General features: G+C 45.3%; 94 protein-coding genes and 1 tRNA gene (1 of these 95 running past the window's edge). 62 read left to right on the plus strand and 33 right to left on the minus strand.

Going from position 1 to position 115,343, the window contains the following annotated elements; all coding sequences use genetic code 11:
- Positions 1-38: 38 nt before the first annotated feature.
- From AC3WS5_RS14685 to AC3WS5_RS14715, 7 genes are all read right to left on the minus strand, one after another.
- Complete coding sequence (locus tag AC3WS5_RS14685; protein WP_492468156.1) at positions 39-458, minus strand: hypothetical protein; 420 nt, start codon at positions 456-458, stop codon at positions 39-41.
- A gap of 13 nt (positions 459-471) precedes the next feature.
- The gene (locus AC3WS5_RS14690) at positions 472-1,452 is read right to left on the minus strand and encodes a GIY-YIG nuclease family protein (protein ID WP_492468157.1); all 981 of its coding nucleotides are present in this window, start codon (positions 1,450-1,452) and stop codon (positions 472-474) included.
- Between the two features lie 1,371 nt (positions 1,453-2,823).
- Positions 2,824-4,137 carry a hypothetical protein gene (locus AC3WS5_RS14695; protein WP_492468158.1) on the minus strand — a complete coding sequence of 438 codons (1,314 nt, stop codon included), beginning with the start codon at positions 4,135-4,137 and terminating at the stop codon, positions 2,824-2,826.
- A 126-nt stretch (positions 4,138-4,263) separates the two neighbouring features.
- Entirely contained in the window at positions 4,264-6,888 is a 2,625-nt protein-coding gene (gyrA, locus tag AC3WS5_RS14700) for a DNA gyrase subunit A (protein ID WP_492468159.1), read from the minus strand.
- Between the two features lie 176 nt (positions 6,889-7,064).
- Entirely contained in the window at positions 7,065-8,318 is a 1,254-nt protein-coding gene (gene metK / locus AC3WS5_RS14705; RefSeq protein WP_492468160.1) for a methionine adenosyltransferase, read from the minus strand.
- Positions 8,319-8,448: 130 nt separating this feature from the next.
- On the minus strand, positions 8,449-9,969 hold the full coding sequence (locus tag AC3WS5_RS14710) for a DUF4270 domain-containing protein (RefSeq protein WP_492468161.1): 1,521 nt from the start codon (positions 9,967-9,969) through the stop codon (positions 8,449-8,451).
- Positions 9,970-10,001: 32 nt separating this feature from the next.
- On the minus strand, positions 10,002-10,841 hold the full coding sequence (locus tag AC3WS5_RS14715) for a glycogen/starch synthase (protein ID WP_492468162.1): 840 nt from the start codon (positions 10,839-10,841) through the stop codon (positions 10,002-10,004).
- Positions 10,842-10,855: 14 nt separating this feature from the next.
- On the opposite strand from AC3WS5_RS14715, the gene panC reads away from it, so the two are divergent.
- The 7 genes from panC to AC3WS5_RS14750 all read left to right on the plus strand — a co-directional run bounded on the left by panC (position 10,856) and on the right by AC3WS5_RS14750 (position 20,253).
- Complete coding sequence (gene panC / locus AC3WS5_RS14720) at positions 10,856-11,758, plus strand: pantoate--beta-alanine ligase (protein WP_492468163.1); 903 nt, start codon at positions 10,856-10,858, stop codon at positions 11,756-11,758.
- Positions 11,759-11,936: 178 nt separating this feature from the next.
- Positions 11,937-12,374 (plus strand): OsmC family protein, encoded by a 438-nt coding sequence (locus AC3WS5_RS14725; protein WP_492468164.1) that lies wholly within the window; start codon positions 11,937-11,939, stop codon positions 12,372-12,374.
- A gap of 184 nt (positions 12,375-12,558) precedes the next feature.
- Complete coding sequence (locus AC3WS5_RS14730; RefSeq protein WP_492468165.1) at positions 12,559-13,740, plus strand: trans-sulfuration enzyme family protein; 1,182 nt, start codon at positions 12,559-12,561, stop codon at positions 13,738-13,740.
- A 166-nt stretch (positions 13,741-13,906) separates the two neighbouring features.
- Positions 13,907-16,981 (plus strand): SusC/RagA family TonB-linked outer membrane protein, encoded by a 3,075-nt coding sequence (locus tag AC3WS5_RS14735; RefSeq protein ID WP_492468166.1) that lies wholly within the window; start codon positions 13,907-13,909, stop codon positions 16,979-16,981.
- 10 nt (positions 16,982-16,991) lie between these two features.
- The gene (locus AC3WS5_RS14740) at positions 16,992-18,842 is read left to right on the plus strand and encodes a RagB/SusD family nutrient uptake outer membrane protein (RefSeq protein ID WP_492468167.1); all 1,851 of its coding nucleotides are present in this window, start codon (positions 16,992-16,994) and stop codon (positions 18,840-18,842) included.
- 22 nt (positions 18,843-18,864) lie between these two features.
- Positions 18,865-19,269 (plus strand): SGBP N-terminal domain-containing protein, encoded by a 405-nt coding sequence (locus tag AC3WS5_RS14745; RefSeq protein ID WP_492468168.1) that lies wholly within the window; start codon positions 18,865-18,867, stop codon positions 19,267-19,269.
- A 9-nt stretch (positions 19,270-19,278) separates the two neighbouring features.
- Positions 19,279-20,253: a DUF4466 family protein gene (locus AC3WS5_RS14750; RefSeq protein WP_492468169.1), complete on the plus strand. Its 975-nt coding sequence runs from the start codon at positions 19,279-19,281 to the stop codon at positions 20,251-20,253.
- 44 nt (positions 20,254-20,297) lie between these two features.
- Here the strand turns inward: AC3WS5_RS14750 and AC3WS5_RS14755 are convergent, their stop codons facing one another.
- Positions 20,298-21,302 (minus strand): LacI family DNA-binding transcriptional regulator, encoded by a 1,005-nt coding sequence (locus AC3WS5_RS14755; protein ID WP_492468170.1) that lies wholly within the window; start codon positions 21,300-21,302, stop codon positions 20,298-20,300.
- A 214-nt stretch (positions 21,303-21,516) separates the two neighbouring features.
- On the minus strand, positions 21,517-22,674 hold the full coding sequence (locus tag AC3WS5_RS14760) for a galactokinase (RefSeq protein WP_492468171.1): 1,158 nt from the start codon (positions 22,672-22,674) through the stop codon (positions 21,517-21,519).
- Positions 22,675-22,817: 143 nt separating this feature from the next.
- On the opposite strand from AC3WS5_RS14760, the gene AC3WS5_RS14765 reads away from it, so the two are divergent.
- Positions 22,818-23,855, plus strand: coding sequence for an aldose epimerase family protein (locus AC3WS5_RS14765; protein WP_492468172.1), 1,038 nt, complete (start codon positions 22,818-22,820; stop codon positions 23,853-23,855).
- Positions 23,856-24,097: 242 nt separating this feature from the next.
- Here the strand turns inward: AC3WS5_RS14765 and AC3WS5_RS14770 are convergent, their stop codons facing one another.
- From AC3WS5_RS14770 to AC3WS5_RS14790, 5 genes are all read right to left on the minus strand, one after another.
- Positions 24,098-25,105, minus strand: a complete 1,008-nt coding sequence (locus AC3WS5_RS14770; protein WP_492468173.1) for a GSCFA domain-containing protein — start codon at positions 25,103-25,105, stop codon at positions 24,098-24,100.
- Between the two features lie 47 nt (positions 25,106-25,152).
- Entirely contained in the window at positions 25,153-25,926 is a 774-nt protein-coding gene (rlmB, locus tag AC3WS5_RS14775) for a 23S rRNA (guanosine(2251)-2'-O)-methyltransferase RlmB (RefSeq protein ID WP_492468174.1), read from the minus strand.
- A gap of 339 nt (positions 25,927-26,265) precedes the next feature.
- Complete coding sequence (locus AC3WS5_RS14780; protein WP_492468175.1) at positions 26,266-27,201, minus strand: BsuBI/PstI family type II restriction endonuclease; 936 nt, start codon at positions 27,199-27,201, stop codon at positions 26,266-26,268.
- Complete coding sequence (locus AC3WS5_RS14785) at positions 27,198-28,784, minus strand: Eco57I restriction-modification methylase domain-containing protein (RefSeq protein ID WP_492468176.1); 1,587 nt, start codon at positions 28,782-28,784, stop codon at positions 27,198-27,200. Before AC3WS5_RS14785 ends, AC3WS5_RS14780 begins: the two co-directional genes overlap by 4 nt.
- Complete coding sequence (locus tag AC3WS5_RS14790) at positions 28,774-29,082, minus strand: helix-turn-helix domain-containing protein (protein ID WP_492468177.1); 309 nt, start codon at positions 29,080-29,082, stop codon at positions 28,774-28,776. Before AC3WS5_RS14790 ends, AC3WS5_RS14785 begins: the two co-directional genes overlap by 11 nt.
- A gap of 78 nt (positions 29,083-29,160) precedes the next feature.
- Here AC3WS5_RS14790 and AC3WS5_RS14795 point away from each other — a divergent pair, with 78 nt between their 5' ends.
- A complete protein-coding gene (locus AC3WS5_RS14795; RefSeq protein WP_492468178.1) occupies positions 29,161-29,364 on the plus strand; it encodes a hypothetical protein in 204 nt (67 codons plus the stop codon).
- Positions 29,365-29,439: 75 nt separating this feature from the next.
- Here AC3WS5_RS14795 and AC3WS5_RS14800 read toward each other — a convergent pair whose 3' ends face one another.
- Positions 29,440-29,949, minus strand: a complete 510-nt coding sequence (locus AC3WS5_RS14800; RefSeq protein ID WP_492468179.1) for a DUF4112 domain-containing protein — start codon at positions 29,947-29,949, stop codon at positions 29,440-29,442.
- Between the two features lie 17 nt (positions 29,950-29,966).
- A complete protein-coding gene (locus AC3WS5_RS14805; protein ID WP_492468180.1) occupies positions 29,967-30,524 on the minus strand; it encodes an NUDIX domain-containing protein in 558 nt (185 codons plus the stop codon).
- 100 nt (positions 30,525-30,624) lie between these two features.
- Here AC3WS5_RS14805 and AC3WS5_RS14810 point away from each other — a divergent pair, with 100 nt between their 5' ends.
- Positions 30,625-31,218 (plus strand): superoxide dismutase family protein, encoded by a 594-nt coding sequence (locus AC3WS5_RS14810; RefSeq protein WP_492468181.1) that lies wholly within the window; start codon positions 30,625-30,627, stop codon positions 31,216-31,218.
- A gap of 197 nt (positions 31,219-31,415) precedes the next feature.
- Complete coding sequence (locus tag AC3WS5_RS14815; protein ID WP_492468182.1) at positions 31,416-32,747, plus strand: saccharopine dehydrogenase C-terminal domain-containing protein; 1,332 nt, start codon at positions 31,416-31,418, stop codon at positions 32,745-32,747.
- 12 nt (positions 32,748-32,759) lie between these two features.
- On the opposite strand, the gene AC3WS5_RS14820 is transcribed toward AC3WS5_RS14815, so the two are convergent.
- Complete coding sequence (locus tag AC3WS5_RS14820; protein WP_492468183.1) at positions 32,760-33,446, minus strand: SIR2 family NAD-dependent protein deacylase; 687 nt, start codon at positions 33,444-33,446, stop codon at positions 32,760-32,762.
- 392 nt (positions 33,447-33,838) lie between these two features.
- Here AC3WS5_RS14820 and AC3WS5_RS14825 point away from each other — a divergent pair, with 392 nt between their 5' ends.
- The 3 genes from AC3WS5_RS14825 to ggt all read left to right on the plus strand — a co-directional run bounded on the left by AC3WS5_RS14825 (position 33,839) and on the right by ggt (position 38,755).
- Positions 33,839-34,225, plus strand: coding sequence for an HYC_CC_PP family protein (locus tag AC3WS5_RS14825; RefSeq protein ID WP_492468184.1), 387 nt, complete (start codon positions 33,839-33,841; stop codon positions 34,223-34,225).
- 98 nt (positions 34,226-34,323) lie between these two features.
- Positions 34,324-36,870 (plus strand): TonB-dependent receptor domain-containing protein, encoded by a 2,547-nt coding sequence (locus AC3WS5_RS14830; protein ID WP_492468185.1) that lies wholly within the window; start codon positions 34,324-34,326, stop codon positions 36,868-36,870.
- A gap of 160 nt (positions 36,871-37,030) precedes the next feature.
- Positions 37,031-38,755, plus strand: coding sequence for a gamma-glutamyltransferase (gene ggt, locus AC3WS5_RS14835; RefSeq protein ID WP_492468186.1), 1,725 nt, complete (start codon positions 37,031-37,033; stop codon positions 38,753-38,755).
- A 100-nt stretch (positions 38,756-38,855) separates the two neighbouring features.
- Here ggt and AC3WS5_RS14840 read toward each other — a convergent pair whose 3' ends face one another.
- Positions 38,856-39,896 (minus strand): glycoside hydrolase family 53 protein, encoded by a 1,041-nt coding sequence (locus AC3WS5_RS14840; RefSeq protein ID WP_492468187.1) that lies wholly within the window; start codon positions 39,894-39,896, stop codon positions 38,856-38,858.
- A gap of 187 nt (positions 39,897-40,083) precedes the next feature.
- On the opposite strand from AC3WS5_RS14840, the gene AC3WS5_RS14845 reads away from it, so the two are divergent.
- From AC3WS5_RS14845 to AC3WS5_RS14865, 5 genes are all read left to right on the plus strand, one after another.
- Positions 40,084-40,362 (plus strand): hypothetical protein, encoded by a 279-nt coding sequence (locus AC3WS5_RS14845; protein WP_492468188.1) that lies wholly within the window; start codon positions 40,084-40,086, stop codon positions 40,360-40,362.
- Positions 40,340-40,825, plus strand: a complete 486-nt coding sequence (locus AC3WS5_RS14850; RefSeq protein ID WP_492468189.1) for a DUF1572 family protein — start codon at positions 40,340-40,342, stop codon at positions 40,823-40,825. The genes AC3WS5_RS14845 and AC3WS5_RS14850 overlap by 23 nt, the downstream gene beginning before the upstream one ends.
- Positions 40,826-40,887: 62 nt before the next feature.
- Positions 40,888-41,361, plus strand: a complete 474-nt coding sequence (locus AC3WS5_RS14855; protein WP_492468190.1) for a GAF domain-containing protein — start codon at positions 40,888-40,890, stop codon at positions 41,359-41,361.
- A 209-nt stretch (positions 41,362-41,570) separates the two neighbouring features.
- Positions 41,571-41,840, plus strand: coding sequence for an acylphosphatase (locus tag AC3WS5_RS14860; protein WP_492468191.1), 270 nt, complete (start codon positions 41,571-41,573; stop codon positions 41,838-41,840).
- Between the two features lie 100 nt (positions 41,841-41,940).
- A complete protein-coding gene (locus AC3WS5_RS14865; RefSeq protein WP_492468192.1) occupies positions 41,941-42,675 on the plus strand; it encodes a 3-keto-disaccharide hydrolase in 735 nt (244 codons plus the stop codon).
- A 91-nt stretch (positions 42,676-42,766) separates the two neighbouring features.
- Here the strand turns inward: AC3WS5_RS14865 and AC3WS5_RS14870 are convergent, their stop codons facing one another.
- A complete protein-coding gene (locus AC3WS5_RS14870; protein WP_492468193.1) occupies positions 42,767-43,732 on the minus strand; it encodes an NAD-dependent epimerase/dehydratase family protein in 966 nt (321 codons plus the stop codon).
- Positions 43,733-43,962: 230 nt separating this feature from the next.
- Here AC3WS5_RS14870 and pta point away from each other — a divergent pair, with 230 nt between their 5' ends.
- From pta to AC3WS5_RS14915, 9 genes are all read left to right on the plus strand, one after another.
- On the plus strand, positions 43,963-46,050 hold the full coding sequence (gene pta / locus AC3WS5_RS14875) for a phosphate acetyltransferase (RefSeq protein WP_492468194.1): 2,088 nt from the start codon (positions 43,963-43,965) through the stop codon (positions 46,048-46,050).
- A gap of 113 nt (positions 46,051-46,163) precedes the next feature.
- Positions 46,164-47,384, plus strand: coding sequence for an acetate/propionate family kinase (locus AC3WS5_RS14880; RefSeq protein WP_492468195.1), 1,221 nt, complete (start codon positions 46,164-46,166; stop codon positions 47,382-47,384).
- Positions 47,385-47,610: 226 nt separating this feature from the next.
- Positions 47,611-48,021, plus strand: coding sequence for an Rrf2 family transcriptional regulator (locus tag AC3WS5_RS14885; RefSeq protein WP_492468196.1), 411 nt, complete (start codon positions 47,611-47,613; stop codon positions 48,019-48,021).
- Positions 48,022-48,198: 177 nt separating this feature from the next.
- A complete protein-coding gene (locus tag AC3WS5_RS14890; RefSeq protein ID WP_492468197.1) occupies positions 48,199-49,173 on the plus strand; it encodes an aldo/keto reductase in 975 nt (324 codons plus the stop codon).
- 118 nt (positions 49,174-49,291) lie between these two features.
- Positions 49,292-50,002: a DsbA family oxidoreductase gene (locus tag AC3WS5_RS14895; RefSeq protein WP_492468198.1), complete on the plus strand. Its 711-nt coding sequence runs from the start codon at positions 49,292-49,294 to the stop codon at positions 50,000-50,002.
- 182 nt (positions 50,003-50,184) lie between these two features.
- On the plus strand, positions 50,185-51,009 hold the full coding sequence (gene kdsA, locus AC3WS5_RS14900) for a 3-deoxy-8-phosphooctulonate synthase (protein WP_492468199.1): 825 nt from the start codon (positions 50,185-50,187) through the stop codon (positions 51,007-51,009).
- An 18-nt stretch (positions 51,010-51,027) separates the two neighbouring features.
- On the plus strand, positions 51,028-52,062 hold the full coding sequence (gene proB / locus AC3WS5_RS14905; protein WP_492468200.1) for a glutamate 5-kinase: 1,035 nt from the start codon (positions 51,028-51,030) through the stop codon (positions 52,060-52,062).
- A gap of 10 nt (positions 52,063-52,072) precedes the next feature.
- Positions 52,073-53,311: a glutamate-5-semialdehyde dehydrogenase gene (locus tag AC3WS5_RS14910; RefSeq protein WP_492468201.1), complete on the plus strand. Its 1,239-nt coding sequence runs from the start codon at positions 52,073-52,075 to the stop codon at positions 53,309-53,311.
- Positions 53,278-53,502 (plus strand): hypothetical protein, encoded by a 225-nt coding sequence (locus tag AC3WS5_RS14915; protein WP_492468202.1) that lies wholly within the window; start codon positions 53,278-53,280, stop codon positions 53,500-53,502. Before AC3WS5_RS14910 ends, AC3WS5_RS14915 begins: the two co-directional genes overlap by 34 nt.
- Before the next feature lie 42 nt (positions 53,503-53,544).
- On the opposite strand, the gene thrS is transcribed toward AC3WS5_RS14915, so the two are convergent.
- A complete protein-coding gene (gene thrS, locus AC3WS5_RS14920; RefSeq protein ID WP_492468203.1) occupies positions 53,545-55,482 on the minus strand; it encodes a threonine--tRNA ligase in 1,938 nt (645 codons plus the stop codon).
- A 288-nt stretch (positions 55,483-55,770) separates the two neighbouring features.
- On the opposite strand from thrS, the gene AC3WS5_RS14925 reads away from it, so the two are divergent.
- From AC3WS5_RS14925 to AC3WS5_RS14945, 5 genes are all read left to right on the plus strand, one after another.
- On the plus strand, positions 55,771-56,487 hold the full coding sequence (locus AC3WS5_RS14925; protein WP_492468204.1) for a porin family protein: 717 nt from the start codon (positions 55,771-55,773) through the stop codon (positions 56,485-56,487).
- 383 nt (positions 56,488-56,870) lie between these two features.
- Positions 56,871-57,170, plus strand: coding sequence for a hypothetical protein (locus tag AC3WS5_RS14930; protein WP_492468205.1), 300 nt, complete (start codon positions 56,871-56,873; stop codon positions 57,168-57,170).
- Between the two features lie 30 nt (positions 57,171-57,200).
- Complete coding sequence (locus AC3WS5_RS14935) at positions 57,201-57,869, plus strand: hypothetical protein (protein ID WP_492468206.1); 669 nt, start codon at positions 57,201-57,203, stop codon at positions 57,867-57,869.
- Positions 57,839-58,618, plus strand: a complete 780-nt coding sequence (locus AC3WS5_RS14940; protein ID WP_492468207.1) for a sensor histidine kinase — start codon at positions 57,839-57,841, stop codon at positions 58,616-58,618. Before AC3WS5_RS14935 ends, AC3WS5_RS14940 begins: the two co-directional genes overlap by 31 nt.
- On the plus strand, positions 58,615-59,256 hold the full coding sequence (locus tag AC3WS5_RS14945; protein ID WP_492468208.1) for a response regulator: 642 nt from the start codon (positions 58,615-58,617) through the stop codon (positions 59,254-59,256). The genes AC3WS5_RS14940 and AC3WS5_RS14945 overlap by 4 nt, the downstream gene beginning before the upstream one ends.
- A 140-nt stretch (positions 59,257-59,396) precedes the next feature.
- Here the strand turns inward: AC3WS5_RS14945 and rpsA are convergent, their stop codons facing one another.
- The gene (rpsA, locus tag AC3WS5_RS14950; protein WP_492468209.1) at positions 59,397-61,676 is read right to left on the minus strand and encodes a 30S ribosomal protein S1; all 2,280 of its coding nucleotides are present in this window, start codon (positions 61,674-61,676) and stop codon (positions 59,397-59,399) included.
- Positions 61,677-62,188: 512 nt separating this feature from the next.
- Between rpsA and AC3WS5_RS14955 the strand changes: the two genes are divergently transcribed.
- The 5 genes from AC3WS5_RS14955 (at position 62,189) to AC3WS5_RS14975 (ending at position 67,835) form a co-directional block, all read left to right on the plus strand.
- Complete coding sequence (locus tag AC3WS5_RS14955) at positions 62,189-63,961, plus strand: NAD(P)H-dependent oxidoreductase subunit E (RefSeq protein ID WP_492468210.1); 1,773 nt, start codon at positions 62,189-62,191, stop codon at positions 63,959-63,961.
- Positions 63,962-63,965: 4 nt separating this feature from the next.
- Positions 63,966-65,237 (plus strand): NADH-quinone oxidoreductase subunit B family protein, encoded by a 1,272-nt coding sequence (locus AC3WS5_RS14960; protein WP_492468211.1) that lies wholly within the window; start codon positions 63,966-63,968, stop codon positions 65,235-65,237.
- 1 nt (position 65,238) lies between these two features.
- Positions 65,239-66,690, plus strand: coding sequence for a Ni/Fe hydrogenase subunit alpha (locus AC3WS5_RS14965; protein ID WP_492468212.1), 1,452 nt, complete (start codon positions 65,239-65,241; stop codon positions 66,688-66,690).
- Positions 66,671-67,147, plus strand: coding sequence for a hydrogenase maturation protease (locus AC3WS5_RS14970; protein WP_492468213.1), 477 nt, complete (start codon positions 66,671-66,673; stop codon positions 67,145-67,147). Before AC3WS5_RS14965 ends, AC3WS5_RS14970 begins: the two co-directional genes overlap by 20 nt.
- Positions 67,148-67,349: 202 nt before the next feature.
- Positions 67,350-67,835: a YdeI/OmpD-associated family protein gene (locus tag AC3WS5_RS14975; RefSeq protein WP_492468214.1), complete on the plus strand. Its 486-nt coding sequence runs from the start codon at positions 67,350-67,352 to the stop codon at positions 67,833-67,835.
- A 45-nt stretch (positions 67,836-67,880) separates the two neighbouring features.
- Here AC3WS5_RS14975 and AC3WS5_RS14980 read toward each other — a convergent pair whose 3' ends face one another.
- The gene (locus AC3WS5_RS14980; RefSeq protein WP_492468215.1) at positions 67,881-69,266 is read right to left on the minus strand and encodes a 3-keto-disaccharide hydrolase; all 1,386 of its coding nucleotides are present in this window, start codon (positions 69,264-69,266) and stop codon (positions 67,881-67,883) included.
- Positions 69,267-69,716: 450 nt separating this feature from the next.
- On the opposite strand from AC3WS5_RS14980, the gene AC3WS5_RS14985 reads away from it, so the two are divergent.
- The 5 genes from AC3WS5_RS14985 (at position 69,717) to AC3WS5_RS15005 (ending at position 72,982) form a co-directional block, all read left to right on the plus strand.
- On the plus strand, positions 69,717-70,352 hold the full coding sequence (locus AC3WS5_RS14985) for an ABC transporter ATP-binding protein (RefSeq protein WP_492468216.1): 636 nt from the start codon (positions 69,717-69,719) through the stop codon (positions 70,350-70,352).
- Positions 70,349-71,176: an ABC transporter permease gene (locus AC3WS5_RS14990; protein ID WP_492468217.1), complete on the plus strand. Its 828-nt coding sequence runs from the start codon at positions 70,349-70,351 to the stop codon at positions 71,174-71,176. The genes AC3WS5_RS14985 and AC3WS5_RS14990 overlap by 4 nt, the downstream gene beginning before the upstream one ends.
- A 454-nt stretch (positions 71,177-71,630) precedes the next feature.
- Positions 71,631-71,942: an ArsR/SmtB family transcription factor gene (locus AC3WS5_RS14995; protein ID WP_492468218.1), complete on the plus strand. Its 312-nt coding sequence runs from the start codon at positions 71,631-71,633 to the stop codon at positions 71,940-71,942.
- Positions 71,943-71,946: 4 nt separating this feature from the next.
- A complete protein-coding gene (locus AC3WS5_RS15000) occupies positions 71,947-72,516 on the plus strand; it encodes a class I SAM-dependent methyltransferase (RefSeq protein ID WP_492468219.1) in 570 nt (189 codons plus the stop codon).
- Positions 72,517-72,778: 262 nt separating this feature from the next.
- Positions 72,779-72,982 (plus strand): SHOCT domain-containing protein, encoded by a 204-nt coding sequence (locus AC3WS5_RS15005; RefSeq protein ID WP_492468220.1) that lies wholly within the window; start codon positions 72,779-72,781, stop codon positions 72,980-72,982.
- A 189-nt stretch (positions 72,983-73,171) separates the two neighbouring features.
- Here the strand turns inward: AC3WS5_RS15005 and AC3WS5_RS15010 are convergent, their stop codons facing one another.
- Together AC3WS5_RS15010 and AC3WS5_RS15015 are read right to left on the minus strand one after the other, a co-directional pair.
- On the minus strand, positions 73,172-75,991 hold the full coding sequence (locus tag AC3WS5_RS15010) for a DUF8487 domain-containing protein (RefSeq protein WP_492468221.1): 2,820 nt from the start codon (positions 75,989-75,991) through the stop codon (positions 73,172-73,174).
- Positions 75,992-76,052: 61 nt separating this feature from the next.
- Entirely contained in the window at positions 76,053-78,227 is a 2,175-nt protein-coding gene (locus tag AC3WS5_RS15015; RefSeq protein WP_492468222.1) for an alpha-galactosidase, read from the minus strand.
- A gap of 257 nt (positions 78,228-78,484) precedes the next feature.
- On the opposite strand from AC3WS5_RS15015, the gene AC3WS5_RS15020 reads away from it, so the two are divergent.
- Together AC3WS5_RS15020 and AC3WS5_RS15025 are read left to right on the plus strand one after the other, a co-directional pair.
- On the plus strand, positions 78,485-78,952 hold the full coding sequence (locus AC3WS5_RS15020) for a helix-turn-helix domain-containing protein (RefSeq protein WP_492468223.1): 468 nt from the start codon (positions 78,485-78,487) through the stop codon (positions 78,950-78,952).
- A 48-nt stretch (positions 78,953-79,000) separates the two neighbouring features.
- Positions 79,001-79,921: a HEPN domain-containing protein gene (locus AC3WS5_RS15025; RefSeq protein ID WP_492468224.1), complete on the plus strand. Its 921-nt coding sequence runs from the start codon at positions 79,001-79,003 to the stop codon at positions 79,919-79,921.
- 139 nt (positions 79,922-80,060) lie between these two features.
- On the opposite strand, the gene AC3WS5_RS15030 is transcribed toward AC3WS5_RS15025, so the two are convergent.
- From AC3WS5_RS15030 to AC3WS5_RS15045, 4 genes are all read right to left on the minus strand, one after another.
- Positions 80,061-81,077: an NAD(P)-dependent alcohol dehydrogenase gene (locus tag AC3WS5_RS15030; protein WP_492468225.1), complete on the minus strand. Its 1,017-nt coding sequence runs from the start codon at positions 81,075-81,077 to the stop codon at positions 80,061-80,063.
- A 412-nt stretch (positions 81,078-81,489) separates the two neighbouring features.
- A tRNA-Pro gene (locus AC3WS5_RS15035) sits at positions 81,490-81,563 on the minus strand.
- Between the two features lie 272 nt (positions 81,564-81,835).
- The gene (locus AC3WS5_RS15040; RefSeq protein WP_492468226.1) at positions 81,836-82,873 is read right to left on the minus strand and encodes a phosphotransferase enzyme family protein; all 1,038 of its coding nucleotides are present in this window, start codon (positions 82,871-82,873) and stop codon (positions 81,836-81,838) included.
- Between the two features lie 166 nt (positions 82,874-83,039).
- Positions 83,040-84,059, minus strand: a complete 1,020-nt coding sequence (locus AC3WS5_RS15045; protein WP_492468227.1) for a LacI family DNA-binding transcriptional regulator — start codon at positions 84,057-84,059, stop codon at positions 83,040-83,042.
- Between the two features lie 656 nt (positions 84,060-84,715).
- On the opposite strand from AC3WS5_RS15045, the gene AC3WS5_RS15050 reads away from it, so the two are divergent.
- The 13 genes from AC3WS5_RS15050 (at position 84,716) to AC3WS5_RS15110 (ending at position 104,271) form a co-directional block, all read left to right on the plus strand.
- A complete protein-coding gene (locus AC3WS5_RS15050; protein WP_492468228.1) occupies positions 84,716-86,080 on the plus strand; it encodes a carbohydrate porin in 1,365 nt (454 codons plus the stop codon).
- Between the two features lie 137 nt (positions 86,081-86,217).
- Positions 86,218-86,904: a response regulator transcription factor gene (locus AC3WS5_RS15055; RefSeq protein WP_492468229.1), complete on the plus strand. Its 687-nt coding sequence runs from the start codon at positions 86,218-86,220 to the stop codon at positions 86,902-86,904.
- Positions 86,901-88,277, plus strand: coding sequence for a sensor histidine kinase (locus AC3WS5_RS15060; protein ID WP_492468230.1), 1,377 nt, complete (start codon positions 86,901-86,903; stop codon positions 88,275-88,277). The genes AC3WS5_RS15055 and AC3WS5_RS15060 overlap by 4 nt, the downstream gene beginning before the upstream one ends.
- A 310-nt stretch (positions 88,278-88,587) precedes the next feature.
- Positions 88,588-89,892 carry a TolC family protein gene (locus AC3WS5_RS15065; RefSeq protein WP_492468231.1) on the plus strand — a complete coding sequence of 435 codons (1,305 nt, stop codon included), beginning with the start codon at positions 88,588-88,590 and terminating at the stop codon, positions 89,890-89,892.
- 18 nt (positions 89,893-89,910) lie between these two features.
- Positions 89,911-91,008, plus strand: coding sequence for an efflux RND transporter periplasmic adaptor subunit (locus AC3WS5_RS15070; protein WP_492468232.1), 1,098 nt, complete (start codon positions 89,911-89,913; stop codon positions 91,006-91,008).
- 129 nt (positions 91,009-91,137) lie between these two features.
- Positions 91,138-94,233 (plus strand): efflux RND transporter permease subunit, encoded by a 3,096-nt coding sequence (locus tag AC3WS5_RS15075; protein ID WP_492468233.1) that lies wholly within the window; start codon positions 91,138-91,140, stop codon positions 94,231-94,233.
- A gap of 158 nt (positions 94,234-94,391) precedes the next feature.
- The gene (locus AC3WS5_RS15080; RefSeq protein WP_492468234.1) at positions 94,392-94,757 is read left to right on the plus strand and encodes a hypothetical protein; all 366 of its coding nucleotides are present in this window, start codon (positions 94,392-94,394) and stop codon (positions 94,755-94,757) included.
- 194 nt (positions 94,758-94,951) lie between these two features.
- Complete coding sequence (locus tag AC3WS5_RS15085; protein ID WP_492468235.1) at positions 94,952-96,235, plus strand: TolC family protein; 1,284 nt, start codon at positions 94,952-94,954, stop codon at positions 96,233-96,235.
- 22 nt (positions 96,236-96,257) lie between these two features.
- The gene (locus AC3WS5_RS15090) at positions 96,258-97,358 is read left to right on the plus strand and encodes an efflux RND transporter periplasmic adaptor subunit (RefSeq protein ID WP_492468236.1); all 1,101 of its coding nucleotides are present in this window, start codon (positions 96,258-96,260) and stop codon (positions 97,356-97,358) included.
- Positions 97,359-97,368: 10 nt separating this feature from the next.
- On the plus strand, positions 97,369-100,536 hold the full coding sequence (locus AC3WS5_RS15095; RefSeq protein ID WP_492468237.1) for an efflux RND transporter permease subunit: 3,168 nt from the start codon (positions 97,369-97,371) through the stop codon (positions 100,534-100,536).
- 46 nt (positions 100,537-100,582) lie between these two features.
- A complete protein-coding gene (locus tag AC3WS5_RS15100) occupies positions 100,583-101,851 on the plus strand; it encodes a sensor histidine kinase (RefSeq protein WP_492468238.1) in 1,269 nt (422 codons plus the stop codon).
- Complete coding sequence (locus AC3WS5_RS15105) at positions 101,852-102,550, plus strand: response regulator transcription factor (RefSeq protein WP_492468239.1); 699 nt, start codon at positions 101,852-101,854, stop codon at positions 102,548-102,550.
- Between the two features lie 170 nt (positions 102,551-102,720).
- Positions 102,721-104,271, plus strand: a complete 1,551-nt coding sequence (locus AC3WS5_RS15110; protein ID WP_492468240.1) for a SulP family inorganic anion transporter — start codon at positions 102,721-102,723, stop codon at positions 104,269-104,271.
- Positions 104,272-104,385: 114 nt separating this feature from the next.
- Here the strand turns inward: AC3WS5_RS15110 and murB are convergent, their stop codons facing one another.
- Complete coding sequence (gene murB, locus AC3WS5_RS15115) at positions 104,386-105,402, minus strand: UDP-N-acetylmuramate dehydrogenase (protein ID WP_492468241.1); 1,017 nt, start codon at positions 105,400-105,402, stop codon at positions 104,386-104,388.
- A 32-nt stretch (positions 105,403-105,434) separates the two neighbouring features.
- Between murB and AC3WS5_RS15120 the strand changes: the two genes are divergently transcribed.
- Complete coding sequence (locus AC3WS5_RS15120) at positions 105,435-106,127, plus strand: NAD(P)H-binding protein (protein ID WP_492468242.1); 693 nt, start codon at positions 105,435-105,437, stop codon at positions 106,125-106,127.
- A 225-nt stretch (positions 106,128-106,352) separates the two neighbouring features.
- On the opposite strand, the gene AC3WS5_RS15125 is transcribed toward AC3WS5_RS15120, so the two are convergent.
- The 3 genes from AC3WS5_RS15125 to dacB form a co-directional block, all read right to left on the minus strand.
- The gene (locus AC3WS5_RS15125; protein ID WP_492468243.1) at positions 106,353-107,708 is read right to left on the minus strand and encodes a PhoPQ-activated pathogenicity-related family protein; all 1,356 of its coding nucleotides are present in this window, start codon (positions 107,706-107,708) and stop codon (positions 106,353-106,355) included.
- 144 nt (positions 107,709-107,852) lie between these two features.
- Positions 107,853-108,845, minus strand: coding sequence for an L-glyceraldehyde 3-phosphate reductase (mgrA, locus tag AC3WS5_RS15130; RefSeq protein ID WP_492468244.1), 993 nt, complete (start codon positions 108,843-108,845; stop codon positions 107,853-107,855).
- A 205-nt stretch (positions 108,846-109,050) separates the two neighbouring features.
- Entirely contained in the window at positions 109,051-110,424 is a 1,374-nt protein-coding gene (gene dacB / locus AC3WS5_RS15135) for a D-alanyl-D-alanine carboxypeptidase/D-alanyl-D-alanine endopeptidase (RefSeq protein ID WP_492468245.1), read from the minus strand.
- 123 nt (positions 110,425-110,547) lie between these two features.
- Here dacB and AC3WS5_RS15140 point away from each other — a divergent pair, with 123 nt between their 5' ends.
- Complete coding sequence (locus tag AC3WS5_RS15140; protein WP_492468246.1) at positions 110,548-111,834, plus strand: CinA family nicotinamide mononucleotide deamidase-related protein; 1,287 nt, start codon at positions 110,548-110,550, stop codon at positions 111,832-111,834.
- A 156-nt stretch (positions 111,835-111,990) separates the two neighbouring features.
- Positions 111,991-113,319, plus strand: a complete 1,329-nt coding sequence (locus tag AC3WS5_RS15145) for a dihydrolipoamide acetyltransferase family protein (RefSeq protein ID WP_492468247.1) — start codon at positions 111,991-111,993, stop codon at positions 113,317-113,319.
- A gap of 16 nt (positions 113,320-113,335) precedes the next feature.
- Here the strand turns inward: AC3WS5_RS15145 and AC3WS5_RS15150 are convergent, their stop codons facing one another.
- On the minus strand, positions 113,336-114,247 hold the full coding sequence (locus AC3WS5_RS15150) for a DMT family transporter (protein ID WP_492468248.1): 912 nt from the start codon (positions 114,245-114,247) through the stop codon (positions 113,336-113,338).
- Between the two features lie 117 nt (positions 114,248-114,364).
- Between AC3WS5_RS15150 and AC3WS5_RS15155 the strand changes: the two genes are divergently transcribed.
- Positions 114,365-115,343, plus strand: the 5' portion of a protein-coding gene (locus AC3WS5_RS15155) for an arginine deiminase family protein (protein WP_492468249.1). Its footprint extends 473 nt past the window's final position; 979 of the gene's 1,452 nt are visible here — the first part of the coding sequence; its start codon is at positions 114,365-114,367; its stop codon lies off the right edge, out of view.

Here is a 115,343-nt window from a genome sequence, read left to right on the forward strand (position 1 = left end):
GCTTCTTCATAATTGAGGTTTAAATTAATACAAATTTATTAACTAACCCTCTGGTCTGAATTTCGGGGAGTATTATAGTCGGTAAAGGATAAAATAAAGTCAAGTTGTTCAGTTTCCTTTGATTTAAGTACTCTAGGATCGTTAATTACGATTTCTGATAATATGTCTTTGAAGTAATTTTCAAAATTATCAATAGTTTTGATATACATCATTGTTGATAGAGTAGTCTCATAATAGTTTATTTCTAAGAATTCCTTCTCCTGTTCGGGATCAAGCACATAGGGGATCTCCAATTTTTCATTGAAAACGTTTAATTTGGCTATTGATCTTATCCTGTTCTCGTTAACTAAATTGTTACTTACCCTGAAATAAAGCAGTATTCTTTCTATACTTTCAAACTCCGTCACTGCTTTAATAAATGACTGTGAGGCTTTATCCTTCTTTTGTACGTTATCCATAAAAAATAGTTGCCTATGTTAAAACATCGTTTACCAAGTCAAAACAATGAAACGGTGAATAAATTGTGCCGCCTTTTCGCATAAGCCTTAAATTTAATAATTTGATAGAATTGATAATTTTGGGTTCGTTTAGTAACATGTCCTCAATTTCATTCAAGTCTGAAAAAAGGAAACGCATTTGGTCTGTACCAGCGGCCCTATAGTCAGACTTCTCCACGCCCAAAGTTTTGTATTTGTCAAATAGTCGGTCAAGTTCATCATCATTGTCAAAGAAATGACTTGTTAGAATGACAAAACTGAACGGTTTATTCGTTTTGCGTTCATAGCCCAAAACTAAAACTTCCATTGCATTTACATTTAGGCAAAAATATCTTGGATACGTGGCAATATTTGTCGATGGCATACAACTCAACGCCCAAAACGATAGTTCTGTTTTCTTAAATGCAGGTAAGCACTTTTTAATATATACGGTTAGAATCTGTTTGAACTGCGGATAATGTTCTACCTGTTTTAATTTATCAAAGTTTTGACGGTATTTGATCTTATGTTTTGCCTCAACCATATGATACAAATCGTACCCATCATTTGAAATTTCACTATCGTTTCTGAGCCAATTCTCTTGTTCAGTTGGTAAAACAATTAGATCGAGATCGGTATCACCAATAATGTTTGATACGAAAGTTTTATTAGTTAGTAAAAGTCCTTGAAGTTCTGCCTCGCGAATAAGTCTTTGTTCAACCTCATTCAGATTTTCCTTTTTTATTGATTGAAACCAAAACCTCATAATATTGTCATAGTTCTTCCTATGTTGGGAGAACCGCTTTACGGCATCAATCGCTTGGCCGATGTAAAAAGTGTCATCGGAGAAGTTGAGCAAATAAATTCCACAACGGTTTTTGGATTTGGGAAAAAGATCGGCAATCGATAGCCTCCCTTGCACATGGAGGGCCGCGTCAAACTGAAATCCCAATTGGTTGATTATTTCTTCTGGCATCTCATTACAACTGGCAACTTTCAAATAAGCGAAAATGTATCTTACCCCGGAGCATGTAAACTGGTTTATACCGAAATGGTTATTTCTCCTCAATCAACTGTCTCTTTTTGCCCCGCTCATCACCCGGCTCACAAGCCAAAGTATCATATGTTATATCCAGAATTTCCCGAGAACATTTGAAGTTTTGGTATTCATACAATTTCAATTTCACTGCGGCTATGCAATTATCAAAAATCAAATTACACGTTAATAATAGTTAGTACACTACTTACGAAGATATGTAAATATTTGGGTAAAACAAGTGGAAGATAAATTCATTTACTACTCGGGGGTAGTGAGAGTGCAAGTACTTGGTTCCGATGCTCTCCATAAAGATTCTAGCCCGCAGGGAAGAGTCATCAGGCGAAAAAATCTAGGATTTCGCATGGCCTGAATTTTGGTAGGATTCAACCCAAAGATCCTTTTTGCAGTTTCGAGGAGTTAAGAACATTATGTTAGGTAGCAGTTAGATGCAAATATAGGGATATAGTTATGCGATGAAAAGGGTGTTGTATCTGGTTTAAAAGAAAAATTGACACTGTCTCATAAAGTGTGTAAGTTTAATTAGCGTCGATTGGTGGGGAGTGGGGGACTCGAACCCCCAGCTCTCTGCACTAAATTCAGATTACAATTATAGTTGTTTCCAATGTCTTATAGTATGGAGTATGGAAACCGTTCCCCCCACGAGAGCTACCCCAACTACTATACTTTTTATTTTATTTAACATAGTCGTAAAGTTTTGAATTATTGCCATTGTTGCCAATGAGAAGAACGTCATTACTCCAACTAAGGACATCGCAAATTCAACTGTCAAAGTAACCTTTAAATTCAGCTTCTTTTGTTTCGGATACGAAACTATATTTTAAAAGAATGTAGTCTTCTATACTCGTCGCTAACTCTAAAGTACAGGTAACAAATCTACACAAATTTTCCATTTTTTGCCTTGATTTTTTAGTTCGTATGTTTTACCCGTAGGACAAGCGTAGTGTAGTATAACGGAGCGCGCACATAATATACATTATAGCTGACAAATGGCTTACCAAGCTTCCGCAGCGATTGTTCGTTTTGTCCTATAATTTATATTATGTTAAATAGAAAATTTAAATCCTTACACCTTATCGACACGATGATTCTGCGTTAACAACCTCTAATCCCCTTTTCCAAGTCGCCCCTATTGCAATCAAGGCCGCAAATGACTCCTGCGCGCTGCTCATCATTAATCCCAGGCAACTGCCACATTTCTCATAAAATCAGTAATATACCCCAGGACAATTACCCCCACAAAAAAACCACGCCGATTCAGCGTGGTTCTCAAAAAACTCAAAGGATAGACTATTTCCTCAACTGATCATACAGATCATTATATTTCTTTTCGGTTGCGATCACCTTGTTCAATTCAGCGCCTTTGGCACCCTCTCTTTTGTACGAATAATATTGAGCCAGGTTCCCGACAATAATCCGGTACTGACGTTTTTGATTGGCATCCAGCGTGCCCTTTTTCCCAAACATATCTGCAGCTTTTTCAAAATTATCCCTCGATAAGTCATAAGCCGCATCATAGGTCTTCTTAATCTCAGCCAACTTCTGTTTGTCAGCCGGCGTTGCTTTCGCTCCCTTCTTGATCACTTCAGTTTCAACAGGCCGCATCTTGTCACCAATATACTCCGCCTTATTCATATAGTGTTCGCCCAGCAACAAAATGGGTTGCATCTCATCCGGCTTGATAGACGATGCTTTGTTCAACGCAGCCAGCATCTTTACTTCGAGTGCATCATAGTTCGACGGCCTTACCGCTCCTTCTTTATGGCTATTCAGCGTATCAAACACCGCCTCCCCAAGCGCAAGCTGAGAAGTATAGTCATTGGGATTTGATGCTATGATCTTTTCGAGATTGGCAATCTTTTCATCAAAACTACCACTGGCTCCAATCGCGAAATCCAATTTGTTATAAGTGAAAAATTCACTCTTTGGATACAAAGACTTACCTAAGGCCCTGTATTTCTCAAAGTTTGCATCATCATTCTTCATCGCGTAATAACGTACCAAACTCTGGTAAACAGATTCATAGTTCGGCCCCACTACCTTAAGGTCTGCCAGCCTGGTATTGTATTTCAACGCTTCTTCCGGATGTTTGGTGGTCTCCGCAAGAATTCCCGCATAAAACAACGCGTTCGTATCAGTTGGGAACTGCAGAATCTTCTTTTCGATTAATACATCGGAAAGATTTACCACTTTCTTAAATTTCTCGTAAGCCGGTTCATAAGATTTGGCGTTGATATCTGCCACTCCGGCGTTGAAATAGGATGCGTAGAGATTAAACGGCCCGTTCTTTAGAATGGGGTCCTCCATCGCCTTTAATCCCGGATCCATTTCCCTGGTTTTCTGAAACGCTTCAAACGCAGTCTCCCTGTTGGCATCCGCCTGCGCCGCTTTTGAGCTATCCAGCGATAAACTACTGAAGATAGCAGATTTTACCATGTACCCTTCCGGCTTGGAATAGAATTTTTCGTTTCCGTTCTTATCCAGCAGTTCTTTTGCCTTGGCGGTTTGTCCCAGCGCAATTGCTCCTTTTATATCATCGTATTTCTGGGCAAAAGAGAACGCCGCAAATAGAACCAGGCATCCGGATAAATAAATTTTTTTCATGCTTGATTGATTTATTTTTTTTTCTTAATGGCATCATAAACAAACATTAAACAATTCTCCGGTTCCTGTTCCAATGCCCGGTAAAATCCTTTAAGATTCATTGATGATTTTTTTCAGTCTTTCTGTTTAATCCGCCCCGTTTTGATTCTCGGAAGCGGACAGATCACCTCCATGGTCAGAAGACGGATCATTATTATTCAAAGTTGCGTCATTTTTTTCAGACTGGACATGATTTGCATCATTTTCCTGATTTTCATCTCCATTGTCTTCCTGCTCAGCCACTTTCGTAATGGCTGCAATTTCATCCCCCTCATCCACACGGATAAGTTTTACGCCCTGGGTGGCCCTGCCCTGCTCACTGATACCATTTACCGGCATCCGGATGATGATCCCGCTCTTACAAGTGATCAGCAAATCCTCGGTCTCCTCAACGGCCAGCAGCCCGACCAGCCTGCCCGTTTTATCCGTAATGTTAATGGTTTTAACCCCCTTCCCGCCACGGTTTGTAAACCGGTATTCATCAACCTTCGTCCGCTTGCCATAACCTTTTTCGCTTACTACCAGGACGGAGTTCGTCTGGGAGGGATCAGCGCTCACGCAGATCATTCCCACCACTTCATCTTCCTTATCATCGACCTCAATACCAATCACACCGATCGCTCCCCGGCCCGTCGCCCTGACTTTATCCTCCGAGAACCGGATAGCCCGACCGCTTTTCACCGCCATCATAACCTCACAATGGCCATCCGTCAACCTCGCTTCCAGTAACTCATCCCCCTCCTGAATGGTGATCGCGTTTACACCCGTCTGTCTGGGCCTGCTGAAATCAGTCAATGCCGTCTTTTTAATAATCCCCCTCTTTGTGCACAACAGAATATTATGGCTGTTTACGAATTCCGCATCCTTCAGGTCTTTTACGTCGATGACGGTCCGGATCTTATCATCAGTCGGCAATTGCATCAGGTTCTGAATTGCACGTCCACGCCCATTCTTTTCCCCATCGGGAATTTCATATACGTTCAACCAGTAACACCTGCCCTTTTCCGTAAAGAACAACAAGGTGTGATGTGTGGAAGCAACAAACAGATGTTCAATGTAATCTTCATCTCTTGTAGCACCACCCCGTACGCCCCTGCCGCCGCGACGCTGCGCCCGGTACTCATCCGCCGGCGTTCTTTTGATATATCCCAAATGCGAAATAGTGATCACGACATCCTCATCTTTAATCAGATCTTTGATAGACACTTCGTCATCGCGGTACGTAATCTCTGTCTTGCGGGCATCTCCGAATTTCTGCTTTATTTCAAGTAACTCGGTCTTGATGATGCTATACCGCAGAGAAATATCCGACAGGATCTCTTTGAGGGAAGCGATCAGTTTCACCAGCTCGTCAAATTCCTGCCTGATCTTATCCCGCTCCATACCGGTAAGCCGCTGCAACCTCAGTTCGAGGATGGCTTTTGCCTGCACTTCATCCAGACCCCATCCCGCATTGATCAGATTCTCCCGGGCAATTTCCGGCGTTGTCGAATTACGAATAAGCCGGATCACTTCATCCAGGTGATCCAATGCAATCAGGTAGCCCTGCAGGATATGCGCCCTTTTCTCAGCTTCTTTCAGTTCAAATTGCGTCCGGCGCGTTACGACTTCATGCCTGAACTCCACAAACTCGCTGATCAGGTCCTTCAAGTTTAGGGTCCTCGGCCGGCCTTTCACAATGGCCACGTTGTTGATGCCAAAAGAAGTTTGCAGATCCGTGTGTTTATAGATCTGGTTAATGACCACATTGGCAATGGCATCCCTGCGCAGGTCGATCACGATCCGGGTACCTTCCTTATTATTGGATTCATTGTTAACGTGGGCAATCCCTTCAATGATCTTATTGTTGACCAGTTCCCCGATGCGGTTTGTCAGCGCATCCCGGTTTACCTGGTAAGGCACTTCAGAAATAACAATCTGTTCCCGGCCGCTTGGCTTGGTATCCACCCTAACCTTTCCCCTCACCACTACCCTACCGCGACCGGTATGCATTCCGGCTTTCACGCCTTCCATCCCGTAAATAATTCCGCCGGTTGGAAAATCGGGCGCCTTTACATATTGCATTAATTCATCAATCGTAATGGCATTGTTTTCGATATAGGCCACACAACCATCAATCACCTCCGATAAATTATGAGGCATCATATTGGTGGCCATTCCCACCGCGATACCACTCGAACCATTCACCAGCAACTGCGGTATACGCGTAGGCAGGATCGAAGGTTCTTTTTCAGAATCATCAAAGTTGGGCTGGAAATCGACCGTCTCCTTTTCAATATCATGCAGCATATGCTCGGCCAGCTTCTCAAGGCGGGCCTCCGTGTAACGCATGGCCGCCGGACCATCACCATCCTGGTTCCCAAAGTTACCCTGACCATCTACCAGGGTATATCGCATGCTCCATTCCTGGGCCATACGAACCATGGCATCATATACCGAACTGTCTCCATGCGGATGATACTTACCCAAAACCTCCCCGACCACGCGGGCAGATTTTTTATACGGGCGGTTTGAATTCAACCCCAGTTCATTCATCGCATAAAGAATGCGACGGTGAACGGGTTTAAGGCCATCCCTCACATCAGGTAATGCCCTGCCCACAATGACACTCATTGAATAGTCAATGTAAGCAGTTTTCATTTGCTCTTCTATATTCACCGGAATCACGCGGTTGTCATCCTGCGTTTCCAGTGGTTCCTGGTTCTCTTCCATTAATATTACTGATCAAAAACTATAAAGAATAACCCCGCGGGGGGAGTATGCAAATTTACCTTTTTTTAACCGTAAAACCATACCCGGAGGTTGGTTTTACAAGTTTTTTATTCGCCCGGGATGCCCGATAAAAAAACCGCCTGTAACAGGCGGTTGATATCTTGAAGAGGCGACAATTATTTTAACCCGAATGCTTTCTGGATCTTGCCTACATGATCCAGTTTCTCCCAGGTAAAGAGTTCCACTTTTTTCGTAATCGTCTTACCATCGGGTGATGTGAACGATTTTTCAACCACTTCATTGTCGCGCCCCATATGCCCGTATGTGGCGGTCTCCCTATAGATTGGACTGCGCAATTTTAATCTTTGTTCAATAAAATAAGGACGCATATCAAACAGTTCCGCTACGATAGCGCTGATCTCACCATCGGCCATATCCACCCTTGCCGTACCGTAGGTGTTCACGTTGATACTTGTGGGCTGCGCTACGCCAATTGCATAGGAAACCTGCACCAGCACTTCATCACATACACCTGCCGCTACAAGGTTCTTGGCAATATGCCGGGTTGCATAAGCACCGCTTCTGTCTACCTTGCTGGGGTCTTTGCCACTAAAAGCTCCACCACCATGAGCGCCTTTGCCACCATAGGTGTCCACTATAATTTTTCTTCCTGTAAGGCCCGTATCGCCATGAGGCCCGCCAATAACGAATTTACCGGTAGGATTGATATGATATTTGACTTTATCTTTAAAAAATTTCTTATACCGGGGATATTTTCTAAGAAGGCGGGGGATCAGTATTTCCAACACATCACTCTTGATCTTTGCCAGCATTTTCGCCTCTGAGTCAAAGTCATCATGCTGGGTCGAGATCACGATGGCGTCAACCCGAACCGGTTTATTATTGTCATTGTATTCCAGCGTAACCTGGCTCTTGGAGTCGGGACGCAAATAAGTCATCTTCTTGCCTTCCCTGCGAATGGCAGCCAACTCAACCAGTAATTTATTAGCCAGATCAAGCGCCAACGGCATATAATTAGGCGTTTCATTGGTAGCGTAACCAAACATCATACCCTGGTCACCCGCTCCCTGATCTTCTTTATTCGTTCTTTCAACACCCTGGTTGATATCAGATGACTGCTCATGAATGGCAGAAAGTACGCCACAGGAATGCGCTTCGAACATATATTCACTCCGGGTATAACCGATATCCCGGATCACTTGGCGCGCAATATCCTGCACGTCCAGGTAAGCTTTCGATTTCACCTCTCCGGCCAATACAACCTGACCCGTGGTCACCAGCGTTTCGCAGGCTACTTTTGATTGCGGGTCAAATGCGATAAAATTATCAATCAAAGCGTCTGAGATCTGATCGGCAACTTTATCAGGATGCCCTTCAGAAACACTTTCGGAAGTAAATAAATAAGACATAGGTAATAAAACAAATTTGGGTTAATAATAACGGGTGCAAATATACAGTATTGCCGAAAAAGAGCGCTATAGATTCCGCCCAACCGCAATCTTGCCCTTAAACCCAGGTTGAAAAGCCCCCCAGGAAGTTCTATAGCTTCGAGTACACAATACGCAGTTTCATTTTTTGCGAACTGTGCTGTCCTCCGCCGAGGCGTACGCGACCCTTACCCGGACTGACTATGGAAAGAGGCTGCACGGTTACAGGGCTCAGGCTCGATTGGTTTGAATTGCCGTTAGCCAACAGGATATGCGCAGGCGCGTAAAGTCGAAGATCGTAATCGGTAGGCAGAATTTTGGTAACAACTTCCTGGACATACCTCGTCAGGTTAAACCGCCATTGCCGGATACTTTTACCTGCCAGATCTGAAGCCCGGGCGGGATAAGAACCGAATGATCCATAATTATTAATGACAAAAGGAGCACCTCCGAATGTCCCCTGCCCAGACACTTGTACTGCCCCTGGAATGGTCATATATTTGGAGCTTGTGGGATTGTAAGCATCCAGGAACAAAGCCTTGGGTTCACTGAACAAAGTATCCTGCTGATCATAAACCGACTGCATCTGCAATTCAGCCAGGTGAATAATGCTGTTTTTTAGATTCTTAATTCCAGGTATTTTCAAAGTTGCGTAGGTTCCCGGGGTACCCTGTATATATACCAGGTTATCGGGCACAGCATCATCAGAAGTCGCCGCCACCTGCGTTCCCGTGTAGTCCCGCGAAATGTAATTCGCTACCGGTCGTGGTGCAACCCGGAAATACTGAACTGTCGCATCCAATTTACCGGCGGTGGTTTTGTCTTCGTATCGGTAATAGACTGCCAGCTTACTCCCACCCGCCTCGGCAGAACCAACCGGAGGCAGATTAAAGCCCAAAATCGCGTTTCCGCCACTTACAGAACGTAATTCAAATCCTTTGAAAAAATGATTGAAGACAGAGTCATTGACAAATGCATTGAGGGACCCCGTAGTGTCATAGCTTAATAGGCGGTTGCCGAATGCGTCGCTCAACCGGATTCTGAGCTGATGAGATGTAGCGCTGTCTTCTTCCGCTTTTCTGCCGGCCGCACTGATCCTGACAGAGTCCCGCAGCGTAAACGGTACGATCGTCTTACTTCCGAGTTCACCCGAAGTAACCCAGTCACTCTTCCTGATCGTATAATTCGTATCGAGACGGAAATTGTTCGATTGTGCCAGTTCAGACACCCTGATCGTTTGGGGCATGCTGGTATCACCGTATGTTTCCAGGTAATTCATGATCAGAACAACCGAATCGAGCACCACTTTTCCCGGAACATTCTGGAAAGCAAATTTCTCGTGCGGAAGGCTGACATTGAAATACATCCTGGCGTCCGTTTTTCCAAACAACGGATCATTGGTGATCACCCCCAAAAACTGTTCGTAAGCACCATACACATGGAAACTGTCATTGGCGGCAGTAAATATATGATTAAAGGCAGATACTTCAAGTGTCGTATCAAAGGTGTGAATATTGTCGACTTCCGGTATTACCCCCAGACCTACATCTGATGCGAGATTCACTTTTTTACAGGAAAAAAAACTGGTCAGCGCAATGAGAATTACCAGACCGGGAACAAAGTATCTTTTCACAAATAGGTAGTTGATTGATGCTTTTTGAACAATTAGTCTGCAAGATCGTGATAGAGTTGTAAATACTCTGTTAAATCAGAATCTTCTTTAAAAGGCAGGGTCTTCTTACCTTTCACTTTTGTAAACTCTGCAACCAGTTTTTTATCTACATGAGCAGAACCAAAACTAATGGCATCTGCGAATGTAGCACCGCCCCGCATCATAGCCACATTCGTTCCCTCCTTAAATACGTCAAGGTCCTTCTCTTTGAGTGAAGGATGAATGAGCGCCTTGGCTATGAAATCTTTGCCCAGCTTCTCTTTAAAAGAATTTTCTCCAATGGTGTAAATAACCTTGCTATGCGCAAACACGGGTTCCTTTCGGTAGACTGTCTTCAGATAAAACGGGATCAAACCAGTCATCCATCCGCTGCAATGAATGACATCAGGCGACCATCCGAATTTCTTAACCGTTTCCAACGCGCCTTTGGAATAAAATACGGTGCGGAGATCATTGTCGGCAAACCATTTATCATTCTCATCATGAAAAAGGAATTTCCGCTTAAAAAGCTCATCATTTTCCAGAAAATAAACCTGGAGTCTGGCATTTGGTAACGAAGCTACCTTGATCTGCAGGGGCATATCATCGTTATCAACGGTGACGTTAATTCCCGAAAGCCTTACCACTTCATGCAAGCGGTGCCTCCGTTCGTTGATTGTCCCAAAGCGCGGCATGATGCAACGAACTTCAAAGCCGTTCTCATTGGCTTTGATTGCCAGTTTATTTACCGTTTCTGAAAATTCTGTCAACTCAAGGTAAGGGGACATTTCGTTGGCAATAAATAAAATTCTTTTCTTGGTGGACATGCTGTTCCTGCTATTTAAAGGTTGCAAAGTTACGATTTTTTATGCATATTAGCCTAAAACTGATCATATTATTCTATTTTGCACCCGTGAGACTCTTCAAAAAACGTGATGATATTCAAAGATTTGTAGATACCCAGCGTTCCGCCGGTATCCCTATTTCCTTTGTTCCAACGATGGGTGCGCTGCATCAGGGGCACCTGGATCTTGTCCGGGAAGCGGCCCAGCTAAACGGCGTCGTGATCGTCAGCATTTTCGTGAACCCAACGCAGTTTAACGACAAGAATGACCTTGAAAAGTATCCCAGAACCCTGGAGAAGGACATTGCATTGCTGGCCGGCGAACGTTGTGATGCTATTTTTTACCCCGATGCCGGTGAAGTGTATCCCGAAGGTTTTAAGTCGCGGAAGATTTATCCGTTGGGCAGGCTCGAACAGGTTTTTGAGGGAGCCTACAGGCCTGGCCATTTTCAGGGTGTGTGCCAGGTTTTGGACAGACTCTTCGGTATTATCCGGCCGGACCACGTGTTTTTCGGCCAAAAGGATTACCAGCAGTGCCTGGTCGTAAAGCGACTCATACATACCACGCCTGCTTTTCAGCAGATCCGAATGCATATTGTTCCAACCCGACGCGAGCCTGATGGGCTGGCGATGAGCAGCAGGAATTTAAGACTGTCGCACAAAGATCGTGAAAAAGCCCCGGTGCTTTTTGTTGCACTGGGTACACTCAAACAGGCCTTTGACCGGGGTGAGCATCTTCAGCAGCGTCTCAATGTACTTAGGTTCATGCTGAGTAATAAGCATATTGAGACCGATTATTTGGACGTAGTCAGGGCTGAAAATCTGGAAGTGCCTGACAATTGGGATGGGAGCACACCCCTGATAGCGATCGTGGCTGCCTGGATTGGCGGCGTGCGGTTAATTGACAATTTAATCCTCACTGATTAGGAAAAATCAGGCAATTCAGATATTTTTGAGTCTTCAAAAAAACAGGAAACAGCCACAAGCAAGAAATTGCTTACAAAGCACGGATGATCATCTGGCGTATTCCATGCCTGCCTGCCTACCTTCGGCAGGTAAACCGGTAGGCAGGTGACCATTGAAAACGTATAAATTAACACATAAAATGGCGGTTACGGTTACATTAAAAAGAGTTCAGGGCGATTACGGGTTCGACACAATCAATGAGAATGGAACAGTTGTGAAAATGGATACTAACCCGGAAATGGGGGGACAGGAATACGGCGCCAGACCCGGCCAATTATTATTAAATGCCCTTGCAGGATGCTCCAGCATCGATGTGATCAGCATACTTAAGAAACAACGACAGGAAATCACGGATTTTAAGGTGACCGTTTACGGAGAAAAAGAGCAGGGCGTTGAACCTTCCCTGTGGAAACACATTGAAATAATCTATGAGATCTCCGGCAATGTGGATGAAGATAAAGCCAAACGCGCTGTTGAAATCTCGATGAACAAATATTGCTCGGTGGCCATCACCCTGGTTCGCGCCGGAGCGGTTATCGATACAAAAGTCATTATTCAAAATCCCGTCGTATCCTGATGAAATCGTTCTACAACCCGGTATATTTTTCACACCTGCCTTTTCGATGTTGTCCAGGCCTGTTTCAAACCCCGGACTAAAATCACCTTAAAATTTGACGGGGCTAACCCGATTGTCTGTTTCTGGTCAGGATTTTTACCTGCACCACATGTTCTTCAATTCTCAAATATTTAAAATCAACAAAATGGCAGATAGAAAATTACATCCTTCAACTATAGCAATCAGAACCCAGACGGAACGCTCTCAGTATATGGAGCATTCCACACCGATATACCTGACGAGCAGTTTCGCATTCAAAACAGCAGAGGAAATGCGAGCTGCTTTTGCCGATGAAACCGATGACTTTATTTACAGCCGCTACAGCAATCCGACCGTTGATGAATTTGCAGCAAAGATGGCCGCACTCGAAAAATGTGAGGCGGGATTTGCTGTTGCAAGCGGGATGGCCGCGGTCTTCAGTTCGTTTATGGCGCTTCTTAAAGCCGGTGATCACCTGATCTGCTGCCGGTCTATGTTTGGCGGGACCAATACCGTTGTAACCAAATTCCTGAGCAGGTATGGCATAGAGTATAGCCTGGTTGACGCCGGAAACATCGCAGAATGGGACGCTGCCGTCAAGCCGAACACCAGGATGTTATACCTGGAAACGCCTACCAATCCACAGCTTGAGATCATAGATCTCGAAGCGGCAGGAAATTTCTGCCGGAAACACCAGATCATTTATAACGTGGATAATTGTTTTGCGACACCCATCCTGCAGACGCCGGCAGATTTTGGCGCCGACCTGGTCATTCATTCCGCCACTAAATGGCTGGATGGCCAGGGTCGTATATTGGGAGGTGTGGTAACAGGCAGAAAAGAACTGATCCATGAAATTTACCTGTTCTGCCGGAATGCCGGCCCCGCACTTTCTGCATTCAATGCCTGGATCCTGACCAAAAGCCTGGAGACCCTGGATGTACGAATTCAGCGGCATAGCGAAAATGCTTTGAAACTGGCGAAGGTACTTGAACAAAACCCGATGATCGAGTGGGTAAAGTATCCTTTTCTCCCCTCCCATCCGCAATATGAAATTGCCCGTAAACAGATGAAAGCCGGCGGCGGCATTGTCTGCTTTGAAATCATCGGTGGCGCTGAAGCTGGCAGAAAATTTATGGATGCCTTGGAAATTATTTCTTTAACACCAAATCTGGGTGATACGAGAAGCATTGCCTCCCATCCGGCCAGCACCACGCATTCGAAACTCTCCGGGGAAGAACAGCGACTGGTTGGAATAACTCCCGGACTTATCAGAATTTCAGTGGGACTCGAATATGTGGATGATATCATATATGATATCGAACAAGCGCTGATTAAAACCAGGTAAATGATAAAAACGTTGCTGATCAGCCCATTAATATAACGCTGCGGTTATCGGATCAAATTAAAGCTTGACGCGCTTTTCACTAGCGAAAACGTTTTCGAAAATGTGTATAAGTATCGGCTACGCGTAAGTGAAATTAATATAGCTTTAATCTTATAAATCAATTTGTATGAGATTGCTTCAGCGATTGTTTGTTGCCGAATTTCTATTTGTTTTTTGTTTGCTGTTTGCGGGAATTTCCGCTCATGCACAAACCAGGTCGGTAACCGGAACGGTTCTCGATCAGAACGGCAAGGCCATACCGGGGGCGACGGTTTCGGTGGACGGATCGGGCCTGGCAACCCAAACGGACGAAAATGGTCATTTTACGATCCGGGCGGCAACCGGTTCCAGGATCACAGTAAGTTCCGTGAATTATGAAACGAATGTGTTTACGGTAGGTACGAACAGTGATTACCCTTTAGTATTGCAGGACAAAATTACTGCACTCACCGACGTCGTGGTAGTGGGTTATGGGACCCAAAAGAAAGTAAACCTCGTCGGAGCCGTATCAGCCGTAAAAGTGGACGACAAGGTTACGACCCGCGCGCTGCCCAGTCTTTCCACTGCTTTGTCGGGAATGGTACCCGGCCTGGCCGTCAACCAGAACAGCGGTATGGCGGGCCGGAATGGTGCAACATTGCTTATCAGAGGCCTGGGATCAGTGAACAACAGTTCGCCGTTGGTTGTGGTTGATGGTATGCCGGATGTGGATATCAACCGGCTTAATATAAATGATATTGAGAGCGTCTCAGTGCTGAAAGACGCTACAGCAGCATCCGTTTACGGTTCACGTGCCGCCAACGGTGTTATCCTGGTTACCACAAAGTCGGGTTCAGGTCAGAAAAAGACCGCCCTGACTTTCTCCAGTAATCTTGCAGTCACCAAGCCCACCAAACCGTTTGGTTTTATGGCCGATTACCCGCGGGCCCTGACCCTGCATCAACGGAGGGCGGCGGCAAATACGCTTCCGGCAAACTTTTATTTCAAAAATGGTACGATTGACGAATGGATGGCCAAAGGGATGATCGATCCCCTGCGCTATCCCAACACCGATTGGTGGAATGTTATCCTTAGAGATGGTACATTTCAGAATTACAACATGTCTGCAAACGGAGGAAATGACGTCTCTAATTTCTATATGTCTGTAGGTTACAAAAATGAAAAAGGGCTTCAGATCAACAACGATTACGATCAGTACAATGCCCGGATCAATTTCGATTACAAGATCCGGAAAAATATAAAGACCGGTATCAAATTATTTGGAAACGCTTCGAGGTACACGTTTGCATTGCTGGACGGGTTTACGGATCCGAACTCCTCTAATACCGCCGGGTTCGACATGCGTTATGCTATTGCCGGTATCACACCCTACGATCCTGTTACGGGTTATTACGGCGGGGTAATGGCCTACAATGAAGATCCGCAGGCCTACAATCCGTATACCGTATACACGACTATGCTTACACGGCAGAAAAGGCAGGAAGGACAGGGAAGCATGTATTTACAATGGGAGCCTGTCAAGGAGCTGGTTGGTTCTGTAGAATATTATCTCAATTATTACAATCAGTTTCAAGTAAATGCGAATATTCCCAACAGGGCTTATAATTTCCAGACCAATTCCTTTGGCAGCCGCGTTTATGTTGGTGATAACGCCGGCGTCTCCAATGGCGACTGGAACGGGTTTAAAACAATGTTCAACGCGAGGTTAAATTATCACCATGCCTTTGGAGAGAACCACGATGTAAGCGCTCTGGTTGTTTACAGCGAAGAATATTGGTTTAACAGGTATCTGGGTGCATCCCGGAATGATCGCATCCACCCTTCTCTAACCGAAATTGATGCGGCGCTGACAACCATTCAGTCCGCGCGTGGAAATTCAAACTCGGAAGGACTGCGTTCATATATCAGCCGGTTAAATTACACCGCGTTTAACAAATATCTCCTGGAGGGGAATTTTCGTGTAGATGGCTCGTCGAAGTTTCTGAAAGGAAGCCAATACGGCTTCTTTCCCTCTGCTGCTTTCGGGTGGCGGTTCACCGAGGAAAAATTTCTGAACTTTTTGAAGCAGGTGATTAGTGACGGAAAACTGAGAGTCTCCTATGGAGCCCTCGGAAACAATAGCGGTGTGGGTCGGTTTGAGCAGCAGGAAACCCTTGACGCGGCTCACTATATGATCAATAACAATATTGCGATGGGTATGACCTATTCGCAACTTATTAACCGGGAGCTGACCTGGGAATCGACCAAGGTCTTTAACACAGGGTTGGATCTCGGATTTTTGAAAAATCGGCTCAGGGTGGAACTGGATTATTACGACCGCTTCACACATGGTATGCTGAGGCCTTCCGATATTTCAATCTTCCTGGAGGGCGCCTATAAAGCACCCAGGAGAAATATCGGAAATCTCAGAAACCGCGGTGTTGAACTGAACCTGAAATGGGCGGAGCGCCTGAACCAGTTTAATTACGGAGCGACGCTCAACGCATCCTATAATGTAAACAGGCTTGAAAAGTGGAATGAGTACCTGGGTCGGGGAACCACCTTCCTGAACATGCCCTATGGTTTTGTATATACCTACGTCGACCGGGGTATAGCCCAGACCTGGAACGATGTGTACAAGGCAACGCCGCAGGGTGCCGGTCCGGGTGACTTGTTATATGAAGACCTGAACGGTGATGGCCGGATTGATGGCAATGATAGAAAAGCATTGAAAGTATTATCCGGAAGGCCCACAACCTATGGTTCTCTGAACTTGTTTGCAGCCTGGAAAGGGGTTGATTTCTCCATATTTTTCACAGGAGCCACGGGCCGAAAATCCTTCTATCTCAGCATTTACAAAGACTTGAATTTCGGTAATTCCAGAAACGCCATGACCTGGGACCATTGGAATAATCCCTGGACGGTAGAAAAGCGGGATGCACCCTGGCCCGAACTGGGAGGACCAGGCAGAAATCAGGATCAGACGACCTTTTGGCTGGATGACATGAGTTATGTCCGACTGAAAAACATTCAGGTAGGTTATAGTCTGCCCGCATCACTGTTAAACAAAATAACGGCTAAGAGTCTGAGAATCGCCTTTTCCGGGGAAAACCTGACCACGTTCACGCGCTACAGGGGACTTGATCCTGAAAAGCAGGGTAACGCCAACGATTTGTACCCGATTAATAGATCATATAACCTCTCCATTTTATTAGGTTTCTAAATCGATTTATATGAATAACTTTCGAAATATATTTCTGTTTCTTTTTTTGCTGCTGTCCGGGTTGACCATTTCAGCTATCCTGGGATCGTGCCGGAAAAACTTGTTGAATCAGCTACCCACAACAGAGCTGGCGGCATCAGAATTCTGGAAGACGGAGAATGACGCAACCACAGCGCTGATGGGTGCTTATAATGCCGCAAGGATTGTCTTCGACCGTGATTATTATTTTGATGGTCAGGGAGACTTTGTCCGTACCCGCGGAACCAGTCTGGGTGGCGACCGGAGCTGGTACCCCTACCAGGGCGGAAACTACAATCCATCTGGCTTTGGAGCCGGGTTTGACCGATATTTCAGGGGATTGTACGGCGCCGTTGACCGTGCAAATTATGTCATTGAAAATGTTCAAAAAATGCTTTCAAAGGCAAATGCCTCTTCTGTCAGTAACCTGGAAACGATTATCGGTGAGGCTCGCCTTCTCAGGGGTATGTCTTATTTCAGACTGATCACGATGTGGGGTGATGTGCCTTATATCAGCAAGGTGCCGCAGGCGCTCTCCGACTTTGATTCTGTCAGCCGGATGCCGATAAAGCAGGTAAAGGATTCTATACTGGCAGATTTTAATTATGCGATTGAGAAACTCCCTGCCAGCACACGTGACTTCGGGAGAGCCGCAAAACCCGCTGCCCTTGCATTTCGTGGTAAGCTGAACCTGTTCTGGGCAAGCTGGAACAAATACGGTTGGCCCGAGTTAGAAGGTTTTACCCCAAACGCCGCGGAAGCTTCTAACGCTTTCCTGGCAGCCGCGGATGATTTCAAAGCTGTCATCAATAATTACGGACTTACGCTTTATATGAATGGCGCTCCGGGTAGCATTGACGCCATCGGAAAAGCTGATATTTTGCCTAATTATTACTATCTGTTTACCCCCAAAGCCAACGGAGATAAAGAAAACATCATGGTGTTTACCCATGGGGGAACAGGTACCGGACAAGGAGAAGAACTAATGCGCGATGTAGCGGGGCGTTCTCATGAAGGATCGCAATGCTGGGTCAGCCCGCGCTATGAAATTGCGGATCGATATCAGTTGACCGGCACCGGGGATTTTGCGCCGCCACTGATCCCAACGAATCCATCCACGTCAGGCGCCAGAACGAAATTAAACTCAGCGGTAAATCCGCAAAGCTACGCCAACCGGGACTACAGGATGAAATCTTCCATCATGTGGGATTACGAAATGAGCGTTGGTATGGTTAGCCTTAAATCCACGGGTTGGGTACCTTTTATATATAAAACCTGGAGCACAAATGTTACTATTGACGGAATAAAATATATAAGTTATAATACAGATGGGACCAACTCGGGCTATGTATTTAGAAAATTTCTGCGGAATTATGCCGGTCAGGGCCGTTCCGACGGGGATTATGCCTGGCCGGTGATGCGCCTGGCAGATGTTTACCTGATGTACGCGGAAGCAGACAATGAAATTACAAACGGAGCTCCCTCACAGCTTGCCATTGATGGCGTAAATAAAGTCAGGCATCGTGGGAACCTCCCTCCTCTTGCCTCTTCCAAAACTTCGGGATACCAGAATTTCTTCGATGCCATTGAACAGGAAAGAATTATAGAACTGCTTGGCGAAGGACAACGAGCTTTTGATCTGCGGAGATGGCGAAAACTGGAGACGATCTGGGGAGGCGTTGGCGGACCGGGAGTTTGGCGCATTGACACCTGGGGGGCCAATCAGCAAAGATATTTCCAGAACGCGTCGGACCTGGCATTTCAACAGTGCTATATTTTCCGGATACCGCCGGGCGAGCGTGACAGAAATCCAAAACTGACTCAAAATATACCCTGGAGATAATTTGAACACAAAAATGAAAACAATGAAATCTAATAGATTATTACTTATTTTAATATTCCTTATACCTGTAGTCTCCGGGTGTTTCAAGGACTACCCTATCGATGAGGACGGCCTCCTCATAACCACGCGGCGGGAATGTTACGTGAGCAACTTCGAATTGCTGGGAACAGATTTTGTAACCGTAAGGACAAAGGCGGCTTTGATTGATACGGTTGCACAAACCGTAGCTGTTGAAGTGAAATTTGGTACCGATCTGAAGAACCTTTATCCACAGTTTTCTCTGGCCCAGGATTGTAAGCTGACTCCCAAGATAACCGGACTGACAGATTTCTCAGACCTGGCAAATCCCAAAAAATACACAGTTATTTCGGGTGACCGTACCGTTAAAAAAGAATATACTGTAAATATTACTGTAAAACCTCTTTAAGTCTTTCACATGAGATCTTTATTGTTTTTTATTTGTATAGCCATGCTGATCAGCAGTTGCGAGAAAAAGGAATATAAATTACCTGTTCCTAAAGATGCGCTTCAAAACGATGTGATCAAAAGGAAATCAGGTCCGAACATTATGGGCGATACCATAGACTTTGCCTATGCTATCGCCATACCCGCAACCAGGGGTAAAATTATTTCGGCGCAGGTGGAAGCAACGATTGCCGGCAGCAGCGCTACGTATATTGATCCTAAATCCTATTATACCAACTCCAGCGGATTGGACGTGGGAATAACGGTAGCCGCTCCTGCAGTCAACAGCGGAAATATTACCAGCGTGAACCTGACCAGGGACACGAATGCCGTCACTTTCAGGTATTATTACGTGATCCCGCCCGAAGCAAAAGGCAAATCCGTTTCTTTTACCTTTTCAGCAAAAAGCAGTAACGGTGAAAGCGTCAGTTACAAGATGGGGCCTTATACCATTTCCAACATGGATATAGTGAGACGACTGACTGTAACTGATGGAGCTGCCATGTATGTTTCCATCGCTGATATGAAAGTCTATTCAGCAACGGAAGCAGCCGGGAATCCAGCTAAAATCGACCTGGTGTACTTATACCGGAGTTACACTACGGGAGCGTTTAATCATGCATTGGTGGCGCCTTCGGCAGACCCGAAGTACCTGCCGGGCGTAACGCTGCCAGCAGGCGTCAACAATAATTCCCGGGTTGTTAAAGTGTTTGGTCTCCAGGATTATAACCTCGCTTATCTGCAATTTGGCACCACCTTCGTGGATGACCCCGATCTTCAAAAAGCTGATTTCTCGACTGCCCCAAATTGTGCAATCGACCTGAAAGCTGAGTCGGGCGTATGGGTTGAGACTGCTGATAAAAAATTCAAGGCTTATGTATTCCTAAACGCGGTCAATAACTCCGCCAAGAGCGCTGTGATCAGCTTCAAGCGTTTGGCGATGTAGCTGATTCGCTGAAACGCCTGATTAATAAATATCACTAATTGGTGTTAATAAGTGGAATCGCGGCAGATCAACGTAGATTTGATGATAACATCCTCATTATGGTAACTCTTCGATTTCTCCAACGACATTATGAGGTGCAGCGCCGCTTCCCGTCCAATTTCAAAAGCGGGCTGGGTGATGGTGGATAAGGATGGAGCCAGCAAATGGGCTGTTGCCAGGTTACTAAAGGTGATCACCCTGATATCACCCGGAATGCGAAGGTCCATCTCTTTACATATTTCATAGACCCAAAGGGCGTGGGATTCCACGGCAGCGAAAATACCATCAGGCTTGTATTCAGTGATCATCGTCTGTATCAGCGGAAGGTCGGTCTCCCGGTCAATATTACAATGTACCACCAGCGATGGATCAAAGCTGATGCCATGTTTTTCTAGTGCTTCCTTGTATCCTTCCAGTCGTTTGTTGCCAATGGACAGCGTTTGTGATATCATGCAATGCCCGATCCGGGTGCAGCCCCTCGATATCAGATGTTCGGTCGCCCGAAATGAACTTTCAAAATCATCGGTTGTGACTGTTGAAAAACCCGCTTCTTCTGCTACTCGATCAAACATCACCACCGGCCTACCATTCTCCTGTAGTTTGTTCAGATGATCTACATCCTTAGTGCCCTTGCTAAGTGAAATGAGGACTCCGTCGACACGGCCATTGACCAGATAGTTTACGAGGTCTTTTTCATATTCACTGTTTTCATGGCTGATATAAATCAGTACATGATAGCCCTTTGACTGGGCTGTCCGCTGTATTCCGTTGATGGCCGAAACGAAAAAATTATTCGCGATCTCAGGTACAATAACTGCAAGCGTTTTACTACGGGCTTTACGGAGACTGCTGGCATATGGATTGGGTTGATAATTGAGCTCCCTGGCAAGCTTCAGAACTTTCCGCTTGGTTTCATCACTTATCTCATAGCTGTCGCGCAGAGCCTTGGACGCTGTACTAACCGACAGGTTTAACAAGGAAGCAATTTTTTTTAAATTAACCTGTTCCATAACTACACGGCTAAAATAAGCATTCTTTATGAGAAAAGTTCTTTCAGCCTGTCGCCCCGGACCATCCCAAAAGTTTGACCCGGAAAGGACAGAAAAAAATCACCGGTAACTGAACTTTATCCCAGCTACCGGTGCTCTTAAGTTCCGGCCAAACTGCTCAATCAGATGAATTTAATTATTAAATAGTAATTATATGTATCTGATTATCAAATTGTTAAACGACCTGATGTACTCCCTCCGCGATGATGGAAGAGAAAACACCCGGCTTATATCCAATCTTTTCATTATAATAATCCGTGATCTTAGTTGCGAAATCATCAAAACTGTCCTTCCTGACCAGAGCGATGGCACAGCCGCCAAATCCTGCGCCCGTCATCCTGGCACCTTCACATGCAGCATAATCTTTGCAAAAATCAACAATCGTATCCAACTCAATGCCTGAAACCTCGTAAAGGTGTTGCAACGAATCGTGCGAGGCGTACATCAGCTCTCCGAATGTCTTTATATCGCCCGAAAGCAAAGCCACTTTTGCTTGTTTTACCCGCTCATTTTCCGTGATAACGTGCAATGCCCTGTTCTCTATAACAGGATCTCCAATTAATGACCTGTTGGCATTAAATTCTTCCAGGCTTACATCGCAAAGATGCTGGATAGGCAGTTTCTGTTGCAGTCTTTCTTTGGCAGTCATACACTCCGCAAACCTTTCATTGTACTTGGACTCTACCAGCTTCCTGGGTTTGTTGGTGTTTACTACGGCCAGCACATAATCTCCTATCTCAAAAGGAAGATATTCATATTCCAGTGAATCTGTATTTAATAAAACTGCATGATCTTTCTTTCCGTGAGCAACAGCAAACTGGTCCATGATACCACTATTGAGGCCCATGAATCCGTTCTCAACCCTTTTACCCAACAGGGCCAGTTCCGTGCGATCCATACCGCCGTTAAAGATTTCGTTCAGTGCAAACGCAGTCAATACTTCAATAGAGGCGGAAGAAGACAGACCCGCGCCAATGGGCAGGTTGCCGGAAAATAACATATTAACGCCAGAGAGTTTTACGTTTTTGAGCAAAAATTCATGGATCACTCCCAGGGGATAATTATACCACTCGGAACCGGTTTTTGAATAGGAATCCTGAAGCGGAATATCTGCCGTTTCAGGGAAATCAGCCGCGTGGAACCTGAATACCTTATCGTCATTTTTTGAAATTAATAACGTTGTACCCATCGAGATGGCGCAGGGCATTACCTGGCCGCCGTTATAGTCAATGTGTTCACCGATCAGGTTGACACGCCCCGGGCAAAAAAATATTTTCTCCGCAGCACTTCCGTAAAGTTTCTCAAATTGTTTCTGTAATTCTGTAATAATCATGGCATTTTTATTAATTTTATGAACTAAATTATTTCAAGCCCGTGAAAAAGTTTCTAAGATGTTCCAACCAAAATTTTCCAAAGGAATATTTTCGATACAAACGGTTTCCATCGGAAAATCAAAAATAATTAAATTATAATCACATGAAGGAAATTTCAGAAGAGCTCAGCGGCCAGCACCCCGGCGGCAAAAAAGTTTATACCTACACGCTTACAAATAATAATGGCACCGTGGTGAAAGTCACTAATTACGGCGCCATAATTATGGCGATAAAGATAAAGAAATCTGACGGAACAATGAATGATATTGTCTTGGGGTTTGATAAGCCGTCCGACTATTGGTCAGCCGAGTATCTGGAGAATTACCCCTACTTCGGCGCAGCCGTGGGCCGGTACGGGAATCGTATTAATAAGGCATCCTTCTCCATCGACGGCCAAGAATACAAGTTGAATAGTACCGACCCGAATTATCAGCTTCATGGTGGGTTGGAGGGTTTTGACAAAAAAGTATGGGACCTGGTCTCTAAAGATAACGGCAAGCTGGTACTTCAGTACATCAGTCCCGATGGTGAGGAAGGATTTCCGGGTAATCTGAAGGTGACGATCACCTTCAGTCTGACCGAAGACAATGAAGTGAGCTACGAGTACCATGCGGTTACAGATAAACCAACCGCTGTGAATCTCACGCATCACGGGTATTTCAACCTCAATAACGGTGAAGGCAATATCCTGAACCATCACCTGCGTATTCATGGATCGGGTTACCTGGAACAGGATGCCAACCTGAGTTGCACCGGAAAGATCATTCCCGTGGAGGGAACGCGAAACGATTTCCGAAATTATCAGGAAACCGGAAAGATTAGCCAGGTAGATGAGGGTATTGATGTGAGCTTCCCGCTGGATCAGCCTGGTATTGAGCGCGTGGCCGCGGAAGCCTGGTGCGATGAGCAGGATGTGAAACTGGAAGTTTACACTACCTCCCCACTGGTTCATTTGTATAATGCAAAGTGGGTGCCTGAAATTCAGGGTAAGGATGGAAAATCCTATGGACCATTCAGCGGTTTTTGCTTCGAGACCCAAATTCACCCCAACGCCATCAATGTACCGTCCTTTCCCAATACGGTGCTGAGGCCCGGCGAGGAATTCTATACAAAAACAGTCTATAAACTGACTAAAAAATAGTTTAACCGGTCATCATACATCTCTGGTAAAACCCCCTTCTACAGTGCAAACGCAAAGTGGAAAGGGGTTTTCGATAATATCCCTGTTCTGCGAAAGCAGGTGACTTTCCTCGCTAACAGGGGTATGCCCAGAAGCCAGAACCTTCAACTATAAATAATATATTGAATGTGAAGAGTAAGACATTGGTTGCAATATGGACTGCCTGATATTTCGGAAGATTGTAACTAAACAGGGCCAGGCTCTTAAAAACCACCGGCGCGGGAAAAATAAATCATCTCTTCACTAAAGTCCAGAAAAGAGTATTTTTCAGAAAGAGCCTTTGCCTTTTCATAATGCACCCGCAGGAATTGCCGGTGCGCCTGGGTTTCTGGCTGAAAGGCCCGATGATTGCGGGCAAGTACAATCTGCTTAACTTCTTTCATGAGCTGAACTGAAGCTTCATCTATACAGGAAGACGTAAATTGTTCCAATACAAATTCAGTAGCGAGATAGTTAGGATGCGCCAGGTCGATATCATAGAAACGGTAATCGCGCAGCACATCAATGACCAGTTCATAAGCCGGAAAATAATACAGCCCGGTGAATTTATTCACCATGTGGTGAACCGCTTCGATCAACCTTGCCTTGCTCCGATTGTTATCTACGACGCCGTCACGCAGGTGCCGGACGGGACTGACGGTAAAAATGATCTTCAATGCCGGATTGAAAACTTTCAGCCGGTGATAAACCTGATCGAGTTGTGAAATGATCTGCTCAATGGTCAGCAGGCTCCTGTCGAACCACTTCCCCGGTGCCCGGTGACAATTGGCTACATTCAATTGCTGGTGAACAGTATCCTGGCTGTTTTCATTCAGTTGGTAAGAAAATGCAGACCCCAGCGTGATAATGATCCAGTTTGCCGTTTTCAGGTAGTCATGGGCTTCTTGCTGACTGGCATTGATCCGGCTCAACACCTCACTCCTGTCCATCCCAGAAAACCGCGAATGGTGGCGCCAGGATTGCCAAAGCTCATTCAGTAATATCAGATCGTCTTCCTGATATTTCCTATTTTCAGTATATGAAATCAGGCTGTCGCAGACGCTGTAGGGATCAAACAGGATCCCGTTTGGGTTTTGCAGGGTATCGAACTTATGCAGGGCCAGTGCATTGCCGATATGTTCGGTGAAACAGGAACCGGTCAGCAGGATCTTGTCCCCATACCGGATGGGGGGCGATAATTTATCAATATGTATGGGCGACATCAGTTCCATAAAAGTAAATGTAGAGTTGCGCGATCTTTTTAAATCGATAGACGCGGCTAACCCATCTTGAATTCCCGCTGTTTCATAACCTCATATAAGATCATACCGGTGGCTACCGACACATTCAGGCTTTCAAACTGGTTATACATGGGGATGCTGATATTCTCATCACAGATTTTCATCAGTGGCGGGAAAATCCCTTTTTCTTCACTGCCCAGCACGATAGCCGAAGGGATGGAGAAATCGCACTGGTCGATTCGTGTAGCTGCCTTCATCTCGCTGGCGAAGACCCGGATCCCGTTGGCATGAAGCTCATCCACCGCCTTCATCAGGCTGTCGACCCGGCAGACTGCAATTTTTTCCAGCGCTCCTGCTGAAGTCAGGATCGCATCTTCATTCAGCGCGCCAACGCCCTTACCGGGAATGATCAGCGCCTGCACGCCGCAACACCAGGCTGTCCGGGCGATGCCGCCTATATTACGGATATCCGTAATGCCATCGAGGATGAGAAAAAGTGGTGCCTCTCCCCTTTCCACGACCTGCGTGATTACATCCTGTAAATCGGAATAAACCACGCGGGCGATCTGACCGATACAGCCTTCATGGCCAGGGATGTTGAACTGTTCCAGTTTTACGCCCGGGACATAATTCACCGGCACGCCGAGTTTTCCAGCCAGGCTCCTGATCCTGGAAAACTCCGGGTTATTGATCTTCTGGTCGAGGTAGATCCGGTCGAGCGCCTTGCCGGATTCCAAAGCTTCCAGCACGGCCTGTACTCCCGCGACCAGCAGATTCTTTTTAGGTCTTTGTTTTGATCTGAACTGCTTCACCCGGCAAAGAAAAGAAATAGTTGGGGCATTTTAAAGCGCTGTATCTGGAACGGGGTGGTTTTCTCAAATTGTTGCGGTCGATTGTTCATTTGTGAAATTCCTCCACGAAAATCCAGCCAGTGAATATATCGCAATCGTTCGTTTGTCTCCTTGGTTTCTTTTAATATAACCATCCAGATCCATGACTTGTTCGTTTCACCAAGAAATCATTTCTTTCAATGCAATAATAAATACATTTCTAAAAATAAAGGGCAGCGAGTGCGGCCAGAGTTCCTAATCTGAGGTGCTTGCCCCAATTGGGACTACTAAATGTTTTGATGGAGTCGCTGTATCATTTTTCTATCTCGGTCCGATAAATCGATCACCGTTAAAATGTATCATATGGTCGGGTGTGTCGGCCAACCAAACTTCCGTTTCCCAGGCGATATGAATAGAATGTTTTTTAAATTCAGTAAAATCAGGGAAGGCAGTTACATAAATCTTCCCAGCTTTACAGTCTTTTAGGAACTCTTCAAGTTCAATAATTCGTTTAGGAGAAATCGGGCCATGCGAAGTAACTGCTTCAATCAGAAATAACCAGTCTTTTTTCGCATCGTATATTACAACATCAGGCAATTTACTGTGCTGATCAAGTGGAATTCCTAATTCTTTTAGCTTTACTTGGTCAACGAATAGATCTTTTTTGGCAGTATCGCCTAAATAGAGCACCGAGCCCCCGTTGGTGAACCTTGAGGCAAAATGGTGGACAATTGCTGCCTGAACTTCATTGTGCTTTCCGGGTGACAATTTAAGGGTTTTACCATTACTCAGTTTTACCGGAATCAGATTCTGTTTTCTTTCCTTTTTATATCGCTTCGCCAGCTCTCCTGCTTCCAATTTAAATTCAACGACCGCGTTCTTCCAACGACTGGTGCCAAAATTCTGAATAGCGGTCAATGCCTCATTAGTGATAGCATAATGAGCATTCGGACTGTTTACTGCCAGTTTTGGATTATCAGGGTTATAATCTGCAATTCGAGCCTGTATGAACTGATGTAGGACTTGTCTTCGGAATGTCTCCCGCGTATTTGGTGCGTATTCTTTTTTGTAATTGTCCAGAACAAAAGCCATTATACCTTTAGTAACCTTCAAACTTTTACGGGTTGCTTTTCGCCAACTGTCTCGGGGTTTAATTCCGCATAGCGCTAATAAAGTATATGCCGATATTTCATTCTGCTGTGCTGGCGGCAATCCTAATTCTTTGAGTATTTTTTTTGCTTCGTCAATCTTGCTCATGGGGTTGTTGGTATAAATTCAATTTGTGTACTTACAATTCTATTGGTGCTTTCAATGGAAAAGTCATTAGAAAGAATAATATCGTTACCAATTTCCTTTATCACATCAAGTGAAGGAAGGGGCATTTCCCTGAGCTCGGTTGCGCTTACGTTTACATTGCCATTGAATATACGGAAGTAGGAATCGAATAAACTGCTATTCAATAAAGCACACAACCCAATTACTTCACTTCTCTCCAAATTTCCCTTAGGGCGATAGATGTAGTTTACTTTATTTTCTACCCCGATATACTCTGCCTCAATGAGGCTGCAGAAATAAGGAGCTGCAACCAGCCTACTCTTATCATCCTTGGCGCTGAACCGCCGCAACAAAACATAGTTTTTATTCGGGATAAGGATAGATTTTGATTCGTTTTGTATCTTTAAGTATTGCCCCTTGTCCGGTTTTGATATAGGCCACTCTAAATTCATTTGCTTTACATTATGGAGCCAGAAAAGCGGAGCCAAGGGTACTGCCCCATTTTGGTAATTCTCATGAATATACTCCCACGCTCGAAATGCAACCACAGGGCCTGTAGAAATCTGAATATTGTACATATTCAAATTGCCGCTCCAGTTCCTAAAAACGTTCAAAACTTCCTCCTCGAAATCACTTGTGGGTAAATACAGTATTTTTTCATTGGAATTCAAATCAATTAACTCCTTCTGCAAAAAACATTTAACCATGGGTGAATGAATATCTTTTATCCCATGGGAAGAATTTACTTGTACTTTGTTCATTGGATTTATCTTACTCGTTCGCCTGCCTTTCAGTATAACTGTTTCTTGTAATACCTTATCTCTGTTGAAAGTATCCCTACGGGAAACAAACAGGTGAACCTTCTCTATTTCAATTATTTTGAAAAAATACTCACGAAATACTTTAAAATAACTGCCGGATGCATAACTCCTGGGAGTTATGAATATTAGTTGGCCATTATCTTTCAGTAGCCTGGCAGAAATGGCCATGAAAATAGCATAAATATTAGGGTGACCATTGATCACTTGTTTTGCAGCAATTGCACGTTTGTCGTCAATCGGGAGTTTAAAGTAAGGGGGATTTGAAATAACAATGTCAAACTGTTCATTAGCTTGAGAAAATAAATTGCCGTTGTAAGTCAGACAGTTTGAGTTTTCTAGAATAAAGTCAGTCGTGTACACCATGTAATTTAAACCGATATTCTTTGTTTTTAACCAGTCGCTCAAATAGCCTATTGACTCTTTTGTATAGGGAATTATTGCCCTGTCGGTTTCGTACACGACCAATAAAATATCCTTCAATTTGTTATTGTTTTCAACCAAAGATTCTACTAGTGCACAAGCAAGAATTGCAGTACCGCATCCCGGATCTAATATTTTGATCGAACTTTTTGCCGATTCGGCATATCTTCCCATCAAGGCTGCAATTTCCACCGGAGTAAAAAACTGCCCCATCGTTTTCTTGTGTTCCTGACTCACAGATTTGGTGTAGTTCACTCCCAACCTATCAGCATAATGACTAGGTAACTCATCTGGTATTCTCTCTATAAGCTTATTACTTGCCATTCTTTTTTTTCGTAAAATAGTTGATCTTTTCTTCCGCCACCTGCATTGCCTTTAATGCCACTTCCTCATCAAGTAGTTCATAAACGAGCTTATCACTAATAAGTTCAATCAAGAATTCATTGGGATCTACTTCGTAAAACTTAGCTAATCGAATAACCTGATCTCTTGTTGGTAGTCGCTCCCCGCGTTCTATTTTACTTAACAGCGCCTGATCTATTTCAATTTCAGCAGCAACCTGCCTAAGCAGTAGTCCATTCTGCTCTCTCAATCCCCTGATTATTTCTGCAATATTCTTCAATTTGAAACTATTTGACTTGACATAACATGTCCAAATATAATAGAATAAACACTACTGGCAAAATATAGTTTTCTTATCATGAACATCGTCCCCAACCTTCAGGCGAAAGACAGCCCCGCAACCTTCTATTTAGATTGGGGTAATGGAGACCGGGATACTATCATCTGTGCCATAACTAAGAGGGACGGCGCTTACCAGTTTACTACGGAAGTGTGGTACAATGGTACTAAGGTGTTTGATAGGAGTTCCGGATCCGGGGATGTGATCACGATCATCAAGTAAGGAACCAGTAAGGATTAGAAATTACTTTCAGGCGTTTACGGCAAGACCTTGCTGCTCCTCGTATTGTGAGGTACACTAAAAAGTAACCCCAATCAATTTGTCTCCATAACGAACCAGCCATTGCAAGGCTTTGAACGAAAGGAATATAATAACAATGCCTATGACCAGCCCGGTAATCAAAATCGAATAGACAACTGGACGGGCACTACCCTCGTGCTTGCCTGCCGTGTAGTGCTCAACAAGCAATTTTACATTCCGGGTATTAGCTTTAAAGATGAAATCGGCTATCCAACCCAAAAAGGGTACCAGGCCGATAAGCGCATCGAGACTGGCATTGGCCATCATTTTTGCAACCAGTTTACCAGATGCACCGTGACGTAGCATCGTCAGAATAAGGGCAACGGACACGGTATAACCCGCGACATCGCCCACAACCGGGAAAAGGTTGAGAATAGGATCCCAGCCAAACCTGAATCCTCCTATGGAAAATTCTTCATCCATCAGCCTGGCAATTCTATTCACCAACTTCAATCGGGCATCATTAGGGATCGCAGGTAAAACAGGTAACGGTTTCTTTTTTTCCAATTCGAACGGTTTAAATGCTAAAGTAACCCTTCAAGTTTCATCAACTGAATCCGCTGCAACGCAGCCACCGAAATAGCATCGGTTATTGTTCCTTCCCTCACCCAGTCCATCGTTTCGATAAAACTAAGTTTCCGGACAGTTAAGTCCTCTGTTTCCTCCGGATGTGCACCTTTCATTTCCAAATCACGTGCCAGATAGACGATAGCCAATTCATCAGTAATCGAATTGGAGAGTTGCAGGCGCAATAACTCATCCCATTGTTTTGCGACCAGGCCGGTCTCTTCACCCAGTTCTCTTCGCGCGCAATCCAGCGGATCTTCATCTTCCGGACAACCGCCTTCGGGAATCTCCCAACTGTATTGGCCCAGGACGAACCTGAATTGTCCCACCAGCCAGATATGATCATCCGAATCAAGCGCTACGATACCGACCGCAATATTCTTAAAATGAACCTTACCATATATTCCAGTCCCTCCCGATGGATTAATGACATCGTACTGCGTAACATTGATCCACGGATTATTATAATATTCCCGTGCACCAGTAATCTTCCATGGATTATCCTTTTCAACCATTTTCCATTAAATTTGTCTTGCTAAAATAAGTAATAATCAAAGAGCAGGCCCAATAAGCCAACAATCTTCCCGATTCATTCACTCCTTAAATAGTATCATCATGATCAAAAACAAACTAATGGCCCTTACGGGGTTTATTTGCATCGCTTTTTTAACGTCCTGTGGAAACGCGGGACAGTCTAAACAGGCTGGATCAGACTCTGCAGGAGGTGCAGCAGCGTCTCAGACTGAAGGTAAAGCTGTGGCACAAGCCGATTTATTTTCAACAGCCGACAGCACCAAAAATATCGGAAATGTCAAATTCTTCCAGGAGTCTAATGGCCAGATAAAAATGGAAATGCACTTGAATATTCCTGAGAGAGCAGACAGCAACGTGGCAGTTCACTTCCATGAGCATGGCGATTGCGGCGACAAAGGCAACAATACCCACGGACACTGGAATCCAACCAATGAAATTCATGGCAAATGGGGATCAGCGCATTTTCACTCAGGCGACATCGGTAATATCATGCTGGATAATACCGGGCATGGTATGACGACAGTCACAACCAACCTTTGGAGTGTTGCAGATACTGCCAAGAATGATATCGTTGGCCGCGGAATAATCGTGCATGGTGGAACCGATGATTACACCACCCAGCCTACCGGCAATTCCGGTCCCAGGATCGGGTGCGGCGTGATCAACAAACTCTGATTTCGGGGGAAAGGTAAATGCGGCTTTTGAAAAGAACGGTTGACCGCCCTTTGTCCGGTACGAGCTGCTAGACGAACAACAATTTATTCTAATTAACAGGCTGCAGTGCTCTTTGCAGCCTTTTTTGTATCTTGGAAGCGAAAGTTTCTGATCTGGTCTGTTGCTACTACTATTATAAAATATCTAAGAAACGGAGCATGAATAATATTCTTTTGTTTGGTGCCGGAAAGTCAACCACCTGCCTAATCGATTACCTGCTGAAACATGCAGACGCAGAAAACTGGAACCTGGGTGTGGTGGACGCAGATTTGCAACTGGCTAAAAGCAAGATTGCCAACCATCCAAAAGCAAGGGTAATTTCCTTTGATATCTATGACGATGAGGAACGGAATAAGCTGATCTGCGAGGCTGATATCGTCATTTCCATGCTTCCGCCGGCCATGCACCGATTTGTTGCCCTGGATTGCGTCCGTTGCAAAAAACACCTGCTGACGGCATCATATGTAGATGAAGACATGCGCGCCTTAGCGCCGGAGATCAAAAGACATGACCTGCTTTTTCTGTGTGAAATGGGACTTGACCCGGGGATTGACCACATGAGCGCAATGAAACTTATCCACGGGATCCGGGCGCAGGGCGGAACGATCACAAGTTATAAATCACATTGTGGCGGGTTGGTCCCTGAAAAATATGATAACAATCCCTGGCACTATAAAATAAGCTGGAACCCGCTCAATATTGTTAACGCAGGAAAGCGGGGCGCAGTCTATAAAGAAAACAATGAGGTTGTAGAACTGGATTACTACGAAGTCTTTGAGGATTTCATGAATGTGACGGTGCCGGAAGTAGGCAAATACTCAGCTTATGCAAACCGGAACGCGCTATCCTATTTAACCTATTACAACTTAGAAGAAGCTGAAACCTTCATGCGTACCACTTTACGGCATCCCGATTACTGCGTTGGCTGGCATGCGATAATTCTTGCCGGACTAACCGATGACGCAGATGAAACGACCATCCGCAACTATCAGGGTAAAACGATGCAGAGCTGGTTTAACGGCTGTCTGAATTACTATACCAAGTCGGAAAACCTGGATGATTTCTTACAACGTTATATCGAAAAAAAAGATCACCGATTAGTGAAGAAACAATTTGAATACCTGGGGCTGCTGACGGAAGAAAGGATTCCGGAGCATGCAAGGACATCGGCAGATATTTTGCGGCACCTGATGGTCACAAAGCTTTCAATGAATAAAGATGACCGGGACATGGTTATCATGCTACACGAAATCACGTACCTCAACCATCAGAAATCCCATATTATAAAGTCAACGTTGGTCGCTGAAGGGGAAGATAACCAGCGTACCGCCATGGCAAAAACAGTTGGACTGCCGCTGGGTATTGCAGCCCGGCTGATTTTAAACGGAAAGATCAGGGTCCGTGGCCTTCATATCCCTACGCTGCCGGAAATCTACGAACCGGTTTTGGCCGAACTCAAGGAAAATGGTATTGTATTCAGAGAACGTTAATGCCTGTCACAGTTAGTCCTGATTTAATAAGGCTACCAATTCCCGCACGCCCTCTGTTGCCGGTTTTTCAATGACGACAAGGTTGGACATAGACCTGATGGACGGAATCCTTTTGTCGATTACATAAATCTGACTGTGTGGTGGAATTACGTCAACCAACCCCGCAGCGGGATAGACGACTAAAGAAGTTCCTACGACCACAAAAATATCTGCATTAGCCGTGATGCGGGAGGCTTCAATGATCATCGGAACTTCCTCATCAAACCAGACAATATCGGGCCTGAGCTGCCCGCCATCCGGAGCCAGGTCGCCAGGAAGAATATCGCCGGTTATATCAAAATTTGGATGGGGCTGATTTTCACTGCGCATTTTGAAAATCTCGCCGTGCAGGTGTACAACCCGGGTAGAACCTGCTCTTTCGTGGAGATCATCAATGTTTTGGGTAATAATCGCCACTTCATATTTTTCTTCTAACGAGGCCAGTCCGTAATGCGCTTCATTGGGCAGCGCATTTTTTACATCCTGACCGCGCTGGTTGTAAAAATCAAGGACTAGTGCCGGGTTCTTTCTCCATCCTTTGGGCGAAGCCACTTCGGTAACGTCGTAACCTTCCCAGAGTCCATCGCTATCTCGGAAAGCCTTGAGCCCGCTCTCTGCGCTGACGCCGGCGCCCGTCAAAACAACCAGTTTTTTTTTCATTCGAATAGTTTTTTGTTCACCGCCTTCAGCGGTTAATTTTTTTGCCGAATGCCTGCCTGTCGGGCAGACAGGGGGCTCCACACTTACATTCCCCTCTTTCAGAGAAATCTCGCAAGCTTCGGTTCATTCGTTTACTTTTTAGCTCACCGCCTTCAGCGGTTAATCTTGTGGTAAACTTACAGATTCTATTGAAACAGGCATCACGCAGCAAGGTATTTTTTGTAGCCCAATAAATTGAATGCCGATACGCTAATTTTTATTTCAACGATCTAAAGGTAAGAAGTTGATGGAGGGCCTGATTCATAAAATACTGCAACGGTTAAGACCAGGGTAAACCTTCACCGCCGAGGCGCTAACTTTGGTAAACTAAAAAATGTCATTATCTTCGCGCGGTGAAAAAACTTACCCTTTTTCTGATTTTTATAATTTACGGCGTGGCCAGTTTTGGTCTAAGCCTGAATTATTTTTATTGTTGTGGTAAGTTGAAGGATGTCCGTGTTGTGCTCGCTCCACCGCAGGACAATCCATGCCCGCACAAGAACACCAAGGATTGCGGTGAAAATGTCACCGTTAGTTATAAAATTAATCTAGACCAAAAGAACAACTTTAATCAGGTTTCCCTGAAACCTGTGCAATTATTACTGGCTTCAGCCATACATCCCGACTTTGCGGATGCGCCGGTTGTGGTTGAGCAAGATCCGGTGTCTTCTTATTTCAGTGAAGACTCGCCCCTACCACCAGACGATTTGAATATTTTACTGGGTAATTTCAGGATTTGATTTAGCAGGGTATTTTTCCGGTCACTGAACCGGATTACTGTGTATTGCCGGGTTGCAACTCGGTTTATGAACCTGTGTGTAAATTCAAATCAATATTTATGTCTAATAAATACATATTATCCATCTTAATATTTACTTTTCTTTTATTCAGCCTCTCTTCCTTTGCGCAGAAAAAAAATCAAAAGACAGAGAATTTCGAAGTGTCCGGCAATTGCGAGATGTGCAAAGCAAGAATTGAAAGTACGGCGCTCGCTAATCATGCCAGTCATGCAGTCTGGATCGCTGCAACCCATATGCTGACCGTTAGTTTTGACAGTACCAAAACCACAACTGAAGATATACAGAAAAAACTGGCGGAAGCGGGCCACGATGCAGGCTCCTTCAAAGCTCCGGATGAAGTTTATAACAAGCTCCCTGCCTGCTGTCATTACGCACGCGGTGAGGGCAGCGCCGCGATAGACAAGAGTATACATCTGTTGAAAGGAATTGTACTGGAAGAAACCGTGAAAGGAAAGCTAAATCCCATCGCGAATGCCACTATCAAAAGCCTCCATTCCAACGAATACTTTGTTACAGATCAGACAGGTTACTTTCAGTTGAAGTCCGACCTGCCGACCCATCTATCGATCAGCTACGTAGGTTTTGATGCCGATACCATAAGCGTGGCCTCGCCGGATATGCTGACGATCATCCTGAAAAACTCAACCACAGGTACATTGAAGGAAGTGGTTGTCAGTTCACGTCCGCCATCGACCTATATTTCCAGGCTGAGCGTTTCAAACACCCTGAATATGGGCATCAAGGAGCTTCAAAAGGCTGCCTGTTGTAACCTTTCTGAAAGCTTTGAGACCAGCCCATCCGTCGACGTAAGTTACAGCGACGCCGTAACCGGAATCAAACAAATTCAATTGCTCGGGCTCTCGGGGAATTATACGCAATTGCTGACAGAAAACGTTCCTGAGATCAAGGGCCTTCCCGGTAGTTATGGTCTGACCTTTGTTCCCGGCCCCTGGATCGAGGGCATTCAGCTCACCAAGGGTACCGGATCGGTAGTGAACGGTTATGAAAGCATTGCTGGTCAGATCAACATCGAGGAAAAGAAACCCGATGCCAGTGAACGCGTGTACGTGAACACCTATGCCAATAACCTCGGCAGACTGGAAGCCAACGTGCTGCTGAATCAAAAAATAAATTCAAAATGGAGCACAGGCCTGCTGACCCACACGAGCGGCGTTGTGAGAAGAAACGATATTGATGGTGACGGCTTCCTGGATATGCCAATGGGCAGACAGTTTAATGTCATCAACCGATGGAAATACATGGACAATAATGGATGGATCGGTCAGTTTGCCATTAAGTTCCTGAATGACCACAGGCTGGCGGGTCAGACCGACTTCAAACCATCTTCCGATAAGTTTACCACGCAGCGTTACGGAGCCGGCATCAACAATGAGCAGTATGCATTCACTGGCAAGCTCGGTTATATTTTTCCGCAGCACAAATATAAAAGCCTTGGATTTATTGTTTCCGCGAATCAATACAATAATGATTCATACTATGGTTTAACTAAATATGATGGCAGGCAAAAATCTGTCTATGGTAATTTTATCTACCAATCAATCATCGGCACAACAGCGCATAAGTTCAGAACGGGACTTAGTTTTGTGAATGATAATTTCAATGAGACGTTTAACGCTGCGCGATTCAGCCGCAATGAAATCGTTCCGGGTGCTTTCTTCGAATACACTTATACAGCGCCGGAAAAGTTTTCGGCCGTAGCAGGGTACAGAATGGATTACAATAACCTGCAGGGCTGGATTGCAACGCCGAGGATGAATCTTAAATATGATTTCACGCCCAAAACAAACCTTCGCCTTTCGGCAGGTTCGGGCATGCGGATGGCAAACATTTTCGCAGAAAATGCTGGCGTTTTTGTAAGTAACCGTCAATATGAAGTAGTTGGGTCACCTACAAATTATGGATACGGCTTAAGACCTGAAAAAGCCTGGAATACCGGACTGAACTTTGTACATCAGTTCAAATTGAATAATCGCCCGGGTTCGTTTGGGGTCGATCTCTACCATACCCGTTTCACGAACCAGACTGTTGTTGATTTGGATGATAGTCCACATAAAATTTTATTCTACAACCTGAATGGCAAATCCTATTCCAACAGTGTAGAAACGGAATTTAACTATGAATTATTCAAACGGTTCGACATCCGGGCGGCGTATCGCTGGCTCGACGTGCAGACACAGTATCTGAGTGGCATCCGGGAGAAACCGTTTGTTGCAAAACACCGGGCTTTCATCAACCTGGCCTATGAAACCGCCAATAAATGGAAATTTGATTATACCATACAATGGTTGAGCAGCAAAAGAATTCCGGAGACGGCGTCCAATCCGCCTGCTTATCAGTTAACAGCTTATTCGCCTTCTTATTTTCAGATGGCGGGTCAGATCACCAAACAGTTTAATCCTACCTGGGATATTTACCTGGGCGGAGAAAACCTGACTGGTTATCGCCAGCAGAACCCGATCCTGAATGCACAAAACCCATTCTCGCAGTATTTTGACGGCGCAATGGTCTGGGGGCCTGTCTCGGGACGGATCATTTACATCGGTATGCGGTATAAATTGAAATAGAAAAAAGTTGAGCCAGGAATAAGGTCCCGGTCAATTTAGAACCCACTCGCGGCTACAAGTATCTGCGAGTGGGTTTATTGGGGATGATAAAAGTCAAAATTCTTGTGTAACTTGCTGTTAAATAACGAAAGATATTTAGTTCCTCCGCTAAAAGACTCAAATGAAAGACCAAACGACGCGATATTGCTTTTCTCTGTTGTCAATCGTGCTGGTCATTTCATGTCAATCGTCAAAAACACTTCTTGATCCCAACTATTCCTTTCACTACCATTCTCAAAAACGAATATTAGTCAGGCAGGGTGCCGTTGTTTCTGCTCACCCGCTGGCCAGTCAGGCTGGTCTCGCGATGTTAAAAAGGGGCGGAAACGCCATCGATGCTGCTATTGCCACGCAATGGGCACTTGCTGTGGTTTACCCAGGGGCTGGTAATATAGGCGGAGGCGGGTTCATGGTTGCCAGGTTAAAAAATGACGAAACAGTCGCGCTTGATTACAGGGAAACGGCGCCGGGCGGGGCATCGCGGGATATGTATAGCGATGACAGCGGAAATATTATCAAGGGTAAAAGTCTATTCGGGCATCTCGCATGTGGCGTACCAGGAACAGTAGCAGGTTTGTTTGACGCCCATCGCTATGCGCGGCTGCCGATGAAAACACTGATCCAGCCGGCGATCGATCTGGCAGAAGGCGGTTTTACGATCACACTGGCGGAAGCAGAAAGTCTGAATGCAGCGCACGATGACTTTATAAAATACAATAGTGTCCCTCCTGTTTTTGTAAAAGCGGTGCCTTGGCAAAAAGGTGATACGCTTGTGCAAAAAGATCTTTCCAAAACTTTGAAACGGATCCGGGATCTGGGTCCGGCCGGATTTTATTCGGGAAAAACGGCAGACCTGATTGTCGATGAAATGAACCGGGGAAATGGTCTGATCTCCAAAGACGACCTCAAAAACTACCGGGCCAAATGGCGTCAACCCCTGAAATTCACGTACCGGGAATACGAGATTGTCAGCATGCCCCTACCCAGCAGCGGTGGCTTATTGCTAAACCAGATGATGAAGATGATAGAGCCCTATCCGCTTAACCTAATGGGCTTTCAGTCACCCGCTGCCGTGCAGCTCATGACCGAGGTAGAGAGAAGATCCTATGCAGACCGGGCTAAATACATGGGTGACGCGGATTTTTACCAGGTGCCCGTCAAGGAGCTAACTGATGAGACTTATCTGAAAAACCGGATGAAGGATTATGCGGTAAGAAAGGCGGGTAGCAGCCGGCAGACCGGAGCCGGTCTTATCCCCGGTTATGAGTCTGAAGAAACAACGCATATCAGTGTTGCTGATGATGAAGGCAATGTAGTGGCTGTAACCACTACGCTGAATGGCGGGTACGGGTGCAGGACCGTTGTTGGGGGGGCAGGGTTTTTATTAAATAATGAAATGGATGATTTCAGCGCCAAACCTGGTGCACCAAATATGTATGGGGCTACTGGCGGCCGGGCAAACGCCATTGCACCGGGCAAGAGGATGCTCAGTTCTATGACGCCGACCCTGGTTTTATGCGATAAGAAACCCTACCTGGTTTTGGGTACGCCGGGCGGTACAACCATTCCGACATCTGTATTTCAAACGATCCTGAATATTATCGATTTCGGGCTGACTGCCAGCCAGGCTGTCAATAAACCTAAATTTCATCACCAATGGCTGCCCGACCGGATCGATATCGAAAATGGATTCGATCCCGAAACCGCAAAATCGCTCAGGGAAATGGGGTATAACGTTCAGGCGCGAAGGCCGTACAGCCGGACTGAACTGATCCGTATATTGGCCGATGGTACGTTTGAAGCTATTGCGGATCATCGCGGTGATGACAGCGCTTCAGGATATTGAAATATACTATATATTAATATTATTTAATATCTAGCATCTGTCGTCTAACGTCTAATATCTATCCTCTAACGTCTAACATCTAATGTCTATCGTCTCTTCCTCATTTTTCTAAAAATGCGTCCAGTGCATGAGTCGGGCGGCCATCATCACCCCAGGCACTGAGCGGGTACCTGCTCCAGCTACGGGCTCCTTCAGGCTCCCAATACAGGACCCCGGTTCCTTTTTTGCCGGGCACAGCTCTGACTTTTTTAATCACTGCAACCAGCATATCGTAGGTATTCTGCACTTTTGTATCCTCGCCACCTACTTCCACTACCATCACTTCCTTATTGTACCTCGCTGCCATATCCTTCAGATTGAAACCCAGGTCTTCAATCGACAGTGTATAATCAGGTTTGCCTTCAAGCCAGTAAGGATAGTAAGATACACCGATCACATCATACCGGACCTTCTGATTGGTGGCATTGTCAAACCACCACCTGAACCGCTGGTTATTGTTGCCCTGATCCACATGCAATATCACTTTTGAACCCGGACTTACCTTTTTCACAGCATCATAACCTGTATTCAATAGCTGCGCAAGCTGGGGCCAATTATCTGTACTACCGTCTGGTAATAAGAGGCCACCCGGAATTTCATTGCCTACCTGTACCCATTCGGGTTGCACACCAGCGTCCTTCAGAGCCTGCATGACACCTACAGTATAATCATACATCGCTGCTTTTAACCTATCGAAATTCAGTCCTTTCCACGCTGCAGGTTTGATCTGCTTTCCAGGATCTGCCCAGGAATCACTGTAGTGAAAGTCGATCATCACTTTCATTCCCCAGCTACTGGCTCTTTTTGCCATAGCAACTGTCTCGGATGTGCTGCAGTGACCACTATAGATATTATCCGATGGATTCACCCAGGTCCTCAACCTGACTGTGTTGAATCCAAGATCTTTCAGGATCTTAAAACAGTCGCCCTGCGTTCCATTCTTATCGTAGAATTTATAGCCCGTAGCCTCCATTTGAGGCAACCAGCTTATGTCTCCGCCTTTAGCGAAAACATCTTTCATGGGGACTGTGGACTTGTGGCAGGCTGTAATAGATAGTAACAACAGAAGCACCCACCACCCATTTACACGGAAACTATTCATTGGTAAACTGTTTGGTGACCAAACTTAAACATTAATACGGATAAATATCCGAGCGAATTATTAACCTGTCTCCTCTCAAGTCAGACCATTTGGGTCTTACCGCGAACCGTTAAGGATGTTTAAATTTTTAGTAATGAATATTATATAAATTGCAGCATTATTTCTGGTTGATATAAATGGAATTGATATGACTCCACTCCAAAAAGAAGTAATCCTCGGTTTGCTGGAAGGTGGTTCCATCAGCGGCAACAGCAAGTATGGTTACCGGTTAAAAGACCGTTCCGGTAATCCTGTCAGCAAATTTACCTACAGGACCTTCCACAGCTTACGACCTCATCTTCGCATGGAAAAAGGGCGCTTTGTCATCAATAGAAAATTTATCCGCAGCCTGAGCAAACGCTATTGGATCAAAAAGATGTACCTTGATTACCTAAACAGAAAAAATGAACCCACAACTTATACTTGACAGTGCAATAGAGCAATTCAGAGAATACAAACTGAAAGCTGAGAGAACCTTCGAGCAGCTTCAGGAAAAAGAATTTTATTTCAGCCCCGATAAATTCAATAATAGTATCGCCGTTAATATAACACACCTGCACGGAAATATGGTAAGCCGGTGGACCAATTTCCTGACTGAGGATGGTGAAAAGCCCTGGCGCCAAAGGGATGCGGAGTTCGTATCACCTGACCTTTCCAAAGATGCCTTGCTGCAATTATGGGAGGAAGGCTGGAAGGTATTGTTTGATAGTTTGGGACAGTTGAACGGCGGGGATCTTGATAAAACGGTCTTCATCAGATCAAAGCCCCTGTCCGTAATCCAGGCCATCCACCGACAACTGTGCCACGCTGTTTACCATGTTGGTCAGATCGTCTTCCTGGGTAAAAATATCCGGGGTGAAAACTGGAAGACCCTCACCCAACTCAACTAGACCCTGATATGGCTAACTAACTTAAAAAAAAATTCACTTGAAAGTGATTAAATTAGGATAATATGTCCGAGGACCTGACTATTTCGGAGGGCACTAAAGATGACCAGTACCGGTCGTTGCTACCCCAGATTAGGGCGCTCACTGAAGGAGAAAATGACCTTACAGCAAACCTGGCAAATATTGCTGCCGCGCTGAAGGAACAATTCAATTGGTGGTGGGTAGGCTTTTACCTGGTCAAAAATGACGAACTGGTGGTAGGGCCCTTTCAGGGACCTGTAGCCTGCACGCGGATTCAAAAAGGCCGGGGTGTTTGCGGTACCTCGTGGAAGGAAGCCCGCACCCTGATAGTCACCGATGTGGATACCTTTCCAGGTCATATCGCCTGCAGCAGCCTGTCAAAGTCCGAAATAGTAGTCCCGGTTATCCGGGCAGGTGAAGTTGTTGCGGTCCTGGATGCCGACAGTGAACTGCCGGCGCATTTTGATGAAACGGACAAAAAATATTTGGAGGAGCTGGTCGGCGAAATGCCGTTTTGACCAATCACTTAACCTCAAAACTTATCCCTCCCCGGGAACAGGTCCTGCAAAAAAAATCACAGACTCATTGGTCTTTATACTTGATGGCCGGGTATAGTTCCGCGGACGAATTGATCTTTCTTCATAACCCCCGAAATTTTTTACGGTTTAAAATATTATTTTTAAGTCGGTTTCAGCCGCCGAAGATGCGCGAAACGAACAGAACAACTATGCAGGAAACGAAAAGAATAAACATCTATGGCCTAGTGCAGGGTGTCGCATACAGACTTTCAGCACAGCGGGCAGCCATTCAGAACCATATCACCGGGACCGTCCAGAATTTGCGGGATGGATCAGTGGAGATCATCGCAACGGGTGATATATTTCATCTTGAACAATTCATAGATTGGTGCAAAAAGGGACCCTCCAGAGCTGAAGTGGAAACGGTGAACGTCGGGAACTTGCCTTTGCAACGTTTCAGGAGTTTTTCCATCATTTAATTTTCCCCTGCCAGTATATATTTATTATTTGGTTTTCGACAAATCACTAATTTTGTGCGCCCAAAATTTCTGAATATATCCATTTAATAAAAATTGACACATGAAAAAGGCGATTATTTTCTTAGCATTGGTTCAATGCTCACAACTCTATGCCCAGCAGGGCGAACCCCGGATCACCGAAGTATGGCAGCCCGAACCCAGGATAGTTACGCCCGGTAAATCCAGTTCTGACGCGCCTTCGGACGCCATCCGTCTATTTGACGGGAAAGACTTATCTGCCTGGGTCAGTGACAAAGACGGCAGCCCTGCAAAATGGAATGTGGAAAACAACGCTATGACCGTTGTCAGGGGGACAGGTGCGATACGTACCAAGCAGAAATTCGGTGATTGCCAGTTACACATTGAATGGCGTACTCCTTCTGAGGTGAAAGGCGAAGGTCAGGGCCGTGGCAACAGCGGTATTTTTTTGATGAGCCATTACGAACTTCAGGTGCTCGACAGTTATAAGAACCGCACTTACAGTAATGGACAGGCTGGTTCCATTTACAAACAATTAGCGCCGCTCGTTAATGCTTCCAGGCAACCGGGTGAATGGCAGGTTTATGATATTGTTTTCACAGCGCCAAGATTCAGTGCCGACAGCACGGTGAAGTCGCAGGGTCGCATAACCGTTTTCCATAATGGCGTCCTCATCCAGAACAATGCAACCATCTGGGGCGCTACCCAATACATCGGTATTGCCACGAATATGCCACATGGCGACAAAGAACCCATTTTGTTGCAAGATCACGGTAATCCTGTGAGCTTCCGCAATATTTGGATCCGGGAATTATAAGTAGAACAGGCGGGGGAATCGTAGTTTTTTTGTACGTCTCCCCTGACTTAATTCAGTAAATCCGGAGATATTTGGGTGGTGATACCGTTCATCATTGATTTTGCTTACTCAGGATTGCCGGCAGGTATTTGAGCATTTCTATGGTCATTTGGGAAAGATCATATTCCGGCTTCCATCCCCAGTCTTTCCGGGCAACTGAATCATCAATACTCTGCGGCCAACTGTCCGCTATCCCCTGGCGATAGTCGGGGTTATAAACAATTTCAAACCCCGGCAAATGTTTTCTGATCTCGGCTGTAATTTCTCGGGGTGAGAAACTCAGTGATGATAAATTGTACGAAGTCCGGACGGTAATCAGATCTTCGGGCGCCTCCATTAGTTCGATCGTGGCACGTATTGCATCAGGCATATACATCATGGGCAGGAAGGTGTCTTCACGCAGGTAACAATTGAACGCTCGCCCTTCCACTGCATCATGAAATATTTCAACAGCGTAGTCCGTCGTTCCTCCTCCGGGTTCAGATTTATAGGAGATCAGTCCCGGATACCTTAGGCTCCTCACATCAACACCGTATTTCAGGTTATAATAGTTGCACCAGAATTCGCCGGCGAACTTGCTGATCCCGTAAACCGTTGTAGGTTCAATGATCGTTTTTTGAGGACAATTCTCCCGTGGGGATGTTGGACCGAATACAGCAATTGAAGAAGGCCAGTACACTTTATCCAGTTGTTCTTCCCTGGCGATATCTAATACGTTGAGTAATCCCTGCATATTCAGGTGCCAGGCCAGACTGGGATTTTTCTCGCCTTTCGCAGAAAGCATGGCTGCCAGCAAATAAATTTGGGTGATGTTCTGCCGGATTACCTGCACATGCAGCATTTCTCTATTCATCACATCGAGGCTGACATAAGGCCCCGTTCCTTTCAATAATTCATTTTCCTCCCTGAGATCGGAAGCCACGACGTTGTGGTTACCGTGGATTTTTCTCAATGCAAGCGTTAGTTCCACGCCAATCTGCCCGGATGCCCCAATGACAAGAATTTTTTCCTTTACCATAATCAGTTCCTATATAGTGGTTTTTGTTTACAACCTCAAATTTCAGGAGACAACATGATAAATGTCAGTATTTATCCCTCCCCGATTCTTCGAATCTTGCAAGCAATTATTTAATTTTGCGCCAGCAAATATAATCCTATAAATGCCTTGTAATCGCCCGGATCGAGTCAAAATACTGATTTTATTTCTTTTCGGGGGTTACAATCACCAAAATCAAAAAAAATTTACAGATGAACCGATCAGTGTTTGTTATTACACCTTCCTCTCAAAGTGGGAAACTGGTAATTAGTCTGGGGCTTATGCAAATGCTGCAGCGTACGACTACCAGCGTTGCCTATTTCAAACCCCTGATTGAGAACAAAGAAGAAAAAGACAACCATATAGATACGATCCTGAGTCATTTCAAATTAAATATGACTTACGACGAAGCTTTTGCGTTTTCCAGAAATGAACTCACTGCCTACCAGAATCAGGGAAAGATCAACGAGATTTATGAAGGAATTATTGAAAAGTATAATGATTTAAAAGAAAGATTTGATTTCGTATTGGTTGAAGGAAGCGACTTTAATGAGGAAGGATCCATTTTTGAAGTCGATTTTAACGGATCACTCGCCCGCAGCCTGGGAATTCCCGTGCTGCTCGTGGTCAAAGATACGTTTGAAACGCTCGCCGAACTGGTAAACCACACGGTGGTGGAGGTCAATTCCTTTATCGAAAAAGATGTAAATGTAATAGGCGCTTTCGTCAGCCGTTGCCATAAGAACCTCGCGGACGTTAAACAAAAGGTTTCCGAACGCCTGCATTCAAGCATTGAAGTCTACGCCATCCCCGACAACGAAGAATTGGGGAAACCGACCGTAAAAGAGATCGCACAGCACCTGAACGCCCACGTGTTGTTTGGCGCTGATAAAATGGAAGTGATCGCCAAACAGTCTATAATTGGTGCAATGTTACTGAGCAATTACCTGACACGGGTCAGCGATAATTGCGTTTGCGTAATTCCCGGCGACCGGGCCGACCTGATCGTAGGTTCTATGCTAGCGAACCTGTCGGGCAACTATCCTAATGTAGCCGGACTGGTTCTGACAGGTGGGTTTCTGCCAGACAGGTCGGTCATCGATCTGATCGACGGGCCTCAGAAAACTATTCCGATCCTCGCCGTCCATACGGGTACATTTGAAACCGCGACCAGGATCGCAGCCATCAAAGCCAAGATTTACGCAGGTAACAAGTATAAGATAAAACTCAGTATTGACATGTTTGAGTCTGCTGTAGACGTGGAAGCCCTGAATAGCAAGATCAATTCTGTGAAGACTGAAAATCTGACACCGAGGATGTTTCAGTATAATATGCTGATGATGGCTAAACGAGCCCAAAAGCATATTGTGCTGCCCGAAGGTGGGGATGACCGTATCCTGACAGCCGCTTCTCAACTGGCAAACGATAAGCTGGGATACCTGACCATACTTGGGGATAAGGAAACGATCATGGAAAGGGTCACCATGCTCAGGCTTAGCTGGGATGAAGACCGGATCAGGATCGTAAATCCACTGAACAGCGAAAAATATGAAGATTATTACCAGACACTTTACGAACTGCGTAAAGCCAAAGGCATGGAACTGGCAACAGCCATGGACCTGATGTTGGACGCCTCCTATTTTGGAACGATGATGGTCTACAAGGGAGATGCAGACGGGATGGTATCTGGAGCTATGCATACAACGGCCCATACCATCAAACCCGCTTTGCAGTTTGTAAAAACAAAGCCGGGCTTTAATACCGTGTCTTCTGTTTTCTTTATGTTGCTCGATGACCGTGTGCTGGTTTATGGCGACTGCGCGATTGTTCCTAATCCTACTTCTGAGCAACTGGCAGAAATTGCCATATCATCGGCAGATTCAGCAAGGACCTTTGGTATCACCAACCCTAAAGTGGCCATGTTGTCCTACTCTTCCGGTTCATCCGGTACCGGAGAAGATGTGGAAAAAGTACGGGCAGCAACCGCGCTGGTAAAACAAAACCGTCCCGATATTTTAGTAGAGGGACCGATCCAGTATGACGCTGCCGTTGATCCGGTAGTTGGCAGAAGCAAAATGCCCGATTCGCCGGTAGCGGGCCAGGCAAACGTATTGATCTTTCCCGATCTGAACACAGGGAATAACACCTATAAAGCGGTGCAGCGTGAAACGGGTGCATTAGCGGTAGGGCCAATGTTGCAGGGGCTTAACAAACCGATCAATGACCTCAGCCGGGGAGCAACCATCGATGATATTTATAATACCGTAGTTATCACCGCGATTCAGTCTACGGGAGAATGATTACAAAAAGTAACTGCCTGATATCTGGCAAATCATGATATTTTTGGCGGAATTACTGAGGGAAGTATCCCGAAGATGATCAAACGAATTCGATAATATTTATTAGTTTATTTATGTATATATTAGTTATTAATGCGGGGAGCTCATCGCTGAAATATCAGTTGTTTGACATAGAAACAAGGGCCGTACTGGCAAAGGGGTTGGCCGAGAGAATTGGCATAGCCGATGGAAGGATCAAACACGAGTGCACCCGTGGTGAAAAAGAATTTAAGGAGGTTATTGATAAGGATTTGCCGGACCATAGCGTAGCGTTTGAAACGATCTCCGGCCTGCTGACTGATCCCGAGATCGGGGTAATTTCAGGTCCGGGCGATATTACCGCTGTTGGACACCGCGTAGTACATGGTGGAGAAAAATTTTCTGAAACGCAGGTGATCACAGACGAGGTGAAAAAAACAATCCGGGCGCTGATCCCACTTGCCCCATTGCACAATCCGCCAAATATCACAGGTATTGAAGCCGCCGAGAAATACTTTCCACAAGCACTTCAGGTGGCTGTGTTCGATACGGCCTTTCATCAGTCGATCCCCGAACATGCCTACCGGTATGCTATTCCGGAAAAATTTTATAAAGAAGACGGCATTCGCGTTTACGGCTTTCATGGCACCAGCCACAAGTACGTTTATGAGGAAGCCAGGAAGTATCTGGACAATCCCAGATTAAAAGCGCTGACCATCCATTTAGGCAATGGCTCCAGTATGACCGCCGTAGATGAGAACGGTCACAGTATGGACACTTCCCTGGGATTCGGTCCACTTTGCGGCCTGATCATGGGGACGCGAAGCGGAGACGTAGATCCTTCCATCATATTTCATATGAACGAGGAGATGAATATGAGTCTGGCTGAAATCAAGAACATGCTTTACAAACAGAGCGGTATGCTCGGACTGGCGGGCAGCAGTGATGCGCGTGATGTGAGGGCCAAACTGGAAAAGGGCGATGCGAACGCGGCCCTCTGCTATGAAATGTATGGTTATCGCATCCGGAAATATATCGGTTCCTATATGGCTGTGCTGAATGGCGTGGATGCGCTGATATTCACTGCGGGGCTGGGAGAAAACGATGCACTTACCCGTTCACATGCCTGTAAGAATCTGGATGCGCTTGGTATTGAACTGGATGAAGAAGCCAACCTCGCTAAGAACCATCCTCAAGGGCCCGTGGAAATTCAGGCGGCCGGAAGTAAAGTTAAAATACTGATAGTCCCCACCAATGAGGAATTGCAGATTGCGAAGGAGACTTACGCACTGATGCAATCCTTAAAAAATAGTTAAGCTCCGGGAAACGGCAGATGTATATTGGAATCGTTGTGGCCGCAGGCAATCCCTGTAAAACGATCCGGGCGGTCAGTGATGGAAAATAGAACGCCGAAGGCAAAACCGAACAAGTTCACTGCAGGAACATTCAGTCTTCTTTATTTATTGTGCTCCTCTGAATAATCAAAACCATAATTGTAATACTTTTTGTTACAATTGGAAATTTATCGTACCTTTGTGGATTATGAACAATACAAGGTTTGCAACGATTATTCATATCCTCACAATTTTGGACAAAAGCCCTGGCAAATGGCTGAGCTCCGACTCGATCGCGGAGAGCATCAGTATCAATCCGGCAATGGTCCGAAAGGAGCTTTCCGTCTTACACAAATTGGGTTGGGTTGAAAGTAAAAAAGGGAAAGAGGGCGGCTCAGCACTACATGTGTCGAGCTGTGAAATTTCGATGGCGGATATTTTTAATGCCGTGAAAAGTTCCAATGTTCTTGGAAAGAAAAACAGATGCACAGACACCAAGTGCCCTATCGCCCGGGAAATCAATAAAGAATTGGAACAACTATTTAACGAAACCGACCAAATTGTTGTTAATGCCCTGAAAGAAAAATCGCTGAAAGCTTTTGTAGAACAATTCGACTAAAAAATTTTGAACTTAAATGTAATAGTACTTGTTACAAAAATCAAACAGCAGAGATACGAAATCAGTCATAATCAGAACCAAAGATTTACAGTTTCTGTTAGGTAAAACAAGCAGGGTCAACAACAGGTAACCGAGATCAATCAATAAAAAGTAATTAATAATTCTATAAACGTAAAAATGAAGAAAATAAGAGTAGGACAAACAGATTTAGAAGTAGCACCATTTAATTTAGGAGGTAACGTTTTCGGATGGACCTTAGACGAGAAAAAATCTTTTGAAATATTGGATGCTTTCGTCGAAGCAGGATTCAATTTTGTCGATTCGGCGGATATGTATTCACATTGGGCGAATGGAGGTGTTGGGGGTCAGTCAGAAACCATTATCGGAAACTGGATGAAAGCACGAAGCAACCGGAACGACGTGGTTGTTGCTACAAAAGTAGGCGGACCAATCGGAGCAAGCGAAATCGATTCCAGCCGTAAGCACATTATGGAAGGTGTTGAGAAGTCGTTGAAAAGACTGCAAACGGATTACATTGACCTGTATTATTTGCATTATGACGATGGCAAAACCCCGGTAGAGGAAACCCTGACTGCCTTTGCTGAGCTGATAAAATCGGGTAAAATAAAATATATCGCGGCTTCCAATATTTCACCTGAGCGTTTGAAGGAATCGCTGGAATTTTCGGAAAGGAACAATCTACCCAAATATCAGGCGCTGCAACCGTTATATAATTTAGTTGAACGGCAAGATTACGAAACCAATTATGCCCCGATCGCTGAGGCGCACCACTTATCCGTGTTTCCGTATTATGCCTTGGCCGCAGGGTTCCTGAGTGGGAAGTATCGATCACAAGCTGATTTCAACAAGAGTCCGCGAGGACAGGGGGCTACGAAATACCTGAATGAAAAGGGATTGAATGTTTTAAAAGCATTAGACCAAATAGCTGAAAAACACAAAACCGTTCCGGCAACCGTAGCTTTGGCTTGGCTTTCTGCGCAGCCTAATATTGGAGGACCAATAGCCAGTGCAACTTCCGTAAAACAATTACATCAACTGCTGTCGTGTACGTCGCTGAAATTGGACTCGGCAGATCTGGCATTGTTGGATCAAGTGAGCAAATCAACCGAAAAATATCCTGTAGTTATATAATATTTGGGAGCCCGTGATGCAACAGGCTATATTGAACAACTGGTATTTGGTGCCTGCAATTGTGGCAAAATAAACAAAAAACATAGTAATATTTACACAAATATAAAAGAAGGTAAACATGATGAAAATTGAAATTTGGAGTGATGTAATGTGTCCGTTCTGTTACATCGGAAAGCGAAATTTTGAAACGGCGTTTGCGCAATTTCCTGACAAAGAAAACATCGAAGTTGAATGGAAAAGCTTTCAGTTAGACCCATCGCTTCCCGAAGTAGCTACCGAAAGTCAGGAAGACTATTTGGTAAAACACAAAGGAATGAGTCGGGAACAGATTCAGGGGATGTTGACACACGTTACCGAAATGGCCAAACAAGCCGGATTAGAATATCATTTGGAACAATCGGTGATGGTCAATTCGCGAAAAGCACATTATTTGATACAATTTGCTAAAACCAAAAATTTGGGCAACGAAATTGAAGAGCGTCTGTTCAAGGCTCATTTTACCGAAGGAAAAAATCTGGCCGATACCGGCGTCCTGACTCAATTGGGAAAAGAGGTTGGTTTGGACGAAGGCGAATTGCAGGCTGCTTTTACCGACGACCAGTACAAATACCAAATGGCACAGGATATTCAGGAAGCGCAGTATATTGGAGTGAGGGGCGTACCGTTTTTTGTTTTTGACAGAAAATATGGCGTTTCCGGTGCACAACCGCCACAGGCATTTTCGGAGACTTTATCCAAGTCTTTTTCTGAATGGAGGGAGAAAAATCCTGAAATAAAATTAGAAATGACAGAGGGCCCGAGCTGTGATGTAAACGGAAATTGTAATTAAAGATTATTGTTTTAGTTCGGAAGTAAAGCGTGCGAAAACCACTTATACCTGTAAGCAAAAATAAAAGGCTATAGTATTCGCGCTAACGCTGACAATAAAGGAATTTGCAATTAACGGAGTTGAAGACGGGTCAACTTGAATATCTAATGTCCAAAATTCTTCTTTAGTTCTATCTTTGGCTGATGGAAACGTATTTATCGGAACTATTTAAAAATCAATCATACAACGCGGATAATTTCTTTCTGCTTGCGGGGCCTTGCGTAGTGGAAAGCGAAACAGTGATCATGGAAACAGCCCAAAGAATCAGATCGATTTGTGACCGTTTGGAGATTCCCGTTGTATTTAAATCTTCCTACCGGAAGGCGAACCGGACAAGCGCCGCGTCCTTTACAGGTATCGGCGACCAGGCAGCGCTCAGTCTGCTGCGCCAAGTACGCGAGCAGTTTGATATTCCGGTTGTCACCGATATTCATGCCCATGAAGAAGCAGCAATGGCTGCTGAATTTGTGGATATGCTGCAGATCCCCGCTTTTCTATGCCGGCAGTCGGACCTGCTGGAAGCAGCCGCAAAAACGGGAAAAGTGGTCAACATTAAAAAAGGGCAATTCCTGAGCGGGCCGGCTATGAAATTTGCCGTGGAGAAAATCAGGAACGCGGGAAATGATAAGATACTTCTTACGGATCGCGGTAATAGTTTTGGCTATACCGACCTGGTTGTTGACTATCGCAACATTCCCTGGATGAAAGCGCATGGCGTACCGGTGGTCATGGATTGCACGCACAGTCTTCAGCAACCCAATCAGCCGGGCGGAGTGACAGGCGGAAATCCCGAACTGATCGGCACTATTGCCAAAGCCGCTATTGCAGCAGGGGCTGACGGATTGTTTATTGAGACCCACCCCAACCCTTCCATCGCGAAAAGCGACGGCGCTAATATGCTGCGACTTGATTTGCTGGAACCGCTGCTGGAAACATTGGTTAGGATCAGAAAATCTTTGGTTGACTGAACGGAACCCATTTAAGATATGCACAGGAAGGTATTAGTGATTAAACTGGGTTCAGCCGTCATAACTGGCAATGACGGCAATATTAACCGAAACGTGATCAGGAAGGTTGTGGGTGACCTGAGTGAGCTTTCCGAAACTTACCGGATTATCCTCGTGAGCAGCGGGGCGGTGAGCAGCGGAAAAAAATATTTGAAGGAATACCGTGGCACGCTGCAACAACGAAAGGCGGCAGCCGCAATCGGCAACCCCATTCTCATTCAACTCTACAGGAATTATTTTCAAAAAAAAGGCCAGACTGTTGCCCAGGCCCTTTGTGAGCGCGGCCATTTTTCGAACAGGACACAGTTCCTGCAATTAAAGGAGACTTTCACTACATTTTGGGCAAATGATGTGATTCCTGTCGTCAATGAAAATGACGTCATCAGTAACCAGGAATTGAAGTTTTCCGATAACGATGAACTGGCCACCCTCCTGGCAATCGCTTTTGACGCGGTTACTCTTGTATTTTGTACTTCCGTTGGCGGACTCCTGGATTCCTCCGGAAACATTATTCCCGAAGTCCAGTCAATCAATACGGAAACGCTTTCACTCGTTACTCGGGAAAAATCGATTTCGGGACTTGGCGGAATGATATCAAAGCTTACATTTACAAAACTGGCGACGAGCCTGGGGATCAAAGTGGTTATGTGCGGCCTCGAAAGCAAGAGACCACTGTCGGACGCGCTTCAGCGGAAATACGGGACCCATTTCAGTGCCCGGAAATCGAACCTAAAAAACAGGCAGAAATGGCTGGCCGGCGGATCGATTACACTCGGGAATATTTACGTTGATAAAGGAGCAGGGAAAGCGCTTAAAGAAAGAAAGAGTCTTTTATCCGTAGGAGTTGTGCAGGTTTCCGGAAGTTTTGCTGCCGGGGAGGTGGTGCAACTGATGACCCAGGAAAATATAATAATTGGCGTAGCCAAATCCAGGTTGAGTGCAACTGATCTCAAAAAGGGACTTAAAACAAAAAACCTGATGGCAGCCCACGCCAATGATATTGTTCTTCTTTAAAAAATTGAATATGTCTATTTTGTCGGCGCTTAAAAAAGCACATAAATCGAGAACGGCCCTGCAGCAATTACCTGAAGGCGATGTAAAAAAAATGCTTCGTGAGATAGCCGTAGCCATCATCGAAAATCAGGCAGCCATCTTAAAAGCAAACCAGAAAGATCTGGCCAGGCAGGATCCGGACAATCCGAAGAACGACCGGTTAATGCTGAATCCGCAGCGACTGAAAAGTATTGCAGGAAGTATCAGAAAAATAGCCTCTCTACCAAACCCGGCCGGGCAGGTGCTCATAAAAAGAACACTTCCAAACGGGATCCGGCTGAAAAAAATTTCGGTACCGCTCGGACTGGTTGGCGCTATCTATGAAAGCCGGCCAAATGTAACTTTCGATATAGCGGCACTTTGTCTCCGGAGCCGGAATGCCTGTGTATTGAAAGGAAGCGTGGACGCCTGGCAGACCAATAAAGTGTCTACCGAAATCATCCAGAGCATACTGAAAAAATACGGACTTGCCAAAGAAACCGTGACCCTGTTACCGCCTGAGCGTGAAGTGGTGCAGGAAATGTTTACGGCGACTCAATACCTCGATGTGCTGATTCCCAGAGGTTCTGAAGGGCTGATTAATTTTGTGCGCCAGAATAGCCTGGTTCCCGTCATAGAAACGGGGGCTGGTGTTTGTCATGTTTATATAGAAGAACATGCAGATCTGAAAAAGGCTGTAGACATTACTGTAAATGCGAAAGTGAGCCGTCCGTCTGTTTGTAATGCGATTGATGCGATTATCGTGGACGAAGCCATAGCGCCGAAGTTTCTGAAACTTTTATCACCGGCTTTTGAAAAATACGAAGTTGAAATTTTTGCTGACAACAAGGCGTTACACAACCTGGAAGGATATCCTTATCTGAAAAAAGCAAAAGCTTCTGATTTCGGAAAAGAGTTTTTGTCATTGAAGTGTGCGGTGAAAACGGTAAAAGGTCTCGATGAAGCTCTTGAACACATTGCCAAATATTCTACCAGGCACTCTGAGGCAATTGTGTCTGAAGACCGGAAAGCCTGCGAAAGGTTTGTCAGCGAAGTGGATGCGGCGGCTGTCTATGCCAATGCCTCCACGAGGTTTACTGATGGCGAGGAATTCGGGCTGGGTGCTGAAATCGGTATTTCCACACAGAAATTGCACGCGCGGGGGCCGTTCGCTTTAGAAAAATTAGTTACGGAAAAATGGATCCTGGAAGGCAACGGGCAGACGCGATGAGTGGGTCAGCATACAATCCATCCAATATGCCGTCAGCCCATGATTATATAACCATAAATAAAAAGGCATGGAACGATCGCGTAGCCACCCATGTTAATTCCGCGTTCTACGACAAAATGGGATCCAGGATCCCGATGTTGTATTCAATACTGGCGGTAAAAAAGAACCCGGACGAGCGAGCCGATATTTAGATGAAACACCAACTCCCACTTCCGGGTTTTGTACCAAGAGTACTAGTGATCCGCGCGATCTGAAATCTCGGCCATTATTTCTGAAATAAATGCATCAATGGGTTTGGAACCAAGGTCTCCCCTGCCCTGCCGGCGAACCGATATCACTCCCTCATTCATTTCTTTTTCGCCGACTACCAGCATATAAGGCACACGGTGCAACTCGTTATCCCGTATCTTCTTGCCGATCTTTTCATTCCTGTCATCCACTTCTACCCTTACTCTCATTTTGCGCAGCTTTGAAGCCACTTCTTTGGCGTAAGGCTGGAACTTGTCGCTGATGGGTAACACTTTTGCCTGTACAGGCGCCAGCCATACCGGGAACTTGCCGGCGTAATGCTCAAGCAGGAAGCCGATAAACCTTTCGTGAGTTCCCAAGGGTGCCCGGTGAATGATCAGCGGGGTGTCCGTTTGATTATCATGGGTCGTAAACGAGAGCTTAAACCGGCGGCCCTGAGCAAAATCGACCTGGTTGGTTGCCAGCGTAAACTCGCGGCCGATCGCGCTCCAGATCTGTACATCGATCTTGGGCCCGTAAAAGGCGCCCTCCCCTTTTACCTCCACATAAGGAATCTTTGCGTCAATCAATACATTGCGCACTAGTTCTTCCGTCTCCAGCCAGAGCTGGGGCTCATCTACATATTTCTGCCCAAGTTTTTCAGGGTCATGCAGTGAAAGGCGCATGACATATTTTTCAATACCAAAAATCTTAAAATATTTCAGGTACATATCATTTACGGCCATAAATTCCTGCGCAAACTGTTCGCGGGTGCAATAAATATGCGCATCGTTCATGTGCAAGCACCTTACCCGCATCAGCCCAAAAAGTTCGCCACTTTGCTCATAGCGGTAGCAGGTTCCGTATTCGGCCAGACGCAAAGGCAAATCCTTATAACTCCTGGGCTCAGCCGAAAATATTTTGTGGTGATGGGGGCAGTTCATGGCCTTAAGATAATATTTCTGACCTTCTAGTTCCATCGGCGGATACATGCTATCCGCATAATACGGCAGGTGCCCGCTGGTCAGGTACAAACTCTCTTTGGCAATGTGCGGTGTTACCACCCTTTTATATCCTGCATCTTCTTCGGTTTCTTTAGCCAGTTTTTCGAGTTCATCGATAACGACGGTACCGTTCGGCAACCACAAGGGCAGCCCGGGTCCGACGTCGTCATCCATGGTAAAAATACCCAGTTCTTTCCCTAATTTCCGATGATCACGCTTCTTAGCTTCTTCCATCATGAGCAGGTAATCGTCCAGTTCCTTCTGAGCCGGAAACGTAATACCGTAAAGGCGCGTCAGCATTTTGTTTTTCTCATCACCTTTCCAATATGCGCCTGCGATATTGGTAAGTTTAATCGCTTTAATAAGCCCGGTGTTAGGAATATGAGGTCCGCGGCACAGGTCGGTAAAATTCCCCTGTGTATAAAAAGTGATTTCCCCGTCGTTCAGGTTGCTGAGCAAATCCAGCTTATATTCATCGCCTTTTTTGGTAAAATAATCTACAGCTTCCTGCTTGGGTATTTCCTTCCGTACGTACACGCTGTTGGTCCTCGCGAGCTCGTTCATCTTTTTTTCCAGTGAAGCCAGGTCTTCTTCCGAAAGTTTCCTGTCGCCCAGGTCCATATCGTAATAGAATCCACCTGAATCAATGGGAGGTCCTACCCAGAACTTTACCCCAGGGAAAGCTGACTCAACAGCTTCTGCCATCAGGTGGGCAGACGAATGCCAGAACGTTTTCTTACCATCTGTATCGTTCCAGGTCAGTAGAGTCAGTGAAGCATCCTGGTAAATCGGGCGGGTTGCATCCCAAACTTCACCATTGACATTTGCGGCCAGTACTTTCCGAGCAAGGCCTTCGGATATCGATTTCGCTATTTCCAGCGCGGTAATTCCCGTTTCAAATTCTTTTTTTGCCCCATCGGGGAATGTTATTTGAATCATGCGTAGAGAAACTTTTTCATTTTAGTAACAGTCTGCAAAATTAAAGGATTAGGTAGGAATAGCCCAAAGCTTTGCCGGTCCTGATAATTTAGCGCCTTAAAATCCATTGAAAATGAACTCTTGGCATGATTTTCCCTGCTATTTCTGTGTTCAGCTAATCAGGAAGATTTATCCTAAAATTCTCGATATGAAATGTCCATAAAAATTTTCGAGCAGATTTACATAAAAAGCGATGAAAATTTTTCATGGTAAATTCCATGTGACCATTGAAAACATAAAAATCAACACATGAAAAAATTCATTTTGGCAATTTTTTGCCTTTCAGGAACATTCGCTTATTCACAATCCGGGCTTACTTTCGGCGACAAGGTAGTATTTGGGCACAGTTGGACGGTAGGTAATAAGCCGTCAAATGCTAAATACAGGTTTCATCCTTATTTTCAAATCGGAAGAAGTGGCATTTATCACTTCAGTGATCATGCCGGCTTGGGGCTGGGCACTTTTTTTAGTACTGAGGGTGGAAGTTATTACAACAACAACTCAAACATTCGCACAGATATGCGAATGAATTATATTCGTATCCCGCTCTTTGGAAATTTTGTTTTTGGGGATCCGGCAAACAGGGTACGGCCGATGCTGAATATTGGTCCTTCCGTGGGGTTTCTGGTGGGGGGAAAAGTTCTTGGCAAAACGGATAACGATGTACTTGCAGGGCTAAAAACCACGAAATATATGGGCACTAAAGTTGACGCGGGAGTAAATGCGTCACTCGGCTGGGATTTCAGGGTGATGGACGGGCTTCACCTCAACCATGAGATCGCTTATTATCACGGATTGACGGAAAACGAACCTGCCGTACCAGGGGCTGCTTCATTCACTCACCGGGGAATCGGATTAAGCATGGGGATGCAAATCAGTCCGGATGCCATGAGAAAATGGAAACAAAAAATGCATTCAGAAAGGGGCGGATGGGAACACCACCGGCGTAAAGCGATGATGCGTTGATTTCAACCCAAAAGCTAGCTGGTCTTTTTTGTTCGGTATATTCAAAGTGGTAAAGGAATATGCCTGCAGGATAGGGGCTGCGAATTTCATCTAAATGTCGTTATCGGATGCCGGGATGGCGGCAGGTTGGAAATTAAATTGATTGGCTTCCAACCTGCAACAACGATGCCCGGGTTTGGTCAAAAGGTGTTCTCCATAGGATGGCCATAAATATGTCTTTCAAAGGCGGTATGTTACTTTCATAAAATCCAATGCAAATATGCGGGATCTTTCTTTGCGTAACTCGGTGAAAATTCCCGGATTGATACGGGAAAATTCCCGTATTTTCATTTTCGAAAAAATGCCAAAATTGCCAATATTATTCACCTAATTATACGCGTTAAATGAAACCTACATGTGAATTCGAGTACTATTTCCGGAGAAGCGATCTGGAAAAACTCCTGAAAAGCAACCCCGGTGCCAAGGCAATCATTATCAGGAATGAGATTAAGACCTCAAAGGCTGGCCGGAAAAGCCATGTAAACACGCTTGAAGTCTCGGCTTATGCGCTGTACGACGAGAAAGCACCTCCAGCAAAAAAAGCAGGCACCACTACGAAGGCCTCCGCTTTGGCAGCTTCAACGGCAACTACAGACGTTATTTATGGATGCCCCAACCCTCCGGGCTGTGGCGACATAACCTGAATGGCAGAGAATTCAGTTTAAACTTTTGACATGTTGTTCGCCAGCCCTTATATCATCCTGAACTATGCCGACATTTTCGGGCCACTAATTGCTCTCAGCGCCTTTTTTTACAGAAATCAAAAGTTGTCGGACGAAATCAGGGTCATCTTTGCTTTTTGCATGGTACAATTTATCTGCAACTCCCTGGCAACTTATATAGAAATGGTGTTCAACGGCAGAAATTATTGGGTTTACAAAGTTAATACTGTACTTTCCTTTGGTCTTATTCTTTTATTATTTGCAAGATATCTTTTGCCCGTCTCCCGGGTCTGGGCGGGCGTAATCATGCTAGGATTTATACTGTTGAATGTACTGCCGGTTATCCGGGGGGATGGAATTACCTCCTTCAATAGTATGAGTGCAGCCATGAGCAGTTTGGTCATTGTGGGATATTGCATGTACTATTTTTATGCCAAACTGCTACATTCCTCTCCCGAAAACAGTGTGCCCTCAACGATTATCTTCTGGTGTATCGTCGGTATATTTACGTATTATGCGGGGGGCTTTTTCATTTTTATTTCCTATAAGTTTCTGATAGAAAATGAGGTGAGTAAAGCAATGACCATATTGTGGAAATTCCACAACCTGCTTTTGCTTATTTGCTGCATTTATATCGCTTACGGAGTTCTATGCAAAAATTATCAGACGATACAGTCGTAATCCTGCTTGGCTCAGTTTTTATACTGATCATTACTTTATTTATTGTGTTGTTGTTGATGGCTTACAAGAGACGAGATTACAGACATGTGATAGAAAAGAGAAAATTGAAAGAGGACTTCACAAAACAATTACTGCAATCACAGATTGAAGTGCAGGAACAGACTTTCCAAATTATTGCGAAAGAACTGCATGACAATGTAGGGCAACTCTTAAGTACTTCGCGAATGCTGATCGGGCTCGCAGAACGAAGCCTGGAGTCGGTGCCCGATACCCTGGTCTCGGCCAACAAGACCATTGGACAGGCTATCGGTGAGTTGCGTTCTTTGTCAAAATCCCTTGACAAAGACTGGCTGGAGCAATTTGATTTTATTGGCAATCTTAAAACAGAGATCGAGCGGATCAACGCGTCGGGAGCGATCCGGGCTGATCTGATAACCGGCGGCCGCATTACACTTACCAGGGACAAACAAATTATTCTTTTCAGGATTGTGCAGGAAGCCATGCAAAATGCGGTCAGACACAGTAATGCCTCTCAGCTTACCATTCACATGGACGAGGAAAATGAAGGCCTCACGATCAATATAGCCGACAATGGTAAAGGGTTTGACGCTAACAAAGTGATAACAGGCATGGGATTGATCAACATGCGTCACCGCGCTGCACTGCTAAACGGGCGTATTCAATTCTTTTCCCATCCCGGAAAAGGCAGCACGGTATCTATTTATATTTCAGAAAAACGTGATAAATGAAAACAACTATAGGGCTGGTAGATGATCACCAGCTTTTCTTAAAATCGCTGAGCCTGATGGTCGAGAGCTTTAAAACCTATGACGTAGTTGTGGAAGCGTTGAATGGAAAAGACCTCCAGATCAAACTAGATGGGAAGAAAACAATTCCGGAAATCATGCTGATCGATGTGAATATGCCCGTGATGAACGGCATAGAGACCGCCAAATGGCTGTCGCAGCAATACCCCGGAATGAAACTGGTAGCGCTATCGATGAACGCTGACGACCGGAATATCATAGCCATGTTAAAGGCTGGCTGCTGCGCTTATTTACTCAAAGATACTCATCCGTCTGAACTGGAGAAGGCTTTGGACGAAATCAACCGGAAAGGTTATTATAATGCCGACGCGGGGAATATCAATTTTCGGAGATTGCTGATTAAAGCCGACGAAAAGCCCGAGTTTAACCTGACCTCGAAGGAGCTTATTTTCCTGAAACACGCGTGCAGCGAGCTTACGTACAAGCAAATCGCCGCTGAAATGAACCTGAGTGAAAGGACCGTAGATGGCTACAGGGAAGCACTCTTCAAAAAATTTAATGTTCAAAGCCGTGTCGGACTTTGCCTGGAAGCGATCCGGAAAGAAATTGTGAGTCTCTGAGACTGCCTTTCCCGAATTTTTTATTTGATCCGCTGTATACCCGGTCCGGGGACTTTTGTTCTGAGTGTCGTTTTGTGCAGGGGCAAAAAAAAACTGCCGGAATTTTTAACCGACAGTTTCTATACTTTCAAAAAAACAACTTAAGCGTTTCCTTCTGCCTCGTCAGCTTTTTTATTTTCAGCTTCGGATCCGGCTGCTTTTGCCGCAGGTGTTTCCTGAGCACTTGGAGCTTTTTCTTCTGCCTCTTTCGCCGGCGCGACAGGTTCTTCAGGTTTTTCCGATACAGCTTCAGATTTCGGTGCTTCTGACTTTGCAGCCGTGTCAGCCTTAGCCTGTGCAGCAGCTCTGGCTTCCCTGTTTTCCTGGTCTATCTTCTTCTTCAGATCGGCCAGTATACCAAGATCACCAAGTGTTGCCTTTTCAACCTTGTTCTGAATATTCTTCACGGCTTTCTTAGTCCTTTCAGTATCGCTGCGTTCAGTTCTTCTGGTAGATTCCCTTTCAGCGTATTGCTCGTGTTCCCATACGCGGGTATGTGAAACAACGATTCTCTTTTCGTTGCGGTCGAACTCAATCACCATGAATTTTGCAGTCTCATCAAGGTTTACAGACTTGCCATCTTTTGTACCAAGGTGACGGTTAGGTGCAAACCCTTCCAGGCCGTAAGGCAACTGGACAGTAGCGCCTTTGTCGTCGCGGCGAACAATGGTTCCGTCGTGAATACTACCAACTGCAAAAGTATCCTGTAAAGTATTCCAGGGATCTTCTTCCAGTTGTTTGTGTCCTAACTGCAGTTTGCGGTTTTCCTTATCGATACCCAGGATGACTACATCAATTTTAGAGCCTACCTTGGTGTACTCTGCCGGATGATTGAAGCGTTTCAGCCAGCTCAGGTCGCTGATGTGGATCATACCACCAATTCCCTGTGCCAGTTCCACAAACACACCATAATTTGTGATGTTCTTCACTTCGCCGGTGTGCCTGGTTCCTTCAGCAAAACGAATTTCAATATCACTCCAGGGATCTTCAGTCAGTTGTTTGATGGACAGGCTCATCTTGCGTGTTTCCTTGTCCAGGGTAACAATCTTAGCCTCGTATTCATCGCCCAACTTAAAGAATTCCTTGGCATTTATCGGCGTATTGGCCCAGGTAATTTCACTAACGTGTACCAGACCTTCAACACCAGGTGTGATTTCAAGGAATGCACCGTAGTCTTCAATGTTCACTACGCGGCCCTTAACCACATTGCCTTCCACAATACCTTCGGGTAATACATCCCAGGGATGGGGAGTAAGTTGTTTCAGACCCAGGCTGATCCGTTTTTTCTCGTCGTCGAAATCCAGTACAACCACATTCAGTTTCTGATCCAGCTTCAGTACCTCGTTCGGATGTGAGATCCGTCCCCATGAAATATCGGTGATATATAGCAGACCATCCAGACCGCCAAGATCCATAAAGGCACCGAAATCGGTGATGTTTTTAACCGTGCCCTCGAGTACCTGGCCTTTTTCAAGTTTGCCAATAATTTCTGCCCTTTGTGCTTCAATGTCGCTTTCGATCAGCGCTTTGTGTGACACGACGGCGTTCTTGATGGTTTCATTAATTTTTACCACTTTGAACTCCATGGTCTTACCTACGAACTGATCGTAATCAGTAACCGGCTTAACATCGATCTGTGATCCCGGCAGGAAGGTCTCCATACCAAATACATCCACAATGAGACCGCCTTTTGTTTTAGAAGTAACTACCCCGGTAACTACATCGCCGGTCTTGTTCACTTCCACGATCTTTTCCCATGCACGGGTTGTGCGGGCTTGTTTGCGACTGAGGTTCAGGTGTCCTTCCCTATCCTCTTTTTCAACGATCATTACTTCCACTTCATCACCCACTTTCAGTCCGGGTATGTCGCGGAATTCATTCAGGGAGATGAGCCCATCACTTTTGAAACCGATGTTCAGTACCACATCAGTGTTTGTCAGACCAACCACGGTACCATTCACCAGCTCCCCGTCGTTCAGGGTAATAAAAGTGCTCTCGTAAACACGGTCGTACTTTTCTTTTTCCTCTTTGCTGTAGGCGGAAATATTCCTTTTGTCCACACTCCAGTCGAAATCGTCGTGTGCGCTTACAGGCTCCTGAACTTCGACCTTCGGAGCAGCAACGGCCGTTTCTGTCACCACTTCGGGAGTTGCAGGTGCCTCTTCAGGTTTTGCTTCCACTGTTGAAGTGGGTTCAGGTGTGTTCGTTTCAGACTTTTCAGGGTTAGCATCTCCGCTTTCGGCGGAAACGTCGCTTCCGTTTTGGGCGGAAGCTTCAACAGGTGCAGTGGTTTTCGCTGTAGAAGCATCTTCAGCCGGATTTCCAGCCGCGCCCGCATTCTCCTGTGCATCAGCGTTTAAGTGTTTAATAATAAGATTCATAAAAAAATCCGAATGGTTTAAATTTCGGGCTGCAAAGATAAGAAAAAATCTCCCGTTTTGCCTAAAAAACCGATGGGTTTAAGTATTTTATAACTTACTGATTTACAAACAATAACATAACAAATCTTTTTTAAAAGGATGAAACCGTACACCTGTAACCCTACAAATAAATTATTTTATTTATCTGAAAATTTTCGCTATATTTATAGATTATACTTTATCAGCAAAAACACCCCCCTTTTAAAACCAGGGTGTTGGGAGGATGCCAAAGGATCATAACGCAGCACATCTAAACCATAAACTGACAAATATCATATTTGTTACTACGCCTTTGGAAAATAAAATTCCCGATTTATACGGTAAATTTGAAAAAGCAAAAGTTCCCATTCAATCAGTCAAACTTTTGTTCATGAAAAGCTGCGCTGCCATCTGCTTATTAATGCCAGGCCGCCATATGCCGGTACCGCCTGCCAGGGAGAGAAACATATGTCCATTTAATATAAATCTTTGTTATGTACCAACCGGGCTCAGACCAGTTGTTTGAGGTGGAACCCGCGCGTTCCGGCCTGCTAAACGATCTCAGAGAAATTCAGATGAAGGAAGGTGTTATCACCGACATGGATGTCTCGCTAATGGCGATAAAATACGACATTTCAAAAGTAGAGGTTGAAGGTGTAGTTACCTTCTATCATTTCCTTCATCGTGAACCAACGGGCGAGCATGTTATCTATCTGAATAACAGCCTTACTTCCGTCATCAAGGGTTATGAAAGGGTCAGAGAGGCATTTGAAAGGGAGACCGGCGCGCAAACAGGATCGGTAGACCGTACGGGAAAGTTTGGATTATTTAAAACACCCTGTATTGGCCTGAGCGATCAGGAACCTGCAGCCCTGATTGATTTCTATCCCTTTATTCACCTCAACGCCGTTAAAGTAAAGGACATCGTCAATAATCTGAAACAAGGTGCTAGTCCGGCAGAAATATGCGACTATCCTTCCGATAATATTCGCTACACACCTATCAGCGGATCGGTGTTCTTTAATGATTTCGAAGCAGAAAAATCTCTTTCAAATGCCTTTGGCTTTGAACCCGCAGGAATCATTGAAGAACTGAAAAAATCGCAGCTCGCCGGCCGGGGAGGCGCCTTCTTTCCTACCTGGATGAAATGGGACGCAACACGCAAACAGGAAGCGTTAACAAAATTCATCATTTGTAACGCCGACGAAGGAGAACCCGGCACGTTCAAAGACCGGGTACTGATGAATCAGCAGGCGGCATCTTTGATCGCAGGTATGATTATCGCAGGATACACTGCCGGCGCCACTTACGGCATTATCTACCTCCGCGGTGAATACCAATGGCTGAAAAACAAACTCGATACCACTATCGCGGAATTCTATAACAAAGGCTTGCTCGGAGGCAATGCTGGCGGCAAAAAAGGGTTCAATTTTGATCTTCGTATTCAGGTGGGTGCAGGCGCTTATGTCTGTGGTGAAGAAACCGCATTGCTGGAATCCATGGAAGGAAAACGGGGCGAGCCCCGCACCAAATGGTTTTTCCCGGTTGAGCGGGGCTATTTACAAAAGCCCACGATCATTAATAATGTTGAGACCTTCTGTGCCGTTGCCAGGATCTTTGAATTTGGCGTCGATTATTATTGTGAAAAAGGTATCCCCGGATCACCGGGCACCAAGATCATCAGCGTGAGTGGCGACTGTGACAAACCGGGAATCTACGAAATTGAATGGGGCATGACTGCCGCTGAACTCCTGGAACTCTGCGAAGCTAAAGACCCTTATTTTATCCAGGTGAGTGGGCCTTCGGGCGAATGTATTTCCATGAAGGAAAAATATCGCCGTATCTCTATGCTTGACCTGCTCGCAAGAAAAGACATCCGTTGCGGGGGTGCGCTGACCATCTATAATTCACAGCGAGACCTGGTGATGATCCTGCTTAAATATGCAGAGTTTTTTAAACATGAATCCTGCGGGATCTGCACGCCCTGCCGGGCCGGGAACTTTCTCATCGAACGCAAGCTGCAAAAAATTAATAGCGGACTCGCAACCGGCGAGGACCTTGAGGATCTTAAGAGCTGGGCGACGATCATGAAAGCCAGCAGCCGCTGCGGTCTCGGAAAGACAGCGCCCAACGGCGTCATTATGGCTATGGAAAAGTTCGGCGATTATTTCAAAGGCAAGTTACATCACACTGCAAATAAACACGACGGAATTGCTGCTTTCGATCTGGATAGCGCGATCGCAGATTATGAAAAATATAAACCCTGAATAAATGGCAAAAATGGTAACCATAGAAATTGACGGACTGCCCATACAAGCCGAAGAAGGCAAAAACCTGGTACAGGTGGCCAGGGAAAATGGCATCTTTATTCCGTCACTTTGCTATTATGAAAACATGGATCCGCCATTGGGCACCTGCCGGACCTGTACCTGCCGCGTAAACGGAAAACTGGGACCGGCCTGCACAGAAAAGGTAAAGGAAGGTTTGCAGGTGGAAGTCAACAAAGCCGATCTAGTAGACATGCGAAAGGCCATCGTTGAGATGATGTTTTCAGAAGGTAACCACTTCTGCCCTGCTTGTGAAAAAAGCGGGCACTGCGACCTGCAGCACATGGGCTACGAACTGGAAATTGCACATTCGCGTTTTCCACATTTGTTCAAAGACCGTCTGATCGACTATAATGCCAGGGGCATGGTGATGGAACACAACCGTTGTATCAAGTGCCGCCGTTGCGTGGAAGAAGTACTTACCGATGAGGGGAAGCGTGTCTTTATGTATATCAACAGAGGCAATGAAACCTTCGTGGGAATCGACTATGACGAAGAAGAGAAACTTTCCGAAGAACAGGCGGAGAATGCCATGAAGATCTGTCCCACGGGCGCCATTATGGTCAGGGGCAAGAGTCTCGCAAAACCATTCGGGCAGCGGGAATTTGACATGGTCTCATCGCAGAAGAGCTATGGCAAGAAGCCGGTTAAATTATCGAGGGGTGCAGTGATGGATAAAAAAATTGTGGCCACTACCTCACTTGCCGGATGTTTCGGCTGTCATATGTCTATGCTGGATGTGGATACGGACCTTCTCGATTTAATTGAGGTCGTCGAATTCAATAAGTCCCCACTGACCGACATTAAAAAATTTGAGCATCGTTGTCATATCGGTATTGTAGAGGGCGGATGTTGTAACGCGGAAAACGTGGAGGTGCTTCGCGAATTCAGGGAAAAATGCGACATGCTGGTTGCTGTTGGTGAATGCGCGGTTTGGGGCGGACTTCCAGCCATGCGCAATACAATTCCGTTGAGTGAATGCCTGGAAGAAGCCTATCTCAATAGTTTTACCAATGACCCTGCACAGAGTACCATCCCTTATCACGAGGACCTTCCTAAACTGCTTAACCGGATATATGCCTGCAGTGAAATTGTGAAGATTGATTTCTTCGTGCCGGGCTGCCCGCCTTCCGCAAGCTATATCTGGAAGGCCATCAAGAACCTGTTATGGCATGAAGAGTATTCTATGCTTTATTCCGAATTTAAATACGATTAAAATGTCAACTAAAATATCCATTGATCCGGTTACCAGGGTGGAGGGCCACGGTCGGGTGACCATCCACCTGGATGAATACGGAAAGGTGAAGGATTCATTTTTTCATATCGTTGAATTCAGGGGTTTTGAAAGATTTATCCAGGGTCGTCCTTATTGGGAAGCGCCGGCCCTGGTTCAAAGGCTTTGTGGTATCTGTCCGGTTAGCCATCACCTTGCCGCCGCTAAGGCCGTCGACCAGATCGTTGGCGTTGATCCGCAGGACCTTTCCCCTGCTGCCAGTAAACTGCGCCGGCTGATGCATTACGGTCAGGTTTTTCAATCTCACGCGTTGCATTTCTTTTACCTGGCATCACCTGATTTATTATTTGGAATGGATGCACCCGTTGAAAAAAGAAATGTTGTGGGCGTTGCAGTAGAAAACAGAGAACTTGCGACCAGGGGTATTCTGATGCGTAAATTCGGGCAGGAAATCATCAAAGCTATCGCTGGAAAACGCATCCATGGTATAGCCTGTGTGCCGGGTGGCGTTTATAAAACTTTCACTGAAAAGGAACGGGATTATTTTTTGAATGGCCAGGCGATTCCGAATATTGATACGATGATCGAATGGATGCAGGACATGATTGATTTCATCAAATCCTATCACGAGAAACATCTGGATTTCATGAATGATTTTGCTGAATTTCCTTCCGGCCACCTCGGTATGGTGGATGATCAGGGAAACCTGGAATTGTACCACGGGAAACTGCGGGCGATTGATGCCAACGGAGATCTCACGCTGAACGATGTTTCAACAGATAGCTACCTGGACTACTTCGCTGAGGCTGTTGAGCTCTGGTCCTATATGAAGTTTCCGTACCTGAAACAATTAGGCAGAGAAAAGGGATGGAACCGGGTGGGCCCCATGGCGAGGATCAACCTTTGCAACCAGATTAGCACCCCGCTGGCAGAAAAAGCCAGGCGGGATTATTTCGATTTTGCAGGCAAAGAGGTAGTCAACAGTACCATGTATTCGCACTGGGCGAGGCTGATAGAAATGCTTTACTGCGCAGAGGAAATAAAAGAACTTTTGTTTGATGCAGAAATATTCGGTGATGATCTTGTGAGAACCGGGAAAGCAAGGCTGCAGGGCATCGGAATTCTCGAAGCGCCCCGGGGTACACTGACTCACCACTATGTGGTGGATGAAAAGGGTATGATCACCCGGTGTAATCTTATTGTTTCAACGACACAAAACAATGACGCGATGAATGCTGCAGTGAAGTGGGTGGCCAATCACGTGATCAGCAGTAAAGGGACTATTACCGATGGCATGCTAAACCAGGTGGAGACTGCCATCAGGGCCTACGATCCATGTCTCAGTTGCGCGTCACAGGCGATAGGTAAGATGCCGCTTCAGGTTCAATTGTTTAACTTTGATGGAATACTGATCGATGAGCGAAAAAAGAAATAAAAAGCTGATGATCGGCATTGGCAACGAAGGGCGTGGCGATGACGGGCTGGGCTGGCGTTTCGCAGAAAAAGTTGAAGCCACTCTTGGCGGGAAATGGGACGTGGAATATCGTTACCAGCTTCAGGTGGAAGATGCCGATCTGGTGTCGAATTACGATACCGTAATTTTTGCTGATGCCACGGTTGAAAATCTCGAAAAAGGATTTGATTTTCAGCCATGCAAACTTTCCGGCGAATATTTTTTTTCTTCGCACATGCAGAGTCCTGAGGCTGTTTTGTATTTATCAAGTACCCTGTATAAAAAGAAACCTGAAGCCTTCGTGATGAAGATCTGCGGGCAAGAATGGGAAATGGGCGTAGGATTATCGCCACAGGCAGAAGCGCACCTGGCTACGGCCGTTGCATATTTTCGGAAGTTGCAAAACGTACCGGACATTGAATTAAAGGAATCTAAATAGCACTCAAAGAGTATCGTAATCGTTCCTGGTACCTGATTTCCAAACTTTTTTTATTTTTATCGGAGTACAAAAGATGCGCCGTGTCTTACATATTGTGAGGCAAGTCCCGGAATGAATTTGTATGAGATAATTTAATCAGGCCTAAGTCTCTATCACCCCGGAGAAATTGCCCAACTTCGACAAAATAACCAACAGAGGTATAATGAAATTTAACTTCAAAGCAGAGATCCGGATTTTAGGTATTAACCCGTTTGTATTCGTACCTGAAGATATGCTGAAGGAAATTTTCAAACAGGCCGGTAAAGACAGAGGGCATATTCCCATTGAAGGAACCGTTAATGGCCGGCCATTCAAACAAACCCTGGTAAAATACAGTGGTCACTGGAGACTTTATATCAATACAACGATGCTCAGGAAATCCCCTGAGAGGATTGGTGAAACTATTGAACTGACCATAAAGTTTGACGCAGTGAGCCGGGAAATAGATCCACCTGAAAAATTTGTCTTTGCGCTAAACAAGAACCGGGCTGCCAAATCAGTTTTCGATAAGCTGCCTCCTTCCCGCAAGAAAGAGATCGCACGCTATCTCGCTTGTTTAAAAAGCGAGCAATCCCTTGATAAAAATATTGACAGGGCCATCAATTTTCTACTTGGTAAAGAGCGGTTTGTAGGGAGGGAGAAACCGTAAAGAACCTTGGAATTGATGAAAAGCCAGGTAACGACTACGCTGCTTCTACATCTTTATTCTGGGTTGATACATATCGGTGGATGTCAAACCGCATTCTTTTTTCATTCGAATACAATACTCCAGTTTACTAACCTGGGACTCCGCATTGTTAGTACCGAAGGTAAACTTAACGCCTGCCTGTTTGGCTTTCATGATCAGCGCTTTGTTGGGTATCTGGTATCTTGCATTAATCTCCAGGGCCTTGCCGCTTTTCGCGAGGGCGGCAATCGCTTTGTCCATGCGGCTTTCCGTCCAGAACTGATCATACCGGTCGCGCATCTGTTCCGGGAGGAAGAACGGGTTGACGTATACATCTACCGGTTCCTGCAAAACTGTGCAAATCCTGTCAACGATCATATCCATGTACTCCTGTTCATCGCCGATGGCTACTTCATCGCTGATCCACAACCTGGTTCGCTTTCCTTTGTTGTCGGTGAAGGTCATGGCATCGGTAAATACATAGTCAAACTGGTCGCGGGCTGTTTTTGAAAATGTGGTCAGCCATTCCCGTCCCTCAGCCTGCATAGCCAGGATGAATGGCTGAGAACGCATGGTATCCAGGAACCTGTAGATACCCGCATCATCATTGATAGGGAATCCGATGCCGCAATTCGGTGCAAGCGCGTAGTTGATACCAACGTGTCTCGACTGGACGGCAGCGCCCTGGCGTGTTAAACCGCCTTTGAGGTGCACATGATAATCCAATACCGGGAAATCTTCCTGATGAAGACGGATAATTTCATCCCGTTGTTCATCGATTGCGCTAGCAAGCTGCCGGTCGACATCGATAGTTTTAGGTTCAATTGCCTGCAGTGAAATATTTTTTGTCTGAATCATGGCATCGTTCAGGCCAACGATCGAAAAACTTCCGGCCGACAATATTTCTTTTTCATGTTCTTTGCTTCGATACGGAATCCGGGGTTCGATATATTCAACCACAGGTTGTCCGTTTATTTTTACGGCTACTAAATGTCCCCGGACTTCAATATGCATGTTGAACCATTCGTTATTTTTTGCAGGGCTTTTAGTGATGTTGCGTACTGACAGCAAGCTTCCCGTCAGTCTCCACCAGTTGGATCGGGTCGGCGTATTATTGATGGCGACCCTATACCCTTTTCCAGATTCATCAGTATGAATGCCAATATATCCTTCAGCTCCTGGCTGTGTTAGGACATCGAGACTTAGTATATAATCTTTGTAGTTTCCTGTTTTCAGTCTGGCTGAAGCGGTTTTGCCCTCCAGCGAAAGAACGCTTCCCTGCATAACGGCATTCCCGGTTTGTGTCCAGTTGCTCTGGTTTTTTTGGCTGAGCAATGTCACTTTTTTTGTTGAGGTACAGGATAGTAAAAATGCCATGCAACAAAGTATGGCGGGGGCAATAAATTTAGACATATGATCGTAATTAAAGTTGCTGACAAACGGGGATCGGAGGATTTCAATCCCGCCGAAACTGGCCAAAGAATCGTTCTGTGCTACTCCAAATAATCTGACAATCTCATATTCAGTTTTGATTCAGGACCAGACACGAAGTTAGTTAAAATAGTCGTTTTACCCCGGATCGTCCCAATTTATGTGGTAATTGAGACCTTCCGCGGTTTATTTGAACTTGGGGTTTTCTTCAAAAAATAAACATTTCATTTTTAACCTACAGCTCTTTTCCTCTCCAAAATCAACCCAAAAGATAATAGTAAGCCAGGAAAGCGGATTAAGATAACTATAACATCCGGAGTTTTGCTTATGAAGTGCGAACAGATTTTTCTATCTGGATGGTAGCTTATTTTTGCTCATAAAAGGCGCTGGATGACTTTCTAGTGGGAGACTTTTATCAAAGCCAAAAAGACAATGAAGCTGACTTTTTCAAAAATAGACTTTATCTATCCGGGTCAACTCATACCGGTACTGAAAGACTTTTCTTTCACCGCCGAAACGGGCGATATCATTGCATTGGAGGGTCCGTCGGGCTCCGGGAAAACGACTTTATTCCGGTTGCTTTTGGGTTTTGAGAGACCAACGAGCGGGACCATCAGCATGGATGGAAAGGCATTGGTAAGTCAAGAGTTGTTCCAGTTCAGAAACCGGACAGCCTGGTTGCCACAGGATTTGGACTTGGGAGAGGGCATTTTGGAAGAGGTGTTTTTTTATCCTTTTGATTTTAGAAACAACAAAAAGAAAAAACCTTCTAAAAAGAAGGCTTTTGAAATCTTTGAATTCCTGGGCCTGAAGGATACGCAATGGGATACCGAGTTTAGAAGCCTCTCCACCGGGCAGCGGCAGCGCATCGGCATCGCGCTCTGCTATTTTTTAGATAAAGAAGTGTTGCTGTTGGATGAACCGACCTCTGCCTTAGATGAAGCATCCAGAGAAAAAGTTGCTGAGCTTTTATTTCGCAAAAATAAAATTATCCTTTCAGCCTCGCATGATCCGTGGTGGACATCACGCTGTAACAAAATTGTAAAAATAAATTCTGCACAATTATGAATACCATCGTAGATATCAGTTGGGCGCAATTGATGCTAGGATTACTCATCCTGGTGATTCCGGTGTACATTCTCTGGCGTTTTAAAACCAAACTCATAGGCACGACTGTGATTGCAGTCGTTCGCATGATTGTGCAATTAATTTTTGTAGGTTACTATTTGGAATACCTGTTTAAATACGACAATCCCTGGGTCAATTTAGGCTGGATACTCATCATGGTTTTGGTAGCTTCTTTTTCTACCATTGAGCGGAGCGGACTCCAACGAGATAAGGGAATGGTGATGAGTATTTTTATAGCTACCTTTTTGGGCACTTTTATTATTGACCTTTTCTTTTTGCAGTTCGTCATACAGTTGCCCAACATCATGGAAGCGCAGTACCTCATCCCCATCACTGGTATGATTCTGGGTAATTGCCTGCGGGGAAATGTAATTGGCATGAACGATTTCTATTACAACCTCGACCGGCACCAGGAACGCTACCGCTTCTATCTGGCATGCGGCTCCGCAAGAAAAGAAGCTTTGTTTCCCTTCTTCCGATCCGCGCTGATAAAATCCATCAACCCAACCCTGGCATCGATGGCCACTATTGGGTTGGTCTCTCTCCCTGGTATGATGACCGGACAAATGCTCAGTGGCAGTTCACCCCTCATCGCCATTAAATATCAAATCATGATTATGATAGCCATTTTTGCAGGCTCATTGTTGTCGGTTTATCTGGCAATCAAATTTTCATTGAAGGTTGGCATTGACGGGCAAAATAATTTCAGGAATGTGGTTTTGAAAAAGGAGAAGAATTCGGGAGTATTGATTCGCTGGCATTAATAAGTTACATCCTGAAGACTTTCCAACGACAAATATAATCCCGGCAGTTAAAAAGGTATAATAAACAGGATGGTTTAAAGCCATCCTGTTTATTAGGTTTGCCGTATGTTTAGTTGGAATATGAGCAAATTCAATCAGCAACAAAGGAAAATATTTGGAACAACAGGAATGAAGATGAGGTGAACAACTTTCGACTTTAAATAAATACACCATATTATAAATTTACTAAAAACACCCGGATGCTCCGTATTGGCACTAATAGCGTACTATTCTTCCACGAAAGGCGCTGATCCCGACGGCCTAAGAGTGTTTCAGTTTTACATATCGCAATATTACGATTGAATTAAATACCAATGAAAAAAAAAGATTTAGAAATTTCTTATTCAAATCCGAGGCTTAGTTCATATATTTATAAACACGTGGACAAATAAACAACTAAAATATGCGAGATAAAATGTTATATAGTTTGCACGCCAATGCTTGTAACGGATTAGCTCACCCCATTCGAATCGAGATTATTGATGTTTTGGGTGACAAAAAGCTGATATTTAGTGATTTACAACAGGAGACCGGCGTTTTAAAATCAAACCTTTCGCAACATCTTTCATTGATGGTCTCCAACGGTATATTGGTGCAGAGAAAAGAAGGACTGAGCAGCTATTACAAGTTATCAACCCAGAAAGTTGCAACGGCATGCAGAATTATGCGGGAAGTGCTTGTTGACAACCTGAAATGGCAAAATGAATTAGTAAATAATTTTGGATAGCACCATGAAAGTCCTAGACAGTGGAATGCCGGAAGAAGAGATATGGAATGGCTTTTTTGACACAGCCCAAATTTTGTCTGAACTTCAGTTAGACAAGCAGGTAATGGATGTGGCTGAAGTGGGTAGTGGATATGGAACTTTTACTATTCCGGTTGCAAAGGCAATCAGCGGTAAAATTTTTGCATTTGACATTGAAACCGAAATGATTGAAAGTCTAAAGCAGAAAATCAGGCACGAGAATATTACAAATATTAAAGCTGACAAGCGTGATGTTCTTTTGCAATCAACAGGATTGAGAGATAATTCTGTTGATTATGTTATGTTTTTCAATATACTTCACAATGATGCACCCTCGGTCTTTTTTGACGAGGCTTATCGAATATTAAAGCCAAATGGGAAAGTTGGAATTATCCATTGGAGAAGTGATATTTATACTCCCCGTGGGCCGGAGTTGAGTATAAGGCCCAGACCCGAACAAGTTGTGAACTGGATTGACCACGATAGATTTGGCGTTATTAGAACACCATTTTTCCTAGAACCCTACCATTATGGCCTAATTCTTTTAAAACGTTAATGTAATAACAAAGTATGAAAGTCAGAATTATTCTGGAAACAAAGGAATTTGAAAAAGCATGGAATACTTTTCGGTTTGCTGTTACTGCAAAAAAGCTCGGGCAATCGTTCACTACAGGTCTTTGACTTAGCGAAAATACTGGTTCTATAAGTACTTTTAATAACAAAGATGGAATGAATATTCAGCAATGAAATAAAACTGACCGAGACTGGCAGCAGGAGAAGTATATTTTATGATCATTGAATAATTAAAAATAAAAATAATGATGTACGGTCCTTACTGGGGAATGGGTTGGGGAATGTGGATTATCCCACTTCTTATCATTCTCATTGTCTATTTGCTTTTTAGAAATAATTCGCAGAACAAAAATCAGGAAACCCCATTGGAAATCCTGAAAAGGCGATACGCAAAGGGAGAAGTCACCAAAGAAGAATATGAACAAATGAAAAATGATTTATCCAAATGATTTTTACACCTGCACGAAATGCCATACCGCGTTAAACCCAAAGTATGGCGACAAAATATTCTTTCATCGCCAGCACGAGACGATAAATGCATATCAGTTTTCAGAAACCGAAACGATAAGTATTGCAACGATGTGATGAGGAAATGTAACAGATATTCTTTCAATCGAAGCATACGCCATGTAAATAGATCATTTCATCAGCGATCTGAGGGCACTAACATCAATATCCCTGGCAGGATTAAAAGAACCTGTTCCCATATATTTCTTTAAACTATATAACAACTGCTGCGCCTCCGGCCTTGCTTCCTGTTGTTGTAACAGATCGATCGACGAAACGATCAGTTTGCCGCCACCCGTTTTGCATTCAAAAATAAGTCCCAGGGAACGATTGGTGACCCAGTCGTCGATTACCCTCACGATCGGCTGGAGACCTTTGGAAACGGAGTCAAGCATGATAGCGTTAGAATGGGACATAGCATCCCACCACTGCCAGTTGCTGTGATAGGCCGTGGGAAATGCAGTCAGGGCGGGATGCCTGGGGTTGCACAGAATACCGAGCGTATGCGGCGGCTGACACCTCGTCCAGGCGGTGTTCCAAAAAATACTGGAAAACCCAACCGCAACAGAACCACCTTTTTCAGGCTTTACTGAGCCTTTCTTCAACGTCAACAGCACCTTCCCTCCCCCACTAAGTGTTGCTAAAGCCCTTTCATCCAACTGCTGGGTTACGAGTATATTTTCATTGGTCTTTGGTAATGATGAAGGATATACAAAAAAATCCCAGGAATTCTCATGACCTCCAGCAGAGACCGTCAGCACAAGCTGCTGCGGCTGTAGTACATTTGATAAAGCCCGCCTGATCTCCCCTAATTGAATGCCATTCCCGATAGGAATATTTGTTTGAGGCAGCTGCCCCCGATAAAGTATCTTACCGGAGAGATTTTTGATCGACCAGGAAGGAACTACATTCCTGAGGGCTTTTTCTCCAAAATGGGCTATTTCAACGGGAATGATTAGTGTCTCATTGTTCCGGTAAACCATTTTTGGAAATTTTGCCAGCGGAACCGTTGCATTGCAAAATCGACTGTACTCACTACCTGTTATATATCCTTTATCTTCCCAGAAAGGGTTTAGCACACCAACAAGCGCTGTTCCCTGCCCGGGGAAGTCATGCAGATCCAGCAATTGAAACCCACCCATACCAGGGGTGCGCAGTGCAGCTTCAATATCGGCCTTATAACACAGGGCCTGCAGTTTTCCTGAAGCAAGCAGAAAGCTATCTGCCAAATGCGCCATTCCATGATCCTTCAGCGTTTGCCGGAAGATCTCAAAGTTTTTCGCTTTCAGCACGCCGGTATATTTTTCTATCTCTTTAAAATCCGGATATACACACCATTGTCCAATTTCATGGCTCACCGTTGGTTGTTTCCACTTGCTAATAATATTTTTCCAATCATAATCTGTTCTCGGAGGCTGTCCATTTATGATACTATTCAAGCCCTGGCCCCATGCCTGAATTCTGGGATCGGGCGTGCTGTTGTAATCGCTTTCGGGGATCAACGGCCATCCTGCTGCGGTGGTATATAGCCTGCGCGGATCTTTCTCTTTCCAGTAGTTTACGTAATCCGTAAGGTATTGCTTTTGGTGTCTGCCTGCCGGTTCATTTCCATAAGCGAGCATACAGAATGAAGGATGATTTCCATACGACCTTAACATGCGTTCTGTTTCATCATAAATGTACTTGTCAATAGGTTTACCGTCCCCTACCGAACTCCCCTGGTTAGCCCAGGAACTGGCTTCCACATGTAAATAAAATCCTGATCGGTCTGCAGCATCGAAAGCCGCTTCGGGCGGGCACCAGGAATGAAAACGCATGTGATTTAGGCCGTATGATCTGGCTATTTTAAATATTCGTAACCACGACTCAATATCGGTCGGTGGGTAACCGGTTTTGGGAAAGATAGCACACTCGAGCGTTCCCCGAAGGAAAGTTGGCCGGCCATTGATCGTAAATTGACTGCCTTTGCTTGCAAACTCCCGCATGCCAAAACTGACTGTTTTGATATCGGTTTCCTTTCCGCTTTTTAATTGTACAGAAAGAACGTAGAGGTTGTGATTAAATTCATCCCACAATAAAGGGCGATTGCCCATTGGATATGTTAATTCTACTGTATGAATGCCATTTTGAAGGCTGATTGTTTTCTTCAGGGGTTTCAGGGATTCTGCTTTTGACGTACCAGCCGTAGCCAATAAACTTATTTCAGTTTGATCAGTTTGTCCGGTTGAATTGCCGATTTTAATTCGAACCGTCACCTGCTTTTTATGAATATCCGGAAACAGTTGCACATCATCGATATACGAAGCGGGGCGTGCTGAAATAAAAAGTTTGCCGGTCATACCGTTCCAGTTGCTTTGTGTATGATCAGAGATGCTGTGCGAGTTCTCACCTACATTTATTTCTTTAATGCGGTTATCAACGCGAATGGTGATTTGATGGGTACCGGGAGTTAATCGTTTTGACAAATCAAAGACATGGGGTGTGCCCAGACTATTCGCCATACCCACTTTCTGATCGTCAATCCATACGGTGGTTTCCCAATGGGCTCGTTCAATGAACAGCTCCAGGTGCCTGTGTTTCCAGCCCTCCGGGATCACAACGGTTTTCTGATACCATGCAGCACCTTTGTAATACTTTACCGGCTGCAGCCAAAATGGAACTTTGATATTTCCCGGTTGCCGGTAAACGGCGTACTCGGGCTTAACAAACCAGGATGAATCAACGATTCCCCCTGTCCAGGGTGTATTCACAGAAATATCATCGCCTTTACCATTGGTGGTCATGGAGCCCGGCAGTCTGATCTGGTCTCCCAGTTTTTTCTGATACCATCGCTCCGCAACACCCTTGTCTAATGAATCGATTTGAAAAGACCAAGTACCTGAAAGATCAATACGTTGGGTTTGTGCGGAGACGGTTCTAAGGCTAAGCCCTGCCTGCAGGATTAGCGCCATTGTGAGGCAGAAAAATTTATTGCGAATGTTTGATACTAACATAAATCCTGTATTAAGAATATTATTTCGTCTTTTGAATTTGAAATATTATACTTTTATAGGCACCCTTTACCGGCCAGGGAATCCCTACCTTCATCAGGAAGTCGCCCTTGTACACAGCCTTGTTCAGTTCCGGAATGGTATACCGCGCATCCGGATCTAATCCACGCAATTTTAAGACGCTCGCTTCCGGTGTCTGCTCTATACTTCCATTAAGATACTCTGCCATATTATAACAAAATACCACGGCCGTAGAATGGTCGTCAGCTATATATTCCAGTGCTGATTTGTTATTTTCAAATGGTGAAATCAGCCGGTGTAAAGTACCAAACTGAACCAGGTTGCGGATCTCTTTATACTTCGCAATTTTTGTTTTGGCCAGCTTTTTTTCGTCATCTGTCCATTTAGTGATATCATAACCAATACCCAGCACGCCGCTCATGGCTACATCGAACTTATAGTCTAGCCCTGGCTTCAGCCTATGCCAGTCTTCGTGCGTGATCCAGGATACCATGGTATTTGCGGGGAAGGCACTCAAATACCCGTATTGGATAAATAGCCTGTCAACAGGATCGGTGTTGTCGCTTGTCCAGGCCTGATCCATTCTCGAAAGCATGCCCAAATCAACCCGTCCGCCTCCGCTGGAGCAATCTTCAAACATGACTTTGGGGAAGCGGGCACGAAGTGCGTCTATCAGGCGGTAAAGATTATTGATATACCTGATACGTACTTCACGCTGTTCGGCGGCCGGCGCATCCGGCCAGCCAGGCTCGGATAGAGTTCGGTTATGATCCCATTTAATAAAGCTGATATTATTTTCCTGTAACAAGTCAGAAAGGGATCTCAGTAAATATTGATAGACGTCTTCACGCGCCAGGTTAAGCATCAACTGGTTCCTCCCTTCGTGCCTGGTCCGGTTGGGAAAGTGAAAGACCCAATCGGGATGCGCTCTGTAGAGATCGCTGTTGGGGTTTACCATTTCCGGCTCCACCCATATTCCAAAATCCATTCCCATGTCGTTGATCTTTTTGATCATGGGTTGTAAACCATTTGGAAATTTTTTCTTGTCGACTGTCCAGTCACCCAGGCCGGCCTTGTCATTATCTCTTCCTTTAAACCACCCGTCATCGATCACAAATAATTCAACGCCTATTTCTTTGGCCGTCTTTGCCAATGCCAGTTGCTGTTCTTCATTCACATGGAAGGTGGTTGCGTACCAGCTATTGTACAGTACCGGCCTGGCCTTATCTCGAAATGACGCGGGTAATATGGTTTTACGGATATAGGTCGTTAAGTTTTGTGCTGCGCCTTCCGAACCTGAACGGGTATAGCCAATAATGAACCTGGGGGTTTCAAGTGTAGTGCCGGGTTTCAGTGACCATTCGGTATCCCAGAAATTAATTCCACCTACGATCTGTAATCTCCCACTGAAAGATTTGTCGAAATCAATCCGCCAGTTGCCGCTATATTGCAAGGTGCCGAACCATGCTGACCCGGACAGATCTGCGTTCTCATTTGCCGGGCGAACCAAAAACCAGTTTGGGTTCGCGAAGGATTTAAAGTCTTTTGCCTGTAAGGTTTTTACGCCCTCGGTCAATACGGTAGTACGTAATTGAAACTCATGTCCCCACTCCCCTGCCATATGGGTGAGTTCGTACTTGTCGGGGGGTAAATGAAATGATCCGGATTGCAGATTTTCGATGCGGATATTATTTTTCTTGCCGGTATTTTTTACAACGGCCCATTTTTCGAGGATATCAAATTCCGGCAGCACGCGAATAAAGGAAGTGATTTCCAGGGGATAATATTTATCCTTTTGGATGATCTTCAATGTTTGCCGCCCGTCGATGGTTAAAACTTCGGCGTTCACGAAAGTCAATTCCGCATCGCGAACATTATCGGAAAATACCACCTCAAGCAATGGTGTTTTATTCGGAAACCCGCCTCTGACGGGGATTTCATCGGGGGCATTGATCTTTCGCTGCTGAAGCTCCAATTGTGCTTTGGGTCCGAAATAAACTTGCTGCACTTCACCTTCACTTGTGAGGATCAATTGGTAGAGGGAAGTGTTTGTGCTGATCTTCCAGCCTTTAGGGTTTTCTGTAGAGATGATCACCGAATCCTGGGGTAGACTTGCGTTGGCTGTTGGAGATAGAAAAGCAAGAATCGTTGCTAAGAACAGGTATATTATTTTCATGTGTTTTTACTAAACCTTTTATGGACATTTCATATGAGAATTCATCTGGGGAAAGTTAATAATCGTTGCCAAATTTAATCAATCCTAATCTATTACAACCCGGTCACGAAGATTTCCAACGGTAAAATGTGATTTTTGATAATCACTGCGTGATTTCGATTTCGTAAAATATCCCAGCGCATTCTAAAATATTCCCTTTTTAGACTTGAATATTCCGCCCAGTCGAGCCAAATTGTGCTCCTGTAAAATACTTAGCTATGATGAACAAAATCCTATACGTAGCGCGAAAAGCCAGGGGTATATCGGAAAAAGAATTAGCCAAAATCCTTCGAATTGATGAGACCGGGTATAAAGAATTGGAAGTTCAGATAAAAAGAATGACGTCGGAATATGCAGATATCCTGGGAGAATTGTTCAATGTTGAACCGGAGTTCTTTCTGACCTATGAGTACGAGGGCATGCAGGATCTGACCAATATTTTGGAAAAGCACCGTCGGTCGCTGGACGTGCAGAATCATAACCGGACTGAGGAAAACAGCCATCTGGCAATAGCCAGAATGGGGTTGGAAGCATCCATTGCTATCCAGGAAAATTACGTGTTGTTGAGAGAAAAACAAGATCTTGAAAAAGAGAACCGTGCATTGCGGGAGCTCTGTCAGCATCTGAAAAGTAAGAAACCTACTGGTTCTCCAAAACCCGGGAAAACTCGTATAAATCAGAGCTGATCGAAAATATCGACCTAAATCTATCTTCCATTTGTTAAATGCAGATTTATGATTACATCGGTCCGTGATTATTATGACCATCACACTCACAACTACCATATCAACGTTTTTGTTTCCCCGGATAATGAAACAACAGCGCTTATGAGCTGGAAAGAAAAACTGCATTCAATGCTGGAACAAGTTCCTGATAAAGCTGATAGGATAAAGCCCTTAATCCAATTGATTGTGGCGGCGACTGCGCCTACAAAAATCTTTATGATGCAACATCCGGATTTTGATACGGCCAAGAAGGATAACTACATTGATCTGTTGATTGTAATACCCCCCAAAAACAGGACGCCCTTCTCGGAACTACAGCCGATCCTGGACATGGCCTACGTGAGCGACTGGCGGGTTTCCTGCTCATTGCACGATGAAGGAACCATTATAGATGGTCTACGAAACGGTCATGTATTCTATTCCCTACACTGCATCCCCGATAACCTGGTGTACGACGATAAATTAACGGTCTATCCTATTACATCGCCGGAAATATTAAAGGAGATAAAAACACAGGCTCAATTAAAATTTGAACAAAGCTTCTCGAAGGCTCTTAACTTTCTGGATGTAGCAATATTTCTTCAGCAAAATCATGCGCCCCCGATTACTGCCTTTATGCTTCACCAAGCGGCGGAGCTAACTTTCCGGGGTATCTTACAAAGCCTGAACGGATACGATAAGAAAACACACGAGATCAGGGTGCTAAGAAAGATGACGCGCCGCTGTGCCCCGCAGTTGACCGATATTTTCAGCGAAGATTCAGCGAAAGAGAAACGCCTGCTCGCTTTGTTAGATAGCGCCTACGCGCAATCCCGCTACGAAAACGACTTTACTATTCCTGAAGAAGACTTGGCAGCCCTGTTCAAAAAAATAACACTGTTGCAGGAAGCAGCCAGGGCTGTTGTTGTGGAAGCTCTAACCCTCTGCTGACGATTATAAAGGATTAAATACCGGTCTGAGCCTTTAACCACGAGCAGTGACCAGAAATATATTAACAATTTTAGTTGAATAAACAAATTCGATACCTAAAAACGGATAGGTGCATCTTGTGTCTTATATCAGGCATTTTTTACTTATCTATGGTAATCACTACGTTCCCAACTTTTTGCCCGGTTTCAACATACCGGTAGGCTTCCACGATCTCCGTTAATGAATATTCCCGGTCAATCAAAGGTTTGAATTTTCCGGTTTCTGCAAGCCCTTTCAGAAATAGCACATCTTCTTTTTTGATAGTAGGTAGCGGAAACAGCACCCGTTTTCCTCCCCGCAGAGGTGTGGCCAACGCCAGAAAAATATTTTCCGACCGCTTGCCCAATTCGGTAGATATATAGATGCCTTTAGGTTTCAGCAATCCCCTGCATTGTGCAAATGAACTTTTACCCACCGCGTCAAAAATAAAATCGAAACGATGTTGGGTTTGTGTAAAATCCTGTGTCATATAATCGAAGACTTCATCTGCGCCTAACGATCGCACTACTTCCGTGTGCGATGTTCCGGCAACCGCAACCACATAAGCCCCAAAATGCTTCAGCAATTGTACCGCAGCAGATCCTATTGCCCCGGTTGCACCATATACCATGACCGTATCGCCCGCTTTGACCTTCGCCGAACGGATATTACAGAGCGCGTAATGACTTCCCTCTGTTAATGCTGCTGCTACTTTATAGCCTATATCGTCAGGGATAGTAGTTATTCCGCCTCGGCTATCCATTACTTTGAACTCCGCGTGTCCGCCGAAAGTGTGGTCATCGAATCCGAAAACCCGGTCACCCACTTTAAACGTTGAAACGTTGTCGCCTGTTTTAACAACCATACCAGAGAACTCGCAACCCAGGACCTTATTCCGGGGTTTCAACAAACCGCTGAAAAGGCGGGAAATAAAATAATGTGCACTACGAAATCCACAATCGGTACGGTTTACCGTGGTGGCATGTACGCGGATCAGTACTTGACCCGCCCGCAATGTAGGGACTGGTACTTGACCGATGCTCACCACTTCCGGCGGCCCGTAAACAGTATGTATAGCCGCCCTCATAGTTTCCTGCTCTTGTAACGGCAACAAAGAAATATCAGATTCTCTTATCAATTTGTTCTGGTATTAAAGGCTGACTTGGAAAAATCAGTGGTGAAGAAAATCGTTTGCATCGCATCCTTTTTAACAAAGAAAATGGTTACACTTTTTAACTGGGGCACCAAACACTACATTTAACGAAAACTTAATAGCCTGGTAGAAAAAAACATGTGTTAATATACTTCAAAAGCGGATTTTCGCGTCTTGAACGTGCGGATCGACAAGCAGGCAAGCCTGATCGTTACGCGTTCCAAAGGCAAAGTAAGGCCGCATAGAAAGGATTAACTTCGTTGATCCTCTTGGGGGGAGAATCAAAAGAAAAACAAGCCCTTCTGGCGTTTGTTTTTTCATTCCACGATCCAGGCAAGCCTGATCGTAACATTCCAAAACAAAGCCCCCACCAAAGGTGGAGGCTTGTTTTTTTTTGTCGGGGAGACAGGATTCGAACCTGCGACCCCCTGGTCCCAAACCAGGTGCGCTACCGGCCTGCGCTACTCCCCGAATATTTTGTTACCGGTCAAACTTAAATTCTTCAAATTTCATTCTTGAGCCTGCGACTTTGGCGCCTCAAGCGCCATGCGCTACCGGCCTGCGCTAACCCCAACTTTAGGGGTGTTACGTTGCAAAAATCCCCATCCAGCCGCCGCTACACGATTGTCTATCACACTTTTAAAGTACAACGTGCACATTGGCATATCGCTTTAAAAGAGTTTGCGAAATTAAGGGATTTAATACAAATGGCAGACTTTCACGAGAATCTTTTTCCCAAACGGCTAGAAAGCCGACAAAAGATCCTTTTTCTCCAGTAACCGCTGCAATAAAGTAGCCTGGTTCTGAGCCCGTACCAAATTGTGGCCTCCATAACGGGCACCGTAATACCTGTCGTTATTTAAATGATCCGTCAGAAAACGGAGCGCCTGCATGTAAATCATAAAAGTTCCGGCATAAAAGAAATGCGCCCTTTCAACATCACTCAGCTCATCACCCATTTCTTCACCATAACCCTTTACAAGAGCCTTGTAAAACTCATCCCGGATCACGATCTTGCTGAAATCTTTCTCTTCCTCACTAACCGGACTCAAGTAAGTCCGCATCATATCTCCCAGGTCACTGATAAAATACCCGGGCATCACCGTATCCAAGTCGATGACACAAGTAGCTTTGTCATTACCGTCAAATAATACATTACTGATCTTCGTATCGTGATGCGTTACCCGCTGCCTGAAATCAGGAGAGGCCTTGATCTTTAGATATTCATCTGCAATGTCAGACTGCTTGCGGAGCTGCTCAATTAATGCAGCCGATTCCTTAATCCTTTCTTTATCACCATGCTCCAACGCATCCAAAAATTGATCATATCTTAATGTCAGATCATGAAAAGAGGGCAAAGTGATCTTCAGTTCATTGCAATCCAGTCCGGACAGTAAACGCGTAAATTTTCCGAATTGCTTTGCGGCCTCATAAGCCTGATCCGGATTCTCAACCACATCAATGGAGTGACTGCCCCGAACAAACTCAAATATTCGGTAATAACCCTCCCCTTCCTGCACAAACATTCCCTTGCCATCAACCGTCCGCACCAGACCGATAAAAAAATAATCCGGGAAATTCTTACGCAGGTATTCGTCTATCAAATCAATATTCCAGGCTATATCCTCCGGAGTTTTGAAAATGGAATCATTAATTTTTTGCAAAATGTATTGATCATCTCCATGAGTCACCGTCCAGGTCCGGTTAATCAAACCAGTACCAAAACTTTTGATCTCACATTCTCCGGCCGAAAACCCATAGGCTTCTAAAACTTGGTCCATGTATTTCATTTTTTTGGGATTCCCTTTAACTTAAGGGTATTTTCGAAAAAATCAGTAACCGTTTCGACAAACTGATAGAAGGCAATCCAAAGCTATACTACCCGTTTGTAAAGACAAATTTAAGCAATCCGAAGTGATTTTCTGATGCAACCGATTGAACAAATTTTCAACGAGCCACAATAGTTACAGGTACTTCCCGCTTTGAAAACGATTCGATTCCTTCTGCTTTCCCTTTAACTTTATCCAGCATCTCAACCATCATCTGCATGGCGTATTCACCCTGCAGATATGGCGCCTGATCCAGTGAAGCGGCCGGGGGAAAAGCGGTGTACTTATTGATCGTGATATTGGCATAGCTGGCAAAAAGTATATCCTTGTTTATTTTCACCTTATGTTGCCTGGCCCGTTTTACAGCATCCAAATGGACGTAATCATTGAAACTGATAATGGCATCGGGTCTGTTTTTCAATCCCAACAAGGTGTCCACTGCCGTGTTGGTACTCTCCTCCGAAAAATCAGAGTTCTCCACCAACTGCATGTCCACCTTGATCTTCTTTCCCGAGATCCCCTGAATATATCCATTCAACCTGTCTCGGGAAGCCGTCATTTGATCCGGTCCGTTGATGAGTGCGATCCTTTTTCTGCCTTGTTCAAACAACCAGTGAACAAGCTTAATCGTACCTCTGTAAAGATCGCTGTACACCAGGTTGATATCCGCCATGTCCGGGATCCGGTCGAAATAAACAATGGGTATCTTGTATTTTTTTAAGTCGCTGAAATGTTGGTATCGATTGGTTTCTTTAGATAGTGAAACCAGCAAACCATCTACGCGCTGACGTTTCATGGCTTCAAGTACCTGCTTTTCCTGCTCCAGGCTGTCATGGCTTTGCCCAAACAAAATCGTATAGCCGTGTTTCATCGCCGTGTCTTCAATACCCGAAATAGCCTGGGAGAAAAAGTCTTCCTTGATATTTGGTAATATGACCCCCACTACAAAACTCTTACCCTGTTTGAAAAAAATCGCTTTCGGGTTGGGTTCGTAGTTCAGTTCCTTAGCAAGCTCCCTGACTCTTTGCTTGGTCCTCAAACCAATCCTGGGATGGTCGCTTAATGCCCGCGACACCGTCGAAACCGAGACATTCAATCTCCGCGCAATTTCTTTTATCGTGGGAACAGTATTGCTCATCAGAAGCTACAAAATTAGTACAAAAAAACAGTCGGTAGCACCCTGCTTCAGAAGACAGGTCTAATAGGATGTAGGCGTTCAGACCCCGAATCTAGGCACCACCTACCCTTTCGTTAGGTCCCCAGTTCAATCCGAAGCAATAAAATATAGAATCAGACATTGCAGGCTCATCGTTACATCTGGAAAAATATTTTCATCACGAGTTGCTGAATCTAAAAATAGGTCCTACCTTCGTGCGCGTTTAAAACAAATCAACCAGATTATGGACAACGGTCCGCATTGTAACAATAGTATTCATATCGCCACACGGGTAAACTAACTGCTGTCCTTCTCCCTCCGGTTAGTCACCATCAGTGTGCACAAACCGGCAAAAATGTCAATCTTAAATTACAACATCTCCTCAATCCGGCGCATGACCCAGGCCCGTCTTTCGGGAACAGTCTGTCATGACGACCCTTTTTATTTTCCAAACATAATAGTTGCACAAAAACCTTCCTGGTATATTCAGGTCAGGGCAACAAGGGTCATCTTTCTGAACACAGAAAACCAAACAACATCAGGGAATCCGGTTTAATTAACAGCAGAGAATTTCTAAAAAAAATCCTGAATCGACACTTAGTCTTTTCTCACTACTTTACCGCTAATATTCGTTTCACATGTTCACATACAGACTATTTCTAAAGATAACGATTTTTTTACTCATTTCCAAATCATCGTTCAGTCAGGAAGATTCAACTCAAATCGCACAACATGCGGGAAAAGGATCACCGTGGTCCGCGCATTTCCAAACCACTTTCGTATCGCAAAAGCACTTAGCTTTTCGCTCACTTTACCGTGGTACGAATAGTCTGGCAGACACGCTGGAGCCTGCCGCAAAAAGTCTCACGGCAACTTTATATCTTGGTCGCAGGCTCTGGAAAGGAGCGGCTGTTTATGTGAATCCCGAAATAGCTGGTGGCAAGGGACTTAGCTATGCACTGGGTGTGGCTGGCGCGCTAAATGGAGAAACCTACCGGGTTGGTGAGGTCGCGCCCAGGATTTTCCTTGCCAGAGCATACCTTGAACAACATTTTCCGATAGGGAACACCGACTATGTTTATACCGAAGACGAAGACAACCAGGTGGCAAGCCGCGTTCCTGTGAATCGCTTCACCATTCGCGCCGGCAAATTTGCCATTGCCGACTACTACGACCATAACCGGTATAGCAATGATCCGCGTACACAATTCCTGAACTGGTCGATTTGGGCAAACGGTGCCTGGGACTATCCGGCTAACACACAGGGATATACTTCAGGGGTAGTTCTGGAATATGCAAACCCACGTTGGGAGTTCCGTATTTCCACCGTAGCTGTTCCAAGGCTCGCCAATTATCATCTGATGGAATACAATTCGCATGCCCATTCAGAAACTGTGGAACTGGAACATAAATATGCCATCAGTCAACGCCAGGGCGCTGTTCTGCTCACTTTAAGTCACACGAGCTCCCAGGCACCCTCCTATGCCAGTGGTATCGAAGCTATAAGCGCCAGGGATACGGCTCTGCTTAATGCTTTTACCGGAGTGGTTGAACACAAAAAATACGGCGGAAAAAAGAACGGTGTGTTTCTAAATATCAAACAGGATATCAGCAATGATATCGGAGCATTTGCCAGACTCGGATGGAACGACGGGAAATATGCAACCTGGGCGTTTACTGAAATTGATCAAACAGCAACTGCGGGCGTTACAATCAATGGAAAACGTTGGAAAAGACGGGAAGACGCTGCAGGTCTTGCTTTGGCGCTGAATGGAATATCAAAACCACATCGTGAATTCTTAAATGCAGGCGGATATGGGTTCATCATTGGTGATGGGAAACTCAATTATGGGAAGGAATTCATAATGGAGACTTTCTACAACGCGAGAATTACCCGGTTTTTTTGGCTTACCTTTGATTATCAGTTTGTTCAAAATCCGGGGTACAACAAGGATCGCGGCCCTGTTCACGCATTTGCACTAAGGGGGCATGTACACATATGATGCTATTATATATGTACCAGTGAACATTCATCGACGGCACAACCCGGGACCAAACTATTTAAGTATTAAATGCTGTTGGTGTTAAGCCTATTGCAACTATATTAAAAAAAGTTTGTTTATATAGCCCAGATTTAATCATGCATATTTTAATAGTAGAAGACGATCATACACTCAACAACAATATCAGGGAAGCGGTTACTTCGGATGGATTTTCATCGGCAGAGGCGTATGATGGTTTAATAGCCGATAAAATACTTCGCAAGGAGCATTTCGACTGCGTCATCATGGATATCAATTTACCCGGGAAGAATGGCTATGATCTCTGCCGTGATTTCAGAACCTATAATACCCAAACACCGGTGCTGATGCTGACTGCATTCAGTGAACTGGAAGATAAAGTAAAGGGCTTCGATTCCGGCGCCGATGACTATCTCACCAAACCCTTCTACATGCGAGAGCTGCTTCTCCGTCTGCATTCGCTTACACGACGGAATAAGACACAACCCGGCAACAATACCGAAGACGAACAGCTTGTTGCGGGGGATATTGTGATTCACAAATCCCGGAAAAGAGTGTACCGGCAAGGACAGGAAATATCGCTCACGCCGAGAGAGTACCAGATACTCCAAAAATTGTGTGAATCTGCCGGTGAAGTGGTTTCAAAGAAAGAGTTGGTCCGGGAAATATGGGGCCAGACTTTTGACGCGAATACGAACACTATTGAAGTCTATATTAATTTTTTGAGAAATAAACTGGACAAGCCTTTTGGGAAGAATACAATCAGGACCCGGGTCGGCTACGGTTACTATCTTGAGACAGATTGAAGTTACGCAACAAAATATTATTCTATTTCTCGGTAACAGTCATTTGCCTCTTGTCTGCATCCCTGCTGGTGGTGTACGTTTTATTCTCTGCACACCGAAAAGAGGAGTTTCACCAGCAGCAAATTGCTAAGATAAAATATACCATTGGACTGATCGGTGAATTTGAACAAATGAGCTCTACCCTATCCAGCTTTTTGGACAGGCAGGATATTAACGATTTTTATGACGAGAAATTGCTCGTCTACGACCAAAACAAAAAATTGATTTTCGCGAGCATCGATAGCCTGGAAATTACCAGGTCCCCGGAATTACTGGCCTCACTTTCCTCAACCAATAAGCTAATTGAAACAAGGGAAGGTAAGTATGATGTGGTCGCTGTTTTCATTCAGCACAACAACGTACAATACTTTGCAATCAGTAAGGCTTATGACGCCATGGGTTATTCGAAAAAGTCTTTTTTAGGAAAAATCCTGATACTGATGTTTATTGCAATAGCAATCATCATCGTCCTGATTTCTTTGTACCTGTCGAATATCATCACCAAACCAATCACAGTACTTGCCAGAAAACTCGGTCGCTATGACCTGAGCGCCGGTGAAAACGTGCCACTTCATATTCAGACCACAACTTATGAACTAAATTATCTCACCGAAAGATTCAATGAGTTGCTGAAACGGATCAGGGATGCCTTCTCCTTTCAAAAACAAGCCGTTCAGCATATATCACACCAACTGAAGACGCCAGCGGCCGTGCTGGTCTCGGACCTTGAGAGACTTAGTAACCGAGCTACAGATCCCAAGCTCAGGGAATCGCTGTCCGCGCAGGTCATCCAGGCTAAATCACTTGGCGAGATCATGGATGTGTTGCTGGAAGTATCAAAGATGGAGTCGGCCACACAGCCTCAAAGAACAGGGATCAGGATTGATGAGTTACTGTTCGACATCATCGAGGAACTGAACCTGAGATTCCCTCATTTTCAGTTTGAAGTCCACTACATTCCAGATGTGATCGATGAAGAAAAACTGATCAGCCCGGTGAACAAAATGTTGCTGAAGGAAGCGTTTCGGAATATTCTCATCAATTGCATTCGATATTCTGATAATAATATGGCTGGAATCAAGATCAATGGCCTCAAGCCAGGGGTTCTTTCTGTTGAATTCATTAATTCAGGAGGAACAATCAGCGAAGATGAACTGCCCTATCTTTTCTCTCACTTTTTCAGGGGAAAAAACAGCCATGGCAAGACCGGATTCGGTCTGGGGCTTGCACTTGCAAGAAGAATTATTGAGCTGAACGACGGGGAAATTCTTTACAGGATTAATGAAAATAATGAGAACGTCTTCGAACTTCAGCTTCCTTTAATTAGACACTAGATACTAGACGTTAGACGCTAGATATTAGATATAAACATATTATATATTAAGTTTATTTTAAAAACCAAACTTAAATCGCGATTAATTCAGAAATACGTCAGTTAACCACCTGCATGGTATTATAATGATAGAAAGTGGTAATCACCGCTCCGCCCAGGAGTTCCCAGCTTCAATCAATCCCAGTAACTTCCTCTAAACACGCCATTTCGCAGCCGGATATTAATTTATATTAAGCTGATTTTTATGCCGTTTAAGCTTATTTTAAGCTTTCAAAGCCCACTTTTGCGCACTTACAACAAGCAATCGAATCATGGGTGTTTCAAAATCATACTTATTATTATTTTTATCTGTATGGATAGGCTTTGCTCCAAAAGCGCAGGACACACTAAAGTTCAGCCGCAATCAATACGAAGAATTATTTCTCAGGCAGAATCTCCTGGTACTCGCGGAACGGATGAACGTCACACAGGCAGAAGCCAGGGTCATCCAGGCGAAACTATGGCCTAATCCAACCGCCGGACTGGATGATGTAAACTTATGGGCAACACAAAAACAACTTGATGTTTTTGGAGAAGAACTGCGCGGGTTCGGAGGCGGCAAATTTGGTAAAAACCGGCAGTTCAGCGCATCTCTGGAACAAATGATCCAAACCGCAGGAAAAAGGAGGAAAAACATAGCGCTGGAACAAACGAATGTACAAAGATCTGAGCAGGCATTTGAAGAACTGCTGAGAAACCTGAAGATCGAATTCCGCCACCTGCTTACGCAACTGCAGTACCTCCAACAAATGCAGACCCTCTACGAAAATCAATTTCGGTCAGTTCGGCAACTGACAACGGCCACCAAAAAGCTGGTCGATCAGGATTTTGCCCCACGCGGGGAGTGGATCAGGCTTCGCGCTCTCGAACTTGAACTTGCAAATACTATTCAGGACCAAAAAAAGGAGCTGCTCGAAACGCAAAGAGATCTGAAGATCATGACGCACCTGCCAGCTTCGACGCATTTGATCATTACCCATGAAGGGTTTGACAGAAACCAGCAAGACGATCAATTGCCGGCACTTGACAAACTTATGGAAGAAGCTAAGAAGGCCAGGCCAGACCTCAGACTAGCAGACCTCGAGAAAACATATGCAGGCAGACTATATGAATTTGAAAAGGCACAGAAAGTACCGAATCTTACCCTGAAAGCTGGCTACGACAGGGGTAGCAACTTCATGTTCAATTTTGTGGGTTTTGGCGTTGCTATGGACATACCGCTTTTTAACAAGAACCAGGGAAATATTAAAAGCGCTAGAATTGGCATGGAACAAGCCAGCTTGCTGCGTGATTTCAAAGAGCATTCAGCCACCAACGAAGTGGTTCTGGCCTACAAGAACCTGGTGAATGCCAGGGCTCATTTCAACGGCATTGAAGCGGGTTATGAAGCTTCGCTGGACGAATTACAGTCCAGGTACACCAAAAACTTTTCCACCAGAAATATCGGCCTGATCGAATATATCGATTTCCTTGAAGCCTACCTCAGCAATAAAAAAATTATCCTCGATGCCATGATGGACGTCAACAAGAAATCTGAGGACCTGAATCACGCCGTAGGTAAAGACCTGATCAGATAATTATAAATTATAAAGTGTATGCGTCAATTCTCCATTATACTTGCTATTGCTCTTATGCTGATTTCCACAGGCTGCAGGCAACAGCCAAAAGAAAACAGCACTGACGGCAAAACCTATTGCCTGGATTCAATTTTTGCCAAGTCAATCAATACTGAACTGCCGGTAGAAATGCCTGCGGTCTATGCACTTTCCCTGACGGGCAACGTGGAAGCAAACCCCGACAGAGTAGTCCAGATAACCAGTCTGGTCAGCGGGATCGTCTCCCAGGCGAATTTCACGCTGGGTGATCTGGTAACCCGTGGTTCAGTACTTGCAGAATTCAGAAGCCCCGAATTCAGCGAACTCAGGTCCAGTCTTCAAACCGTGGAATCCCAAATCAGGGTAGCTGAAAGAAAGTTGCTGGCAGCCCAAACGATGTATGCGGACAATATTGCCTCGAAAAAGGATCTTCTGGAAGCGCAAAGCGAAGTTGAAATTCACCGTTCGGAAAAGCAAAGGATCCTATCCAACCTGTTGATCTACGGCGCTGGTGCAGGGAAAGAAGTCCTTCAGATCAAAGCGCCTGTGTCTGGAATTCTCACCACAAAATCGATTGCGGCAGGAACCCGCATCTCGCCTGAATCGGGCGTTCTGTATACCATTTCCGACCTTAGTGAGGTTTGGGTGATGGTCAATATTCACGCGACCAACGTCAAGGACATTCAGCCCGGCACAGAAGTGGAAGTTTCGGCGATCTCCTATCCGGGTGAAATTTTCCCAGGTACTATTTCCGCTGTATCCCAGGTGCTGGATCCGGAAGAGAAAGTCCTGAAAGCCCGGGTTGTTCTCGCCAACAAAAACCTGAAACTAAAACCAGGAATGCTGGTGGACGTGGTTGCCAGAAAAAAAACTACATCCGAAGCCCTGACCGTACCAGCCGGCGCGGTCATTTTTGAAGACAACAAGTATTTTGTGGTTGTGTACAAAAATAAATGTGAATTGGAAGCCCGCGAGATTGAAGTCCTTTCACAAAACAAAGAAACAGTGTTCATAAGAAAAGGTCTGGAGCCATCAGACAAAGTGATCACAAAAAATCACCTGATCATTTATGAGCAACTCCGGAGCTCAGTTTATTAAAAACCGGGCTGATACGTGATGACTTTATTAGCAGGCCCTCTCTTTTGTAACCCGGCCATGTAACCATCGCGGGCATCATTGCACACTGACTGATCCTGCTGATTTTATCGCCAAAAATTTCTAAGAAAGATGACAAAATTTGTTCAGCGCATAGTATCCTTTTCTTTAAAGAACACGATCGTTGTATTCTTTATGACGGCTTTGCTGGTGATCATTGGTATCGCATGCTACCTGCGTACACCTATTGAAGCATTCCCGGATGTGACTAACACGCGCGCCCGGATTATCACGCAATGGCCAGGCAGAAGCGCTGAAGAAGTGGAAAAATTCATTACGCTTCCGGTTATGAAGCAAATGAACACGATTCCTAAAAAAACAGAAGTGCGTTCGATCTCACTTTTCGGGCTATCTGTGGTTACGGTGATTTTTGAGGATAACGTGGAAGACTTTTACGCGCAACAATACGCCTCCAACCGGATGCAGGGGCTTAGTCTTCCGGAAGGCGCAGAAACAGCGATTGAACCTCCTTACGGCGCCACAGGCGAAATATTCAGATATATTATTAAAAGTCACCGACCAGTGAAAGAATTAACCGCCTTGCAGGACTGGGTCGTAGAGCGCGAGCTGGTGGCTGTGCCAGGTGTGGCGGATGTCATCAGTTTCGGCGGAGAAGAAAAAATATATGAAATTAAGATCAACCCAACGGAGCTCTCCCACTATGGATTGTCGCCGCTCGACGTTTTTGAAGCCGTCTCCAGGAGCAACGTAAACGTAGGTGGCGATGTAATTGAAAAAGGTGATCAGGCCTATGTAGTGCGGGGGGTTGGATTGCTGGAAAGCATTGAGGACATTGAGAATCTTCTGATAGAAGTAAAGGGATCCAGCCCCATCCTGGTGAAGCAGGTGGCAGAAGTTGAAATATCGGCAAAGCCCAGGCTTGGCGTGGTTGGTCTTCAGGGCGATGATGACCTCGTCCAGGGAATTGTAGTCATGTTACGCGGACAGAATCCGAGTGAAGTCATCGCGCGCGTCAAAGAAAAAATTTCAGAACTGAACGATCGGATCCTGCCCAATGACGTGAAGATCGAGCCTTTTCTTGACCGTACAGAACTGGTAAACACAACAGTGAGCACGGTAACCAGGAACATGGTGGAGGGCATCATATTGGTCTCACTTATTGTTTTCATTTTCCTGAACAACTGGCGGATGACCGTCATCGTCGCCTCTGTCATTCCCCTGGCATTCCTGTTTGCTATTGTCATGTTGCGTATCATGGGTATGCCGGCCAACCTGATTTCGATGGGCTCATTGGACTTTGGCCTGCTACTGGAAGGGTCGTTGGTTATTTCGGAGGTCGTCTTTGTGGCGCTTGCCAAAAAAGCCCAGCAGCTTGGTATGGAACGGTTCAACCGGATATCAAAGGCGGGCATAATCAAGAAGAGTACCGCCAGTGTTGCATCCTATATTTTCTTCGCTTTGCTGATTCTGATCATTGCCCTGATGCCAATATTTTCGTTCCGCAAGGTAGAAGGAAAAATGTTCTCTCCCTTAGCCTATACCCTGGGTTTTGCATTGCTTGGGTCATTGATCTTAAGCCTGACCTATGTCCCGGCTATGTGTAAAGTCATGTTGACCAAAAATATTCGCGAAAAAGAGAACATCGTCAACAGAAGTATCCGAAAGGCGCTGTTCAATATGTTTCTGTTTACAACAAGAAGAAAAACGGCGACCATTATTTCTTTTCTTGTATTGCTGGGACTTTGTATTGCCGGTTTCCTCCGGCATGGCACTGAATTCCTACCCAAACTCAATGAAGGCGCCATCTATATTCGCGCTACTATGCCCAACAGCATTAACCTGGAAGAATCCAGGAGGCTGGCCGGGGAGATTAAAAACAAATTGCAGCGTTTTGATGAAGTTCAGTTTGTCCTTAATCAGGTTGGGCGACCAAACGACGGGACAGATCCCACCGGATTCTTCAATGCTGAATTTCATATACAACTCCATCCGGAAAAGAAATGGAAACGAAAAATCAGCAAAGAAGGCCTGGTCGATGAGATGCGCAGCACTCTTAAAAGTTATCCCGGAATCGTTTTCGCTTTTAGTCAGCCTATCCAGGACAATGTGGAAGAATACGTAGCCGGTGTAAAAAGTGCCCTGGTGGTGAAAATATTTGGCGACAATCTGGAAGAACTGGAAAAACTCGCGGGCGGCGTCGCGAAGAGCATCAGCAGCGTGAAAGGTATTGAAGATGTAAATATATTCAGAAACCTGGGCTTGCCGGAACTCCGTATCAAACTAGATGAGCGTAAAATGGGCAAATATGGCGTTACCATGGCCGATGCGCAGGCAGTCATTGAAATGGCGATAGGCGGAAGAGCTGCGACTACTTTTTACGAAAATGAAAGACTGTTTGACGTCAGAATCCGGTTCAACAAAGCATCCAGGGATAATGATGAGAAGATTGGCAGTATACTGATTCCCGCCAGCAACGGATCAAAAGTGCCCCTGAGGGAGATTGCCAGCATCGGGAACACCACCGGCCCCACTTTTATTTATCGCGAGGGCAGCAGCAGGTATATCGCAGTAGGCTTCAGTATTGAGGGCCGGGATCTCGGCAGCACCATCAAAGAAGCGAAACAGAAAGTTGAACAGCAAGTAAAAATCCCCCGGGCAAATAAGATGGTCTGGGCAGGGGAATTTGAATCGAAAGAACGGGCAAGCCGACAGTTGGCACTGATCGTACCTGCTTCCCTTCTCCTGATCATGTTTTTGTTATGGGCAAATTTTGAAGGTAATCTCCGGGATACGCTGGTATCCTTTATGGTCATTCCTTTTGCGTTCATCGGGGGATATTTGTCGCTTTGGGCCACCGGCACTACGTTTGGTATTTCAGCCGGCATCGGATTTATTATTCTTTTTGGCGTGGCAACGATTGATGGTATAGTGCTGATCGGTAATATCAGACAAAACCTCAGACGGCGCCTCTCCCTAAAGGATGCCATCTCCAACGGGGTTCACAGCCGGATAAGGCCTATTCTAATGATCGCCCTGATGGGATCGATGGGGTTGTTCCCTGCCGCTATTTCAACAGGTATGGGGTCCGAAGTTCAGAAACCTTTGGCCATTATGATCGTTGGTGGATTGATCGTTTGTATGATTCTTTCCCTGACAGTGCTTCCGCAGGTCTATTACCTCGTTCATCGGAAGGAACATGCAAAATAAACCCTGGCAGAATTTTACGAATGAATCAGACCGGTTCAAAATCAATTTGTCCTAACTTTGAGGAGTATCAACAAAGTTGGATAGAAAAGTGACGGGAAATTTCCTGAGTGCTTTCAGGAAAATGAAAAGTGTATCTTTAAAGCTACAAACTTTTTCCGATGGAACCAAACAATAAAAATGTCTTTAAAAAAGACCCCGAGAAACACGATTTTCCTGCTGCCCAGGATTACCTTGAATTGCTGATGACACCTGCTGAAGCAAAGAAGATCACAAAAAAATTGCAAAAGGCCACAACTATTCAAAAAAAATCAAAGGATATACTCAGGGCGAGTGGTCTGCCGCTTTTGCCGGAAGATAACAGGCATGTCCAGGAGAATCTCACCAAATTCCATTCTGGCGTCAAGTTATCTCCGATCCTCCTTTTGAGGAGTAACGGAAAACTGATTATAGCGGACGGCTATCACCGGATCTGTGCGAGCTATTACCTGACGGAAGACCTCGAAGTTCCCTGCAGGCTGGTCTGAATTGTCCGGTTGTTAAGCGTGCTGCCCCCAGGTTTGCTTTAAGTGAGGCTAATGCGTGTAGTCATTTATCGACCGATGTAAACAGCATGCCTCCCCACTGAACAACTACGAAAATTAACGATTAACGAGCGATTAACTTTTGTAAATAGCTGTTTAACAAGGATGCTTTACAACTTTGCAATAATCAGATAAACATGCCAAGACATATTATTACAGCGCTGGCTATGATCGTTCTTTCTATGCCGGGCCGGATTTACGCACAGCATCAGGAAGAAGTGTTACACATAACCCTGGCCGAATCTGAAAGCCTTTTTTACAAGAACAATATTCAACTGATCTCACAGCGGTTTAGTATCGACAGCGCCAAAGCCAACGTTATAACGGCGAGATTAATTGACAACCCTCAAATCGGTTTAAACACAGGTCTGTACGAGCCGGAAACTAAAAAGTTTTTCGATTTCGGAAAATCGACCGGAGAAGTGTCGTTTCAGATAAGCCAGTTGATTAAAACTGCCCGGAAAAGAGGGAAGAATATCGCCGTCTTGGAAACCGGGGTCAACATTACTGAATATCAATATTACGACCTGATTCGCAGTTTGCTGCAAACGCTCAGGACAGATTTTTTCAACCTCTACTATCTGCAGCAGACACAGAATGTGTACGACCTCGAAATCAATTCGCTCGCGGAGACGGCAAAGGCATTTGAGGAGCAGGTTAAAAAAGGTAATGTGGCGGAGAAGGACCTGGTGCGCATCCGATCCCAACTGTATTCCCTGCAGGCTGAGCTGGCAAACCTCCAGACAACGATGCAAAATGTGATGAGTGAATTTAAGTTGCTGATCAGAGCCCGACCCGAAGTTTTTATTAAAACGGAAGTGGTTTCAGATCCTTCCCTGAAAAATGAAATCAGAAATTTTACTTACGGTCAGCTTACGGATAGCACCTACGCAAACCGGTACGATCTGAAGGCCATCAATGCCCAGTTGGTACAGAGCCGGCAAAACCTTGCTTTCCAAAGATCCATGGCGGTACCGGATATAACCATCGGAAGCAGCTATGATAAGTTAGGCAGCTATGTGAAGAATTTTAACAGCATAGGAATCGGCCTGAGTATTCCGCTGTTCAACAGGAACCAGGGAAATATCCGGCAGGCAAAGGATATGATCGAAATCAGCGGGCAGCAGTTGCTCTTGAAAAAAGACCAGGTGGAAAGCCAACTCGCTACAGCCTACAAAAATGCCCTGAAAGCTCAGGATGTATTATCCGGTATGGATCCCCATTTCCCAGACCAACTTAGGGAAATGATCCGGAACGTTATGGAAAACTTCCGAAAACGTAATATCAGTCTGCTCGAGTTTATAGATTTTTATGACGCCTACAAACAAAATGTGATTCAAATTAACTCCCTGAAGTTTAACCTGGTTTCCCAACTGGAAAACCTGAATAATGCGACGGGCACAAAATTCTTTAATAAATAGAATCCCGATTAAACCGAAAATCATGCTTAATCAGCGCACTAGAATTCTAAAGTATTTTACCTGGCTGTTCTCATTGAATATGCTGGTATCCTGTGGTGATCCGCCCGGGACTGCCAATACGCGGGAGGCATACAAACTCCCCGACTCCGTGGCGAAAAAGCTGGTCATTGATAGTGTGTACTATTCCAACCTGACTCATTCTATCCGGTTGAATGGGATGGTCAATTTTAATGCCGACAAAGTGGTCAATGTATTCCCTATCGTTAGCGGAAACGTTCAGGGTATCAGCGTGCAGCAGGGCGATTTTGTGCCGGCCGGCAGGATCCTTGGGACAATCAGAAGTACGGAAGTTGCGAACTATGATGCCGCACTGATCAATGCCGAAGCAAATCTCAATCTGAACAAGAGGCAATTGGAAAAGACCAAAGACATGTATAAAAGTGGCCTGGCCTCGCAGGTGGATGTAACATCGGCCCAGGCTTCCTATCAGCAGGCCTTGGCAGCTAAAGAAGCAGCGACCCGGATCCTCCATATCAATGGCAGCAACAGGCAGGGCGTTTTTAACATAAAATCACCGATCAGTGGTTTTGTTATTCAACGTAACATCAATGACGGGATGAGTATCCGGACAGATAATAGCACGCCTATGTTTGTGGTTTCAGATCTGAGTGAAGTCTGGATTGAGGCAAATGTATACGAGGCAAATATTGGAAAGGTTCATGTAGGCGATCAGGTTGACATCACCACCCTCTCCTACCCTGACAAAGTGTTCAAAGGCAAGATAGACCGGATCAGCCATGTGCTGGATCCTTCAAGTAAAGTGGAGAAAGTGCGGGTGGTATTAAAGAATACGAATAATCTTTTAAAACCGCAGATGTTCGCAACCGTGATCGTGAACAACACTGAGCCAAAGCAGGCGCTGACAATTTCCAGCGACGCATTGATCTACGATAACAGCCAGTACTATGTACTGGTCTATCACAACAGATCGGATATCCGGATCAGGCAGGTTTCCGTTATCAGTGCGAATGAAGATAAAACTTACATCAGCGGTGGCGTGGAACCAGGAGAAAAGCTGGTAGGTTCTGATGCCTTGTTGATTTATGGTGCATTAAATAATTAGCAACCGGTATATGACAAAAGTGCTCAAAAGGATCATTTCCTTCTCGCTAAAGAACAGGTTCTTCATATTGTTCTGCACGCTGCTGCTGGTAATAGTCGGTGTAGTGACTTTTAGGAACATGCCGATCGAAGCTTTCCCCGACGTCACAAACACCGAAATCAGCGTCATAACCCAATGGCCGGGGAGAAGTGCCGAAGAGGTAGAGAAATTCATAACCATCCCCATTGAGATGGCGATGAATCCGGTTCAGAAAAAAACCAGCCTCCGCAGCACCAGTATTTTTGGGCTGTCATACGTGAAGCTGATTTTTAACGATGGCGTCAAAGATCCGGAAGCCCGGCAGCAGGTCATGAACCTCCTGGGCAATGCTAACTTACCTGCGGGTGTCCAACCCAGCGTGCAACCACCCACCGGTCCAACCGGAGAAATTTACCGGTATACACTCAAAAGCAGTTTCCGGGATGTCAGAGAGCTGAAGACCATGCAGGACTGGATCATCAGCAGGAAACTGCGCGCTGTACCAGGTGTGGCTGATATCACGTCGTTCGGCGGCAAGACCAAGACTTACGAGATCCAGGTGGATCCTGGCAAACTTGCGTCTATCAATATTACTCCATTGGATGTCTTTACGGCCGTACAGAAAACCAATATTAATATCGGGGGTGATATGATCATTCAGAACAATCAGGCCTTCGTCGTACGGGGTATTGGTTTGCTAAACGATATTGAAGAGATCAAGAATGTAACTATTGGTAATAACAACGGCGTGCCAATCCTGGTCAAGGACGTGGCAGGCGTAACCATTTCAAACCTTCCCAGACTCGGCTGGGTAGCGAGAACCGGAGCAGTGACCGATGCAAAGGGTAAGCGCAGCATTTCCAATGAAGACGATGTTGTTGAGGCCATCATCATCATGCGCAAAGGTGAAAACCCCACCGATGTACTGAACGCAGTCAGATCGAAAATTGATGAGCTGAACAACCATATTCTTCCATCAGACACCAAGATCGTCCCGTATTATGACCGGTCTAATCTCATTGAATTTGCAACCCACACGGTCCTTCATAACCTGGTGGAAGGGATTTTGCTGGTAACCCTGATGGTTTCGCTGTTCATGTTCAATTGGCGGACAACCCTCATTGTATCCATCGTCATACCGCTTGCATTATTATTTTCGTTCATATGTTTGCACATTATGGGCATGTCGGCCAACCTGCTATCACTGGGTGCTGTGGATTTTGGTATAATCATAGACGGGGCCGTCGTCATGGTGGAAGGTATATTTGTGGTACTTGACGAGAAGGCCCGATCGATGGGAATGGAACGATTCAATAAACTCGCAAAATACGGACTGATCAAGAACCAAGGTGCCCGGCTAGGGAAAGCCATTTTTTACGCAAAGGTTATTATTATAACCGGGCTCTTACCCATTTTTGCATTTGAAAAAGTGGAAGGAAAGATGTTCTCCCCACTTGCCTATACGCTCGGCTTCGCGTTGCTGGGCGCGCTGATCATCACACTAACCCTGGTACCTGTATTGATCGGATTACTGCTGAACAAAAATGTGCACGAAAAACACAATCGGGTTTTACATGGTGTCACTGAGGGGATGCTGTCCGCATTCCGCTGGAGTTTCAAGAAAAGCAGGTGGGTCCTTCCCATAGCGGGTCTGATCATGATCGCGGGATTCTCCTTGTTTAAGTTGCTGGGGTCGGAATTTTTACCCGAGCTCAACGAAGGCTCTATTTGGCTTCGGGTACAAACGCCTTACAGTATTTCATTGGAAAAATCTGTTGAAATTGCCAAGACTGTCCGGCAACGGCTTTCTGGCTTTTCTCAGGTACAGTATGTAGTCTCTCAAACCGGGCGACCTGATGATGGCACGGATGTAGCCGGATTTTACAATAATGAATTTTCTGTCATGCTGTACCCTGAAAAGGATTGGAAGCCAAAAATATCCAAGGAAGAGTTGATACAGCAGATGAATGATAAACTGAAAGATTTGCCCGGCGCAGATCTGAACTTCTCACAACCTATAATGGACAACGTAGAAGAAGCTGTATCAGGTGTGAAAGGAAGTATCTGCGTGAAGGTTTATGGAGATTCATTGAACTATATGGAAAGTGCTGTTTCGGGTGTTTACAACGTGCTGAAGAAAGTGAGGGGAATCGCAGACCTGGGAATCATTTACAATATCGGCCAACCCGAAATAGACGTTAACCTGGATCAGCAAAAGATGGCGATGTATGGTGTGTCAACTGCCGACGCAAACGCTGTTGTAGCCATGGGTATAGGTGGCGAGGCTGCTTCAACATTATATGAAGGTATTAAAACCTTCGCCATCAGGATCCGGTTGCCAGAAGATTTCCGAAAGAATGCCGATGATATTGGCGCGCTATTGGTGCCCACGATCACAGGTTCGAAGGTGCCGATAAAAGAAATCGCCAGCATCACGAAAAAAACCGGGCCCAGCCTGATTTTCAGAGATGACAATCAGCGATACTCCGCAGTCAAATTTTCGGTACGCGACCGGGATATGGGAAGTACAATTGCTGAAGCCAGACAGAAAGTGCAGAATGCCGTTCATTTACAACGAGGATATACAATGGCCTGGCAGGGAGATTTTGAAAATCAGCAACGTGCGGAAAGAAGACTTACTGAAGTAGTTCCTATCAGCCTGATTCTGATCTTCATTCTCCTGTTTACGATGTTCGGTAACCTGAAAGATGCGGGCCTAGTTTTTCTGAATGTACCTTTCGCCATCGTAGGAGGTATCTTTGCGCTCTTTATTACAGGCACCAATTTCAGTATTTCGGCGGGCATCGGATTCATTGCGCTTTTTGGAATCTGTATCCAGGACGGCGTGTTGCTGATCACGGTATTCAAACAAAATCTCGAAAATATTCATCTTCATCATCATTCCCTTTATACCTGTATCAAGGAAGGCGTCCGAACCCGGATCAGACCGGTGATGATGACGGCCCTGATGGCTGCGATTGGCCTGCTTCCCGCAGCGGTCTCGCATGGTATCGGATCAGAAAGCAGCCGGCCGCTGGCGCGGGTAGTTATCGGGGGGATTCTTTGCGCGATGCTTTTCAGCCTCCTCGTGTTTCCGCTTATCTTTGGATGGGCATATAAAAATGTGGAATTGAAACACATGAACAGAAACGAAGAATAAACGGTCCGGGCCGCGGTACTGATCGGCAGCCCAAAACCTGCAACAGATGAAATCCATCACTTTAAAACGTATTATCATTATCATTAGTGTAAGTATCAGTCTGCTGATCTTTCTGCAGATGTACCTCTTATACAAACAATACGTATTTGAAGAGAAGATCTTGTCTGTTACTGTAACCAAGGCAATTCGCGGATACTATGAAGATTTTGGAAGCAAGAACGGTTTGAATATCGTTGGATCCGTGGAGTACCCCGCCCGGAATGAATTTCTTTTCAATATCAGTGATACTATACCTCCGGAGCGGTTGATGATCGACTCACTGGTGTCTGAACTCCGGCAGGTGAATATTTTTAGCGGGTATCAAATTCAGTTATACCGGGCCAATCAGGATCGGTACGCTTTCCAGGCGTCAGTTGACGATCATAGACGGGAAATAATCCGTACCGGATTAAGTGCGCCGCGTTTCCGTCGCGACTTTGATTATATCAGTCTCGTTTTTACCAATCCGGAATACTATATTTTCCGGCAAATGATCTGGCTTATCGTGCTGAGTTTGGTCCTCACGCTTTTCCTGGTGGGCTTAGGCATCAGCCTGTTTTATTTGTATAAGCAAAAATTCCTGGTAGAAACTCAACATGATTTTATCCGAAATATCACCCATGAGTTTCAAACGCCGCTGTCCACGCTGATGATCGGCCTTGATTCGCTGGAAAAACCGGCCGTTCATAAGGATCCGGTCAAGCTCTCAAAATACGTATCCCTGATGCAGGCACAGGTGAAATATCTGAATCAGCACATCATAAACCTCGTGAATTCTGTGAAGGCGGATCAGACCGGTCTGCATATCAATAAAACAGATTGCTGTCTAAACGAAATCACTGAAGAGGCGATACAGCAACTGGCCGTACCCATTGAAGAAAAAAAAGCAAAAATTATTTTCCGCCCTGAAAAAGAAAACAAACTGGTTCAGGCAGACGCAGATATGATGTTCATCGTCTTTATCAATATTTTGTCCAACGCGCTGAAGTACGCACCCAATCCTGTGATTGAAATAGCCACAGAGCAGGTTTCAGCAGCAAGCTACCGGATAACTGTAAAGGACAACGGAATTGGTATCGAAGAAAAATATCAGAAGAAAATATTCGAAAAGTTTTACCGGGTATCTACCGGGAATACACATGATGTAAAGGGACTGGGGCTGGGACTTTATTTTGTGAAGAAGATTATCGATGCGCACCATGGCAGGCTGACGTTAATCAGCCACCCAAATGAGGGTACAAGTTTCATTATTCAATTACCTTTAAAGCATGGATAAATGACGATCGACCGGGTAAATATCTTATTAGCAGAGGACGATCTCAGTCTGGCGTTTATGATCAGTGACGCACTGGAGGAAGAAGGCTATCATGTGATACACGCCGCAGACGGTCCCACAGCCCTTCAGCTCTTTGAAGGCAACAAGATAGACCTTTGCCTGCTCGATATTATGCTTCCCGGATTTGATGGTTATCAACTGGCAAAAAAAATCAGAAGGAAAAACGATTTAATTCCCCTGATATTTCTGAGTACCAACCAGGCCGAAAACGACAAGATCGAAGGGTATAACCTGGGTGGGGATGATTACCTGGGCAAGCCCTTCAGCATACGCGAACTCCTTAAGAAAGTGGATGTTTTTATACGCCGCACAAAGAAACTGAAAGCGGAAGATATAACGATTTATTCCATTCATCAAACCAGGTTTAATTACACGGAGATGACTGTCAGCACGGACACGGAGACACACAGTATTACGCAGAAGGAGGCCGACCTGCTGAAGTATTTCTGCGATCATCCCAACCGAATTATCAAGCGGCAGGAAGTCCTGCTGGAGGTCTGGGGTAAAGATGATTTTTTTCTTGGCAGAAGCATGGATGTTTATGTCACGCGCATCAGAAAGTACCTGAGATCAGACCCCGGCATTTCTCTTGAAACGATTCATGGCATCGGTTACCGGTTCTCCGTGGAAGCTGCATAAGACGGCAGGATCGAGCTTTACGAAGCCTCAGGATCTTAGGGAAGGCAGGAGCCAAACTGACTGACTGGCAATCGGACCTGCGAAGATTCATATATTACATTTTACACATATTACAAAATCTTTTTTCAACATTTAGCGTTCAAATACTTACCTTTGCGCCTTTTTAGGACATGAGACGTAAGATTAAGTATTACAGGCTTGTCTGGCTGAAGTACGATCTGTCTGCAGGACTATCTGTGTTCCTCGTAGCTCTTCCGCTTTGTCTTGGCATCGCTTTGGTTTCGGGTGCTCCGCTTTATTCAGGTTTGTTATCGGGTATCATCGGGGGTTTAGTCGTATCGTTGATAAGCGGATCCCAACTGGCTGTTTCGGGGCCGGCAGCGGGGTTAACAACGGTGGTGGCCGCATCTATTATTTCTTTAGGAAGTTATCAGGTTTTCCTGCTGGCTGTCATCGTAGCGGGACTCTTTCAAATTGCTCTGGGCGTATTAAAACTGGGCACGATCGCGAGCTATTTTCCTTCTTCTGTCATAAAGGGAATGCTTGCAGCCATTGGTGTGCTGCTGATCTCCAAACAGATTCCATTAGCGCTTGGCTATGACAAGCCCGACTTCTGGACCAGCGATTTTCTGAGGTTGTTTTCATCTGTAGATATTGCGGGCAACGTTAATAATCTGAGACAACACCTCACACCGGGCGTTGTCATCATTTCGGTGTTGTCCCTCGCAGGGCTGATCCTGCTTCAACAACCCTTTGCGAAAAGATTCAAAGTGCTGCCTGCTCCCCTGCTGATTGTGGTCCTGGGTATCGGTCTGAACCTGCTCTTCACAAAAACGAATTCCCCGTTCGCTTTGTCCCCTACGCAAATCGTTGAAATTCCCTCCAATATTTTTTCGAATATTGCTTTTCCGGATTTTTCAAAATTCTTCACCAATACAGCCATCTGGAAAGACGGACTCACCATCGGCCTGCTGGCAACGCTCGAGACTTTGTTGTGTATAGAGGCTATTGATAAACTGGACCGTCACAACAGGATCACACCGGTAAACAGGGAGTTGGTTGCCCAGGGAATTGGTAACATAACCTGCGGATTGACCGGCGCTATACCTATGACGGCTGTGGTGGTTCGGGGTGCGGCAAATGTGGATGCCGGCGGGCGGACTAAACTGTCGTCCTTCACGCATGGTTTATTCCTGTTGCTTTCCATTGTGGCCATACCGTTTGTATTGAATACGATACCCTACGCTTCGCTCTCAGCCATCCTGTTAATAACCGGGTACAACCTGACCAAACCCAAATTGTACCGCAATCTCTGGAGCCTCGGATGGAAACAATTTCTGCCCTTTATCATCACGATCATCGTAATCCTGGCAACAGACCTGCTGATCGGCGTGAGTATCGGTCTGCTGATCTCTGTTTATTTTATTATCCGGAATAACTACAAAGCCGAATATAGAATCATCAATCAGATCAAAAACGATGGCGAGAATTTTCTTATAAAATTAAATACAAATATTACTTTTCTCAACAAAGTAAATTTACAGCGGTCGCTTGATCAGATCCCCGAGAACAGCAGATTGATTATTGACGGCAGCGAATGCAATTTTATCGATTATGATATCCTGGAAATTATTAGCGAATACGCGAATAAGGCGAAAGACCGAAATATCGACCTAACGCTGAAAGGAATCGAAACGGTTGATGTTACGGCTATTCACTAGGTGTAAGGTAACGTCTGATATCTAACGCCTAAGTTTACGCATAGCAAAAGTCAAGGTAGCGTGTAAGTTTTCATTCAGAACCAGTTATTTCTTCATCTAAACTAAAGTTTTAGTTCAGACAATATTCACCTCCGGGACCAGCATTACATCAAATCTTTCTAAGACTGTGTCCTGCACGCGTTTGCTGAGGTTCACCAGATCTTCACCGCGGGCATTTCCATAATTGACCAGCACCAGGGCCTGCCTTTCATGCACACCCGCGTCCCCCTGCCGGAATCCCTTCAAGCCACATTGTTCAATCATCCAGCCTGCAGCCAGTTTCATGGTCCCGTCTGCGTTCTCATAGGCAACCAGGCCAGGATACTCCTCCTTCAATTCCTGAAATTTTAACTTGCTGACCGACGGGTTTTTGAAAAAACTGCCCGCATTGCCAATTTCACGCGGATCGGGGAGTTTTGAACTACGGATTGCAATCACAGCCCTGGCGACAGACCTGATATCGGGGTCTTTCACCTGCTGCTTTTCAAGCTCCTTACGGATTGCTCCGTACTCAATATGTAGGGTTGGTATCTTGTTCAGGCGATAGGTGATGTCGGTAATGACAAACTGATCCCGGTACTTATGCTTAAACACACTCTCGCGATAACCAAAAGCACAATCGGCAGCCGAAAATTTCTGCAAGAAAATCTCCTGCCTGTGCATAGCCGTCAGTTCATGAAAGACCTCTTTGACCTCCACCCCGTAGGCGCCAATATTCTGCATGGGGCTTGCTCCTGCAAAACCCGGAATCAAAGCCAGGTTTTCAACGCCCGCATAATTGTGTTCGAGACAATACAAGACGAACTCATGCCAGACCTCACCTGCTCCAACCTTCAGGTAGATGTGATCTTTATCCTCACCAACTAATTCGATACCTTTCAGTTCATTACGGATTACCAGGCCATCAAAATCGCCGGTAAACAATACATTGCTTCCTCCGCCCAGCACGAGGCTTTTCAATGATTGATCAGCCTGCCACGTCAGTAGCTCCTTCAGTGACTCCGAATCGGATACTTTTGCGAAATATTTTGCGTTGACCTTTATCCCGAATGTGTTAAGGGATTTTAGGGAATAGTTGCTCAGAATTTCCATAGCTTTATCGGACACAAAGTTCTGGAAAAAAAATGAGTGAAGAAAAAACAGCCACAGTTATTGGTTTTACGGGCCTGATCGGATCGTTGGTCACGAAGTTTTTGCTCTCGGATCCTTATTATACGCATGTGAGGATCCTAGTGCGCCGCCCGGTGAGCCTTCAGCACCCAAAACTCGAGATCAAACTGGTGGATTTCAAGGATACCGAATGGCTAAAACTTTCCCTTGAAAATAGTTCAGCCGTATTCAGTTGCATCGGTACGACGATCAAAAAAGTCAACGGCGATAAAAAGTTGTATTGGCAGATCGATCATGATATACCCGTTAGGGTTTGCCGCCTCGCACGCGAGACCGGCTGCAGGAAATTCCTGCTGGTCTCTTCGATTGGCGCTAAACCTGATTCAAGTTATTTTTATACACGTTTGAAAGGACAGACTGAACTGGATGTCATTGGCACCGGTATGCCCACAGTACATATCATGCGGCCCGGCATGCTCCTCGGCAATCGGGAAGAACATCGCCCAATGGAGAAAATTTTTCAGTATGTGATGCCCCGGCTATCCGGTATGATGAACGGGAAGTCGGCCAGATTCAGAGCCATCGAAGGTGAAGACGTGGCCCGTGCCATGGTTGCAGCGTCCGAGACTGAACAGGAAGAAGGCGTTTACAGATACACCTACAACGAAATCAAAGCCCTATCTCAGCAATACGAAGTTGCCGGTTAGATGATTATTTCATCCGGCTCTAAAATTAAAGATCCCGATTGACTAGATAGTTACATCCGGCGCAGACTCCAAAAATGTCTTACAATGCTACTTATGCCGTTTTGTGGTCTGCAAATACCAAATCAACGGTTTCAAAATTTTAAAAGTGCTTTGCATGTCGCATAATCCACTCTTTTGTAGCAGACCAAAATGCAATTTTTTTACGATTCCATGTATAACAGGAATTTATAAAATCTTTTTTGTATCCATCATAAATGCCCCTGTACTAATTGTATAATCACCGCCGTTCGGATCGGCATATTTCAGATCCACATAAAAAGCACGGTAGCCTCTAACCGGGAACGGTTGTTTTACAACAATCTTTGACTGATGACCGGAACCTAAATCTTTACTTATAAATTTTTCATCGCGGAAGTCCATATCTTCGGAATCGGCAGACCATACGGTAACACCTAATAATTTATCCTTCGAGGCGTTTATAGTAAGTTCCACACTATGCCTTTTTACAATTGTCTCCCAGGAGCACTCGGGGTATTTTTCTCCTGCCAGAGTAATTCCAAAAAAAGCGCTTAACGCGGGGAATGCTGTAATGCCGTTATTAAGGCCGTGCCCGGCATTGGGTGCATAGTGAATCATGTTTTTACCGGGAATATCGTTTAAATAATTTTTGATATTATCAATTACCCAATACGGATCGTTAGTGCCGATAAAAATCATTTTAGGCATTGTTAATTTGCTGCGGTAGGAATAGGGGTCAATCATTTGAATCATTGCAAGCCCATCGGGCTTTCCCATGCCCTGCACAATCCCAAGCTTTACATAATCATCAATCTCCACGCTATATTTCCCATAAGTATCTATCTGATGTTGCAAATTAACGGGCATATTCAATATATCAATTACCATTGGGCCGATTGCTACCACACGGGGATCATTTGCGCCGGTTAGCCACGATGTCCATCCCCGTTTGGACGCACCGGATACTAAAAACCTGTTTATAGTGTGACGCAGCTTTATTTTCGAAAACTCCTGTACGGCATCCATGGCACGTACTGCACTTTTTACCATTGGAAAGAGTAATGGCCAGCTATAATCTCCATCAGCTTTAAAATTATGAAGTGTATGGGAAATAGCTGCATCTTCATTAAGGCTGTCGAAGAGCGGCTGATTAGGCACCTGGCGCAGTACCGCTAAAATGGCTTTGTTTTTTTTCGCGAGACTAGCCAAAGACATCGCCGTCTGATCCATTTTGGTATTCCAGTTAGGCATTTGGCTTTCTTTATTAACACCTCCGCCTGTAATAAAAAGCAATGCCCCATCGTATTTATTTTCATTAGGAACAAAGAGTGTAAGCTGATGTCTCCAGGTATATTGTTTCCATTGTTGCGAAGTAAGCAACAGGTTATAACCGGTTATATTGTCAAGATCAAAAGAATCTTTGAGTTCCCAACTATATGTTTTATCACCGTTAGTCAAATAGTGTTGCAGGGCATTTGAAGGAGTTGTTGAATCTTGTGCCGCTACAGAAAATACAAACAAAATGTGTAATAACACACTTATAAAGAATGATACTTTTTTCATGTTCATTTTTTTATTCAATGAATTGATGCTATGCAATTTGCAGGTTGTAAATAATGAATAATAAAATCAACGCTCGTTGTATGCAAAACACCTTCTCACCTGGGATACCCAAGTGAAAAGGTGTATCTATATATAGTCACGAACTTATTTTGATTCTCCCAAAATAGAATCGATCTGCGCCAATTCTTCCGGGCTGAAGTCTTTATTTGACAGGCTTTTCAGCGAATCCTGCAACTGCCCCGGTCCGCTTGCACCTACCAGCACTGACGTTACCCGCTGATCTTTCAGCAACCAGGAAAGCGCCATTCGCGCAAGGGATTGCCCGCGGCCAATAGCGATCTCATTAAGTTTCCTCAACTGATCCACTCGTGCCGGAGTTATCTCATCCTTCTGCAGAAACCCGTGTTTCTTCGCCGCCCTTGAAGTGCGTGGAATACCGTTGAGATAACGGTTTGTAAGCAAACCCTGAGCCAGTGGCGAAAAAGCAATACAACCAACCCCTTCTTTTTCCAGCAGATCAAGCAGTCCGCCTTCTACCCAACGCTCATACATGGAATATTTGGGCTGGTGTATAAGACAGGGCGTACCCAGTTTTTTCAATATCTGAAAGGCTTTGGCAGCTTCCTCGGCTTTGTAATTTGAAATGCCCACATACAGGGCTTTCCCCTGACGAACAATATGATCAAGCGCCATCATCGTTTCTTCCAGTGGTGTATCCGGATCAGGACGGTGGTGATAGAAAATATCCACATAATCCAGCTTCATCCTTTTGAGGCTTTGATCCAGGCTGGAGACCAGGTATTTCCTGGAACCCCATTCCCCATAAGGTCCGGGCCACATGAGGTAGCCGGCCTTGGATGAAATGATCAGCTCATCCCGGTGTTTCTTAAAATCGGTGTTCAGAATCTTCCCGAAATTAATTTCCGCTGACCCCGGGGGCGGCCCATAGTTATTAGCCAGATCAAAATGTGTGATACCATGATCGAAAGCAGTGTGAAGCGTCTTCCTGTAAATCTTTTCATCATCCACGTTTCCGAAGTTGTGCCAAAGTCCCAGTGAAATTGCCGGCAACTTTAGGCCACTCCGCCCACAACGGCGGTACTCCATGTTTTTGTAACGATCCGTATTGAATTTCATAACCCTAAATTTTTTACAAGGCTGATTTTATAATGGTTTAGTTATCCTGCAAGTTATTAAAACAAGTTTAATTTGAAAAAATTTGTTCCACAGGTTTCTTTGCCTCTCATTATTGCTGATTACTGAAAGAACCGCGCTGGCTTCACTTTCAATGACCGCCCTCATTCAAACAGACCGGTTTGAATTCACGCCGGCCATCGATCTTTCATTTAAGGTTGTCGAGCACCTTAAACATTTTCGAGACCAGGCTCCTCTCACTTCCATTGTAATTGTTGACAAGAAACGAAAACACGTATTCTTTGCCGGCAGCAGATTTGTGAAATCCGGTAAATCCTTTTACCCGGTTGATGGTGCCGCTTTTCATCTTCATGTCATTAAACAAGGGTAATGCCTCGTAAAAATCCGTAAACCAGGGCTGCTCTTTTGCATAACTCAATACAGCGACCTGCGACGCTGTTGTCACCCTGTTTTGCGGTGAGAGCCCCGACCCATCATACAAATGCAGGGATTCAGCATCCAGCCCTTTGGATTTCCAAAATTTCTGCAGGGCATCGATTCCATCCTGGGTGGTAGCTATGCCGGCTTCTTTCAGCGCTATTGTCTTCAGGAACGCTTCACCGTAGAGGTTGATGCTTTTCCTGAGGAACCAATACACCATTTTAGACAGTTCCGGGGAGGAATGTGAAAAGATCCAATCAGCATTCGAATACGGTTTTACAACAACCTGCGCGGCAACTTTTTTAAAACCTACCGTGCCTTTCAAGTGTTGGATCAGGGTCTTGACAAATTGATTTCTGGGATCGTATACGGAGCCCGATACCCTGAACTGCGTTTCACCTGCCGGAATAGTGCCCGTTAAAACGCCCGATCTGCTGCCGGCGGAAGGATAATAAAGATACGACCGGTCGCCCGAACCTTTCGGGCCCGCCGTTGCCAGGGATTGGATCCTGTAATCATAAAGCAGGGGTTGTGTTCCTACTACACTAACGGCAGAACCCGCGACTGCACCGGATTTCAGGAGCAGGTCAAACTGATTCTCCCTCCAGTTCAGCGCCATGGCGGAAGCTCCGTAATAATTGCCGATATCCTGCCAGATCCAACCATCCGGGATGGTCTCAGGCCCACGGTTACCTTCATAAATAACGACCGACTCCAATGACCTGATACCCTTGTCTTTTAGCAGGGTTTTTAGTTTGTCCAGCAAAATCCGGTCGCGGGTACTCTCCCACCGCCAGCTACCCAGGGTAGGATCGCCTGAAGCCTCGATGTACAGCGACTTCCCGGTGGGTGTCGTTACAATCCCGAACCTGGTTGTATAGGTAAAATCCTTACCCAAAGATCCGAATGCCGTTGCCGCCGTAATGATCTTCTGGGTAGATGCAGGCGCCAGGCCCATCCGGCTGTTCTGATCAAAAACAACTGCGCCCGATGCTTCCTTCACGTACAGGGATACGGAGGCAAATTTGCACTGTTCATCCCGGTTAAAATTCTCCATGGCCGCAGCCAGACGGGCATCGACCTGAGCCTGGGAAACAAAGCAGATACACAAAAGCGAAATCGTCCAATAAATTTTTTTCATTGAAATAATTAATCTTGAGTACCAATAATTATCGTAAAATAATAAAAACAAATGAATGCAGCACTGTCTAGCCGCAATTTTCCTATCCCCCAAGTCCGTAATAAATTGGATATTTGATTCCTGATGACACAGCACAACGAAATATACGCCTCCATCCTGACGATCGGGGACGAGCTCCTGATCGGGCAGACGATCGACACCAACAGCGCTTATATAGCCAGGGTATTCAATGAGCTAGGTATCTGGGTTAACCGCCGGGTCGCCGTGGGTGACGATTTCAAATCCATCTGGACCGCGCTGGATGAATGCGCGCTTCACTCGGAAATTATTATTATCACGGGGGGGCTGGGCCCGACAGCCGATGATATTACCAAACCGCTGTTGTGTAAGTATTTCGATACGCGGCTGGTATTAAATGAAGATGTGCTGAAACACGTCGCATACTTATTCAGAGACGTTTTCCGCAGGCCCGGTCCGCTCCTACAGCGAAACGTTGATCAGGCCCTGGTACCCGAAAACGCGGTGGTCCTGCACAATGCCCTGGGTACGGCGCCGGGGATGTGGTTCGAAAAACCAGGCCCGGATGGTGAAAAAAGAATATTTGTCTCGCTGCCGGGTGTACCCTTCGAAATGAAAGGTCTGATGCAACAGGAAGTCCTTCCTCGGCTCCGGGGTTCTTTTACCTTCCCGGGCATCGCCCACCGTGTGGTCGTGACTTTTGGCATGGGTGAATCCTCCGTGGCAGAACGGCTCCAGGACTTTGAAAAAGAACTCCCGATACATATCCGGCTGGCTTATCTCCCAAATTTTGGCATGGTCAAACTGCGGCTTACAGCCCGGGGACAGGACCTGAAATCGATAAACGCTGAGCTGGATGTGTTGCACGAGAAACTGGCTTCCCTGCTGGACGATATCGTCATTTCCATGACCGATGAACCCATGGAAGAAATCGTAGGCAAGCTGCTCAGAGCCCGGAGCAAGACCCTGGCAACGGCTGAGAGTTGTACAGGCGGGCATATTGCGGGATTAATCACTCGCGTACCAGGTTCTTCAGATTATTTTAAAGGCTCGATTGTTGCTTATTCCAACGCCGTAAAAGAAAACCTGCTGGGTGTAAGAAAAGACACGTTACTTCGGCATGGCGCCGTGAGTGAAGAGACCGTTAAAGAAATGGTCACCGGCGCATTGAAACAGGTCGGCGCCGATTATGCCGTGGCTACTTCGGGGATCATGGGGCCTGATGGAGGAACAAAAGACAAACCGGTCGGGACGGTCTGGATCGCCGTGGGAAATAAGGAGAAAACCGTCGCGAAATTATTAAAACTTCGGTTTGACAGGGAGCGGAATACGGAGGTGGCAACGATTCAGGCGCTGAATTTCCTCAGGTCCTTTATTAAGGGGGATGAATAGTCCGCTCGCATATTTTTATGTTTTTAATTGCCTCATGCCAGTTGCAAATCATTACATTTGCCGGGAAGTGCTATAAGGCACAAACTGTTTGCAGCGCTGCCCGGGAGGGATAGCGGGTTAATTTTGGGAGTGATTGGTTACATTTAAAATATTGCTATGGCTTTAGTTGATCTCGTTATGCCAAAATTGGGCGAAAGCATCACGGACGCAACCATTCTGCGTTGGTTGAAAAAAGTGGGTGATCCGGTGAAAATGGATGAAACAGTTTTGGAAATTGCCACAGATAAAGTGGACAGCGAAGTACCCAGCAGCGTTGAAGGCGTCATTGAGGTTATTCTATATAAAGAAAACGATGTGGTGCCGGTAGATTCAGTGATCGCTAAGATCCGTACCGATGGCCCTGCCGAAACACATGTAACAGAAACTCATGTTACTGATACGGTGCCACCGGAGGAAGATAAAACAGCACCGATTGAAGTTGTCTCCAGTGAGCTCAAATCCCGCCAGCCCGGTAGCGAAAGCCTCGCGAAATTTTACTCGCCCCTTGTCCTGAATATTGCGGCCAGCGAAGGTATCGGCCTGAGCGAGCTTGAGAAAATCCCGGGTACAGGAAACGAAGGAAGAATTACAAAAAAAGATATTCTGAATTACGTCGCGAACAAGAAGAAGGAAACCGCTGCGTCTGCTGCTGCCCCATCTCCTGCTTCGCATCAGGCTGTTGTAAGACAGGATACATCGTTACCTGCGGGAACTTCACGTGACCTTGCAGAGGCCAGTGGCCGCGTAGAAATCATTGAGATGGACCGCATGCGCAAACTGATCGCGGAGCATATGGTCCGGAGCAAACATACCAGCCCGCATGTGACAAGTTTCTCGGAAGCCGATGTGACCAATATGGTGATGTGGAGAAACCGAATTAAGGCAGATTTTGAAAAAAGAGAAGGCACGCGGATCACTTTTACACCTTTAATCATTGAAGCGATCGTAAAATGTATTAAGAAATTCCCGCTGATCAATAGTTCACTCGATGGTGACCGGATTATTGTCAAAAAGAATATCCATATCGGGATGGCCACCGCTCTCCCATCCGGAAACCTGATTGTACCGGTCATCCGGAATGCTGATCAGCTAAACCTTACCGGGCTGACCAGGAAAGTTAACGACCTCGCCGATGCCGCGCGCAATGGAAAACTCAGTCCGGATGATACCCAGGGCGGAACTTTCACCTTCACCAACGTTGGAAGTTTTGGCAGCCTGACCGGAACACCCATCATTAACCAGCCACAGGTAGCCGTTATGGCTGTTGGGATCATCAAGAAAAGACCCGTGGTGATTGAAACCCCGCAGGGCGATAGTATTGCCATCAGACATATGATGTACCTGAGTATGAGCTATGACCATCGCATCGTAGACGGCAGCCTGGGCGCTACTTTCGTGACGGCTGTCGCCAAAGAACTGGAAAATTTCCAGGAAAGGGAATTCTGAGTATCCGCCAATGATATTAGGCAGATGGCGAGGGCGCCTCACCCGCAGCAGATACGTTCTTCCGGTGGCGTCTCCTCAATAAAAACATGTGAAGGATCAGGGTCAGACAGATCACTGTCAAACCCAGGTAGAATCCATTGTTCAGCGTTTTGTTCTCTCCAAAAATCACAAAAGCCATCAGGATACCATACAACGGCTCCAGGTTGTAGGAAAGGCTGACCGTAAACGCTGATAATTTTTTCAGCGCATTGTATGAAAACTGAAAGGCAACAACCGAGCAAAGCCAGGCTAGCACCAGCAGCCAGAAGAAATCGGGCGCGGATGGGAGCAGTTGTTTCACCGGAAAAAAGTGCAGGTAAATCGGCATCACCAGGGATAGCGCGATGACACCCCCGGTCATTTGCCAGGTCAGGACCGTCTGCATGTTCGATCGCTTCATGGCCCGTTTCAGTAAAATGGGAAACAGCGACGCAAAGAAGGAAGAAATAATACCCAGGGTGATCCCTAATTTATAATGCGCATCGAAATGAAAGATCAGGTAGATCCCGCCGATTGAAAGAATACCAAAGATCAGCTCAGTTGGATTGATACGAACCCGGTTGATCAGGGGCTCCAGGATAGCAGAAAAAAAACCAACCGCTGAAAGGCAGACCAGACCCACCGAGACATTGGCATATTTAATGGAGGCATAAAAGAAGACCCAGTGAAGCGCGGAGATAAACCCTATACCCGAAATCTTTAATATCTCATCACGCGGAATCTTTTGCAGCTTTCCGGTTAATTTCATCAGCACCCAAAGAGTAACCGAAGTAATTAACAACCGGTACCAGACCAACATTCCTTCATTCATCGTGATCAGACGACCCAGAACGCCGGTAAATCCGGCCAGCAACACAGCGATATGAAGTTGAGCGAAGGCTTTTTTCATCCGGGGCGCAAGCTAATCAAATTGGACTATTTGCAACTCAGAACCGGGTGCAAATTTTGCAGTCCGCCGCAAAAGCTTAATTTTGTAAACTAACAAATGCTTGTTAAAAAAAGTCATATGCCTGAAAATAAAAACAAGATAAACGTGTCCTCCGAAATAGGCCGGCTCAGACGATTACTGGTTCATAGTCCCGATAGCGGGCTGGGCAAAGTAGTGCCTTCCAAGGCGCAGGACTGGCTATTTGAAGACCTGGTGCACCTGGATACCATCCGCCGGCATGAATATGATTATTACATCAAGTTGCTGTTGTATTTCATGGACCCGGAGAAGATCCAGGGGAAACTGAAAGAAGTGGACCATCCCGACAGGAATTTTTTCAAACCGGGGCATAAGGATTTCTACAAATCAGATCAGGTCATTGAAATTGAGTGGTTATTAACTGAGATCCTTCAGGATAAAGAAATCAAACTCAAACTGGTTGCTTCAGTATGTGCGATCGAAAATTGTTCGTATGAGATCCAGGATGAACTGATGAACACCGATGCGGCCGATCTGGCCAGGATCTTTATCAGCGGGACTTCCAACGACAAGGAAATGCTTTTTCCTCCTGTTCCAAATTTCATATTTATCCGTGATATAGGTATCGTGATCAATGATGCGATCCTGCTGAATAAACCGGCCATGCAGGCCCGGGTACGCGAGGCCCTGCTGATGAAATATATATTTTTTAATCATCCATTATTTGAACCCTACCGCGAAAAAATTATTGAACTCAAAGAAAGCCCCCTCCATTTTTTGTCGCCCGGCAACCTCGAAGAGAAAAGGGTAACCCTTGAAGGCGGGGATGTGATGGTCGTGACGAAAGACCACGTACTTATCGGGATCAGCGAGAGGACGACAGTTGCTGCGGCTTATCAGGCGATTCATCAACTTTTTGAGCGTGATATCGTCAAAAAAGTCTCTGTGGTGAAGATCCCGCACAAGCGCGATTACATGCATATTGATACTATTTTCACACAAGTCAAAAGAAATACCTGGGTCATGCTTGGAATATTTTCCAAAAAACACGTCAAAAAAGAAGACGCCGATGAGATCC

Source organism: Niabella sp. CPT15-335-S11 (assembly GCF_058792415.1).

Excerpts from the sequence above, each read along its gene's own strand:
- AC3WS5_RS14960 (WP_492468211.1), top strand. The coding sequence starts at position 63,966 with ATGGCAAAAATGGTAACCATAGAAATTGACGGACTGCCCATACAAGCC.
- AC3WS5_RS15015 (WP_492468222.1), bottom strand. The coding sequence starts at position 78,227 with ATGAAAATAATATACCTGTTCTTAGCAACGATTCTTGCTTTTCTATCT.
- AC3WS5_RS14995 (WP_492468218.1), top strand. The coding sequence starts at position 71,631 with ATGTTATATAGTTTGCACGCCAATGCTTGTAACGGATTAGCTCACCCC.
- AC3WS5_RS15145 (WP_492468247.1), top strand. The coding sequence starts at position 111,991 with ATGGCTTTAGTTGATCTCGTTATGCCAAAATTGGGCGAAAGCATCACG.
- kdsA (WP_492468199.1), top strand. The coding sequence starts at position 50,185 with ATGGAAACGTATTTATCGGAACTATTTAAAAATCAATCATACAACGCG.
- AC3WS5_RS15080 (WP_492468234.1), top strand. The coding sequence starts at position 94,392 with ATGGAACCAAACAATAAAAATGTCTTTAAAAAAGACCCCGAGAAACAC.
- AC3WS5_RS15070 (WP_492468232.1), top strand. The coding sequence starts at position 89,911 with ATGCGTCAATTCTCCATTATACTTGCTATTGCTCTTATGCTGATTTCC.
- AC3WS5_RS14685 (WP_492468156.1), bottom strand. The coding sequence starts at position 458 with ATGGATAACGTACAAAAGAAGGATAAAGCCTCACAGTCATTTATTAAA.
- AC3WS5_RS14865 (WP_492468192.1), top strand. The coding sequence starts at position 41,941 with ATGAAAAAGGCGATTATTTTCTTAGCATTGGTTCAATGCTCACAACTC.
- AC3WS5_RS15095 (WP_492468237.1), top strand. The coding sequence starts at position 97,369 with ATGACAAAAGTGCTCAAAAGGATCATTTCCTTCTCGCTAAAGAACAGG.
- mgrA (WP_492468244.1), bottom strand. The coding sequence starts at position 108,845 with ATGAAATTCAATACGGATCGTTACAAAAACATGGAGTACCGCCGTTGT.
- murB (WP_492468241.1), bottom strand. The coding sequence starts at position 105,402 with ATGGAAATTCTGAGCAACTATTCCCTAAAATCCCTTAACACATTCGGG.
- AC3WS5_RS14855 (WP_492468190.1), top strand. The coding sequence starts at position 40,888 with ATGTCCGAGGACCTGACTATTTCGGAGGGCACTAAAGATGACCAGTAC.
- AC3WS5_RS15140 (WP_492468246.1), top strand. The coding sequence starts at position 110,548 with ATGACACAGCACAACGAAATATACGCCTCCATCCTGACGATCGGGGAC.
- AC3WS5_RS14770 (WP_492468173.1), bottom strand. The coding sequence starts at position 25,105 with ATGGAACTGATGTCGCCCATACATATTGATAAATTATCGCCCCCCATC.
- AC3WS5_RS14895 (WP_492468198.1), top strand. The coding sequence starts at position 49,292 with ATGATGAAAATTGAAATTTGGAGTGATGTAATGTGTCCGTTCTGTTAC.
- AC3WS5_RS14760 (WP_492468171.1), bottom strand. The coding sequence starts at position 22,674 with ATGATTATTACAGAATTACAGAAACAATTTGAGAAACTTTACGGAAGT.
- AC3WS5_RS14870 (WP_492468193.1), bottom strand. The coding sequence starts at position 43,732 with ATGGTAAAGGAAAAAATTCTTGTCATTGGGGCATCCGGGCAGATTGGC.
- AC3WS5_RS14735 (WP_492468166.1), top strand. The coding sequence starts at position 13,907 with ATGAGATTGCTTCAGCGATTGTTTGTTGCCGAATTTCTATTTGTTTTT.
- AC3WS5_RS14745 (WP_492468168.1), top strand. The coding sequence starts at position 18,865 with ATGAAATCTAATAGATTATTACTTATTTTAATATTCCTTATACCTGTA.
- AC3WS5_RS14830 (WP_492468185.1), top strand. The coding sequence starts at position 34,324 with ATGTCTAATAAATACATATTATCCATCTTAATATTTACTTTTCTTTTA.
- gyrA (WP_492468159.1), bottom strand. The coding sequence starts at position 6,888 with ATGGAAGAGAACCAGGAACCACTGGAAACGCAGGATGACAACCGCGTG.
- AC3WS5_RS14970 (WP_492468213.1), top strand. The coding sequence starts at position 66,671 with ATGAGCGAAAAAAGAAATAAAAAGCTGATGATCGGCATTGGCAACGAA.
- AC3WS5_RS15150 (WP_492468248.1), bottom strand. The coding sequence starts at position 114,247 with ATGAAAAAAGCCTTCGCTCAACTTCATATCGCTGTGTTGCTGGCCGGA.
- AC3WS5_RS14975 (WP_492468214.1), top strand. The coding sequence starts at position 67,350 with ATGAAATTTAACTTCAAAGCAGAGATCCGGATTTTAGGTATTAACCCG.
- rpsA (WP_492468209.1), bottom strand. The coding sequence starts at position 61,676 with ATGAATCTTATTATTAAACACTTAAACGCTGATGCACAGGAGAATGCG.
- AC3WS5_RS14730 (WP_492468165.1), top strand. The coding sequence starts at position 12,559 with ATGGCAGATAGAAAATTACATCCTTCAACTATAGCAATCAGAACCCAG.
- AC3WS5_RS15025 (WP_492468224.1), top strand. The coding sequence starts at position 79,001 with ATGATTACATCGGTCCGTGATTATTATGACCATCACACTCACAACTAC.
- AC3WS5_RS15005 (WP_492468220.1), top strand. The coding sequence starts at position 72,779 with ATGATGTACGGTCCTTACTGGGGAATGGGTTGGGGAATGTGGATTATC.
- AC3WS5_RS14990 (WP_492468217.1), top strand. The coding sequence starts at position 70,349 with ATGAATACCATCGTAGATATCAGTTGGGCGCAATTGATGCTAGGATTA.
- AC3WS5_RS14980 (WP_492468215.1), bottom strand. The coding sequence starts at position 69,266 with ATGTCTAAATTTATTGCCCCCGCCATACTTTGTTGCATGGCATTTTTA.
- AC3WS5_RS14910 (WP_492468201.1), top strand. The coding sequence starts at position 52,073 with ATGTCTATTTTGTCGGCGCTTAAAAAAGCACATAAATCGAGAACGGCC.
- AC3WS5_RS15020 (WP_492468223.1), top strand. The coding sequence starts at position 78,485 with ATGATGAACAAAATCCTATACGTAGCGCGAAAAGCCAGGGGTATATCG.
- AC3WS5_RS14740 (WP_492468167.1), top strand. The coding sequence starts at position 16,992 with ATGAATAACTTTCGAAATATATTTCTGTTTCTTTTTTTGCTGCTGTCC.
- dacB (WP_492468245.1), bottom strand. The coding sequence starts at position 110,424 with ATGAAAAAAATTTATTGGACGATTTCGCTTTTGTGTATCTGCTTTGTT.
- AC3WS5_RS15040 (WP_492468226.1), bottom strand. The coding sequence starts at position 82,873 with ATGGACCAAGTTTTAGAAGCCTATGGGTTTTCGGCCGGAGAATGTGAG.
- AC3WS5_RS14915 (WP_492468202.1), top strand. The coding sequence starts at position 53,278 with ATGGATCCTGGAAGGCAACGGGCAGACGCGATGAGTGGGTCAGCATAC.
- AC3WS5_RS14935 (WP_492468206.1), top strand. The coding sequence starts at position 57,201 with ATGTTGTTCGCCAGCCCTTATATCATCCTGAACTATGCCGACATTTTC.
- AC3WS5_RS15120 (WP_492468242.1), top strand. The coding sequence starts at position 105,435 with ATGAGTGAAGAAAAAACAGCCACAGTTATTGGTTTTACGGGCCTGATC.
- thrS (WP_492468203.1), bottom strand. The coding sequence starts at position 55,482 with ATGATTCAAATAACATTCCCCGATGGGGCAAAAAAAGAATTTGAAACG.
- AC3WS5_RS14785 (WP_492468176.1), bottom strand. The coding sequence starts at position 28,784 with ATGGCAAGTAATAAGCTTATAGAGAGAATACCAGATGAGTTACCTAGT.
- pta (WP_492468194.1), top strand. The coding sequence starts at position 43,963 with ATGAACCGATCAGTGTTTGTTATTACACCTTCCTCTCAAAGTGGGAAA.
- AC3WS5_RS14850 (WP_492468189.1), top strand. The coding sequence starts at position 40,340 with ATGAACCCACAACTTATACTTGACAGTGCAATAGAGCAATTCAGAGAA.
- AC3WS5_RS14840 (WP_492468187.1), bottom strand. The coding sequence starts at position 39,896 with ATGAATAGTTTCCGTGTAAATGGGTGGTGGGTGCTTCTGTTGTTACTA.
- metK (WP_492468160.1), bottom strand. The coding sequence starts at position 8,318 with ATGTCTTATTTATTTACTTCCGAAAGTGTTTCTGAAGGGCATCCTGAT.
- AC3WS5_RS14755 (WP_492468170.1), bottom strand. The coding sequence starts at position 21,302 with ATGGAACAGGTTAATTTAAAAAAAATTGCTTCCTTGTTAAACCTGTCG.
- AC3WS5_RS14985 (WP_492468216.1), top strand. The coding sequence starts at position 69,717 with ATGAAGCTGACTTTTTCAAAAATAGACTTTATCTATCCGGGTCAACTC.
- AC3WS5_RS14860 (WP_492468191.1), top strand. The coding sequence starts at position 41,571 with ATGCAGGAAACGAAAAGAATAAACATCTATGGCCTAGTGCAGGGTGTC.
- AC3WS5_RS15075 (WP_492468233.1), top strand. The coding sequence starts at position 91,138 with ATGACAAAATTTGTTCAGCGCATAGTATCCTTTTCTTTAAAGAACACG.
- AC3WS5_RS14955 (WP_492468210.1), top strand. The coding sequence starts at position 62,189 with ATGTACCAACCGGGCTCAGACCAGTTGTTTGAGGTGGAACCCGCGCGT.
- AC3WS5_RS14690 (WP_492468157.1), bottom strand. The coding sequence starts at position 1,452 with ATGCCAGAAGAAATAATCAACCAATTGGGATTTCAGTTTGACGCGGCC.
- AC3WS5_RS15065 (WP_492468231.1), top strand. The coding sequence starts at position 88,588 with ATGGGTGTTTCAAAATCATACTTATTATTATTTTTATCTGTATGGATA.
- AC3WS5_RS14930 (WP_492468205.1), top strand. The coding sequence starts at position 56,871 with ATGAAACCTACATGTGAATTCGAGTACTATTTCCGGAGAAGCGATCTG.
- AC3WS5_RS15105 (WP_492468239.1), top strand. The coding sequence starts at position 101,852 with ATGACGATCGACCGGGTAAATATCTTATTAGCAGAGGACGATCTCAGT.
- AC3WS5_RS15055 (WP_492468229.1), top strand. The coding sequence starts at position 86,218 with ATGCATATTTTAATAGTAGAAGACGATCATACACTCAACAACAATATC.
- AC3WS5_RS15010 (WP_492468221.1), bottom strand. The coding sequence starts at position 75,991 with ATGGCGCTAATCCTGCAGGCAGGGCTTAGCCTTAGAACCGTCTCCGCA.
- AC3WS5_RS14845 (WP_492468188.1), top strand. The coding sequence starts at position 40,084 with ATGACTCCACTCCAAAAAGAAGTAATCCTCGGTTTGCTGGAAGGTGGT.
- AC3WS5_RS14695 (WP_492468158.1), bottom strand. The coding sequence starts at position 4,137 with ATGAAAAAAATTTATTTATCCGGATGCCTGGTTCTATTTGCGGCGTTC.
- AC3WS5_RS14725 (WP_492468164.1), top strand. The coding sequence starts at position 11,937 with ATGGCGGTTACGGTTACATTAAAAAGAGTTCAGGGCGATTACGGGTTC.
- AC3WS5_RS14885 (WP_492468196.1), top strand. The coding sequence starts at position 47,611 with ATGAACAATACAAGGTTTGCAACGATTATTCATATCCTCACAATTTTG.
- AC3WS5_RS15100 (WP_492468238.1), top strand. The coding sequence starts at position 100,583 with ATGAAATCCATCACTTTAAAACGTATTATCATTATCATTAGTGTAAGT.
- AC3WS5_RS14965 (WP_492468212.1), top strand. The coding sequence starts at position 65,239 with ATGTCAACTAAAATATCCATTGATCCGGTTACCAGGGTGGAGGGCCAC.
- AC3WS5_RS14940 (WP_492468207.1), top strand. The coding sequence starts at position 57,839 with ATGCAAAAATTATCAGACGATACAGTCGTAATCCTGCTTGGCTCAGTT.
- proB (WP_492468200.1), top strand. The coding sequence starts at position 51,028 with ATGCACAGGAAGGTATTAGTGATTAAACTGGGTTCAGCCGTCATAACT.
- AC3WS5_RS14815 (WP_492468182.1), top strand. The coding sequence starts at position 31,416 with ATGAATAATATTCTTTTGTTTGGTGCCGGAAAGTCAACCACCTGCCTA.
- AC3WS5_RS14805 (WP_492468180.1), bottom strand. The coding sequence starts at position 30,524 with ATGGTTGAAAAGGATAATCCATGGAAGATTACTGGTGCACGGGAATAT.
- AC3WS5_RS15125 (WP_492468243.1), bottom strand. The coding sequence starts at position 107,708 with ATGAAAAAAGTATCATTCTTTATAAGTGTGTTATTACACATTTTGTTT.
- AC3WS5_RS14880 (WP_492468195.1), top strand. The coding sequence starts at position 46,164 with ATGTATATATTAGTTATTAATGCGGGGAGCTCATCGCTGAAATATCAG.
- AC3WS5_RS15090 (WP_492468236.1), top strand. The coding sequence starts at position 96,258 with ATGCTTAATCAGCGCACTAGAATTCTAAAGTATTTTACCTGGCTGTTC.
- AC3WS5_RS15045 (WP_492468227.1), bottom strand. The coding sequence starts at position 84,059 with ATGAGCAATACTGTTCCCACGATAAAAGAAATTGCGCGGAGATTGAAT.
- AC3WS5_RS14890 (WP_492468197.1), top strand. The coding sequence starts at position 48,199 with ATGAAGAAAATAAGAGTAGGACAAACAGATTTAGAAGTAGCACCATTT.
- AC3WS5_RS15050 (WP_492468228.1), top strand. The coding sequence starts at position 84,716 with ATGTTCACATACAGACTATTTCTAAAGATAACGATTTTTTTACTCATT.
- AC3WS5_RS14750 (WP_492468169.1), top strand. The coding sequence starts at position 19,279 with ATGAGATCTTTATTGTTTTTTATTTGTATAGCCATGCTGATCAGCAGT.
- AC3WS5_RS14780 (WP_492468175.1), bottom strand. The coding sequence starts at position 27,201 with ATGAGCAAGATTGACGAAGCAAAAAAAATACTCAAAGAATTAGGATTG.
- AC3WS5_RS14820 (WP_492468183.1), bottom strand. The coding sequence starts at position 33,446 with ATGAAAAAAAAACTGGTTGTTTTGACGGGCGCCGGCGTCAGCGCAGAG.
- AC3WS5_RS14765 (WP_492468172.1), top strand. The coding sequence starts at position 22,818 with ATGAAGGAAATTTCAGAAGAGCTCAGCGGCCAGCACCCCGGCGGCAAA.
- AC3WS5_RS14925 (WP_492468204.1), top strand. The coding sequence starts at position 55,771 with ATGAAAAAATTCATTTTGGCAATTTTTTGCCTTTCAGGAACATTCGCT.
- AC3WS5_RS15110 (WP_492468240.1), top strand. The coding sequence starts at position 102,721 with ATGAGACGTAAGATTAAGTATTACAGGCTTGTCTGGCTGAAGTACGAT.
- AC3WS5_RS14945 (WP_492468208.1), top strand. The coding sequence starts at position 58,615 with ATGAAAACAACTATAGGGCTGGTAGATGATCACCAGCTTTTCTTAAAA.
- ggt (WP_492468186.1), top strand. The coding sequence starts at position 37,031 with ATGAAAGACCAAACGACGCGATATTGCTTTTCTCTGTTGTCAATCGTG.
- AC3WS5_RS14795 (WP_492468178.1), top strand. The coding sequence starts at position 29,161 with ATGAACATCGTCCCCAACCTTCAGGCGAAAGACAGCCCCGCAACCTTC.
- panC (WP_492468163.1), top strand. The coding sequence starts at position 10,856 with ATGCATATTAGCCTAAAACTGATCATATTATTCTATTTTGCACCCGTG.
- AC3WS5_RS15085 (WP_492468235.1), top strand. The coding sequence starts at position 94,952 with ATGCCAAGACATATTATTACAGCGCTGGCTATGATCGTTCTTTCTATG.
- AC3WS5_RS14810 (WP_492468181.1), top strand. The coding sequence starts at position 30,625 with ATGATCAAAAACAAACTAATGGCCCTTACGGGGTTTATTTGCATCGCT.
- AC3WS5_RS15000 (WP_492468219.1), top strand. The coding sequence starts at position 71,947 with ATGAAAGTCCTAGACAGTGGAATGCCGGAAGAAGAGATATGGAATGGC.